At 68.2% G+C, this 111,988-nt stretch carries 105 protein-coding genes, 4 tRNA genes and 1 pseudogene (1 of these 110 only partly in view); 77 read left to right on the top strand and 33 right to left on the bottom strand.

All coding sequences use genetic code 11. The features are described 5' to 3' along the window. Positions 1-151 precede the first annotated feature (151 nt). Complete coding sequence (locus tag Y710_RS10240; RefSeq protein WP_006894361.1) at positions 152-769, bottom strand: class I SAM-dependent methyltransferase; 618 nt, start codon at positions 767-769, stop codon at positions 152-154. Between the two features lie 95 nt (positions 770-864). Here Y710_RS10240 and menD point away from each other — a divergent pair, with 95 nt between their 5' ends. Genes menD through Y710_RS10225 form a run of 3 tightly spaced genes read left to right on the top strand, consistent with a single transcriptional unit; the run spans position 865 to position 3,714 of the window. Next, positions 865-2,550, top strand: a complete 1,686-nt coding sequence (gene menD / locus Y710_RS10235; protein WP_006894362.1) for a 2-succinyl-5-enolpyruvyl-6-hydroxy-3-cyclohexene-1-carboxylic-acid synthase — start codon at positions 865-867, stop codon at positions 2,548-2,550. Continuing rightward, entirely contained in the window at positions 2,547-2,975 is a 429-nt protein-coding gene (locus Y710_RS10230) for a hypothetical protein (RefSeq protein ID WP_006894363.1), read from the top strand. The genes menD and Y710_RS10230 overlap by 4 nt, the downstream gene beginning before the upstream one ends. Positions 2,976-2,985: 10 nt before the next feature. Further along, positions 2,986-3,714, top strand: a complete 729-nt coding sequence (locus Y710_RS10225) for a demethylmenaquinone methyltransferase (protein WP_006894365.1) — start codon at positions 2,986-2,988, stop codon at positions 3,712-3,714. Between the two features lie 12 nt (positions 3,715-3,726). On the opposite strand, the gene Y710_RS10220 is transcribed toward Y710_RS10225, so the two are convergent. Continuing rightward, positions 3,727-4,986 (bottom strand): geranylgeranyl reductase family protein, encoded by a 1,260-nt coding sequence (locus tag Y710_RS10220; protein WP_006894366.1) that lies wholly within the window; start codon positions 4,984-4,986, stop codon positions 3,727-3,729. 98 nt (positions 4,987-5,084) lie between these two features. On the opposite strand from Y710_RS10220, the gene Y710_RS10215 reads away from it, so the two are divergent. Together Y710_RS10215 and htpX are read left to right on the top strand one after the other, a co-directional pair. Next, positions 5,085-6,104 (top strand): polyprenyl synthetase family protein, encoded by a 1,020-nt coding sequence (locus Y710_RS10215; RefSeq protein ID WP_006894368.1) that lies wholly within the window; start codon positions 5,085-5,087, stop codon positions 6,102-6,104. Positions 6,105-6,231: 127 nt separating this feature from the next. After that, complete coding sequence (gene htpX / locus Y710_RS10210; protein ID WP_045538053.1) at positions 6,232-7,101, top strand: zinc metalloprotease HtpX; 870 nt, start codon at positions 6,232-6,234, stop codon at positions 7,099-7,101. Here the strand turns inward: htpX and Y710_RS10205 are convergent. The 3 genes from Y710_RS10205 to Y710_RS10195 all read right to left on the bottom strand — a co-directional run bounded on the left by Y710_RS10205 (position 7,089) and on the right by Y710_RS10195 (position 8,339). Then, entirely contained in the window at positions 7,089-7,559 is a 471-nt protein-coding gene (locus Y710_RS10205) for a hypothetical protein (RefSeq protein ID WP_062367420.1), read from the bottom strand. The genes htpX and Y710_RS10205 overlap by 13 nt on opposite strands. Position 7,560: 1 nt before the next feature. Continuing rightward, positions 7,561-7,770, bottom strand: a complete 210-nt coding sequence (locus Y710_RS10200; RefSeq protein WP_039866583.1) for a helix-turn-helix transcriptional regulator — start codon at positions 7,768-7,770, stop codon at positions 7,561-7,563. A gap of 77 nt (positions 7,771-7,847) precedes the next feature. Next, the gene (locus Y710_RS10195) at positions 7,848-8,339 is read right to left on the bottom strand and encodes a YajQ family cyclic di-GMP-binding protein (RefSeq protein WP_006894373.1); all 492 of its coding nucleotides are present in this window, start codon (positions 8,337-8,339) and stop codon (positions 7,848-7,850) included. Positions 8,340-8,465: 126 nt separating this feature from the next. Here Y710_RS10195 and Y710_RS10190 point away from each other — a divergent pair. The 10 genes from Y710_RS10190 to rplA all read left to right on the top strand — a co-directional run bounded on the left by Y710_RS10190 (position 8,466) and on the right by rplA (position 13,177). Next, positions 8,466-8,546: transfer RNA gene (locus Y710_RS10190), tRNA-Tyr, on the top strand. Between the two features lie 122 nt (positions 8,547-8,668). Continuing rightward, positions 8,669-8,741: transfer RNA gene (locus Y710_RS10185), tRNA-Thr, on the top strand. A 36-nt stretch (positions 8,742-8,777) separates the two neighbouring features. Next, positions 8,778-8,851 (top strand) — tRNA-Met (locus tag Y710_RS10180). A gap of 81 nt (positions 8,852-8,932) precedes the next feature. Then, a complete protein-coding gene (gene rpmG / locus Y710_RS10175) occupies positions 8,933-9,100 on the top strand; it encodes a 50S ribosomal protein L33 (protein ID WP_006894375.1) in 168 nt (55 codons plus the stop codon). A gap of 254 nt (positions 9,101-9,354) precedes the next feature. Then, on the top strand, positions 9,355-10,386 hold the full coding sequence (locus Y710_RS10170; protein ID WP_062367428.1) for a fused (3R)-hydroxyacyl-ACP dehydratase subunits HadA/HadB: 1,032 nt from the start codon (positions 9,355-9,357) through the stop codon (positions 10,384-10,386). Between the two features lie 147 nt (positions 10,387-10,533). Next, positions 10,534-10,606, top strand: a tRNA-Trp gene (locus Y710_RS10165). A gap of 39 nt (positions 10,607-10,645) precedes the next feature. Further along, positions 10,646-11,029 carry a preprotein translocase subunit SecE gene (gene secE / locus Y710_RS10160; protein WP_006894379.1) on the top strand — a complete coding sequence of 128 codons (384 nt, stop codon included), beginning with the start codon at positions 10,646-10,648 and terminating at the stop codon, positions 11,027-11,029. A 55-nt stretch (positions 11,030-11,084) separates the two neighbouring features. Then, positions 11,085-11,834 (top strand): transcription termination/antitermination protein NusG, encoded by a 750-nt coding sequence (nusG, locus tag Y710_RS10155; RefSeq protein WP_006894381.1) that lies wholly within the window; start codon positions 11,085-11,087, stop codon positions 11,832-11,834. A 91-nt stretch (positions 11,835-11,925) separates the two neighbouring features. Continuing rightward, positions 11,926-12,360, top strand: coding sequence for a 50S ribosomal protein L11 (gene rplK, locus Y710_RS10150; protein ID WP_006894383.1), 435 nt, complete (start codon positions 11,926-11,928; stop codon positions 12,358-12,360). 106 nt (positions 12,361-12,466) lie between these two features. Then, on the top strand, positions 12,467-13,177 hold the full coding sequence (gene rplA, locus Y710_RS10145; protein WP_006894385.1) for a 50S ribosomal protein L1: 711 nt from the start codon (positions 12,467-12,469) through the stop codon (positions 13,175-13,177). 58 nt (positions 13,178-13,235) lie between these two features. Here the strand turns inward: rplA and Y710_RS10140 are convergent, their stop codons facing one another. The 3 genes from Y710_RS10140 to Y710_RS10130 are packed head-to-tail and all read right to left on the bottom strand — an operon-like array spanning position 13,236 to position 17,021. After that, entirely contained in the window at positions 13,236-13,904 is a 669-nt protein-coding gene (locus Y710_RS10140; protein WP_039866639.1) for a response regulator, read from the bottom strand. After that, positions 13,897-15,558, bottom strand: coding sequence for a sensor histidine kinase (locus Y710_RS10135; protein ID WP_062367419.1), 1,662 nt, complete (start codon positions 15,556-15,558; stop codon positions 13,897-13,899). The genes Y710_RS10140 and Y710_RS10135 overlap by 8 nt, the downstream gene beginning before the upstream one ends. Before the next feature lie 38 nt (positions 15,559-15,596). Further along, positions 15,597-17,021 carry a CitMHS family transporter gene (locus Y710_RS10130; protein WP_062367418.1) on the bottom strand — a complete coding sequence of 475 codons (1,425 nt, stop codon included), beginning with the start codon at positions 17,019-17,021 and terminating at the stop codon, positions 15,597-15,599. A 208-nt stretch (positions 17,022-17,229) separates the two neighbouring features. Between Y710_RS10130 and Y710_RS10125 the strand changes: the two genes are divergently transcribed. Both Y710_RS10125 and Y710_RS10120 read left to right on the top strand, forming a co-directional pair. Beyond that, on the top strand, positions 17,230-18,063 hold the full coding sequence (locus Y710_RS10125; protein WP_006894391.1) for a DUF2786 domain-containing protein: 834 nt from the start codon (positions 17,230-17,232) through the stop codon (positions 18,061-18,063). Continuing rightward, positions 18,057-18,554, top strand: a complete 498-nt coding sequence (locus Y710_RS10120; protein WP_039866641.1) for a TIGR04338 family metallohydrolase — start codon at positions 18,057-18,059, stop codon at positions 18,552-18,554. Before Y710_RS10125 ends, Y710_RS10120 begins: the two co-directional genes overlap by 7 nt. Here Y710_RS10120 and Y710_RS10115 read toward each other — a convergent pair. Both Y710_RS10115 and Y710_RS10110 read right to left on the bottom strand, forming a co-directional pair. Beyond that, positions 18,551-20,614, bottom strand: coding sequence for a CocE/NonD family hydrolase (locus tag Y710_RS10115; RefSeq protein WP_045536578.1), 2,064 nt, complete (start codon positions 20,612-20,614; stop codon positions 18,551-18,553). The genes Y710_RS10120 and Y710_RS10115 overlap by 4 nt on opposite strands. A 117-nt stretch (positions 20,615-20,731) precedes the next feature. Then, entirely contained in the window at positions 20,732-21,928 is a 1,197-nt protein-coding gene (locus Y710_RS10110; protein WP_062367417.1) for a glycoside hydrolase family 76 protein, read from the bottom strand. Between the two features lie 316 nt (positions 21,929-22,244). On the opposite strand from Y710_RS10110, the gene rplJ reads away from it, so the two are divergent. The 16 genes from rplJ to Y710_RS10030 all read left to right on the top strand — a co-directional run bounded on the left by rplJ (position 22,245) and on the right by Y710_RS10030 (position 44,086). Then, positions 22,245-22,775 (top strand): 50S ribosomal protein L10, encoded by a 531-nt coding sequence (rplJ, locus tag Y710_RS10105; protein ID WP_006894397.1) that lies wholly within the window; start codon positions 22,245-22,247, stop codon positions 22,773-22,775. 100 nt (positions 22,776-22,875) lie between these two features. Then, positions 22,876-23,262 carry a 50S ribosomal protein L7/L12 gene (gene rplL, locus Y710_RS10100; RefSeq protein ID WP_006894398.1) on the top strand — a complete coding sequence of 129 codons (387 nt, stop codon included), beginning with the start codon at positions 22,876-22,878 and terminating at the stop codon, positions 23,260-23,262. Positions 23,263-23,759: 497 nt separating this feature from the next. Next, positions 23,760-24,980 (top strand): ABC transporter ATP-binding protein, encoded by a 1,221-nt coding sequence (locus Y710_RS10095; RefSeq protein WP_045536583.1) that lies wholly within the window; start codon positions 23,760-23,762, stop codon positions 24,978-24,980. Next, positions 24,977-25,783: an MlaE family ABC transporter permease gene (locus Y710_RS10090; protein ID WP_006894400.1), complete on the top strand. Its 807-nt coding sequence runs from the start codon at positions 24,977-24,979 to the stop codon at positions 25,781-25,783. Before Y710_RS10095 ends, Y710_RS10090 begins: the two co-directional genes overlap by 4 nt. A gap of 2 nt (positions 25,784-25,785) precedes the next feature. Continuing rightward, positions 25,786-26,658: an MlaE family ABC transporter permease gene (locus Y710_RS10085; protein ID WP_039866591.1), complete on the top strand. Its 873-nt coding sequence runs from the start codon at positions 25,786-25,788 to the stop codon at positions 26,656-26,658. 5 nt (positions 26,659-26,663) lie between these two features. Continuing rightward, entirely contained in the window at positions 26,664-27,980 is a 1,317-nt protein-coding gene (locus tag Y710_RS10080) for an MCE family protein (protein ID WP_006894402.1), read from the top strand. Continuing rightward, a complete protein-coding gene (locus tag Y710_RS10075; RefSeq protein WP_006894403.1) occupies positions 27,977-29,062 on the top strand; it encodes an MCE family protein in 1,086 nt (361 codons plus the stop codon). Before Y710_RS10080 ends, Y710_RS10075 begins: the two co-directional genes overlap by 4 nt. 2 nt (positions 29,063-29,064) lie before the next feature. Then, a complete protein-coding gene (locus Y710_RS10070; RefSeq protein ID WP_006894404.1) occupies positions 29,065-30,150 on the top strand; it encodes an MlaD family protein in 1,086 nt (361 codons plus the stop codon). Next, complete coding sequence (locus Y710_RS10065; RefSeq protein WP_006894405.1) at positions 30,147-31,394, top strand: MCE family protein; 1,248 nt, start codon at positions 30,147-30,149, stop codon at positions 31,392-31,394. Before Y710_RS10070 ends, Y710_RS10065 begins: the two co-directional genes overlap by 4 nt. After that, a complete protein-coding gene (locus tag Y710_RS10060) occupies positions 31,391-32,746 on the top strand; it encodes an MCE family protein (protein ID WP_062367416.1) in 1,356 nt (451 codons plus the stop codon). The genes Y710_RS10065 and Y710_RS10060 overlap by 4 nt, the downstream gene beginning before the upstream one ends. Further along, positions 32,743-33,984, top strand: a complete 1,242-nt coding sequence (locus Y710_RS10055) for an MCE family protein (protein ID WP_006894407.1) — start codon at positions 32,743-32,745, stop codon at positions 33,982-33,984. The genes Y710_RS10060 and Y710_RS10055 overlap by 4 nt, the downstream gene beginning before the upstream one ends. A gap of 79 nt (positions 33,985-34,063) precedes the next feature. Then, positions 34,064-34,954 carry a hypothetical protein gene (locus Y710_RS10050; RefSeq protein WP_062367415.1) on the top strand — a complete coding sequence of 297 codons (891 nt, stop codon included), beginning with the start codon at positions 34,064-34,066 and terminating at the stop codon, positions 34,952-34,954. Beyond that, positions 34,954-35,718, top strand: a complete 765-nt coding sequence (locus tag Y710_RS10045; RefSeq protein ID WP_062367414.1) for a hypothetical protein — start codon at positions 34,954-34,956, stop codon at positions 35,716-35,718. Before Y710_RS10050 ends, Y710_RS10045 begins: the two co-directional genes overlap by 1 nt. A 319-nt stretch (positions 35,719-36,037) precedes the next feature. Further along, on the top strand, positions 36,038-39,538 hold the full coding sequence (locus tag Y710_RS10040) for a DNA-directed RNA polymerase subunit beta (protein ID WP_006894410.1): 3,501 nt from the start codon (positions 36,038-36,040) through the stop codon (positions 39,536-39,538). Between the two features lie 37 nt (positions 39,539-39,575). Then, positions 39,576-43,532: a DNA-directed RNA polymerase subunit beta' gene (locus Y710_RS10035; protein ID WP_062367413.1), complete on the top strand. Its 3,957-nt coding sequence runs from the start codon at positions 39,576-39,578 to the stop codon at positions 43,530-43,532. Positions 43,533-43,639: 107 nt separating this feature from the next. After that, positions 43,640-44,086, top strand: coding sequence for an SRPBCC domain-containing protein (locus Y710_RS10030; protein ID WP_045536598.1), 447 nt, complete (start codon positions 43,640-43,642; stop codon positions 44,084-44,086). 13 nt (positions 44,087-44,099) lie between these two features. On the opposite strand, the gene Y710_RS10025 is transcribed toward Y710_RS10030, so the two are convergent. Then, positions 44,100-45,062: an alpha/beta hydrolase gene (locus Y710_RS10025; RefSeq protein WP_062367412.1), complete on the bottom strand. Its 963-nt coding sequence runs from the start codon at positions 45,060-45,062 to the stop codon at positions 44,100-44,102. Between the two features lie 278 nt (positions 45,063-45,340). On the opposite strand from Y710_RS10025, the gene Y710_RS10020 reads away from it, so the two are divergent. Then, positions 45,341-47,839 (top strand): hypothetical protein, encoded by a 2,499-nt coding sequence (locus Y710_RS10020; protein ID WP_156479438.1) that lies wholly within the window; start codon positions 45,341-45,343, stop codon positions 47,837-47,839. Positions 47,840-47,871: 32 nt separating this feature from the next. Then, a complete protein-coding gene (locus tag Y710_RS10015) occupies positions 47,872-48,975 on the top strand; it encodes a DNA polymerase IV (RefSeq protein WP_062367410.1) in 1,104 nt (367 codons plus the stop codon). 37 nt (positions 48,976-49,012) lie between these two features. Here Y710_RS10015 and Y710_RS10010 read toward each other — a convergent pair whose 3' ends face one another. Genes Y710_RS10010 through Y710_RS10000 form a run of 3 tightly spaced genes read right to left on the bottom strand, consistent with a single transcriptional unit; the run spans position 49,013 to position 50,299 of the window. Beyond that, complete coding sequence (locus Y710_RS10010; RefSeq protein WP_062367409.1) at positions 49,013-49,516, bottom strand: nucleoside deaminase; 504 nt, start codon at positions 49,514-49,516, stop codon at positions 49,013-49,015. A gap of 31 nt (positions 49,517-49,547) precedes the next feature. Next, complete coding sequence (locus tag Y710_RS10005; RefSeq protein WP_062367408.1) at positions 49,548-50,033, bottom strand: SixA phosphatase family protein; 486 nt, start codon at positions 50,031-50,033, stop codon at positions 49,548-49,550. Next, positions 50,030-50,299 carry a hypothetical protein gene (locus Y710_RS10000; RefSeq protein ID WP_231875722.1) on the bottom strand — a complete coding sequence of 90 codons (270 nt, stop codon included), beginning with the start codon at positions 50,297-50,299 and terminating at the stop codon, positions 50,030-50,032. The genes Y710_RS10005 and Y710_RS10000 overlap by 4 nt, the downstream gene beginning before the upstream one ends. A gap of 127 nt (positions 50,300-50,426) precedes the next feature. On the opposite strand from Y710_RS10000, the gene Y710_RS09995 reads away from it, so the two are divergent. Both Y710_RS09995 and Y710_RS09990 read left to right on the top strand, forming a co-directional pair. Continuing rightward, entirely contained in the window at positions 50,427-50,966 is a 540-nt protein-coding gene (locus Y710_RS09995; protein ID WP_062367406.1) for an OsmC family protein, read from the top strand. 55 nt (positions 50,967-51,021) lie between these two features. Further along, positions 51,022-51,882: a DMT family transporter gene (locus tag Y710_RS09990; RefSeq protein ID WP_039866598.1), complete on the top strand. Its 861-nt coding sequence runs from the start codon at positions 51,022-51,024 to the stop codon at positions 51,880-51,882. Between the two features lie 32 nt (positions 51,883-51,914). Here Y710_RS09990 and Y710_RS09985 read toward each other — a convergent pair whose 3' ends face one another. Next, positions 51,915-52,367 carry a flavodoxin domain-containing protein gene (locus Y710_RS09985; protein WP_045536613.1) on the bottom strand — a complete coding sequence of 151 codons (453 nt, stop codon included), beginning with the start codon at positions 52,365-52,367 and terminating at the stop codon, positions 51,915-51,917. A 270-nt stretch (positions 52,368-52,637) separates the two neighbouring features. On the opposite strand from Y710_RS09985, the gene Y710_RS09980 reads away from it, so the two are divergent. From Y710_RS09980 to Y710_RS09970, 3 genes are all read left to right on the top strand, one after another. After that, positions 52,638-53,027, top strand: a complete 390-nt coding sequence (locus tag Y710_RS09980; RefSeq protein ID WP_006894423.1) for an SHOCT domain-containing protein — start codon at positions 52,638-52,640, stop codon at positions 53,025-53,027. 162 nt (positions 53,028-53,189) lie between these two features. After that, positions 53,190-54,065, top strand: a complete 876-nt coding sequence (locus Y710_RS09975; RefSeq protein WP_006894424.1) for a DUF3558 family protein — start codon at positions 53,190-53,192, stop codon at positions 54,063-54,065. Then, the gene (locus Y710_RS09970) at positions 54,062-54,607 is read left to right on the top strand and encodes a DUF3558 domain-containing protein (RefSeq protein ID WP_006894425.1); all 546 of its coding nucleotides are present in this window, start codon (positions 54,062-54,064) and stop codon (positions 54,605-54,607) included. The genes Y710_RS09975 and Y710_RS09970 overlap by 4 nt, the downstream gene beginning before the upstream one ends. A gap of 12 nt (positions 54,608-54,619) precedes the next feature. Here the strand turns inward: Y710_RS09970 and Y710_RS09965 are convergent, their stop codons facing one another. Beyond that, the gene (locus tag Y710_RS09965) at positions 54,620-55,441 is read right to left on the bottom strand and encodes an acyl-[acyl-carrier-protein] thioesterase (RefSeq protein ID WP_062367405.1); all 822 of its coding nucleotides are present in this window, start codon (positions 55,439-55,441) and stop codon (positions 54,620-54,622) included. Positions 55,442-55,571: 130 nt separating this feature from the next. On the opposite strand from Y710_RS09965, the gene Y710_RS09960 reads away from it, so the two are divergent. Genes Y710_RS09960 through Y710_RS09940 form a run of 5 tightly spaced genes read left to right on the top strand, consistent with a single transcriptional unit; the run spans position 55,572 to position 61,192 of the window. Then, on the top strand, positions 55,572-57,254 hold the full coding sequence (locus tag Y710_RS09960) for an FAD-dependent oxidoreductase (RefSeq protein ID WP_062367427.1): 1,683 nt from the start codon (positions 55,572-55,574) through the stop codon (positions 57,252-57,254). Then, positions 57,254-58,492 (top strand): glycosyltransferase family 4 protein, encoded by a 1,239-nt coding sequence (locus Y710_RS09955; protein ID WP_062367404.1) that lies wholly within the window; start codon positions 57,254-57,256, stop codon positions 58,490-58,492. Before Y710_RS09960 ends, Y710_RS09955 begins: the two co-directional genes overlap by 1 nt. A 3-nt stretch (positions 58,493-58,495) precedes the next feature. Continuing rightward, the gene (locus tag Y710_RS09950) at positions 58,496-59,227 is read left to right on the top strand and encodes a class I SAM-dependent methyltransferase (RefSeq protein ID WP_062367403.1); all 732 of its coding nucleotides are present in this window, start codon (positions 58,496-58,498) and stop codon (positions 59,225-59,227) included. Positions 59,228-59,229: 2 nt separating this feature from the next. Beyond that, complete coding sequence (locus Y710_RS09945) at positions 59,230-60,285, top strand: hypothetical protein (protein ID WP_006894430.1); 1,056 nt, start codon at positions 59,230-59,232, stop codon at positions 60,283-60,285. A 55-nt stretch (positions 60,286-60,340) separates the two neighbouring features. Further along, complete coding sequence (locus Y710_RS09940) at positions 60,341-61,192, top strand: LLM class F420-dependent oxidoreductase (RefSeq protein ID WP_006894431.1); 852 nt, start codon at positions 60,341-60,343, stop codon at positions 61,190-61,192. 2 nt (positions 61,193-61,194) lie between these two features. On the opposite strand, the gene Y710_RS09935 is transcribed toward Y710_RS09940, so the two are convergent. Next, complete coding sequence (locus Y710_RS09935) at positions 61,195-61,854, bottom strand: class I SAM-dependent methyltransferase (protein WP_006894432.1); 660 nt, start codon at positions 61,852-61,854, stop codon at positions 61,195-61,197. A 44-nt stretch (positions 61,855-61,898) separates the two neighbouring features. On the opposite strand from Y710_RS09935, the gene Y710_RS09930 reads away from it, so the two are divergent. Continuing rightward, positions 61,899-62,864 carry an NADPH:quinone oxidoreductase family protein gene (locus tag Y710_RS09930; protein ID WP_197462931.1) on the top strand — a complete coding sequence of 322 codons (966 nt, stop codon included), beginning with the start codon at positions 61,899-61,901 and terminating at the stop codon, positions 62,862-62,864. On the opposite strand, the gene Y710_RS09925 is transcribed toward Y710_RS09930, so the two are convergent. Continuing rightward, positions 62,809-63,843 carry a TIGR03617 family F420-dependent LLM class oxidoreductase gene (locus Y710_RS09925; RefSeq protein ID WP_156479440.1) on the bottom strand — a complete coding sequence of 345 codons (1,035 nt, stop codon included), beginning with the start codon at positions 63,841-63,843 and terminating at the stop codon, positions 62,809-62,811. The genes Y710_RS09930 and Y710_RS09925 overlap by 56 nt on opposite strands. Positions 63,844-63,886: 43 nt before the next feature. After that, the gene (locus tag Y710_RS09920; protein ID WP_062367426.1) at positions 63,887-64,795 is read right to left on the bottom strand and encodes an amidohydrolase family protein; all 909 of its coding nucleotides are present in this window, start codon (positions 64,793-64,795) and stop codon (positions 63,887-63,889) included. Between the two features lie 193 nt (positions 64,796-64,988). Here Y710_RS09920 and Y710_RS09915 point away from each other — a divergent pair, with 193 nt between their 5' ends. Both Y710_RS09915 and Y710_RS09910 read left to right on the top strand, forming a co-directional pair. Continuing rightward, complete coding sequence (locus tag Y710_RS09915) at positions 64,989-66,299, top strand: ion channel protein (RefSeq protein ID WP_062367401.1); 1,311 nt, start codon at positions 64,989-64,991, stop codon at positions 66,297-66,299. A gap of 7 nt (positions 66,300-66,306) precedes the next feature. Continuing rightward, complete coding sequence (locus tag Y710_RS09910) at positions 66,307-68,010, top strand: SulP family inorganic anion transporter (RefSeq protein ID WP_231875721.1); 1,704 nt, start codon at positions 66,307-66,309, stop codon at positions 68,008-68,010. Positions 68,011-68,018: 8 nt separating this feature from the next. Here the strand turns inward: Y710_RS09910 and Y710_RS09905 are convergent, their stop codons facing one another. The 5 genes from Y710_RS09905 to Y710_RS09885 form a co-directional block, all read right to left on the bottom strand. After that, a complete protein-coding gene (locus tag Y710_RS09905; RefSeq protein ID WP_062367400.1) occupies positions 68,019-68,693 on the bottom strand; it encodes a PaaI family thioesterase in 675 nt (224 codons plus the stop codon). 49 nt (positions 68,694-68,742) lie between these two features. Continuing rightward, complete coding sequence (locus Y710_RS09900; protein WP_062367423.1) at positions 68,743-69,105, bottom strand: carboxymuconolactone decarboxylase family protein; 363 nt, start codon at positions 69,103-69,105, stop codon at positions 68,743-68,745. Positions 69,106-69,177: 72 nt separating this feature from the next. After that, positions 69,178-70,050 carry an NAD(P)-dependent oxidoreductase gene (locus Y710_RS09895; protein ID WP_062367399.1) on the bottom strand — a complete coding sequence of 291 codons (873 nt, stop codon included), beginning with the start codon at positions 70,048-70,050 and terminating at the stop codon, positions 69,178-69,180. Further along, positions 70,047-70,778 (bottom strand): SDR family oxidoreductase, encoded by a 732-nt coding sequence (locus Y710_RS09890; RefSeq protein WP_006894441.1) that lies wholly within the window; start codon positions 70,776-70,778, stop codon positions 70,047-70,049. The genes Y710_RS09895 and Y710_RS09890 overlap by 4 nt, the downstream gene beginning before the upstream one ends. Before the next feature lie 154 nt (positions 70,779-70,932). Continuing rightward, the gene (locus Y710_RS09885; protein ID WP_062367398.1) at positions 70,933-72,414 is read right to left on the bottom strand and encodes an aldehyde dehydrogenase; all 1,482 of its coding nucleotides are present in this window, start codon (positions 72,412-72,414) and stop codon (positions 70,933-70,935) included. Between the two features lie 63 nt (positions 72,415-72,477). Here Y710_RS09885 and Y710_RS09880 point away from each other — a divergent pair, with 63 nt between their 5' ends. The 8 genes from Y710_RS09880 (at position 72,478) to Y710_RS09845 (ending at position 79,412) form a co-directional block, all read left to right on the top strand. Continuing rightward, positions 72,478-73,074, top strand: coding sequence for a TetR/AcrR family transcriptional regulator (locus Y710_RS09880; protein ID WP_006894443.1), 597 nt, complete (start codon positions 72,478-72,480; stop codon positions 73,072-73,074). 34 nt (positions 73,075-73,108) lie between these two features. Next, positions 73,109-74,356 carry a cytochrome P450 gene (locus Y710_RS09875; protein ID WP_062367422.1) on the top strand — a complete coding sequence of 416 codons (1,248 nt, stop codon included), beginning with the start codon at positions 73,109-73,111 and terminating at the stop codon, positions 74,354-74,356. Next, on the top strand, positions 74,353-75,186 hold the full coding sequence (locus Y710_RS09870) for an SDR family oxidoreductase (RefSeq protein ID WP_062367397.1): 834 nt from the start codon (positions 74,353-74,355) through the stop codon (positions 75,184-75,186). The genes Y710_RS09875 and Y710_RS09870 overlap by 4 nt, the downstream gene beginning before the upstream one ends. Beyond that, positions 75,183-76,583 carry a cytochrome P450 gene (locus tag Y710_RS09865; protein ID WP_231875720.1) on the top strand — a complete coding sequence of 467 codons (1,401 nt, stop codon included), beginning with the start codon at positions 75,183-75,185 and terminating at the stop codon, positions 76,581-76,583. The genes Y710_RS09870 and Y710_RS09865 overlap by 4 nt, the downstream gene beginning before the upstream one ends. After that, entirely contained in the window at positions 76,583-76,774 is a 192-nt protein-coding gene (locus Y710_RS09860; protein ID WP_045536639.1) for a ferredoxin, read from the top strand. The genes Y710_RS09865 and Y710_RS09860 overlap by 1 nt, the downstream gene beginning before the upstream one ends. A gap of 1 nt (position 76,775) precedes the next feature. Further along, positions 76,776-77,366 (top strand): nuclear transport factor 2 family protein, encoded by a 591-nt coding sequence (locus tag Y710_RS09855; RefSeq protein WP_006894448.1) that lies wholly within the window; start codon positions 76,776-76,778, stop codon positions 77,364-77,366. Beyond that, complete coding sequence (locus Y710_RS09850; protein ID WP_006894449.1) at positions 77,363-78,613, top strand: hypothetical protein; 1,251 nt, start codon at positions 77,363-77,365, stop codon at positions 78,611-78,613. Before Y710_RS09855 ends, Y710_RS09850 begins: the two co-directional genes overlap by 4 nt. 169 nt (positions 78,614-78,782) lie before the next feature. Further along, entirely contained in the window at positions 78,783-79,412 is a 630-nt protein-coding gene (locus Y710_RS09845; protein WP_231875719.1) for a hypothetical protein, read from the top strand. Between the two features lie 378 nt (positions 79,413-79,790). Here the strand turns inward: Y710_RS09845 and Y710_RS09840 are convergent, their stop codons facing one another. Continuing rightward, entirely contained in the window at positions 79,791-80,675 is an 885-nt protein-coding gene (locus Y710_RS09840) for a PaaI family thioesterase (protein ID WP_045536644.1), read from the bottom strand. Positions 80,676-80,812: 137 nt separating this feature from the next. Between Y710_RS09840 and Y710_RS09835 the strand changes: the two genes are divergently transcribed. The 8 genes from Y710_RS09835 (at position 80,813) to Y710_RS09800 (ending at position 90,981) form a co-directional block, all read left to right on the top strand. After that, entirely contained in the window at positions 80,813-81,601 is a 789-nt protein-coding gene (locus Y710_RS09835; protein ID WP_062367396.1) for a TIGR03084 family metal-binding protein, read from the top strand. 47 nt (positions 81,602-81,648) lie between these two features. Next, the gene (locus Y710_RS09830) at positions 81,649-83,370 is read left to right on the top strand and encodes an acyclic terpene utilization AtuA family protein (protein WP_062367421.1); all 1,722 of its coding nucleotides are present in this window, start codon (positions 81,649-81,651) and stop codon (positions 83,368-83,370) included. Between the two features lie 3 nt (positions 83,371-83,373). Further along, complete coding sequence (locus Y710_RS09825; RefSeq protein WP_045536648.1) at positions 83,374-84,534, top strand: acyl-CoA dehydrogenase family protein; 1,161 nt, start codon at positions 83,374-83,376, stop codon at positions 84,532-84,534. Further along, positions 84,531-86,132, top strand: coding sequence for an acyl-CoA carboxylase subunit beta (locus Y710_RS09820; protein ID WP_062367395.1), 1,602 nt, complete (start codon positions 84,531-84,533; stop codon positions 86,130-86,132). The genes Y710_RS09825 and Y710_RS09820 overlap by 4 nt, the downstream gene beginning before the upstream one ends. An 11-nt stretch (positions 86,133-86,143) precedes the next feature. After that, a complete protein-coding gene (locus Y710_RS09815; protein WP_006894456.1) occupies positions 86,144-88,162 on the top strand; it encodes an ATP-binding protein in 2,019 nt (672 codons plus the stop codon). 47 nt (positions 88,163-88,209) lie between these two features. Then, a complete protein-coding gene (locus Y710_RS09810) occupies positions 88,210-89,367 on the top strand; it encodes an acyl-CoA dehydrogenase family protein (protein WP_006894457.1) in 1,158 nt (385 codons plus the stop codon). 223 nt (positions 89,368-89,590) lie between these two features. Beyond that, positions 89,591-90,382, top strand: a complete 792-nt coding sequence (locus Y710_RS09805; RefSeq protein WP_062367394.1) for an enoyl-CoA hydratase family protein — start codon at positions 89,591-89,593, stop codon at positions 90,380-90,382. Continuing rightward, on the top strand, positions 90,382-90,981 hold the full coding sequence (locus Y710_RS09800) for a TetR/AcrR family transcriptional regulator (protein WP_006894459.1): 600 nt from the start codon (positions 90,382-90,384) through the stop codon (positions 90,979-90,981). The genes Y710_RS09805 and Y710_RS09800 overlap by 1 nt, the downstream gene beginning before the upstream one ends. Before the next feature lie 17 nt (positions 90,982-90,998). On the opposite strand, the gene Y710_RS09795 is transcribed toward Y710_RS09800, so the two are convergent. Then, a complete protein-coding gene (locus Y710_RS09795) occupies positions 90,999-91,505 on the bottom strand; it encodes a hypothetical protein (RefSeq protein WP_045539623.1) in 507 nt (168 codons plus the stop codon). 84 nt (positions 91,506-91,589) lie between these two features. Here Y710_RS09795 and Y710_RS09790 point away from each other — a divergent pair, with 84 nt between their 5' ends. Beyond that, positions 91,590-92,090 (top strand): flavin reductase family protein, encoded by a 501-nt coding sequence (locus Y710_RS09790; protein WP_045539621.1) that lies wholly within the window; start codon positions 91,590-91,592, stop codon positions 92,088-92,090. 100 nt (positions 92,091-92,190) lie between these two features. Here the strand turns inward: Y710_RS09790 and Y710_RS09785 are convergent, their stop codons facing one another. The 3 genes from Y710_RS09785 to Y710_RS09775 all read right to left on the bottom strand — a co-directional run bounded on the left by Y710_RS09785 (position 92,191) and on the right by Y710_RS09775 (position 96,570). Next, entirely contained in the window at positions 92,191-93,303 is a 1,113-nt protein-coding gene (locus tag Y710_RS09785) for an NDMA-dependent alcohol dehydrogenase (RefSeq protein WP_006894463.1), read from the bottom strand. A gap of 14 nt (positions 93,304-93,317) precedes the next feature. After that, positions 93,318-94,817, bottom strand: a complete 1,500-nt coding sequence (locus Y710_RS09780; RefSeq protein WP_045539619.1) for an aldehyde dehydrogenase family protein — start codon at positions 94,815-94,817, stop codon at positions 93,318-93,320. 142 nt (positions 94,818-94,959) lie between these two features. Further along, a complete protein-coding gene (locus Y710_RS09775; protein ID WP_045539617.1) occupies positions 94,960-96,570 on the bottom strand; it encodes a helix-turn-helix domain-containing protein in 1,611 nt (536 codons plus the stop codon). 89 nt (positions 96,571-96,659) lie between these two features. Here Y710_RS09775 and Y710_RS09770 point away from each other — a divergent pair, with 89 nt between their 5' ends. The 3 genes from Y710_RS09770 (at position 96,660) to Y710_RS09760 (ending at position 98,875) form a co-directional block, all read left to right on the top strand. Further along, a complete protein-coding gene (locus Y710_RS09770; protein ID WP_045539615.1) occupies positions 96,660-97,544 on the top strand; it encodes an exodeoxyribonuclease III in 885 nt (294 codons plus the stop codon). 169 nt (positions 97,545-97,713) lie between these two features. Beyond that, entirely contained in the window at positions 97,714-98,142 is a 429-nt protein-coding gene (locus tag Y710_RS09765) for a hypothetical protein (protein WP_231875718.1), read from the top strand. Between the two features lie 181 nt (positions 98,143-98,323). Then, positions 98,324-98,875: a lipocalin family protein gene (locus Y710_RS09760; protein WP_009680164.1), complete on the top strand. Its 552-nt coding sequence runs from the start codon at positions 98,324-98,326 to the stop codon at positions 98,873-98,875. 57 nt (positions 98,876-98,932) lie between these two features. Here the strand turns inward: Y710_RS09760 and Y710_RS09755 are convergent, their stop codons facing one another. Then, positions 98,933-100,288, bottom strand: a complete 1,356-nt coding sequence (locus Y710_RS09755) for a TIGR01777 family oxidoreductase (RefSeq protein ID WP_009680163.1) — start codon at positions 100,286-100,288, stop codon at positions 98,933-98,935. A gap of 173 nt (positions 100,289-100,461) precedes the next feature. Here Y710_RS09755 and Y710_RS09750 point away from each other — a divergent pair, with 173 nt between their 5' ends. Both Y710_RS09750 and Y710_RS09745 read left to right on the top strand, forming a co-directional pair. After that, a complete protein-coding gene (locus tag Y710_RS09750) occupies positions 100,462-101,406 on the top strand; it encodes an SDR family NAD(P)-dependent oxidoreductase (protein ID WP_045537610.1) in 945 nt (314 codons plus the stop codon). Between the two features lie 14 nt (positions 101,407-101,420). Continuing rightward, entirely contained in the window at positions 101,421-101,864 is a 444-nt protein-coding gene (locus Y710_RS09745; protein WP_009680161.1) for an SRPBCC family protein, read from the top strand. A 59-nt stretch (positions 101,865-101,923) separates the two neighbouring features. Here Y710_RS09745 and Y710_RS09740 read toward each other — a convergent pair whose 3' ends face one another. After that, entirely contained in the window at positions 101,924-103,714 is a 1,791-nt protein-coding gene (locus Y710_RS09740; protein ID WP_009680160.1) for a cytochrome c biogenesis protein CcdA, read from the bottom strand. 228 nt (positions 103,715-103,942) lie between these two features. Here Y710_RS09740 and Y710_RS09735 point away from each other — a divergent pair, with 228 nt between their 5' ends. Both Y710_RS09735 and Y710_RS19105 read left to right on the top strand, forming a co-directional pair. Further along, positions 103,943-104,569, top strand: coding sequence for a fasciclin domain-containing protein (locus tag Y710_RS09735; protein WP_062395538.1), 627 nt, complete (start codon positions 103,943-103,945; stop codon positions 104,567-104,569). A 143-nt stretch (positions 104,570-104,712) separates the two neighbouring features. After that, a pseudogene (locus Y710_RS19105) lies at positions 104,713-104,838 on the top strand (lipocalin family protein); the annotation flags it as partial. 62 nt (positions 104,839-104,900) lie between these two features. On the opposite strand, the gene Y710_RS09730 reads toward Y710_RS19105, so the two are convergent. Continuing rightward, positions 104,901-106,343: a cryptochrome/photolyase family protein gene (locus tag Y710_RS09730; RefSeq protein WP_045537615.1), complete on the bottom strand. Its 1,443-nt coding sequence runs from the start codon at positions 106,341-106,343 to the stop codon at positions 104,901-104,903. Positions 106,344-106,440: 97 nt separating this feature from the next. On the opposite strand from Y710_RS09730, the gene Y710_RS09725 reads away from it, so the two are divergent. From Y710_RS09725 to Y710_RS09705, 5 genes are all read left to right on the top strand, one after another. Beyond that, the gene (locus tag Y710_RS09725) at positions 106,441-107,730 is read left to right on the top strand and encodes an NAD(P)/FAD-dependent oxidoreductase (protein ID WP_062367393.1); all 1,290 of its coding nucleotides are present in this window, start codon (positions 106,441-106,443) and stop codon (positions 107,728-107,730) included. Then, positions 107,727-108,506: a DUF1365 domain-containing protein gene (locus Y710_RS09720; RefSeq protein ID WP_009680156.1), complete on the top strand. Its 780-nt coding sequence runs from the start codon at positions 107,727-107,729 to the stop codon at positions 108,504-108,506. Before Y710_RS09725 ends, Y710_RS09720 begins: the two co-directional genes overlap by 4 nt. Before the next feature lies 1 nt (position 108,507). Continuing rightward, positions 108,508-109,812, top strand: coding sequence for a class I SAM-dependent methyltransferase (locus Y710_RS09715; protein WP_009680155.1), 1,305 nt, complete (start codon positions 108,508-108,510; stop codon positions 109,810-109,812). A gap of 65 nt (positions 109,813-109,877) precedes the next feature. Further along, positions 109,878-110,432, top strand: a complete 555-nt coding sequence (gene sigK / locus Y710_RS09710) for an ECF RNA polymerase sigma factor SigK (protein WP_045537604.1) — start codon at positions 109,878-109,880, stop codon at positions 110,430-110,432. Then, positions 110,425-111,150: an anti-sigma factor gene (locus tag Y710_RS09705; RefSeq protein WP_045537602.1), complete on the top strand. Its 726-nt coding sequence runs from the start codon at positions 110,425-110,427 to the stop codon at positions 111,148-111,150. Before sigK ends, Y710_RS09705 begins: the two co-directional genes overlap by 8 nt. Here Y710_RS09705 and Y710_RS09700 read toward each other — a convergent pair whose 3' ends face one another. Further along, positions 111,151-111,988, bottom strand: partial view of a CynX/NimT family MFS transporter gene (locus tag Y710_RS09700; RefSeq protein WP_062367392.1) — the 3' portion only. It continues 425 nt past the right edge of the window; only the last 838 of its 1,263 coding nucleotides appear in the window; the start codon falls outside the window, past its right edge; it ends in the stop codon at positions 111,151-111,153. It lies immediately after the preceding gene.

The following is a 111,988-nucleotide window of genomic DNA, read 5'->3' as shown; positions in this document are numbered from 1 at the left end:
TGGCCTGGCGACCAGCCACCACCGAACAACCCTGGCGCCTGAACCCCATCCACCACGCCGGACAAGCGCGGTGCCTGCATCCGTCAGAACGGTACCGACGAGAATCGGGCCCACCACCGGAAAGACCTTCGGAACCCGGCGGACCCGCGAGCTACCGATTCCGGGCCCAGCCGAGCGAGAACGCCGCGAAGGGCTTCGGCGCCGCGTCGGCGTAAAAGGAGTCGAGCGCCACGATCTCCCAGCCCGCCTCGGCCAACATTGCGGGGATGTCGCGGGTCAGGTGGCATCCTCCGCCGAGACGCTTCTGGATCGGCTCCAGCCGGCGCTGCCATCGGCGTACGCCGGGGTCCGGAGCCCTGCCGTGCTCGAGGAAGGCGAGAATCCCGCCGGGTTTGACGACCCGTCGCAGCTCCGCGAGCGCCACGGGGAGTTCCGGAATGGTGCACATGGTGAACGTCGACAACGCCGAGTCGAACGAATCGTCGTCGAAGGGCAGCCGCTGCCCGTCCAGACCACCCCGCTCGATCGGCACGGACGACGCCGCGACCCGCGCGGCCCCGAGCCGCCAACCGGTATCACTCGGCTCCACCGCGGCGACACGCCTCACATCCGCCGGATACCGGCCGACGTTGAAGCCGGACCCGAAACCGATCTCCACCACATCGCGGGACAGCGGCTCGCAGGCCCGGCGCCGCAGATCGTCCATCGCGGGCATCCCGCAGGTCTTGACGATGATCCGCGGCAGCACGTGCTCGGAGTAGAAGCCCATGTGCCGACGATATTTCATGGCCGCTTCCGGAGGGCGCGGAGTCGGAGCCGACCTTCGGATCGGCTGCCTCGTCCCGGCGCATAGGGTCTATATCCATGAACCCGTCCACCCTGCAGGCGCGTGTGATCGTCGACGAACTGATCCGCGGCGGTGTCACCGAGGCCGTGCTGTGCCCGGGATCGCGGAACGCGCCGCTGGCCTTCGCGCTGCATGCGGCTGACACGCAGGGCCGCCTTCGGCTCCATGTCCGCATCGACGAGCGGTCGGCCGGATACCTCGCGCTCGGATTGGCCGTGGCCTCCGGCCGCCCGGTGCCGATTGTGATGACTTCCGGCACCGCCGTCGCGAACACCGGGCCCGCCGTCTTCGAAGCGAACTACGCGCGGGTGCCGTTGGTCGTGATCAGCGCCAACCGGCCGTACGAGCTTCTGGGCTCGGGCGCCAATCAGACCATCGAGCAGTTCGGCATGTTCGGCACCCAGGTGCGCGCAGCCATCAGCCTCGGGCTCGCGGAGGAAGATCTCGACACCAACTCCCAGTGGCGGTCGGCGGTGGGCCGGGTCCTCGCATCTGCGCGCGGCGCGCGCACCGGCAACGCCGGGCCGGTGCAGTTCGACATCCCGCTGCGCGAGCCGCTGGTGCCCGACGCGGGGGACCTTCCGGACACCGACCTCTCGGTCCTGGACGACGGACGTTTCGCCGGGCGCCCCGGCGACGCTCCGTGGACCCACGCGCCGGTCGGCAGGCTCGACATCCCCCTGGAGATCGACCTCTCGCGCGACACCGTCGTGGTGTCCGGGCACGGCGCCGGAGTTCATCCCGAACTGGCAGCGCTGCCGACCGTCGCCGAGCCGACCGCGCCGAGCGCGGCGAACCCCCTGCACCCGCTCGCACTCGGCAAGCTGAGACCGAAACAGGCGATCATCTGCGGGCGCCCGACTCTGCACCGCTCCGTGTCGAGGCTGCTCGCCGATCCGTCGGTGGAGGTGTTCGCGCTGACCACCGGCCCGCGGTGGCCCGACGTGTCCGGCAACGTGGTCGCAACCGGCACCCGGGCGGCGGCCACCGGTGATCCCCGGCAGACATGGCTCGACGAGGCCGCGCGAGTCAACAACCTGGTGGAGCAGGCGGTGACGACCGAGCTCGACGCCTCACACCAGAGCACGGGTCTACACGTGGCACGGGCCGTCGCCGCCGCGATGACCCCCGGCGACACGCTCGTGGTCGGTGCGTCGAACCCGATCCGGGACATCGCGCTCGCGGGCACCGTCGCCGACGGAGTCAAGGTGATGTCCAATCGCGGGGTCGCCGGCATCGACGGAACCAACGCCACCGCGATAGGCGCGGCCCTGGCCCGCGGACGGACCGTCGCGCTGATGGGCGACCTCACGTTCATCCACGACGCCACCGGTCTCGTCATCGGCCCGGATGAGCCGCGCCCCGCCGATCTGCGCATCGTGGTCGCGAACGACGACGGCGGCGGCATCTTCGGCCTCCTGGAACAGGGCGATCCGCGTTTCGCGCGCGACGCCTACCTCGGCGTCTACGACCGGATCTTCGGCACCCCGCACCGCACCGACCTCGCCGCGATGTGCGCGGGATTCAACATCGGCCACCGCCGCGTGCGACTCGACGAGCTGTCCGACGCTCTCACCGGCCCCGCGCCCGAGGGCGGCATCGAAGTTCTCGAGGTGCGCACCAACCGTGACGGTCTGCGCGAACTCCACGCCCGGATCGCCGCCGGGCTCGACGCGGCACCCGACTATCCTGAGCAGTCATGACCCGGACAGTGCAGCGGCGCATTCAGATCGCGCTGGTGGCCGTCGGCGTCGTGGTGAGTCTCATCGGCGCGGTCATCATCGCCGGCGCCTACCGCAACGACTCGAAGATCGACGCCAACAAGGCCACCGCCGTCGCCGAGGTGATCTCCGCCGACCGCCTGCACGCCGCCGTCAACTTCGTGACCCCGGACGGGGTACTGCGCAACCCCAAACTAGGCCTGCTGTACCCCACGCATCTGTCCACCGGGCAGCGCATCCTCGTCGACTACGACACCACCGATCCCGACAACCTCGCCCGGCCGGTCGGCCGCGATGCCCAGTTGTCGATCGTCCCCGCACTGTCGGTGATCGCCGCGGGCTGGGCGGTGGTGATCGTCCTCATGGTCGGGGTGGCCGAGACCGGGCGCCGCACACGCCGCGATTAGGCTGGACTCCATGACAGACAGCACCGACCACGGCGCCGGAACGCGCGCGAGCCTCGAGAAGGAGCCGTCCGAGGTCGCCGAGATGTTCGACGGCGTCGCACGCCGCTACGACCTGACGAACACGGTGCTCTCATTCGGTCAGGACCGGCTCTGGCGGCGCAACACCCGCCGCGCGCTCGACCTGAAGCCGCGCGACGTGGTCCTGGACCTCGCCGCGGGCACCGCCGTGTCCACCGTCGAACTCGCGGCCTCGGGTGCCACGTGCATCGCCGCCGACTTCTCACTCGGCATGCTCCGAGCAGGAGCGAACCGCAAGGTGCCGAAGGTGGCCGCAGACGCGCTGCACCTGCCCTTCGCGGACGCCTCCTTCGACGCCGCGACCATCTCATTCGGTCTCCGTAACGTCAACGACGTGCCCCTGGCCCTGTCAGAACTCAATCGGGTGCTCAAGCCCGGCGGCCGGCTCGTGATCTGCGAGTTCTCCACTCCGACGCTCAAGCCCTTCCGCACGGTCTACATGGAGTACCTGATGAAGGCGCTGCCCGCCGTCGCCACGAAGGTGTCGAGCAATCCCGCCGCGTACGTCTACCTCGCCGAGTCGATTCGCGCGTGGCCGGACCAGGCCGCTCTCGCGTCGATGATCGGCGACGCCGGATTCGGCGAGGTCACCTGGCAGAACCAGACCGGCGGAATCGTAGCGATCCACCGGGGCGTGAAGAGCGCGCAACCCGCCGCGTGAGTCCCGGACCGGTCAGCTGAACGGCGGCCGGTCCTCCAGAGTCGAAGCGATGCGGCCGGCGCCGCGCCAGGCTCGGGCGATGAGATCGGCGTCGTCCGGGGTCAGTAGATTGCCCATCACGCGCACCACCGCCGACATCAGCCGAGCCGAACGGATCCCGGGCCGGCCGAGCAGCGGCACCGTCTGCGGGACGGTCAGCAGACCCGCGGCCCGGCGCGCCGCGGCGAATGCGACACCGTACTCCGACCGCAGCAGCCCCGGCCACGCGACCGAGTAGTCGTGCTCCGACTCCAGCATGTCGACCGCCAGGGCGGCCGTCTCGATCGCGTAGTCGATCCCCTCGCCGTTGAGCGGATTGACGCACGCGGCGGCGTCACCGATCAGCATCCAATTCGCTCCGGCCACTCCGCTCACCGCTCCGCCCATCGGCAGGAGCGCCGAAGCGATCCGTTGCGGCGCCGACGTCAGCTGCCAGTCACCTGCCACCATCCGCGCATAGTGCTCCACCACCGGGCGCAGAGCCATCGACGCCGGCCGGCCCGCCGTGGCCAGAGCCCCGACCCCGACGTTCACCGTTCCGTCGCCGAGCGGAAAGACCCAGCCGTAACCGGGCAGAAGCGCACCGTCCGGATCGCGGAGCTCGAGATGCGAGCCCATCCATGCGTCGCCGGACCTCCCCGAGTCGACGTACGACCGCGCGGCCACGCCATACGCGGTGTCGCGGTGCCACCGGCGCCCGAGCGACTTTCCGAGCGCCGATCGCACACCGTCCGCCACGATCACGTCCCGCACGCGGATCTGACGCCGTTCACCGTCCCGTCCCACGGTCACCGACTCGATCCGGCCGCCGACCAGCTGCGCGCCGACGGCCTTGGCCCCGGACACCATCCGGGCGCCGCGCGAGAGCGCGAAACGGCGGATCGCGTCGTCGAGTTCGGTGCGGGCGATCGCGCTGCCGTACGCGCCGAAACGGTCGGCGGCCGGCCAGTCGACCCGCTGCCGTGCGCCCCAGCCGTTGAGCTCCAGGCCCCGGATGCGGGGACGGCCGTCGAGCAGACCGCTCATGCCGAGTCGGTGCAGGCCGGTCACCGCCCTCGGCGTCAGCCCGTCGCCGCACGTCTTGTCCCTGGGGAAGACCGCCGCGTCGAGCAGCACCACATCCGATCCGCGGGCCGCGGCATGGGCTGCGGCCGCCGCACCGGCGGGTCCGGCGCCCACCACCAGAAGGTCGGCGGAATCGGGAACGGCTTCGCCGGGCGTCGCGCTTGTCACCCGACCAGTATGTCTGTCGCCGTGAGCAGTTACGCTTCTGGTGTCGCCGAACGACGAATCCGCGGCGTTCGGATCACCGATGGGATTGGGCCAAACACGTGAAGTCCACTTTTGCCGGACTGGACCTCGGGACCGGCGAGTTCGCCGGGCAGGTGCAGGAGTCGCTTCAGCGCGTCGAGGATCTGTTGATCAGCGAGCTGTCGTCAGGGGACGACATCCTGGTCGAAGCCGCCACCCATCTGGCCAAAGCCGGTGGCAAGCGGTTCCGTCCGATGTTCGCGATCCTCGCCTCGCACTTCGGTACGACTCCGGGGAGCGACGACGTCATCACCTCGGCCACCGTCATCGAGATGACCCACCTGGCCACCCTGTACCACGATGACGTCATGGACGAGGCCTCCCTGCGCAGGGGAGCGCCGAGCGCCAACGCGCGCTGGTCCAACTCGATCGCGATCCTCGCGGGCGACTTCCTGTTCGCGAGGGCCTCGCACCTGGTGTCGACACTGGGTCCGGAGGCGGTCCGGATCATCGCCGACACCTTCGCCGAACTGGTGACCGGGCAGATGCGTGAGACCGTCGGCGTCAGCGCCGGCGGCGACCCCATCGATCACTATCTCAAGGTGGTGTGGGAGAAGACGGGGTCGCTGATCGCGACCGCCGGGCGCTTCGGCGCGTACACCGCCGGCGCCGACGCGACCACCGTCGACACGCTCGCCCGGCTCGGCGACGTGGTGGGCACCGCATTCCAGGTCTCCGACGACATCATCGACATCGCCTCCGTGAGCGGCGACTCGGGCAAGACGCCCGGCACCGACCTCCGCGAGGGAGTCCACACGCTGCCGGTGCTGCTGGCGCTCGCGGGCGACGGGCCGGGCAGCGAGCGGTTGTCGCAGCTCCTCGTCGACCCGCAGAGCGGAGCGGCACGACCACTCGTCGACGACGGCGAGGTGAACGAGGCCCTGAACCTGCTCGTCGACTCGGCGGGCATGAAGCAGGCCCGCGCTCGCCTGGAGGCGATGGCCGACGAGGCCGACGGGCTCCTCGCCGGTCTGCCCGCGGGACCGGCGAACGACGCTTTCAGCTCACTCGTGCGCTATACGGTCGACCGCGTCGGCTGACCGTCGCGACTCGCGTATTCTTCGCGCGTAGTGACTGCGGTAACGGCTGGAACTATCGGGGTGGTCCTGCACGTTTGCCACTGTGAATGAAGTTCTAAGGACAGTGTTCTTCTGACAGTGAGGTGCCATGCATTTCAACGGCCTCAAGACGGCGGCGTTGATGGGCTTGATGTCCGCGATCATCGTCGGTATCGGTGCGTTGTTCCACAACCCGAACATCCTGGTGTTCTCGGTTCTGCTCGCCGTGGGCACCAACGCCTACGCCTACTTCAACAGCGCGAAGCTGTCGCTGCGGGCGATGCACGCGCAGCCGGTGACCGAGGTGCAGGCGCCTGAGCTCTACCGGATCGTGCGCGACCTCGCCACCCAGGCGCACCAGCCGATGCCCGCGCTCTACATCAGTCCCACCGAGTCGCCGAACGCGTTCGCGACGGGGCGCAATCCCAAGAACGCCGCGGTGTGCTGCACGTCCGGGATCATGCAGTTGCTCGACGAGCGCGAGCTGCGGGCGGTGCTGGGCCACGAGCTCTCCCACGTCTACAACCGCGACATCCTGATCAGTTCCGTCGCCGGCGCGATGGCCGCGGTGATCAGCGGCCTGGCCAACATGGCCATGTGGATGGGAGCGTTCGGCGGCAACCGCGACAACGGGCCCAACCCGCTGGCGATGATCCTGATCGCGATCCTCGGTCCGGTGGCCGCGATGGTGATCCAGATGTCGGTGTCCCGGTCGCGGGAGTACCAGGCCGACGCGTCGGGCGCGGAGCTCACCGGTGATCCGCTGGCGCTCGCATCCGCGCTCTCGAAGATCTCGGGCGGCATCGCCGCCGCACCGCTGCCTCCGACGCCGGATCTGGCGAACCAGTCGCACCTGATGATCGAGAGCCCGTTCCGCCCCGGCGAGAAGCTGTCGCGCCTGTTCTCTACGCACCCGCCGACCGCCGACCGGATCGCGCGGCTCCACGAGATGGCGCGCAACGGCGGTCAGCGGTTCTGATCCTGCTTCCGCTTCGCCCCCCAGCGCCCGACGAGCACCGCGGCGAGGGCCCCGACGACTCCTCCGGCGACGGCCCCGCCGACGCCGTCGCCGGGATCGATTTCGGCGATGACGGCCGTGGCCATCGAGACCGCGCAGCTCCCGAAGTAGCAGCCGATCAGAGCGGTGTGCACCCACGACTCGCCGCCGTAGGCGAGGGCGTGGGCGTCGACGCCGCGAGCCCGGCAGTACCGCTGCCACTCGACCGACGGGATCAGCAGTCCGAGGAAGAAGGCCACGGTGACCCAGGCGGGAACGAACCACGCGGACACCGCGGCTAGCGTCCAGAGCAGGATTGTCGCCAGGATGAACACGTAGGCGTAGGCCTCGAGCATCACGGCCCGTTCGCGCTCGTCGCCCCACGAGTCGTCGGTGTTGCGCAGCAGGAGCGCGGGAAGGGTCTTCGTCTGCGGTGACATGTCAGTGCTCCTCGGGTAGCGGAAAAAGCTCTTCGACCGAACTGTTCAAGGTCCGAGCTATCCGAATCGCCAGATACACCGACGGTGCGTAGTCGCCTCGCTCCAGCGAGACCACGGTCTGCCGGCTGACACCCACCGCCGTGGCGAGATCTGCCTGCCGCAGACCGGCTCGAGTGCGTGCCGCCTTCACCGGTGACGGAGTTTCGGACATGCAAGAAGTCAAGCCGACTTGTCATCAGTGTGTCAAGTCGGCTTGACTCGGGGTCTGTCGCTGACGAGCTGTGAGGGCTAGCGGTAGTTCACGAACTGCAGCGCGATGCCGAAGTCCTCGCCTTTGAGCAATGCGATGACGGCCTGCAGATCGTCGCGCTTCTTCGACGAGACGCGCAGCTCGTCGCCCTGGATCTGAGCCTTGACTCCCTTGGGGCCTTCGTCACGGATCTTCTTCGAGATCTTCTTGGCGTGCTCGGAGTCGATGCCCTGGACCAGCTCTCCGGTGATCTTGAAAGTCTTGCCAGAGGAGACGGGCTCGCCGGCGTCGAACGCCTTGAGGGAGATGTCCCGACGGATCAGTTTCTCCTTGAACACCTCGAGGCCGGCCAGGGCGCGCTCCTCGGCGTCGGAGGTGATCACGATCTTCTCTTCACCGGACCAGTCGATGGTGGTGTTGGTGCCGCGGAAGTCGTAGCGCTGCGAGAGTTCCTTGCCCGCCTGGTTGAGGGCGTTGTCGACCTCCTGGCGGTCGACCTTGCTCACGACGTCAAACGAAGAATCAGCCATGAGAACCAGCCTATCAGCGGTCTGAACAGCAGATTTGCGCGGACATACGGGGTACGTTGTATTCTTCTACCCGTTGCCTTCACCGGCTTCTCCGCGCGAGCGGAGCGGTTTCGTGGACGGCGGCACGGCAGATTGCCCGAGCGGCCAAAGGGAGCGGATTGTAAATCCGTCGCGCAAGCTACATAGGTTCGAATCCTATATCTGCCACTGAGGACTTGCACCGCGCATAATCGGCGTGACCAGCGGTTTTGGTTAAACTGAGAGCGTGTGTGTAACCTCGTTGAGGCTCTTCGGTTACGGACTGTTCGCAGGCTGGACCCGGACGGCACGCCCCCTTAGCTCAGTCGGCAGAGCGTTTCCATGGTAAGGAAAAGGTCGACGGTTCGATTCCGTCAGGGGGCTCGCTTGGTTGTGACCGACTCGGTCGCGGCCGAACAGGGCGGTGTAGCTCAGCTGGTTAGAGCGCACGACTCATAATCGTGAGGTCGGGGGATCGAGTCCCCCCACCGCTACACATACCGCCTGCGCACGGTGGGACCTCGGCCCCCAAGCGTGGGACCGAAGAACTGCAAGACGCGAAAGTAGGCAACAAAGTGGCTTCCTCAACCGATGTGCGGCCGAAGATCACCTTGGCGTGCGAGGTGTGCAAGCACCGCAACTACATCACCAAGAAGAATCGTCGCAACGACCCCGACCGTCTCGAGCTGAAGAAGTTCTGCCCGAACTGCGGTAAGCACGAGACTCACAAGGAGTCGCGCTGAGGCGTCGTCGCTTCCGCGACCCCTCCCGAGCTTTTCAACGAGCCGTCTCACTTGGTGAGACGGCTCGTTTGATTTTGTCCGGAGCCGATCGGAGTGGACAATCTTCGTAACGAATCAGTTGCGAATCGTTTCCCCGGAGGCCTTGTTCCACACCGATCGCCGGGGCCGTGCGGCCTGACCGCGCCGAGTGAGGAGACACCGTGACCGGTCAGCTGGAGGACATTCGGGTCGACAACCCACTGGAGGCTGCGCCGATGGGCGATCCGACCGCGGCGGAGGTCGCTGAACACACCAAGTCGATGGTCGGTTTCAAGTACACCGTCGACGACTACTACGAAGTCGGTCGTCAGGACATCCGCAGGCATGCGCGGGCGGTCCAGGACTCCCATCCGGCGTTCTGGGACGAGGCAGAGGCCGCGAAGCTCGGCCACGACACGCTCTTCGCGCACCCGACCTTCGTCTCGGTGCTCGGACTCATCGCGCAACGCAGGCTGTTCGACGACGTGATCACCGGATACGACATGTGGCAGATCATGCAGACCGATCAGCGGCTGATCATGCACCAGCCGATGCGCTTGGGCGACCGGCTGGTCTGCGACGTCTCGCTCGAGTCGTTCCGGCAGTCGATGGGCGCCGACCTGCTCGTCAGCAAGAACATCATCTGGAATCAGCACGAGGAGCCGGTGATGACGACCTTCACCTCGGTGGCCGCCCGACCCTCGGTGGATGTGGATCCGGGACTCGTCGCGAAGCTCAACGAAGTGATGATGCACGTGGACGTCGATCCCGCGGTCGGGAAGACCGTGCACGGACCGTTCAGCAGGTACGACGAGCCCGACCCGGTGGTGGAGCCCAAGGCCTACGGGGCTATCGACTTCGACACCCTCGAAGTGGGGCAGGAACTCCCGCAGGTCACCAAGACCCTCACGCTCGGAAACCTGGTGAACTACGCGGGCGTCTCGGGCGACCCGAACCCCATCCACTTCTCGCCGGAGGTCGCGGAGGCGGTCGGCCTCGAGAGCGTGGTGGCGCATGGAATGCAGACGATGGGCCTCGGTGCCAGCGTCATCGGCTCGTTCGTCGGAGACCCCGCGGCCATCCACGAGTACAACGTGCGGTTCACCAGTCCGGTCTACGTGCCGGCGGTCGGCGCGGCGCAGGTGGACTTCGGCGGCAAGGTCAAGTCTCTCGACCCGCAGACCCGGCGGGGAGTGATCGCGCTGGTCGCCAAGCAGTCCGGGCGGAAGATCTTCGGCCGCGCGCAGGCGCTGGTGCAGTTCAACTGACGCCGCCCAGTCGGGGCGAGTTGGGGCGAGCGGCAGCTTTGCTCTACACTCATCTGAGTCTGATGCTTCAGAATCACGCGCTGCCTGAGGGTGGCGCGTTGGTTTTGTTAGCCTTGGATCAAAGTGTGGGTCGACGGGCCCGCGCAAAGGGGCGTAGCTCAATTGGCAGAGCAGCGGTCTCCAAAACCGCAGGTTGCAGGTTCAAGTCCTGTCGCCCCTGCCCACCGGGGCACTAGCAGACGAAGGGATCGGTGAGAAGGTGGCCAAGCGAGATCGCAAGGCTTCTTCAGACGTCAACGACGATCTGGTGGTCGACGACGTCGCCCAGTCCGACTCCGCCGAACTGCGTCCCAGCGGCAAGCGCTCCGCGCGCGGCCGTCGGGGTGCCGGCTCTGCGACCGCGGTCGCAGAGCGTACCGCCGAGTCCGCCGCGACCGATACCGGCGTCAGCCGCAATCCGTTCGTCCGCATCTGGACCTTCCTCAAGCAGGTCGTGTCGGAGATGCGGAAGGTGGTGTGGCCGACTCGCAACGAGATGGTCAACTACGTGATCGCCGTCTTCGCGTTCGTCGTGGTGGTCACGGCGTTCATCGCCGGCCTGGACATCGGATTCGCCAAGCTGACCCTGCTGGTGTTCGGCTGACAGGCAACTATTACAGGGCGGCCAGCCCGAGTGACCAACGAAGGAGCGTGGGGCAGTGAGCACCCCGGAGAACGAGATCGAATCGCCGGAGATCGGCGACGAGACCGCCGAGGCCACGCCGGTGGATGTGTCCGCTGACGACGTGGACCAGAACGCCGAGGTCACCGAAGCCGTCGATCCGGTCGCCGAGTTGAAGGCGCAGCTGCGCCGCCTGCCCGGGGAGTGGTACGTCATCCACTCGTACGCGGGCTACGAGAACAAGGTGAAGACCAACCTGGAGACGCGCGTCCAGAACCTGGACGTCGGCGACTACATCTTCCAGGTCGAGGTGCCGACCGAAGAGGTCACCGAGATCAAGAACGGCCAGCCGAAGAAGGTCAACCGCAAGGTGCTTCCCGGCTACATCCTGGTGCGGATGGAACTCAACGACGAATCGTGGAGCGCCGTCCGCAACACCCCGGGAGTGACCGGATTCGTGGGCATGACCTCGCGTCCGTCGCCGCTCTCGATCAAGGAAGTGGTGCAGTTCCTGATGCCGCGCGCCGAGGTCCGCAAGGCGGAGGCCGCCAAGGCCGCCGCGGCTGCGGGCGAGAGCGTCGAGGCCGCTGCCGCCGCCGCGTCGAACCTCGTCGAGGTCGACTTCGAGGTCGGCGAGTCGGTCACCGTCATGGACGGACCGTTCGCGACCCTGCCGGCCTCCATCAGCGAGGTCAACACCGAACAGCGCAAGGTGAAGGTGCTCGTCTCGATCTTCGGTCGTGAGACCCCGGTCGAGCTCGGCTTCAACCAGGTCGAAAAGCTCTGACCTCGCGCCGCAGCCGTCGAGCGCTGTGACCAGAATTGAGACTTCCGCGTATCCAGCGTGCGCGGATCTGTAGGAAAAAGGACAAGAGGACATGCCTCCCAAGAAGAAGAAGATCGCCGGAATCATCAAGCTCCAGATCCAGGCGGGCCAGGCCAACCCGGCGCCGCCCGTGGGTCCGGCGCTTGGTCAGCACGGCGTGAACATCATGGAGTTCTGCAAGGCGTACAACGCCGCGACCGAATCGCAGCGCGGCAACGTGGTGCCGGTCGAGATCTTCGTGTACGAAGACCGCTCGTTCGACTTCAAGCTCAAGACCCCGCCGGCCGCCAAGCTGCTGCTCAAGGCCGCAGGTCTGCAGAAGGGTTCGGGTGAGCCGCACGTCAACAAGGTCGGCAAGGTGACCATGGACCAGGTCCGCGAGATCGCCAAGACCAAGACCGAGGACCTCAACGCCAACGACATCGAGGCGGCCGCCAAGATCATCGCCGGCACCGCGCGTTCGATGGGCATCACGGTCGAGGGCTGAATCCCTCATCCGAGAGACCGATACCTGAAACACCCCGTGGGAGGGCCGCGCTCGGCCCACTAACCACTAACTCCCGCCGATACGGCGGGGAGAAGGAACAGAGCACATGAGCAAGAAGAGCAAGGCCTACCAGGCCGCCGCCGAGAAGATCGACCGCGACAAGCTGTACAGCCCGCTGGAGGCTGTGACGCTTGCGAAGGACACGTCTTCGAAGAACACCGACGCCACCGTCGAGGTCGCCATGCGACTGGGCGTCGACCCCCGCAAGGCCGACCAGATGGTCCGCGGCACCGTCAACCTGCCGAACGGCACCGGTAAGACCGCCCGCGTCATCGTCTTCGCCGCCGGTGACAAGGCCACCGAGGCGGCTGCGGCCGGTGCGGACGAGGTCGGCGCCGAGGACCTGATCGAGAAGATCCAGGGCGGGTGGCTCGACTTCGACGCCGCGATCGCGACGCCGGACCAGATGGCCAAGGTCGGCCGTATCGCGCGAGTCCTCGGACCGCGCGGCCTGATGCCGAACCCGAAGACCGGCACCGTGACCACCGATGTCACCAAGGCCGTCAACGACATCAAGGGCGGCAAGATCAGCTTCCGCGTCGACAAGGCCGCGAACCTGCACTTCGTCATCGGCAAGGCGTCGTTCGACGCCGCCAAGCTGGCCGAGAACTACGGCGCCGCGTACGACGAGATCATGCGCGCCAAGCCGTCGGCCGCCAAGGGCCGCTACCTGAAGAAGGTCACCGTCTCGACCAACACCGGTCCGGGCATCCAGGTCGATCCCGCGGTCTCGCGCAACTTCACCGAAGAGGCCTGATCCTCAGCAGAGCCTGAGAAAAGGGGGCACCGCCGATCGGCGGTGCCCCCTTTTCTCGTCATCGGGCGCGGCGATACTCCTGACGCGGACGGCCGGTTCCGCCGTATTGCAGTGACATCCGGAGCGCGCCGCAGTCGACCAGGGCTGCGAGATGGCGCCGAGCGGTCGCCGCGGAGACTCCCACTCGGGCCGACACGTCGTCGGCGAAGAGCACCGAGTCCGGGCCGAACAGGTCGAGTATGCGCTGCTCGGTCGGTGAGGGGTTGTCGTTGCGCTTGGCGGTGGCAGGCTTCCCGAAGCGCAGCGCTCCGAGCGCTGAGTCGACGGCAGACTGATCGACGTCCGCGGAGTCCAGTACACGGCGGTACTGGATGTATCCGGCGAGGCGGCGCGCGAGGTCGGCGTCGGCGAAGGGCTTGATCAGGTAGCTCAGCGCGCCGGCGCGCATCGCCGACCGGACAGCGGCTGAATCGGTCTCCGCGCCGACGACGAAGCAGTCGCGATCGAGTTCGCCGATCAGGTCGATCCCCGAGCCGTCCGGCAGGTACACGTCGAGCAGCACCAGTTCGATCTCGGGATGGTCGGCCAGTGCCGTACGCGCCGCCGCGATGGAGCCCGCGCGAGCGACCACGCGGAAGCCCTGCACCGCGGCGACGATCGCGGAGTGCAGGGCCGCGACCCGGAAGTCGTCGTCGACCACGAGCACCCCGTAGTCGGTCTCAGTCATCAGATTCATCCTCCGCTGTCTGCTCTGTGGACTGCTCGGTCGCGATCACGCCGGGAAGGCCGGCCACCAGCACCGCGCCGTGACCTGATTCGCGGCCTCCGGGGTCCGCGACGCGCACTTCGCCGCCGATCCGTCGCGCCAACTGTCGCACGATCGACATCCCCATCCCGCGGCCGCCAGGGACCGCGCCTGTCTTGGTGGTGATCCCTTCGGCGAAGATCTGCTCGGGATCGGAGAAGGGGATGCCCGCGCCGGAGTCGGCGACGGTCACCCACAGCACCTCGCCGGGGCCGTCGTACGAGTCGGTGAGTATCTCGACCTCCACCTCGGCGTCGGTTGAGCCCGCGGCCGCCTCGATGGCGTTGTCGAGCAGGTTTCCGACCACGGCGGTGACGGTGACCGGATCGGTGAGGCTTCCGGTGACCCAGGTCTGGTCGCCGAGACGGAGGGAGACGCCGTGTTCGCGGGCGTGCGCCGCCTTCGCCTCGAGGAACGCGTGGAGGTGGGGTTCGGTGACGTTCTCGATGCCGTCGAGTCCGCCGCTCGCGCCGGTTCCGGTCAGTTCGTCGAGATAGTCGAGGGCGTCGTCGACATGCCCGTGCCGCAGGAGTCCGGCGAGCACGTGCATCCGATTCGCGGTCTCGTGTCGCTGGGCGCGGAGAGCAGTGCTCATCACCTGGATGGAGTCGATCTCGCGCGCCAGTGCTTCGAAGTCGGTGCGGTCGATCACCGACACCACCATGCCGAGGTCCTGCCCTTCGGTGATGATGCGGTGCGACGAGACCAGGACGATCCGGTCGCCGACAGTGGCGGCGATGGGATCTGGCGTCGGAGTGGACACGACTCGGCGAACCCGCGGCGTGAGGCCGATGCCGTCGACCGGGCGCCCCACCGGGTGGTGGAGGGACAGGAGTTCGCATGCGGTCTCGTTGGCCACACGCACCACGCCGGTCGCGTCGACGGCCAGCACGCCGTCCGACAAGGAGTGGAGTACGGCACCCTGGTTCCGGACGAGTTCGGCGAGTTGGTCGGGCTGCAATCCGAGGGTGAGGCGCTGCCAGCGCCGAGCGAGAAGGATCGATCCGATTGTGCCGATCGCCATGGCGCCGAGCGCGATCCAGACGGTGGTGAGGATGTCGCGGCGGGACTCGCCGGCGAGTTGACCGGTGGAGACGCCCACGCTCACCAATCCGATCACCTGTCCGCCGGCGCCACGGATGGGCACCTTGCCGCGGACGGATTCGCCGAGCGTGCCGCGGTCGGTCGTCAGGTCGGTCTTGCCGCTCAGAACGCGGTCGGCGTCGGTGGAGACGTGCTTGCCCAGCTCCACAGGGTCAGGATGGGCCAATCGCACGCCGTCGGCGTTCGCGATCACGATGAACAGTGCGGAGGTCGCGCGACGGACCGCTTCTGCCTGGCGCTGGACCGGTCCGTCGACCAAGTCTGTCGCCGGCAGCGACGTGCCCTGGTGGCTGCCGACGCCGGCGACCACGTCGGGGTCGACGGCGACGGTCTCGGCGATCGCGAGCGCCCGCTGCCCGTACTCTTCGCGAACCCGGTCGTCGGCCCCGGAGATCACCGCGCCGAAGCCGACGCCGAGGCTGACCGCGATGACGACCAACTGCAGCAGCAGCACCTGAGTTCGCAACCGCATGGCGACAGCCTAGTGTCGCGATAGCGCGTGCCACCGGGTCACAGCGGGATCGCGCCGATCAATCCGCCGACGACGAGCATCGCGAGCGAGACCAGTGCGGCGCGCCAGAGGACCTGCTTGTGATGGTCGGCGAGGCTCACTCCGGCGAGAGCGACCAGCAGCAGGATCGCCGGGACCAGCGGGCTCTGCATGTGGAAGGGCTGGCCGGTGATCGACGCCCGAGCCATCTCGGTCGGATCGATGCCGTATTCGGCCGCGGTCTTCGACAGAACCGGCAGCACGCCGAAGTAGAACGCATCGTTGCTCATCAGGAAGGTGAGCGGGATCGACAGGACGCCGATCACCACGGCCATATGCGGTCCCATCCAGGAGGGGATGCCGTCCGCGAGCCACCGAGCGATCGCGTCGACCATTCCGGTGCCGCTGAACACGCCGGTGAGCACGGCGGCCGCCAGCACCATGGCGACTACCGAGACGATGCTCGAACTGTGCCGGGTGATCGCCTCCTGCTGATCCTTCAGATGCGGGAAGTTCACTGCGAGGGCGATCGCGGCCGCGATCATGAAGAGAACCGGGATCGCGATGATGTCGGCGCCGAGCACGGCCAGCAGCGCCACCGTCAGCGCCGCGTTGACCCAGAACAGCTTGGGACGAAGAGTGGTCCGGGTGGGATTGAGGACGCAGGTGAGCGCCGAGTCTCCGTCGTTCGCGTCGTCCGAACCCCACGAGGAATCGGCTGCCGGCGTTCCGACAGCTTCGGCGGCGGTGATCGAGGCAGAGCCGCCGGTAGGCATGTCGTCGCGTCCGGCCCCGCGCGATGAGGCGAGCACCGATTCCCGGATCTCGATCCGCCCGATGCGGCGGCGCTCCAGCACACCGAGGTGGAATGCGAACGCGAAGACCACCAGCATGCCCGCCGCCAGCGCCGGAAGCATCGGCAGGAACACCGCGTTCGTATCGATCTTGAGGGCGGTCGCGGCGCGGGCGGTGGGGCCGCCCCAAGGCAGGATGTTCATCGTGCCGTTCGCGAGACCGGCGACCACGGTGAGCACGACCGGGGAGACGCCGAGCTTCAAGTACAGCGGGAGCAGCGCGGCGGTGGTGATGATGAAGGTCGTCGATCCGTCACCGTCGAGGGAGACGACGGCTGCGAGAGCCGCCGTGCCGACCACCAGGCGAGCGGGATCGTTGCGTACCAGTCGGACGATGAAGCGCACGATGGGGTCGAAGAGCCCGACGTCGATCATGAGTCCGAAGAAGATGATCGCGAAGAACAGCATCGCGGCGGTGGGGGCGAGGTCGGCGATGCCGTCCTTGATCATGTCGCTGACCCCGAGTCCGGCACCGGCGAACAGGGCGAACGCGACCGGGACGAGAATGAGCGCGACCACCGGTGTCGCGCGTTTGGTGATGATCAGGAACATGAAGGTGGCGACCATCGCCAACCCGAGCGCTACCAACATTGCGTGCTCCTTCGTGCCGTGAAGTTCCGGAAGGTCGTGTGACCCGCCACTTGAGCACTCTGGTCGTAACGTGAATCACAGTCGAGGTTGTGTGCGTTAGTCGCCTTTCGCGCATTGTGCGCAGGGCCCGTACAGCGCCGGCGTCGAACGCGTGGGCCTGTGGACAGCGGCCTGGGAGACGTCACGGTGCCCCGATAGCCTGTGACTCATGCGCGACGACAAACTGCTCACCCGGATCGGCGGTCTCCTGCGGCAGGCGGAGGGCACGGACAACGAGCACGAGGCGGAGGCGTTCATGGCGGCCGCTCAGCGGCTCGCGACGGCGGCCTCGATCGATCTCGCGATGGCCCGGGCGCACGATCCCGCAGCCAGGAAGGCCGCCGCGCCGATCACCCGGCAGATCGAGATCGGCAAGGCGGGCAAGCGGGGACTGCGGACATACGTGCAGTTGTTCGTGCAGATCGCACAGGCCAATGATGTGACATGCGACGTGGCGTCCAATTCCACCTTCGTGATCGCTTACGGCTTCGAGACCGACATCGACGCCTGCGAGGCGCTGTACACGTCGCTGGTGATTCAGATGGTGGCCGCGAGCGATGCGTACCTGAAGTCGGGGGCGTACAAGGGGGAGACCGCCAGGCAGATGGTCACCAAGACCGCGGGCTACCGCCGTCGACGTGTGGTCGAGGAGAAGGCGCTCTCGCCGATCACCGCCCGGCTCAACTTCCAATCGGCGTTCGCGGCACGGATCGGCACCCGGCTCCGCGCGGCGCGCGACGAACAGCAGCGGGAGACGGTGCGCATCGAGACCGAGAGCGGCCCGGCGCGCTCGGTCTCCTCGGCGGTCGCGCTGCGGGACAAACAATTGGAGATCAAGGACTTCTACCGCTCCGAATCGAAGGCCCGCGGAACGTGGCGTGCGAGCAGTGCCACGGCCGGGTACTCTTCGGCCGCGCGCCAGGCCGGCGACCGTGCCGGCCGGCGCGCGCGCATCGGCGCCGACCGGGAGTTCGGTGCGCCGCGCGGCGCGCTCGAATCGTGAGCCGCGACCAGACGCGCCGACGGCTGTACGACGCCGAGCGCCTGGTGTTGCGGATGTTCGAGCGGGCGGGCGGCGCGCATACGGTGCAGCTCGCCGGCACCGAACTGACGTTGCCCGCGGAGGCGAGGTTCGGCTCGGTGGACGACGTCTCCGCGTACGCCCGGCGCGTTCTGGCCCTGCCGTCGGTTCGGGCGGAGTTCACTCGGGCGATCGTCCCGGTCCGGGTTCGGACGAGACGAGGCGAACGTGCCGCGCACTACGAGCGGGCGACCGCGACCATCGCCGTCCCGGACTCGGCCGGCGGTCGCTGGGCACTGCGGGAACTCGTCGTCCTGCACGAGTTGGCGCATCACTTGGACGAGGTGGGCGCTCCGGCCCATGGTCCGGCGTTCGTCGGAGCTCTGATCGGGCTCGTCGAGCGGGTCCTCGGGCCCGAGGCAGCGTTGGTCTACCGCGTCGTCTTCGGCGACAGCGGACTGTCGGCGCGCTAACCCCGCTGCGCGGTCGCGGCGACGATCGGCACCGGGGCGGCACCGAGCTCGCCGTCGGTCTGGAAGGTCAGGTAGCTGGGCTTCGCCGGGTCCAGGACCAGCTGCTGACGGCGCCCGCGGGCCTTGATCAGGTCGGGGACGATCGTCAGATAGCGCGGCAGGCTCGCCGCGTACACGTCCACCCGCAGACGGTGGCCCGGGGCCAGGACCGCGTCCGTGGGCACGAGGTCGACGTCGATGCGGACCGGCTCGTCCGCGGGAACGGGCAGCCGGCGTGACCGCGTCAGGTAGTGGTACGCGTCGAGCAGCACGCCGTCGTCGGTGTAGGTGGACCGCGACGGGTCGAGCGCGCGGTTGGAGGCTGTGAGTGCGCCGTTGGTCAGCACGGTCGACGTCCCGTCGGGTGCGACGTCGTTGACCGTCACGGCCCAGATCCCCTCGTGCGCCGTCGTGGAGACGTTCAGACGCAGATTCATCTCGCCGGAGACCTGCGTCGGCCGGTCGACCGGCTCGCTGGTGAACGACAGGGCCGCCTCCTCCTGGAAGCGGGCATCGGTCGCGAAGCTGTCGCCGAGCACGATGGCCGCGCCCGCGGTCACCTGCGCGAGATCGCGGGAGACGAATCCGCGCAAGCTCGGCCGGATCCGCAGGGAGCGGCGCCGGGAGGCCGGTGAACTGCGCAGCGTGCCGTCGTGTTGCGCGTGCAGTGCGGTTCCGGTGGGCCCCTCGGTCAGGAACAGGCGCCGCGGTGCCACCTCCTGCCGGGGGAACGACGGTCCGCACGACCACGCGCCGCCCTGCTGTTCCAGGGTCACCGGTCCGTAGGCGTCGACTCCGTTCTCGACGCCCTTGAGCCAGCGGTCGAACCACGCCCGCTGGAGGACGTCGAGGCGGGGCGGTGCGAACGGGCGCTCGTGACCGAACCCCGGGTCGAGGTGGTAGCCGTCGGCGATGAGCGCCTGCTTGCGTCCGGGCTCCATCTGCAGCTTGGAGTAGACGCGCGTGGCACTGCGGCCGAAGAGATCGTGCCAGCCGCCGACCGTGAACGTGGGACACACGATGTTCTCGATCGCGGGATCGCGCTCGGCGAAGTACGGATCGTCGAAGATCCGGTCGTCTCGAGCGGTCAGGAAGCCCCACATCAGCGACGGCATCTCCGTGGCCGGAGACTTCACGCGCGCCGACAGCCACCGGTACGCGTCGCCGCGCAGCACGTCGGCGACGGCGGTGGCCGGGTTCGGCAGCCACTTGAGCCCGTTGACCAGTGCCAGCCACAGCGGGATGAAGGCCGACGGCATACCGCCGGTGATGTAGATGTCGCGGACCACGTCCTCGCTGCCCTCGACGGCGAAGACGGCTTTGAGTTCCTCGGGGCGGTGTCCCGCCGTCTGCAGGGAGTTGATGGCCGAATACGACCATCCGGTCATCCCGACGCCGTCGGCGTACCAGTCCTGAGCGCTGATCCAGTCGATCACCTCGAGGCTGTCCTGCTGTTCGCGGGAGCCGAGGATCTGCCATTTGCCGTGCGAGGTTCCCGTTCCCCGGACGTCCACCAGGACCTGTACGTACCCGGCGCGCACCAGATTCCGGTTGATGCCGAAGACGTCCCACAGCCCCTTGGAGAAGGTGCGCGTGATGCGCGTGGCGCCGGCGAGCGGCCCCTCGTCGGCGACCATCATCGCGCTGGCGGTCTGGACGGTCTTGCCGATCACGGGAGCGTGCAGTGCGTGGTCGAGCCCGTCCAGCACGGCCCGGTTATAGGGATTCATGTTCAGGATCGCCGGCAGGGGAGTGCGGATCGGCTGACCGAACCGATTCGCCGGCCGGACGAGCGTGGCGCGCAGGGTGACCCCGTCGCTCATGGTGAGACGAATGCTGCGGTCGATGTGAACGCGCGGATAGGGCTTCGGCCCGTCGACGGCTCGACGCCATTCGAGGCCGGCGACTCCGCCGGCGGCATCGCGGTAGTCGGGTGCCGGGATCAGAGCCGGACGTTCCTGCGGGACTGCGAATCCGCTCTGCCCCTCGGCCAGGCCGCCCAGGTCGTACTGAAGCGTCATTCTCACGTCCCCCCTTTGCATTCGTCACAGTGCGGGCTGGAGTCGGCCCGAGCGCATCGGTGTGGCGTGAGTCACGCGGGCGTCCTCCCTAATCTAAAACGATGCACAGCCAGATCGTTAATCCGGGGTTGCCGAACCGGTGTGCTCGCTTGACCCGATCGTGACCGAGACAGCCGCCTCGAGCAGGATTCCGGCCGAGATCTGAACGGAGAGATCCCGTTCGGGGACGCTCGACGACTTGACTGCGCCGCCGATCCTCTGCGCCGCGGCGCCGGTCGCGTCCGGCAGACGCGCCGGCCTGTGCCAGTCCGGTCCGAAGACCGGCAGTCCCTGCGGGTCGGTGGCGCGGTTGTCCCACGCGGCCTGTGCCGCGGTGAGGACCAGTCCCGCCGCCGCTGAACGCAGTTCGCCGGCGCCCGCCGCCTCACGGGGAAGGTCTGTCGCGACCAGTGCGAGATAGCGGGCGAGGATGCCGGCGAAGAGGCCGCCGTCCCCGCCGCCGGCGCCGCGAATCACACCGTCGACGGTCATGCGGTCGCCGACTGCTCGCAGGATCCGGTCGATGCAGTCCAGGTGCACGGGTGAACCGGTGAGGCGAAAGGCCTCGGTCTCGGCACCGAGGGCGACGCCCTGGCAGTAGGTGAAGACCGTTGAGTCCAGCTCACGCGTGCCGTCCGGCCGGGACCACACGCCGTCGGCGATCAATCCCGACGGCAGGCGCAGTTCGCGTTCGATCCAATCGGCCATCTCCACGGCACGGTCGGGTCGGCCGGTGCGGGCCAGCAGAATCGCGGCCGGACCGTTGGCGGGGGTGTTGAAGAACGAGTCGGTGGTCCGCCAGGGGATTCCGCCGCCGAGTTCGGGTGACCACGCGTCGTGCATCCGGTCCCGCAGCGTGTGCAGCGCCCGGCGGTGCGATGCGCCCGCGGTGTCGTGCAGATGGCGACCGGCGCGTTCGAGAGCCAGGCCCAGCCACGCCATGTCGTCGTAGTAGGCATTGGTCCAGTGCGCGACGTTCCGCACCCAGATCCCGCGCAGCAGCGCCGCGGCGTCGTCGGCGCAGCGCCGGTCCTCCCGGTGGACGGCGCCGTCGACGAGCAGGTCCACCAGATGGGCCTGCCACCAGTAGTTCCATGACGCTGTCAGGCGCTCGCGCGAGAGCGGTCGTCCGGGCATCGGCCAGGCGACCCGGCCGATGCGGGTGAACGGCAGCCAGCCGCCGACCCGGCGCAGGTGGCGAGCGGCGATCGCGGATTGTGCGGCGGCGGCTCGGTCCTGTGCCTGCACCTCGGCCGATTTGGAATCGGGGCTCATGCCGGTTAGCCTATTAGCCGGTGCAATGAGTCCGACGAGGTCGGACACTTTGCGTCAGTTCAACCAGAGACCGTTGGTTGTCGGAAGTGTTTCCGATCGAAGGCCCGATGCGAGTCGGCGGCCCACGCAGGATGAACGTGGTGAGACCATCTCACGGCCTTCGTGCCGTGCTGTGCGCGCCCCGTGCCTCCTGCCCGGGGCGTTTTTCATTTCTCGCGGACCCCTCGTCGAGCGCCCCGCCTCCCACTGCATTCTCTGGACAGAGGTGCCCCGGTACGCCGGGGCACGACGAATGTGACACGAGAGGAGGCGAAGTATGGCTAAGGCTGACAAGGTCTCTGCAGTTGCAGAGATCACCGAGCAGTTCAACGGTTCCACCGCTGCTGTGATCACGGAGTACCGCGGACTGACGGTGCCGCAGCTCCAGGAGCTGCGTCGCTCGCTCGGCGAAGGCGCTACCTACTCCGTCGCCAAGAACACCCTCGTCAAGCGCGCCGCTGCTGAGGCGGGCCTCGAGGGTCTCGACGACCTGTTCTCCGGTCCGACCGCGATCGCCTTCATCGAAGGTGAGCCGGTTGTGGCCGCCAAGGCGATCAAGACGTTCGCCAAGGACAACAAGAACCTGGTCATCAAGGGCGGCTTCATGGACGGCCGTGCGCTGTCCGTGGCGGAGATCGAGCAGATCGCCGACCTGGAGACCCGTGAGGTCCTGCTGGCAAAGCTGGCGGGCGCCATGAAGGGCAACTTGGCAAAGGCCGCAGGGCTGTTCACCCAGCCCGCATCGCAGGTCGCGCGGCTCGCCGCGGCCCTGCAGGAGAAGCAGGAAGCCGGCGGCGAAGCCGCGTAGCTCACTGCACTCTCCACTTCGGCTCCGGCCGATCACCCATGAACCAGCCTGCGACGCAGGCGCCCCCGTTCCGGCGGGGATCTAACGGAAGGACGCCATCATGGCGAAGCTCACCGCTGACGAGCTCATCGAGCAGTTCAAGGAACTGACCCTGCTGGAGCTCAGCGATTTCGTGAAGAAGTTCGAAGAGGTCTTCGAGGTCACCGCTGCCGCTCCGGTCGCCGTCGCCGCCGCCGGTGCTCCGGCCGCCGCTGCCGAGGCCGCTGCCGAGCAGGACGAGTTCGACGTCGTTCTCGAGTCGGCCGGCGACAAGAAGATCCAGGTCATCAAGGTCGTCCGCGAGGTCGTCTCGGGCCTGGGCCTGAAGGAGGCCAAGGATCTCGTCGAGGGTGCCCCGAAGGCTCTCCTGGAGAAGGTCAGCAAGGAAGACGCCGAGGCTGCCAAGGCCAAGCTCGAAGAGGCCGGCGCTTCGATCTCGCTCAAGTGATCTGATCGACGATCACGAGATCGCCGCATAGGCGATCGCCGAGGCGGGGCTCGCAGGGATACCTGCGAGCCCCGCTTTCGTCGTTCTCTCAGGCGGTTGTCGAGACGGCCGAAGCGACCGCCGGAGCGGCCGCTGAACGACCCCAGGGCGGGTGGTCTTCGCCCGAGGCGGGCCGGGGGCCGGGCCGACATCGCGGGCCACTGAGGGGCCGCTGGGCACACTTTCCGCTGGTGTGACGGGTATCTCGCTTCAGATCGGCGTTCGCTTTGGACCACGCCGCTTCTTTGGGTATTCTCAGGCCACCAAGATGTTACTAGCGGGTACAGCAACTTCGGAGCAGAGTTCGGCTCCCGACTCCGAAGTGTGACTTGAACCTCTGGTGCGTTAGAGTGACCGCAGCCACAGCCGTCCCAGGTCGGTGGCTGCGAAGACTCTGTAGGGGGAGCGAGGCGCCTCGCCTCACCTACGTGGTACCTAGAAAGGTCTGGAGGAACACTGTGGGTGTTGAGGTCAAGGTCGAGGGACTGACGAAGTCGTTCGGCTCACAGAACATCTGGCGAGACGTCTCGCTGACGCTGCCCGCCGGAGAGGTCAACGCCCTGCTCGGTCCGTCCGGTACCGGTAAATCGGTCTTCCTCAAGACGCTGATCGGCCTGCTGCATCCAGAGCAGGGCTCGGTCGTCATCGACGGCACCGACATCACCGAGTGCTCCGCCAAGGAACTCTACGAGATCCGCAAGCTGTTCGGTGTCCTATTCCAGGACGGCGCCCTGTTCGGCTCGATGACGCTCTACGACAACATCGCCTTCCCGCTTCGTGAACACACGAAGAAGAAGGAAGACGAGATCCGCCGCATCGTAATGGAGAAGGTGGAGCTGGTCGGTCTCGCGGGCGCCGAGGGCAAGCTTCCCGGTGAGATCTCGGGCGGTATGCGCAAGCGCGCCGGCCTGGCCCGCGCACTGGTCCTGGACCCGGAGATCATCCTCTGCGACGAGCCGGACTCGGGCCTCGACCCGGTGCGAACCGCATACATCTCGCAGCTGCTGATCGACATCAACGCCGAGATCGACGCCACGATCCTCATCGTCACGCACAACATCAACATCGCCCGCACCATTCCGGACAACATCGGCATGCTGTTCCGCAAGGAACTCGTCATGTTCGGCCCGCGCGAGCAGCTGCTCACCTCGGAGCAGCCGGTGGTCAAGCAGTTCCTCTCCGGCGACCGGTTCGGTCCCATCGGCATGTCCGAGGAGAAGGACGAGGCGGTCGCGGCGGCGGAGGCGGCAATGCAGGCCGCGGGTATCTCCGGCGGCGGCACCAAGGACGACTTCTCCGAGATCATCGCGCAGGTGCAGCCGAACCCCGGCATGCCGGTGCGCAAGGCGGCCATCCGCCACCGCGCGAACGTGCTGGCCATGCTGCCCTCGCTGCCGGAGAACGCTCAGGCCGCGATCCGCGCGTCGATCGCCGAGGAGGACGAGCGCGCCGCGCAGTCCCCCGAGTCCGTTGCGACGCTCGTGGCCCTCGCCAACACCGACTTCAGCGACCCCGCGGCAGTACAGGCCGCGCAGGACCAGGCTGACACCCAGGTGATCGAACGTCCGACCGACGTTCTCGCCACCGCGGCTGACGATGCTCAGACGCAACCGATCGATACCGCTGCGATCGAGACCGCCGTCAACCAGTCTGATGGACAGGGGAGTACCCAGGCATGACGAGTGCCACCTCGCGTGGCGTCGACAAACTGGCGAAGGCAGGTGAGGGCGCGCTTGCCCAAACCGGCAATATCGTCCAGTTGTTCGTCGACGTCGCCCGCCAGCTTTTCGTGCGGCCTTTCCAGTTGCGCGAATTCATTCAGCAGGCCTGGTTCATCGCCAGCGTCACGATTCTGCCGACCGCGCTCATCGCGATTCCGTTCGGCGCCATCGTCTCGCTGCAGACCGGCTCGCTGATCAAGCAGCTCGGCGCCGAGTCGTACACGGGTGCGGCGTCGGTGCTCGTCGTCGTGCAGCAGGGATCGCCGCTGGTGACCTCGCTGCTCGTCGCGGGAGCCGCTGGCTCGGCGGTCGCGGCCGATCTCGGCTCACGGACCATCCGTGAGGAGATCGACGCCATGGAGGTGCTCGGCATCAACCCGGTCCAGCGGCTGGTGGTGCCGCGCGTGCTGGCGATGGTGCTCGTCGCAGTCCTGCTCAACGGCCTCGTCGCCGTGGTCGGCATCGGCGGTGGCTACTTCTTCAACGTGGTCGTGCAGGGCGGTACGCCGGGTGCGTACCTCGCCTCGTTCGGCGCGCTCGCTCAGTTGCCCGACCTCTACATCTCGACGCTGAAGGCAGTGATCTTCGGTGTGATCGCGGGTGTGGTCGCGGCCTACAAGGGCCTCAATCCGAAGGGCGGCCCGAAGGGCGTCGGTGACGCGGTGAACCAGTCCGTCGTCGTGACCTTCCTGCTGCTGTTCTTCGCCAACCTGATCATTACTGCGGTCTTCCTGCAGATCGTTCCGCCGAAGGTAGGTTAGTGATGACTCGTGGTGTGACGATCGCCAAGAGCCGGCCGGAGTACCTGCTCTACGAGACCCGCAAGCAGCTCGGGCGTCCGCTCAAGCTCCTCGACGGCGCCGGCGAACAGATGTCGTTCTATGCGCGCACGCTCGCCTGGATCCCGCGGACCCTGGTGCACTACACCCGAGAGGTGATGCGCCTGCTGGCCGAGGTCGCCTTCGGTTCGGGAGGTCTGGCCGTCATCGGCGGCACGGTCGGCGTGATGGTCCTGATGTCGGGATTCACCGGCGTCGTGGTCGGTATGCAGGGCTACGCGGCCCTCGACCAGATCGGTTCGCAGGCACTGACCGGCTTCTTGTCGGCGTACGTGAACACCCGTGAGGTGGCACCCCTGGTGGCCGGTCTCGCATTGTCGGCGACGGTCGGCTGCGGCTTCACCGCTCAGCTCGGCGCCATGCGGATCTCCGAGGAGATCGACGCGCTCGAGGTGATGGCAGTGCCGTCGATTCCATTCCTCGTCAGCTCCCGGGTCATCGCCGGCTTCATCGCAGTGATCCCGCTGTACGTGCTCGGCCTGATGGCCGCCTACCTCGCCTCGCGCGTGGTGAACACGGTCTTCAACGGTCAGTCGACCGGTTCGTACGACCACTACTTCAATCTGTTCCTGCCACCCGTCGACGTCCTGTGGTCGTTCGGCAAGGTGCTGATATTCGCGTTCGTCATCATCATGATCCACTGCTACTACGGCTACTTCGCCAGCGGCGGGCCCGCCGGCGTGGGTGTGGCCGTCGGTCACGCCGTGCGAACGGCGCTGGTGCTGATCGCGGTGATGGACTTCTTCCTGGGCCTGGCGATCTGGGGTACGACCACGTCGATCCGAGTGGGAGGTTAGGAAACGTGGGGACGCTCAAACGCAGGCTCCTGGGCCTGTTGTTCTTCGTCGTCGTCATCGGTCTGCTGGCGGTCTCGGTGCTCAAGTTCCGGGGGACGTTCGACGACTATTCGACGGTGACGCTGCGTACGGACAACGCGGGCAACTCGCTGGTCAAGAACGCCGACGTGAAGGCCAACGGGGTGGTCGTCGGCTCGGTGCGCAATGTGGACGTGGAGCCCGGCGGCAAGGTCAACGTCGAACTCGGCATCAATCCCGACCAGATGCACAATCTCCCCGACGGCACCACGGCCCGGGTGCTCCCGAAGACACTGTTCGGTGAGCGGTACATCGCTCTGCAAATCCCGGAGAGCTCGGACGGCGGCACGCTGAAGGACGGATCGGTGATCCTGACCGACCCGAAGGGCAACTCGCAGGAGGTCGAGGATCTCTTCGACGCGCTGCTCCCGGTCATCAAGGCGATCCCGCCGGAGGACCTCAACGTGACGCTGAGCGCGATCTCGCAGGCGATCGGCGGCAAGGGCCACCAGATCGGCGAGATCGTCGATCGGCTCAACACGATCTTCACGCGGGTCAACGCGAACATGACCGATCTGCAGGGCACCATCCGCGGACTGGCGTCGTTCTCGCAGACCTACTCCGAAGCGGTGCCGGACATCATCGACGCGCTCGACAACCTGCGCATCACCGGTAACACCGTGGTGGAGCGGCAGGGCGATCTTCGGTCGACCATCCAGACGCTGAGCGTGGCCGCGGTGGACACGACCAAGTTCCTCAAGGCCAACAAGAAGGACATGCTGAACCTGTTCATCGACTCCGAGCCCTTCCTGAAGGCTGCGGCGCGCCAGTCGCCGACCTTCGGCTGCATGTTCCACAACTTCGCCACGATCGTCCCGAAGGTGGGCCCGATCGTCGGCAAGGGCACCGCCAACCCCGGCGTCCACGTGAACCTGCAGTTCGTGAACCCGCGCGGCCGGTACCTGCCCAACCAGGACGAGCCCCGGCTGCTGTGGGTGGATCCGCCCGCCCGCTGCTACGAGCCCGCAACCAACGGCCGCCCGTTCCCGCAGTACCCCGGCGGCGGTGTTCCCGACGGCTCGTACCAGCCGCCGTCGCGTAACCCGGGTCCCAAGACCTGGCCGGATCTGCCTCAGCCGCAGTTCAGCGGCACGCCGAGCGGCACCGTGTCGGAGACCGACTACCAGCGCCAGATGCAGGTGCTCTACGGGGCGTCGTCGGGTGTGAGCCCGGAGCAGGTGCCGCTGTGGGTGACCTCCATCGGTGCCGGATCGCTGCAGGGAGCGCAGGTGACCGTCAAATGAGAGGCGTCGTCGCACCCCTGGTGAAGCTGATCATCTTCGCCCTCATCACGATCTTCGCCACCGCGATGCTCGGTCTGACCATCGCCAACGCCGGCTCCGGCGGCAAGGCGAGCTTCAAAGCCGTGTTCGACGACGCGGCCATGCTGAACCCCGGCGACGATGTCCGCATCGCGGGCGTCCGCGTCGGCCAGGTCGAGAGCGTGGAGATCACCGACCGCAACAAGGCGCTCGTAGGATTCAGCGCCGACCGTGATCGGCTGCCCAAGGGCACCCAGCTGTTCATCCGGTACCGCAACCTGACGGGACTGCGTTACATGGCGCTGGAGAAGGGGCCCGGATCGGCGAACGACACCGTCGGCGCCGGATACACCTTCACCAACTCGCCCACGCATCAGAGCACGCACGACGCGGTGAACCTGACCGAGCTGTTCAACGGTTTCCGTCCGCTGTTCAAGCAGATCACCCCGGAGGACATCAACAAGCTCGCCGAGACCATGATCAAGGTCTTCCAGGGCGACATGGACACCACCATCGGCGACCTGATCAGCGACACCGCCGGACTCACCAACGCCCTGGCCGACAAGGACAAGGTGATCGGAGAGATGATCACCAACCTGACCAAGGTGCTCAACACGGTGAACCGGAACGACGACCAGTTCACCAGCCTCCTGGTGAACACCGAGAAGCTCATCACCGGGCTCGCGGCTCAGCGCGGGTCGGTGGGATCGGCGATCACGTCGGTGTCGAACCTGACCACGGTGACCGGTTCGATCCTGAGCAAGACGCGACCGGCCATCCAGGGCGACATCGCGGGGATCAAGTCGCTGTCGGACCAGCTGAACTCGCGCGACGACGACATCGAGAAGGCGCTGACCAACCTTCCGGTCAAGCTGCAGAAGATCGGCCGGGCCGCGACCTTCGGCTCCTGGTTCCAGTTCTATCTGTGCGGCATCGACGTCGTCGCGGGCAACGGTAAGTCCACCCTGCTGACGCAGCCGGTGGTGCCGCTGCCGAACATCAACCACGTCCTCTACACCAGCGCCGCCACGCGATGCTGGCGCGACATGAAGCCCGGGGGGTGAGCATGACCGACCGACAGAACACACCCGACGGGCAGCCGGAAGTTCCGACGACGCCTAAGAAGAGCCGACGGTTCGCCGGCCGACGGAGTGCGACGAGCATCGGCGCACTCGGTCTGCTGATCCTGATCATGGCCGCGGTGTCGTCCTTCTACCTGAAGGACCTGCCGCTGCTGGGCGCGGGCGCGCGCTACACCGCGCAGTTCTCCGAGGCCGCCGGGCTCAAGGCGGGCAACGAGGTCCGTGTCGCCGGCGTCAAGGTGGGCGAGGTGACCGAGGTCGCGCTCGACAACGACAAGGTCGACGTCACCTTCACCGCGAACAACACCTGGATCGGCAACCAGACGCAGGCGTCTATCCAGATCAAGACGGTGCTCGGCCAGAAGTACCTGGCGCTGAACCCGCGCGGCAGCGAACTGGCCGACCCCCGGGTCAAGCTCACCGACACGGTCGCGCCGTACGACGTCATCGAGGCCTTCGGTGACGCGGCCGATCAGATCGAGAACGTCGACACCGACGAGGTCGCGAAGTCGCTGCGGACGCTGTCGGCCGCCTTCTCCGGCACCAACGCCGACGACATCAACTCGTCGTTGACCGGCATCTCGCGGCTGTCGAACACGATCGCGAGCCGCGACCAGGAGGTGCAGCGGCTGCTGAAGGCGACCAAGGACGCCTCCAAGATCCTCGCGGACCGGAACGAGGAGTTCACCCGGCTGATCGCCGGCGCCGGCGTCCTGCTCAAGGAACTGAACAACCGGCAGAAGAGCATCTCGGCTCTGCTCGCGAGCACCACCACGCTGAGCAAGTCGCTCAGCGGCATCGTGAAAGACAACGAGGCGCAGATCGGTCCCGCACTCGATTCCCTCAAGGGCGTGACCGACATGCTGACCAGGCAGAACAAGAATCTGCGCGACACGATCACGTACATGGCGCCGTTCTACCGCGTCTACGCGAACGTGCTCGGCAACGGTCGCTGGTTCGAGGCGACGGTCACCAACCTGCTGCCGCCCGCACTGCCGCAGCAGAACACGACCAGGCTGCCGAACATGACTAAGAATCTGAACAACGGTGGAACGGGGGCCGGCGGATGACGGAGTCAGGTCAGACCTCCGGTCTGTTCAACAAGCGCAACATCGTCTACGGCGCACTCGGTCTGGTGCTCGTCCTCATCATCGCCGCAGGCGGCTGGTGGGCGTCGACCCTGATCGGCACCACCAAGGTGCACGCCACGTTCACCAGCGCGGTGGGCATCTACAAGGGCAGCGACGTCCGGGTGCTCGGCGTCGACGTCGGCAAGGTCACCGACGTGACCCCGCGCGGCGACGTGGTCGAGGTCGACATGCGGGTGAACCGCGGTGTGAAGCTCCCGGCCGATGTCAAGGCCGTGCAGATCATCCCGTCGATCGTCGCCGACCGCTACGTGCAGCTCACCCCCGCCTACTCCGGCGGGGCGCAGGCGGGAAGCGACGTGACGCTGTCGACCAAGCAGACCAAGGTGCCGGTGGAGATCGACGCGATCTACGCCAACCTTCAGAAGCTGTCGAAGTCGCTCGGACCCGAGGGCGCGAATCAGAACGGTGCCGTCACGGACTTCGTGGACGTCTTCTCGAAGAATCTGGACGGCAACGGCGCGAAGCTGGGCGAGGCGATCACGAACCTGTCCAAGGCCGCGGGAACGCTGTCCGACGGCAGCACCGACCTGATGAGCACGATCCGCAACCTGAACGTCTTCGTGGGTGCGCTGAAGGAGAACGACGCGCAGGTCCGGCAGTTCAACAGCCAGATGGCCTCGTTCAACACCTTCCTGGCCGGCGAGCGCGACCAGCTGGGCAAGGCGCTCGACAGCCTGTCGTACGCGCTGGGCGATGTCGCGACGTTCATCTCCGACAACAACGACAAGATCGGTCAGGCCGTCCGCGACCTGCAGCCGACGGGTCAGGCGCTGCTGGACAACAAGGATCACCTGCTCGAGATCCTCACCGTCCTGCCGGTCACGATCAGTAACCTGATCAACGCCTACGACGCGGAGTCGGGCACCGTCGCGATGCGCGTCAACATCCCGGAGTTGCAGGACCCGCTGGCCGCCGGCTGCCGGTTGCTCGACTTGGGCAAGCTGCTGCCCGGCAATCCGATGGCCGTCGACTTCAGCCGCAAGCTCGCGCCGCTGGTCAACAACTGCAAGAACGTCGCCACGCAGATCACGAAGGGCGTTCTGGAACCGGTGCTGCCGGTGCTGCCCTTCGGAATCATGAGCGGTGACAAGGAGCAGAAGAACCCGGCACCGGGTACCGTCCCGGGCAATCCGGACCCGAGTCTTCCTGGAGGACAGCGATGAAGGTGAAACTGTCGACGCGAGCCCGCGTCGCCGGTATGGGTGCCGCACTCGCGACCGTTCTCGCGGTGACCACCGGTTGCTCCGGTATCCAGTCGGTACCTCTGCCGGGCGGTGTGGACGTGGGGTCGAACCCGCGGACCTACAAGGTGGTGTTCAACAACATCCTGGACCTGGTCCCGCAGTCGGTCGTGAAGATGGACGGCATTCCGGTCGGCCAGGTCACCAAGGTGGAGGTGCCCACCGGTGCCTGGGATGCGCTGGTGACGATCAAGGTCAAGAACAGCGTCGATCTCTCCGACGAGGCCTCGGCCTCGGTTCAGCAGACCAACCTGCTCGGCGAGAAGTTCGTGGCGCTGTCCGAGCCGCAGGGCGTGACAGCGCAGACGCCGCGTCAGCCCGAGTCGGAACCCATCCAATCGGACCGCACCCGCACCGTCACCGATATCGAGCAGTTGCTCGGCGCACTGTCGATGCTGCTCAACGGCGGCGGCATCAACCAGCTCGAGCCGATCATCACCTCACTGAACGAGGCGCTCGGCGACCGGCCGAACACGGTGCGCTCGCTGCTGAAGCAGTCGGAGAAGTTGATCGACAGCCTCAACAAGCAGCGCGACGACATCATCAGCGCGATCGACGGCGTCAGCAAGCTGTCGGCGCGTGCCAATCAGCAGACGGCTCAGATCGAGCGGATCCTGAACCAACTGCCTGCGGGTGTGAAGGTGCTCGAGGAGCAGCGCCCGCAGTTCGTTGACCTGCTCACCAAGCTCGACGATCTGGGCCAGGTCGGCACCGACATCCTCGGCAAGGCGCACGATCAGATCATCACCGACCTGAAGGCGCTGCGCCCGATCCTGTCGGAGCTCGCGAAGTCGGCACAGGACGCGGTCACCGCGTTGCCGCTGATGCTGACCCATCCCTTCCCGGACGATCTGCTGCCCGGTGTGCACGGCGACTCGACCAACCTGTTCGCGACCCTCGACCTCCGGCTGCTGAATCAGCTCGAAGCGCTCGGCGTGGGACAGGGCAAGCCGGTGTACCAGGCGCCGACCGTCAGCCCGCCGAAGATCGACCCGAACAACCCGTACATCAACGGCAACGGACCCCGCTGGGGCTGGCCGACGATCTCGCTGCTTCCGCCGGCGGCCAACTCGCGGAAGGGTCCGAACACTCCTCCGTCGGGTGGCACGTACCCGATGAATCCGTCGTCGGGGACCGCCCAGAGCAAGTCGGGCCAGAAGAACTCGGTGCAGAAGAAGCCGTCGGACAAGAAGGCTCAGTACTCGCCGATGCCGTCGGGAGACGAGAACTTCCTGGACGGGCCGCTGCGGATGCTCGGAGGTGGTGACCAGTGACCAGTCGTCTCGTCAAGATTCAGCTGATCGTCTTCGTGGTGATCGGTGTGCTGGCGATCGTCTACGTCGGTGCCAAGTACGCCCGGCTCGACAAGCTGGTCGGCGTCTCCACCTACAAGGTGACCCTGCACATGCCCGACGCGAGCGGCATCTTCACCAACGCGGAGGTGACCTATCGGGGAGTGCCGGTGGGTCTGGTCGGTGACATGAAGATGGTGCCGAACGGCGTGGACGTGACGCTGGACATGAACTCCGGCGCACCCAAGGTCCCCGCCTCGGCTCAGGCGGTGCTGGCGAACCGATCGGCGATCGGTGAGCAGTTCATCGACCTGCAGCCCAAGACGAGCGCGGGGCCCTACCTGGAGAACGGATCGCGCATCCAGGGCGCCGAGACGCCCCCGAAGCTGCAGGACGTCATCGCCGACACGATCAGCCTCACCAAGACCATTCCGGTCGATCAGCTGAGTAGTGTGATCCGGGAACTCGGCACGGCGTTCAACGGCAAGGGCGAGGACCTCACGCACTTGATCTCGTCACTGGACAAGCTGTCGAAGGACGGCGTCCGGAACATCGAACCGATCACGCAGCTGCTGCAGAACTCCAATGTGGTGCTGTCGACGCAGGCCGACCAGTCCGACGAGATCCTCGCATGGTCGAAGAATCTCGACCGGGTCTCCGCCCAGCTGGTGAGTTCGGATCCGGCGATCCGCCGCATTCTGACGAACGGCCCGCCGGCGGGCACCGCGCTCTCGACCTTCCTGCAGGACAACGGTGCGGATACCACCAAGCTGATCCATCAGCTCGGCGGAACCGTTCACGCGGCGGCGCCGGCGTCGTTCGCCACCGGTGCCACCTTCGCGATGCTGTCGGCATTGTCGGCGGGCAGCCACAGCGCCGCTCCCGGCGACGGCCAGATCCACTTCGGCATCGTTCTGGAGACCGGCAACCCGGTGAGCTGCACCAAGGGCTACGAGAGCACGTGGGCGATGATCGCCGAGATGAAGAAGCGCAACCCGAACTTCGACGTCAATTACGACGATTTCCCGTTCAACACGAAGGCCAACTGCAACGTGCCCGAAGGGAACCCCACGTCGGTCCGCGGTGCCAACCGCGCCGCGCTGGCGAATCCGTACATCGCACAGCCGTGGGACAACACGCCGAAGAAGGATCCGGACAAGTTGAACCTGAATCCGCTCGCGACCCAGCTGGCCGCTCTGATGGGTGTGCATCCGAAGTGACGCCCGGCCGATCCGTCGCCGTCTCCGCGGCGGCGACGGATTGGCACGGCGTGCCTCGCGATGACTACAGTTGCGCTCGATGACACACGAAGACACCAGCCAGCCGCAGGACGAACCGGTGGACGCCGCGACGTCCGCCGAGCCTCCCGTCGCGTCCGAATCCGCTGAGGCGGACACCGTCGAGGTGAAGTCCGCTGAGGCAGAGACCGCTGAGGTGGAGACCGCTGAGGCAGACGTCGACGATGCTGCTGCGGACGACGCTGCCGAGGACGACGCAGCCGCGCCGAAGCGTTCCCTGCGGTTCTGGTCCCGGTGGTCCAGCGGCACCGAGGAGGCCGACACCGACGACGCGTCCGCGCGGTCGCCCATCGCCTCCTTGGCACTGGCTGCCGCCGTCGCGGCACTCATCGCTGCGGTGGTGTGTCTCGGATACTTCGGCTACACGGGGATCCGCGCATACACGGTCGACTCGGAGGCCGATCAGCTCCGCAACGAGTCGGTCGATGCGGCCGAGCAGGCCGTCCTCAACATCACCGCGGTGGACCCCAAGGACACCGCGGGCTGGAAGAAGCGTCTGGAGTCGTCGCTCACCGGAGATGCCCTCAAGCAGGTGAACACCGGCGTCGTGGCCGACGTCGAGCAGCGTGTCGCGGCCTCCGGGGGACAGGTCGGCAAACTCGAGTCGCGTATCACGCGCAGCGCCACCACGGAGCTGAGCACCGACGACGACACCGCCACCGTTCTGGTGTTCGCGAACGTCGCATCGACGATCCCCAATCAGCCCGTCGCGCAGCAACAGATGGGCTTCCTCCTGACGATGGTCGACGTCGACGGTGTGCGTAAGGCGACCAAGGTGGTCGCGCTGAACCCGATCGACTACACCGACACCGGCTCCGGGGTGTCGACCGCGCCCGGCCAGGGCACCGCGGACCAGTCGCAGGACTCGCAGCCGCAGGAGGGTGGAAACTGATGGCCGGCGGACGTCCGAACAAGCCCGGATCCGGAAAGCGGACACCGAAGGTCGCGGGCCGCGCGGCGCCGCGCGTCACGGTATCGAGGCCGGTGCAGGCCGACACAGACGCGCAGATGCAGCACTCGACGGTCCCTACCGAGCCCGTCGACACCGCCGGAACCACCGTGTCCGGCGTGGAGCGCAAGCGCCAGGTGGCCGCGGAGAAGGCGGCCCGGGAAGAGGCCGCCGCCGCTGCCCTGAACCAGGGGCGCCCCCCGCGCGACACCTCGTCGACACTCCGGCTCGCGGCGATCACCGGGGCCGTCGCCGTCGTACTCGGCGTCATCGCCACCGTCCTCGCATTCCACCCCGGTGTCACCGTGAGCGACAACCGTGCGTTCGTCGACCAGCGCGAGACCGACAAGGTGCTCAGCCAGGCGCGGGCCGGCGCGTGCGCGCCCTTCCAGTTCGACTACAAGAAGCTCGACCAGTGGGCCGCGTCCACCCGCGACACCTTCACCGGTGGAGCGCTCGACCAGTTCGAGACCTTCTTGAAGACGAACCGCAGTGTCATCGAACAGTCCAAGACGGCGTCGGAGTGCCAGATCGACGCTCTCGGCCTGTCGGACCTCACCGATGATCGCGCGGTGGTGGTCGGCACACTGATCGTGAGCACCTCGCGGGACGGCGTGATCGCCGACTCCCAGGTGCCGCATGTCCAGTACACCTTGACCAAGGACGATGGCGGGAATTGGAAGATCAGCGAAGTCGGACAGTTCTGATCGAGGGCGCTGAACAGGCTTTTCTGACCGATTCGGCGCGTTTCGCTTGACGTGACAGCCTCGGCACGTCACGCTGTCACAAGTTGATTGTCTCCAGGTAGGCAGCCGTCGACAATCATTCTCCGGCAGGGGTATACCCATTGCCATAGATATCTGATACAGTTGGACGTTGCGCTGGCTGCCTCCTGTCCGCTGATCGATCATCCTTCCAGCCCTCCCTCCGGGGACGGTTCTCGGGTGTGATGTTTGTGCAGGTCGCACGACCACCGCAGGCCACCATGGCCACGCACCGAGAAACTTCGTGTTGGAAGGACGCATCTTGGCACTCGACCGCCAGTCCACCTCAACCACAGCGGGAATCATCCCGGGCGCGCCGCACCGCGCTTCCTTCGCCAAGATCGACGAGCCGCTCGAGGTTCCGGGTCTGCTGGATCTGCAGCTCGACTCGTTCGAATGGCTTGTGGGTACGCCCGAGTGGCGCGCAAAGGCGATTGCACGGGGTGAGGAGAACCCGGTCGGCGGACTCGAGGAAGTCCTCCGCGAACTCTCGCCGATCGAAGACTTCTCGTCCTCGATGTCGCTGTCGTTCTCTGATCCGCACTTCGACGAGGTCAAGGCCTCGATCGATGAGTGCAAGGACAAGGACATGACCTACGCGGCGCCGTTGTTCGTCACCGCGGAGTTCATCAACAACAACACCGGTGAGATCAAGTCGCAGACCGTCTTCATGGGCGACTTCCCGATCATGACCGACAAGGGCAGCTTCATCATCAACGGCACCGAGCGTGTCGTGGTGAGCCAGCTGGTCCGCAGCCCCGGCGTCTACTTCGACTCCACGATCGACAAGACCACCGAGAAGACGCTGCACTCGGTGAAGGTGATCCCGGGCCGCGGCGCCTGGTTGGAGTTCGACGTCGACAAGCGCGACACCGTGGGTGTCCGCATCGACCGCAAGCGTCGTCAGCCGGTCACCATCCTGCTCAAGGCACTCGGCATGACCAACGAGGACATCGCCGAACGCTTCGGCTTCTCCGAGATCATGATGTCGACCCTGGAGAAGGACGCGACCACCAATCAGGACGAGGCCCTGCTCGAGGTCTACCGCAAGCTGCGTCCGGGTGAGCCCCCGACCAAGGAGTCCGCGGAGAGCCTGCTGGAGAACCTGTTCTTCAAGGAGAAGCGCTACGACCTCGCTCGCGTCGGCCGCTACAAGATCAACAAGAAGCTCGGCCTCACGGCGAACCCGATGGTCGGCGAGTCCACGCTGACCACCGAGGACATCATCGCCACGGTCGAGTACCTGGTGCGCCTGCACGAGGCCGACCCCAACATCACCACCATGATGACCGTCCCGGGCGGCGTCGAGGTGCCGGTCGAGGTCGACGACATCGACCACTTCGGCAACCGCCGGCTCCGCACCGTGGGTGAGCTGATCCAGAACCAGATCCGCGTGGGCCTGTCGCGTATGGAGCGGGTGGTGCGTGAGCGCATGACCACCCAGGACGCCGAGGCGATCACCCCGCAGACGCTGATCAACATCCGCCCCGTGGTCGCGGCCATCAAGGAGTTCTTCGGAACCAGCCAGCTGTCGCAGTTCATGGACCAGAACAACCCGCTGTCGGGGCTGACGCACAAGCGTCGTCTCTCGGCGCTGGGTCCGGGCGGTCTGTCGCGTGAGCGCGCCGGCCTCGAGGTCCGCGACGTGCACCCCTCGCACTACGGCCGCATGTGCCCGATCGAGACCCCCGAGGGTCCGAACATCGGTCTGATCGGTTCGCTCTCGGTGTACGCGCGGGTGAATCCGTTCGGCTTCATCGAGACCCCGTACCGCAAGGTGGTCGACGGTGTGCTGACCGACGAGATCGAGTACATGACCGCCGATGAGGAGGATCGCTACCTGATCGGTCAGGCCAACACCAACTACGACGCCGACGGCACCATCACCGACGAGCGCGTCCTGGTCCGCATCAAGGGCGCCGAGGTGGAGTTCGTTCCGGCCAAGTCGGTCGAGTACCTCGACGTGTCGCCGCGCCAGATGGTGTCGGTCGCCACCGCGATGATCCCGTTCCTCGAGCACGACGACGCCAACCGTGCGCTGATGGGCGCCAACATGCAGCGCCAGGCGGTGCCGCTGGTCCGCAGCGAGGCGCCGCTGGTCGGCACCGGCATGGAGCTGCGTGCGGCGGTCGACGCCGGCGACGTGATCGTCACCGGCAAGACCGGTGTCGTGGAGGAGGTCTCCGCCGACTTCATCACGGTGATGGCCGACGACGGAACGCGCGACAGCTACCGTCTGCGCAAGTTCGAGCGCAGCAACCACGGCACGTGCGCCAACCAGGTGCCGATCGTCGACGAGGGTCAGCGGGTGGAGGCCGGTCAGGTCCTGGCCGACGGCCCCTGCACCGACCAGGGCGAGATGGCGCTGGGCAAGAACCTGCTCGTGGCGATCATGCCGTGGGAGGGCCACAACTACGAGGACGCGATCATCCTGTCGCAGCGCCTCGTGGAAGAGGACGTGCTCACCTCGATTCACATCGAGGAGCATGAGATCGACGCCCGCGACACCAAGCTCGGTGCCGAGGAGATCACCCGGGACATCCCGAACGTCTCCGACGAGGTGCTGGCCGATCTCGACGAGCGCGGCATCGTCCGCATCGGTGCCGAGGTCCGCGACGGCGACATCCTGGTCGGCAAGGTCACGCCGAAGGGCGAGACCGAGCTCACCCCGGAGGAGCGCCTGCTGCGCGCGATCTTCGGTGAGAAGGCTCGCGAGGTCCGCGACACCTCGCTGAAGGTGCCGCACGGCGAGACCGGCAAGGTCATCGGTGTCCGCACGTTCAGCCGCGACGAGGACGACGACCTGGCGCCCGGCGTCAACGAGTTGGTCCGCGTCTACGTGGCGCAGAAGCGCAAGATCCAGGACGGCGACAAGCTGGCCGGCCGCCACGGCAACAAGGGCGTCATCGGCAAGATCCTCCCGCAGGAGGACATGCCGTTCCTGCCCGACGGCACCCCGGTCGACATCATCCTGAACACCCACGGTGTTCCGCGTCGTATGAACATCGGCCAGATCCTCGAGACCCACCTCGGCTGGGTGTCGAAGGCCGGCTGGAACATCGACACGGAGAAGCTCGAGGAGGAGTGGGCCAAGCGCCTGCCCGAGGCGATGCACTCGGCTCCGCCGAACACGAACACCGCGACCCCGGTGTTCGACGGTGCGAAGGACGACGAGCTCGCGGGTCTGCTCGGTTCCACCCTGCCGAACCGCGACGGTGAGGTCATGGTGGGTCCGGACGGCAAGGCGACGCTGTTCGACGGTCGTTCCGGCGAGCCCTTCCCGTACCCGGTCTCGGTCGGCTACATGTACATCATCAAGCTGCACCACCTGGTGGACGACAAGATCCACGCGCGTTCCACCGGTCCGTACTCGATGATCACCCAGCAGCCGCTCGGCGGTAAGGCCCAGTTCGGCGGCCAGCGCTTCGGTGAGATGGAGTGCTGGGCGATGCAGGCCTACGGCGCCGCCTACACCCTGCAGGAGCTGCTGACCATCAAGTCGGACGACGTCGTCGGCCGCGTGAAGGTGTACGAGGCCATCGTCAAGGGCGAGAACATCCCCGAGCCGGGCATCCCGGAGTCGTTCAAGGTGCTCCTGAAGGAGCTCCAGTCGCTGTGCCTCAACGTGGAGGTCCTCTCCAGCGAGGGCACCGCCATCGAGATGAGCGACACCGACGACGAGGACCTCGAGCGCGCTGCTGCCAACCTTGGCATCAACCTGTCGCGCAACGAGTCCGCCACGGTCGACGATCTCGCCAACTGATCCTCACCTGACTAGAAGAGACACTGAAAGGCAACTAGTGCTCGACGTCAACTTTTTCGACGAACTGAAGATCGGCCTTGCGACGGCCGACGACATCCACAACTGGTCGTACGGTGAGGTCAAGAAGCCGGAGACCATCAACTACCGCACGCTCAAGCCCGAGAAGGACGGCCTGTTCTGCGAGAAGATCTTCGGACCGACTCGCGACTGGGAGTGCTACTGCGGCAAGTACAAGCGCGTGCGCTTCAAGGGCATCATCTGTGAGCGCTGCGGCGTCGAGGTGACCAAGGCCAAGGTGCGCCGTGAGCGCATGGGCCACATCGAGCTGGCCGCTCCGGTCACGCACATCTGGTACTTCAAGGGTGTGCCGAGCCGGCTGGGCTACCTGCTCGACCTGGCGCCGAAGGATCTCGAGAAGATCATCTACTTCGCCGCCTACGTGATCACCGCCGTCGACGACGAGCTGCGTCACGCCGAGCTCTCGACCCGCGAGGCCGAGATCGGTGTGGAGCGCAAGGCGATCCTCGACGATCTCGAGGCCGCTCTCGCCGAGCGTCAGCAGAAGCTCGAGGCCGATCTGGCCGAGCTCGAGGCCGAGGGCGCCAAGGCCGACGCCAAGCGCAAGGTCCGCGACGCCGCCGAGCGTGAGCTCAAGCGCATGCGTGACCACGCGAACCGCGAGGTCGAGGCTCTCGACGAGATCTGGGACAAGTTCACCAAGCTCACCCCGGGCGATCTGATCGTCGACGAGCGTCTGTACCGCGAGCTCGAGGACCGTTTCGGCGAGTACTTCACCGGCTCGATGGGCGCCGAGGCCATCAAGAAGCTGCTCGAGAACTTCGACATCGAGGCCGAGGCCGAGTCGCTGCGCGAGACGATCCGCAGCGGCAAGGGCCAGAAGAAGCTGCGCGCGCTGAAGCGGCTGAAGGTCGTGGCGGCGTTCCAGCAGTCCGGCAACTCGCCCCAGGCGATGGTGCTCGACGCCGTGCCGGTGATCCCGCCGGAACTGCGCCCGATGGTTCAGCTCGACGGTGGCCGCTTCGCGACCTCCGATCTGAACGATCTGTACCGCCGTGTCATCAACCGCAACAACCGTCTCAAGCGACTGATCGACCTCGGTGCTCCCGAGATCATCGTCAACAACGAGAAGCGGATGCTGCAGGAGTCGGTGGACGCGCTGTTCGACAACGGCCGTCGCGGCCGTCCGGTCACCGGGCCGGGCAACCGCCCGCTGAAGTCCCTGAGCGATCTGCTCAAGGGCAAGCAGGGCCGATTCCGTCAGAACCTGCTCGGCAAGCGCGTCGACTACTCGGGCCGAAGCGTCATCGTCGTCGGCCCGCAGCTCAAGCTGCATCAGTGCGGCCTGCCGAAGCTGATGGCTCTGGAACTGTTCAAGCCCTTCGTGATGAAGCGTCTGGTGGATCTCAACCAGGCCCAGAACATCAAGTCGGCCAAGCGCATGGTGGAGCGTCAGCGCCCCGCCGTCTGGGATGTCCTCGAAGAGGTCATCGCCGAGCACCCGGTTCTGCTGAACCGTGCGCCGACGCTGCACCGACTCGGCATCCAGGCCTTCGAGCCGCAGCTGGTGGAGGGCAAGGCCATCCAGCTGCACCCGCTGGTCTGTGAGGCGTTCAACGCCGACTTCGACGGTGACCAGATGGCCGTGCACCTGCCGCTGTCCGCGGAGGCGCAGGCCGAGGCCCGCATCCTGATGCTGTCCTCGAACAACATCCTGTCGCCGGCATCGGGCCGCCCGCTGGCCATGCCGCGTCTGGACATGGTGACCGGCCTGTACTACCTGACCACCCAGAAGGACGGTCTGACCGGCGAGTACACCGGTGCCACGGACGGCGACGTGGAGCGCGGCGTCTACTCGAGCCCGGCCGAGGCCATCATGGCCGTCGACCGCGGTGCGCTGACCATCCAGTCGCGCATCAAGGTGCGGCTGACCGACCAGCGTCCGCCCGCCGACGTGGAGGCGGAGCTGTTCCCGGAGGGCTGGACCCGTGGTCAGCCGTGGGAGACCGTCACCACCCTGGGACGTGTGCTGTTCAACGAGCTGCTGCCGCGCGACTACCCGTTCATCGACGAGCAGATGCCGAAGAAGCGTCAGGCCGTGATCATCAACGATCTCGCCGAGCGCTACCCGATGATCGTCGTCGCGCAGACCGTCGACAAGCTGAAGGACGTGGGCTTCTACTGGGCCACCCGCTCGGGCGTCACCGTCTCGATGTCGGACGTTCTGGTGCCGCCGGCCAAGGCAGAGATCCTGGAGCGCTACGAGGAGCGGGCCGACGGTCTGGAGCGCAAGTTCCAGCGCGGTGGTCTTACCCCCGACGAGCGTCGCGACGCCCTGGTCGAGATCTGGAAGCAGGCCACCGAAGAGGTCGGTAAGGCGCTCGAGGACTACTACCCCGACGACAACCCGATCACGATGATCCCGAAGTCGGGTGCCACGGGCAACATGACCCAGGTCCGCAACCTGTCGGGTATGAAGGGCCTGGTGACGAACCCGAAGGGTGAGTTCATCCCGCGCCCGATCAAGTCCTCGTTCCGCGAGGGCCTGACCGTTGCCGAGTACTTCATCAACACGCACGGCGCTCGTAAGGGTCTGGCGGACACGGCACTGCGTACGGCCGACTCGGGCTACCTGACCCGTCGTCTGGTGGACGTGTCGCAGGACGTCATCGTCCGCGAGACCGACTGCGGCACCGAGCGCGGCATCGTTGTGCCGCTCGGCGAGAAGCAGCCGGACAGCAGCATCATCCGCGACGCCCACGTCGAGACCTCGGCGTACGCCCGTACGCTCGCGGCCGATGCGGTCGACGCGGACGGAAACGTCGTGGTGGAGCGCGGGCACGACCTGGGCGATCCGGCCATCGAGGCTCTCCTCGCGGCAGGCATCTCCGAGGTCAAGGTCCGTTCGGTCCTGACCTGTGCCACCGGCACCGGCGTGTGCGCGCACTGCTACGGCCGTTCGATGGCCACCGGCAAGCTCGTCGACATCGGCGAGGCCGTCGGCATCATCGCGGCGCAGTCGATCGGTGAGCCCGGCACGCAGCTGACGATGCGTACCTTCCACCAGGGTGGCGTCGGTGACGACATCACCGGTGGTCTGCCGCGAGTCACCGAGCTGTTCGAAGCCCGTGTCCCCAAGGGCAAGGCCCCGATCGCCGAGGTCTCGGGCCGGGTCCGCATGGAGGACGACGACCGGTTCTACAAGATCACGATCATCCCGGACGACGGGAGCGACGAGGTCGTGTACGACAAGCTGTCGAAGCGTCAGCGTCTGCGCGTGTTCCGCCACGAGGACGGCAGCGAGCGTCTGCTGGCCGACGGCGATCACGTCGAGGTCGGTCAGCAGCTCCTCGAGGGCGCTGCCGATCCGCACGAGGTGCTCCGCGTGATGGGCCCGCGTCAGGTGCAGATCCACCTGGTCAACGAGGTCCAGGAGGTGTACCGGAGCCAGGGTGTGTCGATCCACGACAAGCACGTGGAGACGATCGTCCGCCAGATGCTGCGCCGTGTGACGATCATCGACTCCGGCGCCACCGAGTTCCTGCCCGGTTCGCTCACCGAGCGCGCCGAGTTCGAGGCGGCCAACCGGGCCGTCGTCGCCGAGGGCGGGGAGCCGGCTGCCGGCCGACCGGTCCTCATGGGCATCACGAAGGCCTCGCTGGCCACCGATTCGTGGCTGTCGGCGGCGTCGTTCCAGGAGACCACCCGCGTGCTGACCGATGCGGCGATCAACAACCGCAGCGACAAGCTCGTCGGCCTCAAGGAGAACGTGATCATCGGTAAGCTGATCCCGGCCGGTACCGGTATCAACCGCTACCGCAACATCGAGGTCCAGCCGACCGAGGAGGCCCGCGCAGCGGCGTACGCCCTGCCGACCTACGACGACACCTACTACAGCCCGGACGGCACCTTCGGTGCCCCGAGCGGTGCCGCCGTTCCGCTGGACGACTACGGCTTCGGCAGCGACTTCCGCTGATCCGACCGAACGCAGGGTCCCGTCTCCATCCGGAGGCGGGACCCTCGTCGTATCGTGCCTCGACCCGGCGAACGCCGCCGATTTAGAACGTGTTCTACGATGGCCGCATGGCTCTGATCACCGACAGTTCGATCGACATCGACGCTCCCGCCGCCGTGGTGTGGCAGGTGCTGACCGACTTCGATGCGTACGGCGAATGGAATCCCTTCCAGGTGGAGTGCCGATCCACCCTGCGGCCGGGCGATCCGATCGACATGCGCTTCCGGCTCGGTCCGGGCGGGCTGAAGCGGACGCGTGAGTACATCGACGCCGTCGACGAGGGCCGGTCGTTCTCCTATCGGATGAAGCCCGCGCCGTTCGGCGCGGTGCGCAGCCTGCGCAGGCACACCGTGGTGGACCTCGGCGACGGACGCAGCCGGTACGAGTCGCACTTCGAGATCACCGGCCCGGCGTCGGGCATCGTCAAGCTGCTGTTCGGCAAGGAGCTCGTCGCGAAGTTCGCTTCCGTGACGCGGGCTCTGGCGCCACGTGCGGAGGAACTCGCCCGGGAATGAGCGCGGCGTGCGCTCAGGCGCCGATCGCGCGCGCGATCATCGGCCATGAATTGCGAAGGTCGGCGTAGAACAGGCCCCAGGTGTGGACGCCGTCGGGCCGGTGCACGAAGGTGTGCGGGATACCCAGGGCGCTCAGCCGGTCGGCCATATTCGTGGTGCACCGCAGCGCGATGGCCTCCATGATGTTGCCGCCGACGAGCCCGCCGCCGGTGCGCAGCGGATCACCGTCGACGGGACCGGGCAGGCCCGAACCCGCCGACAGGTAGACGGCGGTGCCGCGCAGCTTGGCGGCATTGAGCACTGGATCGTGGGCACGCCAGGCCGGGCCGCCGGGAGGTCCCCACATATTGAGCACGTTGCCGCCGCCGCGGGCGACGATCGCCGTGGCCGCGATGGTGCCGAGCGGATCGGCGGCGCCGGGACAGCCGCTGTACGCGGCCACGGCGCGGTACTTTCCGGGCGCCTGCGTCGCGAGGTCGAGTGCCGGACCGGCGGACATGGAGACACCCGAGAGTGCGCTGACTCCGTTGGTGCGGAAGGCTCGGTTCACCGCTGCGGGGAGCTCCCGGTTGACGAAGGTCTGCCACTTGTTGCGGCCGAGGATCGGGTCGTCGGAGATCCAGTCGGTCATCATCGAGAACCGTCCGCCGATCGGCAGGACCACATTGGTGCGCTTATCGGCGAAGAACCGGCGAACCGGTGTGTTGTTGTACCAGGAGATCCCGTCCTCGGCACCGCCGGCGCCCGGCAGCATGTAGAAAGTCGGAAGTCCGCTCGGCCGTCCGGCGGGATGCAACACGTGCGCGCGGATCGTGCGATGCATCGACGGCGAGTACACCGAGATCAGGCTGACGGTGGCACTGATCCGTTGTTCCGCGGTCACGCGGGGCGCCGCATCGGCCGGAGCGGCGGGCAGCACCAGGAGCGCCATCGTGCCGGCGAGGGCGATGATCGCGAGGCGTGCGATCCAGGGCATGCGTCGAGTAGTGCGAGTTCCTGCCATACAGGGCACCGTACGAGACGGGTGTGACGGATGGGAAACCGGCAAAGCCGGTCGTTTCTGAATCGATAGAGTCGCGAGACTCGGCCCCCGTCGCCGGCGTGCGTTCGCGAGGAATGGATTTGTGCCACCTCGACCTGGGCGAAGTCAGATTCGTGCCACGTCGTCCGTTCAGCCGAAACGAACCCGGAATCTGGCACGAATTATGATTCGACCGATTTGCGAAGAGATCCGCCCCCTTCTGGAGAAGAACTGTGACTGAGCCCATGAACCGTGCGCAGCGCCGCGCACTCGATCGCGCCGAAGGCGCGCGCCGACGCCGGCTGAAGAAGGGGATCGCTGCGGTGGGAGCCGTCGCGGCTCTGGGTGCAGGTGCGGCCATGGCTCCCGCGGGTCACGCCTTCGCGGAGACCTCGACCACCGCGATCGCCGGGCTGGGCGATCTGGACCCGAACGCGATCCTCGGCATGCTCGACGATCCGATGGTCTCCCAATTCGTCGAGATGTGCCGGACGGGTGCGCTCGCGACCGGTCCGGACTCGTCGAAGAGCACGGAGTTCGATCCGGCGGCCCCGCCGCAGGCGATCGCGGACTGCAAGGGCTCCAACGGAACGGGCGTCGCGTTGGTGCTGCCCGAGACTCTCGAGGTCGGCCAGGCGGCCGAGAACATGGTGCTCGACCTCGGTGACGACATCAACCTGCTCGTCGTCAAGTACCGGATGGGGGAGCGGAACCTGCTCGAGATCCTCGGCGGCGTCACCCTCGGCAGGGACTTCGTGAAGGGCGCTGCCTCCGCGCTGGGCATGCCGAGGGTCGATCCGGGCGCGTTCGACAAGTACAAGACCTACGCCGAGATCCAGCGCGACGCGGCCCTGCCGGTGAACAGGGCGGCGAAGGACGGATGCCTCCAGAACGACGGATCGATCAAGAACACGGTGCTGGGCGGCTGCCTCTTCGTCGGCGGTACGAAGGTCACCAAGGGCGAGGATCTCAATCTCGAGAAGCGCACCGAGGCGCTCAAGCTCGCCGAATACCTGACCAACCACAAGTACGACTACACCCAGCCGCAGGATCTGCCTGCTCCGGTGAAGCCGATCGGCAGTTCCACCATCGTCGGCGACGGCATCAACGTCGCGCTGTCGATGCGCGGGGGAACTGCGCTCGCGCAGACCGCCAACGCGCTGGCGGTAGCGCTCGCCGGCGCCGATCACGGGCGGACGTCGACCGCGCAGTCGCAGCTGGGTCTCGCGTCCGCGGTGAACATGGACACCAGCGACATCAAGTTCACCTGGTTCGGACAGGAACTCGACTTCACCCAGCTGCGCAATGCGGGTCTGCTCGACTCCAGCCTCGCGGGTGAGGCCGGGGCCGACGCCGCCGGAATGCTCGATCTGGTCGACGGCATCAACGGCAACCTGCCGGGTCTGAAGGAGGTGGCCTGCTTCGGCTTCCAGACGCGGGCGACGGCGGAGGGCCTCGGTTCGTGTACCAACGCCCTCGGCACGTTCGACTACTACAAGGATCTGCGTCCGGTCACCGACGGCGGTCACCGCCAGGAGCAGTGGGGACTGACCGACGTCACGTCGTTGCTCTTCGGCAACGATGCGCTGCTGAAGCAGATGGCACCGCTGCTGTCGGGCGACGGCGACCTCGGCTCGATGATGGACACTCCGTTCGTGGCCGACATGCTCAAGGCGTTGATGTCCGGCGAGGACCGGATCAAGTTCGCCAAGGACTTCGTGCGGTTCACCAAGGACGTGCAGACGGTGTACGCCAAGGAACCGGTGTTCGAGGCCGACGGGGTGACCCCGAAGCTCGATGCCGACGGCAAGCAGGTGATGCGGGTCAAGACCGCGCCGCGGATGGTCGGCGTGTACGAGTGGGTCAATGAGGAGTACCAGGCGCCGGTCGTCGACGAGACCGGCGCTCCCGTCATCGACGAGGAGACCGGCGAGCAGAAGACCGAGACCAAGACCAGGTCGGTGAAGAAGCCCAAGCTCGGTCCCGACGGCAAGCAGCTGATGGAGCAGGCCACCGATGAGTCCGGTGCGCCGATCCTCGATCCGGTGGTGGAGCGGACCGTCACCGCGCACTGGCTGACCAGTGATTACGGACTGCGCAACCCGATCACCGTGGAATGGCTCGGACACCAGATCGTGTTCTTCCCGCCGGTGGAGGTGAACGGCAGCACTCGCCCGAACCTGATCGGACTGCCGCAGATCACGAGGATCACTCAGGGTGCGCACGCCGGCCTACTGCCGAAGATCAGCCTGGTGCAGGTGGACAATCCGTTCGGACTCGGCACCCTGAGCCTCGACAACCCCTTCGATCCCATCGGGACACTGCGCAACTACCTGAACACTGTCACGATCGGCGACGACGTGAAGTTCGCCAAGAACCTGATCGACGGGCTCACTGCGAAGCAGACAGGGCCGACAGGGCCGGGGAGTCCTGCCGAGCCGACGCAGGATGACGACACGGCGACCCTCGCCGCGGTCACCACCTCCGCTCCCGAGCGTGCGCTCGACGACGCGGTCGTCGGCGAACCGTCGACGAATCTGCCTCCGATGATCGTCAACCCGGCTCCGGAGCCGGCCCCGATCGAGATCGTCGCGCCCGCGCCGTCCCAGGAAACGCCGACCCAGGATTCGCCGTCTGAGGAGCCCGCCGCCGAGACGCCTGCGAGCGAGACCCCTGCGAGCGACCAGCCCGCGCCGGAGACTTCCGCCACCGAGCCCGCCCTCGCGGGCTGATCCGCCCGCCGGTGTTCCCATACAGTTGACGCATGGGTGTCCCGACCCGCTACCGATGGCTGCTCCACGTCGACCTCGACCAGTTCCAGGTCTCCGTGGAGCGGCAGCGGCGACCGGAGTTGGTCGGACAGGCGGTGATCGTCGGCGGGGACGGCGATCCGACGCGTGCCCGGCAGGTGGTGACCTGCGCCTCGTACGAGGCGCGCGCGGACGGAGTACGGGCAGGTATGCCGATGCGCGCCGCGAGCAAGAAGGCGCCCGACGCGGTATTCCTCCCGCTCGACATGGGGGAGTACGAAGCCGCATCCGAGCGCGTGATGGACGTCCTCCGGGGATTCGGCGATGCACTCGAGGTGTGGGGCTGGGATGAGGCCTATCTGGGAATCGAAGACCGCGCGGGCCCGCGTCTGCTGAGTGCCGCCGACGTCATCGAGACGGCGCGGAGCATCAGACGAGCGGTGGTGGCGGCGACCGGGTTGGACTGCTGCGTGGGCGTCTCCGACAACAAACAGCGTGCCAAGGCGGCGACCGGATTCGCGAAGCAGGCCGTCCGGAGTCCGGAGGCCGGCGAGGAACAGCGGGTCTTCGTGCTCGACGACGGCAACTGGGCCTCGCTGATGAACCACCGTCCCTGCCGCGAACTGTGGAGTGTGGGATCGCGGACCGCGGCCAAGCTGTCGGCCGCGGGAATCGACACTGTGGCGCAGCTCGCCGCCGCCGATCGAGACGACTTGACGGCGATGTTCGGCCCGCACCAGGGCGACTGGCTGTACGTGCTGTGCCGGGGCGGAGGCGATGACGCGATCTCCGACGAGCCGCGGATCGCCAAGTCGCATTCGAAGGCGCGGACCTACGACACCGACCTCACCGATCCCGGCCGACTGCACGAGGCGGTGCGGGCCCTCACCGAGGAGGTGCTCGAACAGGTGGTCGCGGAGGGGCGCACCCCGTTCCGTGTCGGCCTCACCGTACGGACGGCCACATTCTTCACCAGAACCAAGATGCGTAAGCTGCCGGCTCCGACGACGTCTCTCGATGCGATCGCGGCTGTCGCGGACGATCTGCTCGACGCCTTCGAGATCGACCGGCCGATCAGACTGCTCGCGGTGCGGCTGGAACTGCTCGACCCGGAGTGAATCCGGCGGCAGTGCGGCCGCCGGATTCCGGCGCGGGTCAGGTGAGGTTCACTCCGGCCGAACGAGCGTGCAACTCGCGGATCTCGTCGGCCAGTTCGGGGGCCGGACCGGAGACGGGGACGTCCGGTGCGACCTCGTTGATCGGCAGGGCCGCGACCGGGCCCTCGGGCAGACCCCACTCGGTGCGCCAGGCGCTGAGCCGGCGGGCGCCGACCGCGTAGACGATCCGCCCCAGCCCGACCCACGCGTGCGCCGCCGAACACATCGGACAGTGTTCGCCGGAGGTATAGACGGTGGCCGCGGCTCGTTGTTCCTCGGTCAGATTCTTCGCCGCCCACCGGGCGATCGCGAACTCCGGGTGCCGCGTGCGGTCGCCGGCACCGACCCGGTTGCGGTCGGCGAACCGGACCATGCCCTCGGCATCGACGATCAGCGAGCCGAACGGTTCGTCGCCCGAGTCGAGCGCTTCGCGGGCGAGAGTGATGCATCGACGCAGGTGCACCAGGTCCACGTCGGTCGGTGCGGTGATCGTGTGGGTCATGCGGCCGACGTTACCGTGGAGAACCCCGCGGTCAGCGGGGTACCCGGAACGCGAGGAGCCGGGCGTCGGCGTCCACGTCGAGCCCGAGGCGATCCCAGGGCACACCGATGCGCAGCACCGCGTAGGCGGAGGTCGGAAACCGGTCGATCTCGCCGGCCGGATCGAGGCTCAGGGCGGTCTCCGGCATGCCGGGGAAGTGCCCCACCACCAGCACGGTGGACGCTGCGGGCGGGGTGTGGATCCGAACCGCCTCGAACACCTCCGACGGCGTCCCGCCGTACAGATCATCGATGAACTCCACCGGCGCGGCGACGCCGGTCTGTTCGAGGGTCATCCTCGTCCTGAGCGAGGTGGAACAGAGCACCTGATCGACGGCGAGGCGGTCCTCGGTCATCCATCGTCCGGCGAGCTGCGCCTGCCGCATCCCGCGCTCATTCAGCGGGCGATCGTGATCGTAGACACCGTCCGGATAGGCGGACTTGCCGTGCCGCATCAGAATGAGGGTGCGGTCGGTCATGCGGCACCGGTACTGCGCACGGTGCGGTCGGCCGCCATGCGCCGAAGCAGTTGAGCGGTCTCTCGCCACGCCGAGACCTCCTGCACGTAGAGGACGTGCTCCTCGATGCGTTCCTCGGTGAGCGCCTCGTCGGCGAGCTCGGTCAGTTCCAGCAGTTCGTCGACGCAGTGGTTGATCAACGCCGGGATGCGCGAGCCCCCGCAGGCATCGTCGATGTCCTGCGACGACAGTGTCGTCATCCGCTCGAGTTCTCTGCGATAGCTCATGCCCACACGGTAGATCCAGGGGGTGACAGAACCGGGCAGGCGCGGCCGCGGCGGGGCCGGACGAGGCTTAAACCCGCTGTGGCCGCAACCCTGTGCGGCGCCTCGGGATCTTCGTACGGTTCCATCCATGACGACAACACAGCTCATCGACATCCCGGATTCGCGGACCCCGCTCAACTCCATCGCCGCCGCCACGGCCGATGCCGTCGCCGCCAGGGCGAGCAATGCCCAGGTGGTCTTCGGCGCATCCGCGGTGGCGACGGCCGGAGTGTCGAGCGAGGTCTCCCTGCGCTCGTTCAGCGTCCGGGTCGACGAGCCGCCGACCCTCGGCGGAACCGACAGCGCGCCCAACCCGGTCGAGTACTACCTGGCCGCACTGCTGTCGTGCCAGGTGGTGACCTACCGCTTCTGGGCCGAACGGCTCGGGGTGGAGTTCGACGATCTCACTCTGTCGGCCGAAGGTGATCTGGACGTCCGCGGGTTCTTCGGACTCGACGCCGACGTGCGACCGGGATTCACCGCGGTGCGCGTGATCGCCGACATCTCCGGACCTGCGTCGGACGGGGACTACCAGCGGCTCCAGGAGATCGTCGAACGCCACTGCCCGGTGCAGGACCTGACGGTGAACGCCACGCCGGTCACCACCGAACTCCGCATCGCACGCTGAGTCCCACCGGCCGGTAGCCGACTCGGGCGGTGTCGCGGGCACTAATCTGTCAGTGATGCATACCTGGGCACCGATACTGCTCGCGATCACCGCAGCAGTGCTGATCGCCGGCGGAACCGTGCTTCGGCAGCGGGCGTCGGCCGCCAGTGGCGCCATCACCGCCGGCTGGTGGCTCGGAGCCGTGATCGCACTGGCCGGCTTCGGTCTCCAGGCCGCCGCGCTCGGCCTCGGATCGATACTCGTGGTCCAGCCACTGGTGGTGCTGGCGGTCCTGTTCGCGCTGCCCATGGAGGCCTGGATAGACAGACGCCGGTTCGAGCGCGCCGAATGGCTGTGGGGTCTGACGCTCGTGGTGTGCGTGGTCCTGTTCCTGGTGCTCGCGCGCCCGGTATCGACCGATCGGCGACCGAACGTGGTGGTCATGGGCATCACGGTCGGGGCATTGGTGCTGGGGATCATCGGAATCGTGGTCAATGCCGAACGGTGCCGGAGCGCGCATTTCCGAGCGCTGAGCTACGGTCTGGCGTCCGGAGCGTTGTTCGGCGTGTCCGCACTGCTCATCAAGGCTGTCGCCCTGCGCATCGTGGACGACCCGCTGTCCGTGCTCCCGCATGCCGAGCTGTACCTGCTCATCGCGGTCATCGTGCTGGCGATCGTCGCGCAGCAGCGGGGTTTCGGTGCCGGCGATCTGCAGACCTCGTTCCCCGCGATGAACGTGATGGAACCGACCGTCGCCATGATCCTCGGCGTCGCACTGCTCGGCGAGAACATCTACGTCAGCGCGCCGACGGCCGTGTTCCTCTGCGTCGTGGCGCTGGTCGCGGCGACGGCGGTGGTCAAGCTCGCCCAGGACGCGGCGGTCCGAGGCGGACAGCGGAGTGAGACGCGTGAAGAGCGGGTGAACGTCGGACCGTGACGTCCACGCACTGAGTCGGGGTGTGTGCCGGCTCAGTCCTGCTCGATGAGCGCCGGGAGCGACTGCGCCCATTCCTCGGCGGCCTTGGCCGGCTTCACCGCCGAGGACGCGTCGTGGCGGAAATGCTCGCCGACCTGGACCGCGCCCAGCTCGGTGAGCTTGGCAGCCATGATCTCGCCGCCCTTGTTGTAGGTGTCGCCGTAGACGGTGTCGCCCATGCCGAACACCGCGAAACGCAGCCCGGCGAGGTCCGGCTTCTCCTCGTCCAGTTCGTCCGCGAACGGGAGCGCGCTGGAGGGCAGTTCGCCCTCGCCGTAGGTGGAACAGACGACCACCAGGAAGTCGTTCGCGTCGAGATCCTCGACCGCGAACTCCGCCATGTCGTACACCGACGGATCGTGGTCTGCTGCCAATACGTCTGCGATGGCGTCGGCCACGAGCTCGCCGGTGCCGGTCTCGGTGCCGTAGAGGATGACAGCTGACATAGTTGCTTACTCCTGGGTATTGCGGTCTGCGACGACGATTACGGTAGCGTAACCTAATCGCTCAGTCGAATCCCCTACCAGGGACTTTGTTCCCTCATGAGGCCGGGGCGGACCCGTTGCCCCACTGTCGTGACGACCGAGGGGCCCGTGATCGACGCTGCGATGAGGCTCGAGTGGCTGCCGGGACCATAGTCCTTTACGGGTGATGCTGTTGCCCATGAGGTGCCGAGCGTGGATACGATTGACGCCCGTCTAAGAAAGTAGGTCCCCATGGACTGGAGTTCGTTCTGGAACGTGATCTGGTACACGGTGCTGGTCTTCGCCTTCATCGCATACCTGATGGTGCTCTTCATGGTCCTGACCGACCTGTTCCGCGACCACAAGCTGGCCGCCGGATGGAAGGTCGTCTGGATCATCTTCCTCATCGTTCTTCCGTATCTCACAGCGTTCGTCTACCTGATCGCGCGCGGGCGCGGCATGACCGAACGCAGTCAGGCAGCGGCGCTGGCCGCGGAGAAGGCGAACCAGGAGTACATCCGGCACGCGGCGGGCAAGAGCTCGCCGGCCGCCGACATCGCGACCGCGAAGTCGCTGCTCGATGCGGGCACCATCACCGAGGCCGAGTACGAGGCCCTCAAGGCCAAGGCCCTCGCGTCCTGAGCTGATCGCATTCGACCCGATGCCCGGGACCTGCTCGTCAGGTTCCGGGCATCTGCGTCTCTCGGGGCACTGCCCGCGTCTCTCGGGCACTGCGTCTTCCGGGCGGAGTCCGCGGGGCCGATTACTGTGGGGGACGATCGGACTGCCACGGGAAGGGGCGTGATGGCGACGCGCATCGACAGCTGGATCTGGGCGATCCGGCTCACCAAGACGCGGTCGGCCGCGGGTGCCGCGTGCCGCGCCGGACACGTCCAGCTCAACGGTGCGACCGCCAAACCCGCGGCGCCGGTGTCGATCGGCGACCGGGTCACCGTGCGGCTGAACGGTCGCGAGCGGATCGTCGAGGTGACGCGGCTGATCAGCAAACGGGTCTCCGCACCGGCCGCGGCCGAGTGCTACATCGACCACAGTCCGCCTCCGCCGCCGCGGGAGGTTCTTGCCAGCCTCCCGCGGCGCGATCGGGGTTCGGGACGGCCGACGAAGCGCGAACGCAGGCAACTCGACCGTTTCCGCTCGGAGATCATGCTGGTGACGCTCGCCGCGCTCGCGGCGCTGCTGCTCGCCGGGTGCTCGGGCGGCGGTTCCGACTCGGCGGATGTCTCCGAGACGCCGAAGGCGGGAACGGGTCCGCAGTTCGCGCGATGCGGTGGGCTGACGACCGACGACGTGGTCCGGATGTCGGGCATGGCGGGTCTGCGGCTGGCGATCGACAATCCCTCGACGTGTGAATGGCGCGCCGACGCGCAGCGCAACGGTTCGGTCTCGTTCAACTGGTACCGCGGCTCGCCGATCGGACGCGAGCGAGGGACCGAACAGCTCAGCCGCGACACGACGCAGGACTACGAGATCGACGGCAATCCCGGCTTCCTCGCCCATACCGCGGGAATCTGCGAGATCGGCGTCGCGTGGGACGCCGATTTCATCGAGATCTCGCTGGCGTCGCCGATCAGTCCGGGCGCCGGTCCCACCATCGCCGAGGACCAGCTGTGCGGCGCCGCGAAGAGCATCACCGAGAAGGTCGTGAAGGGGGCGGCATGACGTCGATCCGGAGGCGGGCGACCGCGGCGGTGCTGGGCCTGGCAGCGGTCGCGGCGTCGGCGGCGTGCACGGTGGACGGACAGCCCGTCCGCGAGGGAGGAGCGGTCGGTTCCGACACCGGCCACGTCGACACCAGCCGTTTCGACAAACTGCTCGCCGAGTGCGAGGTACTGCCCGCGGCGACGATCGCGAAGGCGGTGGGCGGAACCACCGCCGAATCGAACTTCTTCGGAGCGAACTGCCGTTGGTCGGTGCTGCCGCAGCAGATCGACGTGACCTTCAACTGGTTCGAGTGGGGCGATTACAACCTGGAGAAGGAGACCGCGCAGCATCTCGGCTTCACCACCGAGAACATCTCGGTGCAGAGTCAAGCGGCCTTCACCCAGCGCGACCCCGCGAGGCCGGCTGTCTGCGGAGTGACCGCGAAGTCGCCCGCGGGCGGGATCTTCACGTGGTGGGTGGAACCGGAGGGGCAGCAGGCCGGTGACGCCTGTGCCGCGCCGGTCAAACTGATGGAGTTGATCCTGACCGGCGCCAACTAGTCCGCGCGGGATTCACGGCGCGGGAATCGACGCCACCGAGACCGACGCCGCCACCTGCGGTTCGCCGGCGTCGTCCGGGATGACGAACCAGATCAGCAGGGTGCCGTCGAGCCGCTGCCTGCGGATGGTGACGCGCGTGCCGGGGGTGATCGGACGCAGGTACTCGATGATCGCCCGGTGCGGTCCGTCGATCAGGTCGGCGTGATGGACCAGCTCGTCCTCGACCGCTTCGAAATAGGCGGCGTTGTTGAGGTGCTTGAACGGGTCGAAGTCGGTGATCCGCAGGACGTGTTCCCGGTCGGGCAGTTCCAGTGCTTCGGCCGCCGGCGGGGTGGCGGGATTCATCGCCCTCCAGCGCAACCGGTGCTCGTCCGTCATCGCGGTGAGCGTCTCCATCGCGAGATCGCTGATGCGTGCGGGCGTTCCCGACGCGGTCATGTTGATCCAGAAGGCCTCGGTCTCCACGAGGCCGTTGGGCCGAGGCTCGGGATTGAACCGGTTGGTGCCGCCGTCGGCGGTGATCCGGACGCGCATGTTGGTCCACCGCGTCGACAGTGCGCCGCACCACCGTTCCATCCTCAGCTCCGACGGCCAGGTGATCGGTTCGAGGACGTCGATCACGGTCCGGCGGATGATCCAGAAGGGGTCGGTGTCGGCGAACGGAAGGACGGCGATGTTGTCGTTCGCGACGTCCTGCAGATATCGAGCGATCCCGTCGAGCCGAACTCTCATGTCCTGGTCGATGTCGCCGGTCCGGACGCGGTATCCGGCCGAGTAGAAGTCGGCTCCCGGCTTGCGGTCCTCCAGGGGCCGGTAGGCCTGCGGTGCGGTCATTCGGGTGGGGACTCCTCTGCTTCGTCCGGAGACGGGGATACGCTTCGGGCATGGCGGGGTGTGACCTCGAATACGGTACTCTCGGAGAAACTAGAACACGTTCACCCTTGAGCTCGAAGGGATGTCCCAGATGACGCACGTAATCACGCGATCCTGCTGTAACGACGGATCTTGCGTTGCCGTCTGCCCGGTCAATTGCATTCATCCGACACCGGACGAACCGGACTTCCTCACCGCCGAGATGCTCTACATCGACCCGGAGACGTGCATCGACTGCGGCGCCTGCATCGACGAGTGTCCGGTGAGCGCGATCTATCCGGACGATCAGCTCCCCGAGAGGGAAGAGCCCTTCCTCCAGATCAACGCCGACTACTACAAGGACCACGACGTCGAAGGCGGACTCGTGCGGCATCCCAAGCCGCCGCAGCTGCCCGACACCGAACTCCGTGTCGCCATCGTCGGAGCCGGGCCCGCCGCCTTCTACGCCGCCCAGGAGTTGGTCAAGAAGGCCCAGGTGCGCGTCGACATGTTCGACCGTCTGCCCACCCCGTACGGGCTGGTCCGGGCCGGAGTCGCCCCCGACCACGCGCAGACGAAGGGGGTCGAGGAGACCTTCGCCGCGGTGGAGCGGAAGCGGAACTTCACCTACCACCTGGGCGTGGAGGTGGGCGAGCACATCACCCACGACGAACTGCGCGAACGCTACGGTGCCGTCCTCTACGCCGTCGGCGCCGCACACGACCGCCGCCTCGACATCCCCGGTGAGGATCTGGCGGGCTCGATCGCCGCGACCGACTTCGTGGCCTGGTACAACGGCCACCCCGACCACGCACAGCGGGAGTTCGACCTCAGTGCCGAGCGCGCGGTGGTGATCGGCAACGGAAACGTGGCGCTCGACGTGGCGCGCATCCTGGTCACCGATCCCGACGAGCTCGCACGGACGGACATCGCCGACCACGCACTCGACGTCCTCCGCGCGTCCAAGGTGCGCGAAGTGGTGGTCGTGGGACGGCGCGGTATCGAGCACGGCGCCTTCACCAACGGGGAGTTCGTGTCGCTGGCCGACCTCGAAGGCGTCGACGTGGTGATCGACGAATCGGAGTTGACGCTGTCCGAAGAGACGGCGGCCGCGCTGGCCGACGACTCGCTGGACTCGGTGATCGCGACCAAGATCCGCCTGGCCCGGGAGTTCGCCGCGATGCCGCGGACCGAGGGGAATCGACGGATCGTATTCCGCTTCCTGACCTCTCCGGTGGAGATCACCGGTGACGGTGCGGCCGCCTCGGTGAAGCTGGTGCGCAACCGCTACATCGGCGACGGCGGGATCGAGCGCACCGACGAGATCTCCGAGCTCGACGCCGGGCTGATCGTCCGGTCGATCGGATACCGGAGCCGGCCGATCAAGGGCCTGCCCTTCGACGAGGGCCGGTCGGTGGTCCCGAACGCCGGCAGCCGCGTCCTCGACGGGTCGGCCGGGGATCCGATTCCGGGCGTCTTCGTCGCCGGCTGGGTCAAGCGCGGACCCACCGGGGGCATCGGCCGGAACCGGCTGTGCGGCGAGGAGGCCGCGGCGGCGATCCTGGCCGACTTCGCCGCCGGCGCGCTGACGGATCCCGCGGTCGACAACTCCGACGTCGCCGACCTGGTGGCCTCTCGCGGCGCACATCGCGTGGATCTGGCGGGCTGGAAACGCATCGACGCGGCCGAACGCGAGGCCGGGTCGGAGTCCGGCCGCCGACGGGTCAAGTTCGTCTCCGTGGAGGAGATGACCGGCGTGGCCGGTCAGGCCGATCCCGTCGGACAGGCCTTCTAGTGCGGATCGCGCTGCTGTCGTACCGCAGCAAACCGCACTGCGGGGGCCAAGGCGTGTACGTCCGCCATCTCTCGCGGGAACTGGTCGCACTCGGCCACGACGTGGAGGTCTTCTCCGGTCAGCCGTATCCCGAGCTCGACGCCGGCGTCCGGCTCACCAAGGTGCCGAGCCTGGACCTGTACGGCGAACCCGAACCGTTCCGGACTCCGCGGCTCGGCGAGTATCGCGACTGGATCGACGTGCTCGAGGTGGCGGCCATGTGGACCGCGGCGTTCGGTGAACCGCTGACGTTCAGTCTGCGGATGGCGCGGCTGCTGCGCGGCCGGCGAGCCGACTTCGACGTGGTGCACGACAACCAATGCCTGGGCTACGGGCTGCTCGATATCAAGCGTCAGGGTTTCCCGCTGGTGGCGACGATCCATCACCCGATCACCCGCGACCGTTCGCTGGCGGTGAAGGCCGCCGTGGGACTGAAGAAGATCAGCGCGTGGCGGTGGCATTCGTTCCTGGCGATGCAGGGCCGCGTGGCGCGGCGGATTCCGTCGCTGCTGACCGTCTCGAACAGCAGCGAACAGGACATCCGCGATGCGTTTCACGTGGAGCCGGGCGCACTGGCGACCATCCCGCTGGGCGTCGACGTCGATCTGTACGCGCCCCGCGGCGAGCGGGTCCCCGGGCGGATCGTGTGCGTCGCGAGCGCCGACGCACCGCTCAAGGGGGTCTCGTACCTGCTGGAGGCGGTCGCCAAGGTGGCCGTCGAACGGGACGTGCACCTCACGCTGGTGTCGAAGCTGGATCCGGATGGCCCCTCGGCGCGGCTGATCGACGAACTGTCCATCGGCGAGCGGGTGTCGGTGGTCTCCGGACTCGACGACGCCGAGCTGGCCGACCTGTTGGCGAGCGCGGAGATCGCCTGTGTGCCCTCGCTGTACGAGGGCTTCTCGTTGCCCGCGGTGGAGGCCATGAGTTGTGGCACACCGCTGGTGGCGACTCGTGCGGGCGCGATCCCGGAGGTGGTCGGCGAGGACGAGTCGGCCGCCCTCCTGGTTCCTCCCGGCGATGCCGGCGCTCTCGCGCAGGCGCTGCTCCGGCTGCTCGAGGATCCGGAACTGGCGGCGCGCACGGGCGCGGGCGGTCGCGCCCGTGCCACCTCGAGGTACAGCTGGTCGGCAGTCGCCAAAGCGACAGCGGATCGATATCGGGCGGCCGTCGACGCCGCCGCGGGCGAAGGGAACTGACACGTGCTCACTGTGGATTTCGACCGTCTCGCCGTCGGACCGGGAGTCAAGGCCATCGACATCGGCGCCGGTCAGGGCCGTCACTCGTATGAGATGCTGCGCCGCGGTGCGGAGGTCATCGCCTTCGACCGGAACGAGAAGGACATGGCCGACGTCGCGGAGATGTTCGGCGCGCTGGCCGCGGCGGGGGAGGTTCCCGAATCGGGTGTCGCGCGCACCGAGGTCGGCGACGCGCTCGCGCTGCCCTACGACGACGAGTCCTTCGACGTCGTGCTGATGTCGGAGATCCTGGAGCACATCCCCGACGACGAGGCGGCCATCGCCGAAATGGTCCGCATCCTCAAACCCGGCGGGTCGGCCGCGGTCACCGTTCCCCGCTACTGGCCGGAGAAGGTGTGCTGGGCGCTCTCGGACGAGTACCACGAGGTGGAGGGCGGCCACGTCCGTATCTACCGCGAGTCGGAGCTCGCCGACAAGCTCGCTGCGGCGGGCCTGGAGATCACCGGCTCGGGACACGCGCATGCCCTGCACGCGCCGTATTGGTGGCTCAAGTGCGCGGTCGGCGTCGACAACGACCGCAACCCGCTGGTCCGCGGCTATCACAAGATGCTGGTGTGGGACATGATGAGTAAGCCGTGGGTCACCCGTGCGGGCGAGCAACTCTTGAATCCGCTCGTCGGGAAGTCGGTGGCGATCTACTTGCGCAAGCCGGCCGGACTAGCCGAATCCGCGTAACGATGGCCGTCCCCTCCGTGTCCGGCGTCCTGACGCCCGCGCAAGTGCGCGCGACCGGAGCCGCGATCGTCGGAATGCAGGAGCCCGACGGTGCGCTTCCGTGGTTCCCGGGCGGCAAGACCGACCCGTGGGATCACGTCGAGTCGGCGATGGCCTTGTCGGCGAGCGGCTACCTCGACGCTGCTCGTGCGGCGTACGAATGGTCGGCGCACACCCAGCGCGACGACGGTTCCTGGCCGATGGAGCTGCGGGCCGGGCGGGTCGTCGACCCCGGCGTCGACAGCAACTTCTGCGCCTACATCGCGGTCGGAGTGTGGCATCACTATCTGATCACCGGTGACGAGGCCTTCCTGTGGAGCATGTGGCCCACGGTGCGTGCCGCTCTGGACCGGGTGTTGATGTTCCAGCGCGGCGACGGGGCGTTCCGATGGGCGGCCGACTACCGGACCGGAGCCATGTTCGACGACGCCCTCCGGACCGGTAATTCGAGCATCTACTCGGCGCTGTGCTGCGGTATCCGCATCGCGGGCGAGGTGGGAGCCGACGCCGGCACGTGGGAGCGTGCGCGCGGTGACCTCGCGGTGGCGTTCACCCGGCCCGACGAGGTCTTCGTCCCGGCCGGCGAGCATTCGATGGACTGGTATTACCCGGTTCTCGGCGGGCCCCTGCGCGGCGATGCCGGCCGCGCGCAGATCGATGCGGAGTGGGAGAGGTTCGTGGTTCCCGGACTGGGAGCGCGGTGCGTGGACCATCGCCCGTGGGTCACCGGCGCCGAGACCAGCGAGCTCGCGCTGGCGCTGGAGGCGCTCGGCGACGTGGATCGCGCGGCGGCGATGGTGGAGTCGATTCAGCACCTGCGTGATCCCGACGGTTCGTACTGGACCGGGCTGGTCTTCGCGGACGGTAAGCGCTGGCCGGTGGAGCGCAGTTGCTGGACGTCGGCCGCGGTGATCCTCGCGGCGGACGCGATCAGCCGTGCGACACCCGCCGGCGGCATCTTCGCCGAACTCGACGACGACCGTCTCGCAGCCGATGAACCGGTAGCGCAAGGGCGATGATTGGACTAGTGTCCAGTCTAGCGTCCAGTGAGGGCGTCTGAGTTCGGAGGGCCAAGTGGATTACGGAATCGTGCAGTTCACCAGCGACCGCGGTCTGCGACCGCACGAGTTGGCGCCGCTGATCGAGCAGGCGGGCTTCGCCGCGTACTACGTGCCCGAGCACAGTCACATCCCGACCAGGCGCGAGGCGGCCCACCCGCGGACCGGCGACGCGAGTCTCCCCGACGAGAGGTACACCCGGACGCTGGACCCATGGACGTCGTTGGCGGCCGCGGCGGCGGTCACCTCGCGCATCGAACTGTCGACGGCGGTGGCGCTGCCCGTGCAGTCGGACCCGCTGACCCTCGCGAAGACGATCGCGACCCTCGATCACCTGTCGGGCGGACGCGTGCGCCTCGGCGTGGGCTTCGGCTGGAACCTGGACGAGTTGTCGGACCACCACGTCCCGGCGGGCCGCCGGCGCACGATGCTGCGCGAATACCTCGAGGCGATGCGCGCCCTGTGGACGCAGGACGAGGCCGAGTACCACGGCGAGTTCGTCGATTTCGGTCCCAGTTGGGCGTGGCCGAAACCGTCCCGGACCATCGGCGTGTCGGTGGGCGCGGCGGGCACCGAGAAGAACTTCACGTGGATCGCGCGCAATGCGGACGGTTGGATCACGACACCGGGCGAGACCGACATCGACGAGTCGGTGGCCCTGCTCAAGACGATCTGGGCCGACGCGGGACGCGACGGCGCACCGCAGATCGTCGCGCTCGACATGCGGCCGGACGCCGAGCGTCTGGCGCGGTGGGACCGGATCGGAGTCACCCGCGTCCTCTACGGGCTGCCGGACGAGAACGCCGACACCGCGCGCTCGTATCTGGAGAAGCTGGCGGGCAAGCTCGGACTCGGAGTCGCCGCGTAGGCTCAGCGGATCCGCCGCAGGACGCGCAGTGAACCGTGCGCGGACTGCTCGGTGAACCGGCCGGAGTCGAGGGCCTGACGGTAGATCTCGTACGGCGGCCGCCCGCCGTCGTTCGGGTCGGGGAAGACGTCGTGGATGAGGAGTGCGCCGCCGGCGCGGACCCACCCGGACCACCCGTCGTAGTCGTTCTGCGCGGCTTCCATCGAATGGCCGCCGTCGATGAACACGAAATCCACCTCGCGTCCCCAGACCCGCGCGGCGGCGGTCGAGGGCGCGAGCAACCCGAGCACAGTCGATTCCAGCCCGGCGTCGTACATCGTCCGCCGGAAGCGGGCGGCCGTGTCGAGCAGTCCGCTGTGACTGTCGACGAGTTCGGTGTCGTGGTACTCCCAGCCCGGCTGATGCTCCTCCGAACCGCGGTGGTGGTCGACGGTGACCACCAGGGCGCCGTGTGCTTCGGCGGCGGCGCCGAGGAACACCGTCGATTTTCCGCAGTAGGTGCCGATCTCGACGCCGATGCCGACCGAGTCGGGCTGCGAGAGATACGACGTCGCCGCCTCGTGCAGTGCGAGGGCCTCATCGAGCGGCATGAAGCCGGGCGCTTCGTCGGCTACGCGCAGACGCTCGTCGGACAGTCCGTTGGTGGGGGAGGTCAATGCCATCGTTCAATCGTATAGACAGGTGTCCGACGGTTACCGTGGAAGTCATGAAAGCACAGGTGATCGTCAATGAAGTGGGCCCGGAAGGCCTGGAACTGCAAGAGATTCCGGCTCCCGAGCCGCAAGCGGGTCAGTACCTGGTGGATGTGCGGTCGTGCGGAGTGTGCTTCCCCGACCTGCTGATGAGCCGCGGCGAGTATCAGCTGCGGCCGCCGCTGCCCTTCGTTCCAGGCACCGAGGTTGCCGGCGTCGTCGCCGCGGCTCCGGAGGGCGGTCGGTTCGCGGTCGGCGACCGCGTGGTCGTCGCATCGATGCTCGGCGGATTCGGTGAGCAGATCGCCGTGGCCGAACAGCAGTTGTTCCCCCTGCCCGACGAACTGAGCTTCGACGAGGGCGCCGCGCTCGGCATCAACTTCCAGACCGCGCTGTTCGCCTTGAAGATGCGGGCGAATCTGCGGACCGGCGAGACCGTCGGGGTGCTCGGTTCCGCGGGCGGCATCGGTGTGGCCTCGATCATCGTCGCCAAGGCACTCGGCGCCCGGGTCGTCGCGGTGGTGCACCGGACCGGCAACGAGGAGATGCTCCGGGCGCTGGGCGCCGACGAGGTCATCGCACTGACCGAGGGGTGGAAGGACCGGGTCCTCGAGCGCACCGGGGGAGGCGTGGACGTGCTGATCGATCCCGTCGGCGGTGAGGTCTTCGACGAGGCGCTCCGCACCGTCGCGCCCGACGGCCGTTTCGTGGTGATCGGCTTCGCCGCCGGCGGCATCCCGACGGTGAAGCTCAACCGCGTGCTCTTCCGGAACATCTCCGTCGTCGGCGCGGCCTGGGGCGAATACATCCGGACGCACCCCGAGGTGCCCGGGCTGCTGCACGAGGACATCGTCCGGTTGGTCGGGGAGGGGATGCGACCGCCGGTGAACCACGTCTACGAACTCGCCGAACTGCCGCGGGCGCTCACCGATCTGGCCGAGGGTCGCGTGCGGGGCAAGGCGGTGGTGCGGATCTCGTGACCGCGGCCTCCCGGACCGCGGCGGCGAGGTCCGCGAGCAGTGCCGGATCGGCGCGGTAGGGCGTGTTGAAGCCCAGCCGGTCCACCCACGGTCCGTACCGATCCACCAACTCGGCAGCGCCCGAGCCGATGTCGTCGACGGTGACCGCGACGGCGTCGACCAGCGCGTCGTCGACCATCTGAGCCATCGCCGTCCAGTCGCCTGCGCGTGAGAGCTCGTGCAGCCTGGGGCCGAGCTCGGCGCGGCCGACGGCTTCGAGCACCGGATGGTAGGCGGGCGTGGAGCCGTAGAACGCGACCTGCGTCCGCACGGCTTCGCGCGCCGCCGCGCGGTCGGCTGCGTCGCGCCCGGTGATCACCATCGCCGAGTGGTGGACCTCCGGGACCCGGCGCCGCGCCGACGCCGCGCCTGCGGCCAACGCGGGCAGGGTGGTCTCACGCAGGAACGCGGGCGGGCACAGCGGATGCGAGAGGAATCCGTCGGCCGTCTCGCCCGCGACCGCCGTCATCCTCGGCCCCACGCCCGCAAGCCAGATCGGCGGCGGACCGAAGCCCTCCACCTCTCGCGCGTCGGGCCGGAACAGCGGCGGCATCAGCGTGTGCTGGTAGAACTCGCCGCGGTGGTCGAGGCGGCCGCCCGTCTCCCAGCTGTCCCAGATCGCGCGGATCGCAGTGACCATGTCGCGGATCCGGTCGGCGGGGCGGCTCCACGGCATCCCGTATCGCCGGGTGATGTGCGGCTTGATCTGAGTGCCGAGGCCGAGCACGAACCGCCCGCGTGAATAGGCCTGCAGGTCCCATGCGGTGGTCGCCAGCAGCATCGGGTTTCGGGCGAACGCGATCGCCACCGAGGTCCCGAGCCGTACCCGCTCGGTGCGTTCCGCGGCGAGCAGCAGCGGCAGGAACGGATCGTGGGCGCCTTCGAAGGTCCACACTCCGTTGTATCCGGCCGATTCGGCGGCGGCCGATGCCGCGCCCATCTGCTCCAATCGACAGACGATCGTCGTGTCGACATACACGGTGTCAGCCGATTCCGAAGAGCGCGGCGGCGTTGTCGTGGAACACGCCGCGCAGCCAGCGGTCGCCGAGGTCGAGCCGGGCGCAGGCGGCGAGCGCCTCGGTGTAGCTGTACGGAATGTTGGGGAAATCGCTGCCGAAGAGGATCTTCTCGCCGACGTCCCGGAGCCGGCCGAAGAGCTCGCGGGGGTACGGCGCCGACTCCTCCGAGAACGCGGTGAACGACATCGTCGTGTCGAGCCGGACGTTCTCGTACCGTTCGGCGAGTGCGAGGAAGGGCTCGTACTCGGGGGTGCCCATGTGCGCGACGATGAGCGGCAGGCTCGGGAACCGCCGCAGCAGTTCGTCGATCGGTTCCGGGCCGGTGAACTCGCCCGGTGCCGGACCCGAACCGCAGTGGATCACCACGGGGATCTGCGCGTCGTCGATCCGTTCCCACACGCCGTCGAGCAGCGGATCGATCGGCGAGTACGCGCCGACCTGGATGTGCGACTTGAAGATCCTCGCTCCGGCGTCGATCGCCTCGGAGACGTACGCCGCGGCCCCCTCCTCCGGGTAGAAGGTCGCCGTCTGCAGGCAGTCCGGGTGCGCCGACGCGAACTCCGCCGCCCAACTGTTGAGCCATCGGGCCATATCGGGTTTGTGGGGATAGATCATCGACGAGTACGCGCGCACACCGAACGCGCGCAGCGTCTCGACGCGGCGGTCCTCGTCGGCCCGGTAGGCGATCGGCCACTGCCTGCCGAGCATCGGGCCGGCGGAGTCGAAGTACGCCCAGACCTTGTCCATCACCCGGCGCGGCATGAAATGGGTGTGCACGTCGATGAGACCCGGAATGCCCAGCTCTCGCCAGATGCGCTGAACGGCTTCGGACTCCTCGGCGGAGAAGGGCTCCATGCGATGATCGTCACACATGGCCTCGACGCTACCGAACGGCCGATCGGTGGCCGGCGGACCGGTGGGAACGATCGAGCCGGGTGGGTCATTCGCCGCGGGTGACGCCTCCGGATCCGCCGGCCCACAGTGACCGACCATTGCAGTGACCGACCATTGGGTTACCGACCATGCCGGACGCGTGGGTCGCGCGACGGGCGACGAAAGGACTGCGATGGACGAAACCGGGTCCTGCGCCGCTGCAACGCCGACGGTCCGGCCGCCGGTCGCGCAGATGATCGCGCTGACCCCTGTCGGGATCGCGGTCGGCGCGTTGTGCGCGCTCGGGCTGTGGGGCGTCTCGGCGCTCGCGGAACTGGTTCAGAAACTGGTCTGGGACGATCTCAGTGCCGCGCTCGGCGTGTCCGGCGACAACGGCTGGTTCATCTTCGGGACGCTCACCGCTGTCGGTCTGCTCGCCGGACTCGTGATCCGGTACCTGCCGGGCCATGCCGGCCCCGATCCGGCGACGGAGGGACTCGTCTCCACTCCTCTCGAAATACGCGTGCTCCCCGGCCTCGTGCTCGCCACCGTTCTGACCCTGTCCGGCGGGGTGAGCCTGGGGCCGGAGAACCCGATCATGGCGATCAACGCCGCGATCATCGTCGGGCTGGGTGTCCGGCTCGTGCCGAAGCTGGGGCAGAAGGAGTGGATGGGGCTGTCGACCTCGGCCACGATCGGCGCGATGTTCGGGACACCGGTCGCCGCGGCGCTGATGCTGTCCGAACTCAACAGCGGCGATCCCCGCGTCCCGCTGTGGCACCGGCTGTACGTGCCGCTCGTCGCCGCGGCGACCGGTTCGTTCGTGATGCTGCACTTCACCGATCTCGGGCTGTCGATGGGTCTGCCGGACGAGACGATCGGCGGTGTGGTCCACGTGCTCCTCGCCATCGGTGTCGCGGCGGCCGCGGCAACCGTCGGCGTGGTCGGTGCCGCGCTCTTCGACCCCCTGCACCGACTGCTGAACACCCGGTTGCCCGGTCCCGTGGTGCAGCTGACCGTGGCCGGGGCGGTCCTCGGCGGCCTCGGTGCGCTCGGCGGCACCATCACCCTGTTCAAAGGCCTCGAGCAGATGAACGAGCTGCCGGGCGAGGTGGCGACCACCACCGCCATGGGATTCTTCGTGTTCGCGGCGGTGAAGCTGTGCGCGCTGCTGGTCGCCGGGGCGTCAGGTTTCCGGGGCGGCCGGATCTTCCCCGCGGTGTTCATCGGAGCGGCCTTCGGATTCGGCGTTCACACACTCTGGACCTCGATACCGCTGACCCTGTGCGTGAGCGCGTCGGTGGTCGGGATCTCGGTGGCCGCTGCGCGCAACGGCTGGCTGAGTCTGTTCCTCGGGTTGGCGATCGTGCCGCAGATGGATCTCATGGTTCCACTGCTCTTCTCCACGCTCGCGGCGTGGCTGGTGGTGGCTAACGCACCGGAATTGAGTGCTCGGCCGGTCGAGATCCGACGAGGTTCGCAGAATGCGGAGAGGAACGTCTGAGGTGGCCGTGTCAGCGATCATGCGCCGGATCCGAAAGATCTCGCGGCCGAGACCAGCGGATGCCGTATCCGGTCTGGTGACCGCGTTGTTCTCCATCCCGGAGGGGATGGCGTACGCGTCGATCGGTGGATTCAATCCGGTCAGCGGTCTGTATTCGGGGATGCTCTCGACACTCGTGGGGTCGATGTTCGCCCGGACCGCGTTGATGGTCACCACGCTGACCAGTGCTATCGCACTGTCGTCGCAGAGCGTGCTGTCCTCGGCCGGCCTCGACCCGCACGACGTCGGGAACATCGCGATGCTGACGGTGGCGGTCGGTGCCGTGATGCTGGTGATGGGTCTGCTGCGCGTCGGCGCGATCATGGACTTCGTCTCGAGCGCCGTGATGACCGGATTCACGGTCGGCATCGCCGTACAGATCGTGGCGGGGGTGCTCGGCGACGTCACCGGCTACGACCCGGAACGGCACAACACCGTCGTGAAGTTCGTCGAGGTGCTCGGACACGTGCCCCAATGGTCGGGGGCGTCGGTGGCGGTGGCGCTCGGCACCGTCGCGGTGTGGGGAGTTCTGCAGTTCGTCAGACCGGTCAAGTCGTACGCCACGCTGATCGCACTCGTCGCGGTCACCGCGGTGGCCGCGGTGACCGGCGCCGACACGGAGACCGTCGGTGATATCGCGAAGGTGCCGAACAGTCTGCCGCCGTTCACGTTTCCGGATCTGAGTGCATTCCCGAACCTCGTTCTCGGAGCGTTCGCCATCGCCCTCGTCGGTCTCGCTCAGGCAGCGGGCATCTCGGCGGCGGTGCCGAACCCGGACGGATCGAAGGCGAGTGCGTCCGGGGACTTCTCGGCGCAGGGTGCGGCCAACATCGTCGGCGGCTTCTTCGGATCGCTGCCGACCGGCGGCTCCCTGTCCCGCACAGGTGTCGCGGTCTCCGCGGGCGCGACGAGCCGCTGGGCGGGCGTCTTCGCCGGTGCGTGGCTGGTGGTTCTCGTGCTGATCGCCGGCGCCGCCGCGCAGATCATCCCGATGCCTGTCATCGGGGGACTGCTGTTCGTCATCGGGTTCGAGTTGATTCAGGGTCGATGGGCCGACGTCACTCTGGTTCTGCGCACGGCGCCGCTGAGCGCCGTCGCGATGGTGGCGACCTTCCTCGCGACGACCCAGATCCCCCTGCAGTACGCGATCCTCGTCGGTGCCGGAATCTCGCTGGTGCTCTACTGCGTCCAGGCGGCACGCAGCGCCCGGCTGCTGGCGCTGGTCCGAGACGACGAGGGCTGGTGTCTGGAAGAACCGCCGAAGACGCTGCCCGCCAACGGAATCACCGTGCTGTACTACGCCGGCGTCGCGCTGTTCGCAGAAGTGCCCCGCATCTCAGAGACGTGGCCGGCGCCGCCCTCCGCACCGGGCCGGTTCGTGGTGATTCTGAACGTACGCGTCCTGCCCGACGTGCCGTCGGCGACACTGCAGAAGCTGCTGCGCGCGAAGGCCGAGGCATTGCGGAAGTCGGGCGGGCGTCTCATGCTCGCAGGCGTCAGTTCCGCGATGATCGACGCGGTGACGCGAGCGGGCCTGGTCCGAGCGCTGGGCGAGGAGAATGTCGTGCCCGCGTCCCGGCATGTCTTCGGTGGTCTCGACACCGCCTACGCCGATGCCCAGCGCTGGCTCGTGGAGACCGACGGGAACGGTCCGGACGCAGGTACGTCCTGACCTCGTCGTCAGGCGTCGTGATCTGCGGCGGTCGCTGCACGCAACTTCGCGATCTGATCCCGGGACGGGAGATTCCTCGGTGAGACCATGATTCCCTCCGCCGTCACCGTCGGACCGTCCGCGTCGCAGAGTTCGGCCCGCACGAAGACCTTCCGTCCCTCCGATCCGGTGGTGCGGGCGCGCAGATCGACGTCGCCGAGAGGTGTCGGGCGCAGGTACTTCACGGTGAGCGTGCCGGTGAAGCAGGGGGTTCCGTTGCCGACGCTGGCCGCTTCGCCGAGCATCTGATCGAGCAGCATGGCCGAGATCCCGCCGTGGACCAGGCCGGCCGGGCCCTCGTACGCGGCGCCGAGCCGTACCCGAGCGGTGGCCGTCCCGTCGTCGTGGTGGTCGACCCGCAGCGGGGGAGCGATGGCGTTGCGCACACCCACGGCCGCGTTGCCCCACGGCATGCCGGTGAAGTCGCGGGTGAACGGCACTCCGTAGCTGCCCGGCCTCTGCGCTGCGCGCAGTGAGGCGGTGACCGCGTCGATCCGCCGGCGCGCGTCGTCCAGATCGTCGTCGGGCACCTCGGTGCGGATCACCGCGTCGATCAGCGCGCGGACCGACTCGGTCAGCGGTTCCACCACGGCGAGCTGCGCAGCGATCTCGTCGGCGCTGAGGTCTACCAATCGAAAGTCCATGCCGGTCAGCCTATGGTCGTGCGCGGTCTCGACGGGCGCGGGTTCGGGCTCAGTGCTCGGACTTCCGGTGCTTGCCGGCGACCTCGCCGAACATCATCGTCATCTTGGTGCCCAGCGGCCAGCCGACGTAGTAGCAGAGGAACAGTCCGATCTCGTTCAGCTCCTCCGGCGTGAGTTCGCCGTTGCCGAGCGCCGCCGCCGCCTGGATCTCGGCGACGTCCACCTGACCGTTGGCGGCCAGCGCGCCGAGGAGGACCAGCCTGCGGTCGCGGTGGGTGAGGCCCTCGCGGCTCCACACCTCGCCGAAGACCTGATCGGCGGTGTGCGCGAAGAAGTCGCCCGGACCGTCGGACATCTCCCAGCCGTACACCTCCGACATCGTCGCCAGGCCCTTGCGGCGTCGCTCGGTCATCGGGGGCAGATCGTCTTGCGGGGTCGGGTTCACAATGCTCCTTCGGTTCGGTTCATTTCGCTGCGCGCCGGATCAGCCGTCGCGGCGTGCGTCGTGGGCGGAATGGGGCACACCGAGTCCGGCGGCCAGATCGGTGAGGGCGCGGCGGCCCAGCGGGAGGTCGACGCCGAGCCGGTCGGCCAGGGTCAGTGCCAGGGTCAGGTCCTTCTCGCCGAGATCGCGGACGTGCGTGAAGACACCGAACCAGAAGTCGTCGGGAGCGATCGGCCCGGTGGTGTCACGAAGCATGATCGCGCCCGCACCGCCGGTGATCGCATCGGTGTGCCGGACCACTCGCCCGAGTTGTGCGATGTCGATTCCGGCGGCCTCGGCGAGTCGGGACGCCTCGGCCGTGGCGGCGAAGGAGACGAAGTGCAGCAGGTTGCGGGCCAGCTTCATCCGCGTTCCGTCGCCGGCCGCCGGGCCGGCATGGACGATGAGATCGCCCGCCGGCGCGAGTGCGGCTCTGGCCCGCTCGTAGCCGGCGCGATCGCCGCCGATCATGATCGCCAGCCGGCCCTCCGCAGCCCCGGGGGCGCCGCCGGAGATCGGAGCGTCGAGCACGACGATCCCGTCCGCCGCGCACGCGGCGGCCTGCTCGGCCGCCGTCTCGGGGGCGATGGTGGAGTGGATCGCGATGAGCGAGCCCGGCGCCAGGTGCGGCCGCAGTTGCCCGATCACCTCGCGGACCTGGGCGTCGTCGCGAACGCAGATGCTGACCAGATCGCTGGCGGACGCGAGTTCGGGCAGACCGTCCGCGGTGACCGCGCCCGCATCGACCAGGGTGGCGACGGCATCCGGAGAGAGGTCGAAGACGGTGGTCGGAGCGGATCCGGCCAGGCGCGCAGCCATCGGACCGCCGATGTTGCCGAGCCCGACACAGCCCAGCCGCAGTGCCTCGCTCATGAGCGGATGACCTGTCCGCCGTCGACGTTGAAGATCTGTCCGGTGATCCAGGACGCCTCGTCGGACAGCAGGAACAGACACATGCCGACCAGATCCTGCGGCGTGCCCATCCGCCCCAGCGGGAGCTTGGCGACCATGTCGTCGACCATCGCGGCGGGAGTGGTGGAGCGGGTGGCCTCGGTGTCGATGGGGCCGGGGGCGATCGCGTTGATGCGGATGCGCTGACCGCCGAGTTCGACGGCGAGCTGCTGGGTGAGGCCGTTGACGCCCACCTTGGCCAGACCGTAGAAGCCGCTGTACAGCCAGGCCGCCGTCGACGACTGGTTCACGATCGCCCCGCCGTGCCGCATATGCGGGTAGCAGGCGCGGGTCACGTTGAGCGCACCGTCGAGGTTCACGCTCATGAACTTCTTGTAGTAGTCCCACGGCACGGTGGTCAGGAAGTCGAGCTTCATGCCGCCGTAGATCGCGGCGTTGTTGACGAGCGCGTCGATCTTCCCGCGTTCGTCAACGACGGCCGTCGCGAGCGATGCCGCGGAGTCGGGGTCGGAGACGTCGGTGTGCACGTACATGCCTCCGATCGCGTCGGCCACCGACCGTCCGGCGTCGTCGTTGACATCGGCGATCACCACGTACGCGCCCTCGTCGGCGAGTGCCCGGGCGTAGGCCTCTCCGATGCCTCCGGCGGCGCCGGTGACGATGGCGGTTTTGTCGGCGAATCTGGTCATGTTGTTCCTTCGGGGTGTTGTGGGGTGTGGGCGGGGGTGGAGGTTTCGACTCGCTTCGCTCGCTCAACCAGCGGGCGGGGCCGGCCAGCGGGAGAGGTGGGCAGCGGGCGGGGCAGGCCGGCGGGAGAAGTGGGAGCGGGAGGGGACGGTCTCCTTATACGGGTGTGGCGACCGCCTTGATCTCGAGGTACTCCTCGAAACCGGCGCGGCCCATCTCTCGCCCGATTCCGCTCTGCTTGTAGCCGCCGAACGGGACGTCGGCGGAGTACCAGATGCCGCCGTTGACGCCCATCGTCCCGGTGCGGACGCCGTCGACCACAGCGTTCACCCGTTCCGGCGATGTGCCCCACACGGCGCCCGACAGTCCGTAGGGGGAGTCGTTGGCGAGATCGATCGCGTCGTCGTCGCCATCGTGCGGGATGATCACCAGCACCGGGCCGAAGATCTCCTCCTGTGCGACGCGAGCGGAGTTGCCGACGCCGGAGATGAGCGTCGGTTCGACGAAGAAACCGCGGTCCAGTCCGGCGGGCCGGCCACCGCCGATCTCGATCACGCCGCCCTCCTCGCGTGCCAGACGCAGGTAGTTCTCGACGCGCTCCCGCTGCCGGGCGGAGATGAGCGGTCCGCAGACTGTTCCCGGGTCCGTCGGGTCCGCCGCGGACAGGCCCGCCATCGCGTTCTTGGTGAGTTCGACGGCGGCCGCGAGCTTCTCGCGCGGCACCAGCAGACGGGTGGTGATGGCGCAGCCCTGCCCGGCGTGAGTCACGACGGAGAACGCCGCCATCGAACAGGCGGCTGCAAGGTCGGCGTCGTCGAGCACGATGAAGGCCGACTTGCCGCCGAGTTCCAGAAAGACCTTCTTGAGCGTGGGCGCGGCGGCGGCCATCACCCTGCGGCCGGTGTCGGTGGAACCGGTGAACGAGACGAGATCGACGCGGGGGTCGGTGCACAGTTGCTCACCGAGTGCGTGGTCGGTGGAGGTGACGATGTTGACCACGCCCGGAGGGAAGTCGGTCTCCTCGGCGATGACCTTCCCGACCAGCGCGGCGCACCACGGGGTGTCCGGGGCCGGCTTCAGGACCACGGTGCAGCCGGCGGCGAGCGCCGGACCGATCTTGGCGAAGTTGATCTGGTGCGGAAAGTTCCACGGTGTGATCGCGCCGACCACACCGATCGCCTCGGCGCGCAGCTCTCGCCGGTTCTTGATGCCCATCGGGCTCGCCTCGCCGAGATCGGTGATCCACGAATAGCTCTCGGCGAGGTCGGCGAAGTACCCGAGATCGGTGATCGGCCCCACCAGCTGCGGGCCGTGCGTCAGGAACGTGGGACAGCCCACTTCGGCGACCGTCAGCTCCCGCAGTTCGTCCGCGTGCGCGAGCAGTGCGTCGCGCAGTTGCCGCAGGCAGTGGGCGCGGAAGGCGTGGTCGCGCGACCAGTCGGTCCGATCGAAGGCTCGGCGGGCGGCCTCGATCGCCCGATCCATGTCGGACGCGGTGGCTTCGGCCGCCTGGCCGATCACCTCCTCCGTAGCGGGGTTGACGACGTCGAAGACGCCGCCGGAACCGGGGATCAGGGCGCCGTCGACGAGCAGGTCGGTGGCGGTGTCGGGCCTGAGTGGGAGGCTCGCTCGGGTCATTGTCAGAACTCCATCTGGACAGGTGTCTGGACTTCGGTTCAACCGTAGAGTAGCGTGCGTCACATGTCCACCCCAGTCGAGTCCGCCGGTGTCGCGGCCGAGTCCACCCGGCGGCGCCTGAGTCCGCAGCAGGCCGAGAAGATCACCAAGATGACCGAGGCGGCCGTCGAGATCCTCGCCGCGGACGGCTTCGATGCGCTCTCGGTGCGTGACGTCGCGAAGCGCGCGGGGGTGGCGCCGGCCACCGCCTACACGTATTTCAGCTCGAAGAGTCACCTGGTGGCGGAGGTGTTCTGGCGGCGTCTGGCCGCCGGAGTGCCCGAGGTGGACGCCTCCCTGCCCCGGGCCGAGCGCGTGGCGCAGGTGCTGCGCGGAGTCTCGACCGTGGTCGCCGGAGAGGGACAGCTCGGCGGAGCCGTCACCGTCGCGCTGCTGGGCAGCGACCCGGACTCCGAGCACCTGCGGTGGCGGATCGGCGGGTTCATTCACGACCGCCTCGCCGCCGCGGTCGGTGACGACCACCCCGATGCCCCTCGGGTGGTGGACGCCCTGCAGATGCTCTACGCAGGCGGACTCGTCACCGCCGGCATGGGACACCTGACCTACGAAGCGACATCCGAGCGGCTGGTCGCGGCCGCCGCACTGCTCTTCAACGATTGATGGGAATGAGACGTTGACCGTCACCGACACCGGAATGCAGGAGTCGATTCCGTTCGACCCGTACGACTACGACTTTCACGAGGACCCGTATCCGACCTACGCGCGGCTGCGCCGCGACGCGCCGGTGTACCGCAACACCGACGGCGACTTCTGGGCGCTGGCCCGGCACGACGACGTCTCCGAGGCCTTCCGCGACAACGTGCGGCTGTCGAACAGCTGGGGCGTCTCGATGGATCCGACGTCGTACAACGAGAACGCCGAGTACGCGATGAGCTTCCTGGCGATGGACGACCCGCGCCACCTGCGCCTGCGCAAGCTCGTATCGAAGGGATTCACGCCGCGCCGGGTCAGCGAGCTTGCACCTCGGATCCACGAGCTGACGAGTCGGCACTGGGCGCGCTGCGTGGAGATGGGGGAGTTCGACTTCGTCCACGACTTCGCCGGACTGTTGCCGATGGACGTGGTCTCGGAGCTGCTCGGGGTCGGGCCGTCCGACCGCGCATACCTGCGACGGCAGTCGGATCTGCTGATCCACCGGGAGGAGGGCGTCACCGATGTCCCCGAAGCCGCTGTGCGCGCTTACCTGGAGTTGCACGGCTATTACGCGGAGCTGCTCGCCGACCGCCGCAGACGCCCGGGCGACGACCTCGTCTCCGCGCTGATCGGCGCCGAACTCGTCGGAGACGGGGTGGCCGCGGCGAAGGGCGAGCGCACCACGATGACCGACCAGGAGATCATCGGCTTCATGATGCTCATGGTGGTCGCGGGCAACGAGACCACCACCAAGCTGCTGGCGAATTCCGTCTACTGGGGTCATCGCAGCGGGGGGCAGGTGGCGGGGATCCTCGATGAGGTCGGCGCGGGCGCCGATCCGGCGGCCGTCGTCGGGGACTGGGTCCAGGAGACGCTCCGGTTCGACACCTCCACGCAGATGCTGCTGCGGCGCGTGGTCGACGACGTCGAATACGGCGGCTACACCATTCCCGCGGGCGATCGGGTGCTGCTGCTGATCGGTTCGGCGAATCGAGACGAAGAGGTCTTCGGGCCGGACGCGGACCAGTACCGCATCGGCCGTGACAGCAGCCGCACCATCCTCTCGTTCGGACTCGGCACGCACTTCTGCCTGGGAGCGCACCTGGCCCGACTCGAGGCCGACCTCGGCCTCGCCGAGATCGCCCGAACCGTCAAGAGTTTCGACGTCGACCTCGACGCCGCCGAACGCGTGCACTCGGTGAACGTCCGCGGTTTCGCGTCCCTCCCGATGAAAGTGGTCCCCCGATGAGATTTCAGCCCCATCCCGAACGTCGGCCCGTGCTGGTCGCCGGTGCCTCGTCCGGCATCGGCGAGGCCACCGCCCTGGCCCTCGCCACGGCCGGCCATCCGGTCGCCCTCGGCGCACGCCGTGTGGAGAAGTGCGCCGCGACTGCCGCACGGATCGTCGCCGACGGAGGTGAAGCGGCCGCCGTCGCGCTCGACGTGACCGACGACGACTCCGTCCGGAACGCGGTCGACGCGGCGCAGGAGGCGCTGGGTCCCCTCGAAGTGGTGGTCGCCGGTGCCGGCGATCTCCAGATCGGCCGAGCCCACGAGATGCCGGTGGACGAGTGGGCGGCGCAGATCGATGTGCACCTGGTCGGCGCGTACCGGCTCTACCGCGCGGTGGCGCCCGCGATGATCGCGCGCCGCCGTGGCGACATCGTGTTCATCAGTTCCGACGTCGTCGCCCACCCGCGTCCGTGGTCGTCGGCGTACGTCGCCGCCAAATGCGGTGTCGAGGGCATGGTCGCCACCATCGACATGGAGTTGGAGGGCACCGGGGTGCGCGCCGGTCTGGTGCGGCCCGGCCAGACGATCACGGGCATGGGCATGAATCTCGATCAGAAGCAGACCGAGGCGATGCTCAACGACTGGATCGCGTTCGGCCTGGCCCGGCACGGCAACTTCCTCACACCCGAGAATCTGGCTTCGGCTGTCATGGCGATGATCTCGATGCCGCCCGGCGCGCACATGCGATCGGTCGACGTCGAAGCCGAGGGCGAGCTCGTACCGCCGGAATCGTCCACCCCCGCCCAGCCCGAACCGGTCGCGCATTCGGAAGGAGCACCGGCATGACCACGAGCGCATCTCACACTGAACCCTCTGACCGCGCAGCATCCTCCGACCCTGCAGCATCGATCCGCGTATCCGGCGGAGAGGGCGAGCACGGACACCTCGACGAGCTCGCCACCGATCCGATCGGCCTGTTCCGGCGTGTCCGGGCCGAGCACGGCGACGTCGGGATGTTCCAGCTCGCCGACCGGGAGGTGGTCCTGGTGAGCGGTGCGGCCGCGAACGAAGAGTTCTTCCGCGCGCCCGACGAGGTGCTCGATCAGGGCGCCGCGTACCCCTTCATGACTCCGATCTTCGGTGAGGGCGTCGTCTTCGACACCAGTCCCGAGCGGCGCAGCGAGATGCTGCACAATCAGGCGCTCAAGGGGGCGCACATGAAGCAGCACGCGGTCACCATCCCCGACGAGGTGGAACGGATGATCGCCGGCTGGGGCGACGCCGGCGAAATCGATCTGCTCGACTTCTTCGCCGAACTGACGCTGTACACCTCGTCGTCGTGCCTGATCGGACGCAAGTTCCGCGAAGAGCTGTCGGGCCACATCGCGCACCTCTATCACGAGCTGGAGAAGGGCACCGACCCGATCGCCTACGTCGACATGCACGCCGACATCGAGAGTTTCCGCCGACGCGACGCCGCGCGCGCCGAGTTGGTAGAGTTCATCGGCGGCGTGATGGACCGCCGTATCGCGAACCCGCCGGCCGACTCCGCCGACCGGGATCTGCTCGACGTGCTGGTGTCGCTGAAGAACGACGACGGTTCGCAGATGTTCAGTCCGGACACCGTGACCGGCATCTTCATCTCGATGATGTTCGCGGGCCACCACACCACTTCGGGGACGGCGGCGTGGACGCTGATCGAACTGCTCAAACATCCGGACCATCTCGCCGAGGTCGTCGGCGAACTCGACGGGATCTACTCGGACGGCGTCGAGTACAGCTTCGCTGCGATGCGTCAGATCCCGAAGCTGGAAGGCGCGATCAAGGAGGCGCTGCGACTGCATCCGCCGCTGATCATCCTGATGCGCCTGGTTCAGGAGGACTTCGAGGTCGGCGGGGTCACGGTTCGCGCCGGACAGTCGATCGCGGTCTCGCCTGCGGTCTCGAACCGGCTGCCGGAGGACTTTCCGGACCCGGACTCCTTCGATCCCGCTCGGTACGAGCAGCCGCGGCAGGAGGATCTGGTCAATCGCTGGACGTGGATCCCGTTCGGTGCCGGACGGCATCGCTGCGTCGGCGCGCAGTTCGCGATGATGCAGTTGAAGGCGATCTTCTCGGTGCTGCTGCGCAACTATGAGTTCTCCCTGGTTCAGGAGCCGGACAGCTACCGCAACGACCATTCCAAGATGGTCGTGCAGTTGCAGCAGCCGTGCCGCGTCGCCTATCGGCGGCGGGAGCGGTGATGCGCGTCGTCGTCGATCTGGATCTGTGTCAGGGACACGGGATGTGCGAGTTGGAAGCCCCCGACGTCTTCGAGGCGGGCCGTGACGCGGTGACGATCCTGAACGAGAACCCTGACGAATCGCAGCGCGCCGAAGTGGAGGCCGCTGTTCGGTTCTGCCCGACCCAAGCACTGAAGATCGTGGAGGAATGACATGGCTTTTCCCCGTGCCGAACTGGACGAGATGAAGCAGCGTTGGCTGGATGCCAACGTCGAAGCCGAGAAGGCGGGCGACTGGCGCCCGCTCGCGGATTTCTACACCGAGGACGCCACCTACGGCTGGAACTACGGTCCGGAGAAGGACTTCATGGCCGTGGGCCGCGACGAGATCCGAGAGATCGCGCTCGGCCAGGAGATGGAGGGCCTGGAGGGCTGGGAGTATCCGTACCAGGCGTGGGTGATCGACGAGCGGACCGGCGACATGATCGGGCTGTGGCGCCAGGTGTACTCCGGCGCCGGGAACCCAGTGAGCGGGCCGATTGACGTCAGCACTCGAGCCGACGGTTCCCACTACGCGGTGCACGGCATCGGCGGGAGCTGGTTCCGTTACGCGGGGAACTTCCAGTTCGGCTGGCAGCGCGACTTCTTCGACTTCGGGAACGTCTCGGCACTGTTCCTGGAGATGCTGACCGATCAAGCCTGCAGTGACGGCATGCTCAAGCGCATCGAGAAGTCCGCGCCGGGGAACCTGCCCGGTTGGTATCCGCTCGGGCAGTCGCCCGTCGGCCTGTGGGACCTGCCGTGAGCCTGGCCGGACTGACCCGCGCGCAGTTGGTGGCTCTGGTCCCGGAGTCGCTGCTGTCGGGCCAGCTGATCGATCGGTCCGGGATGGCACACCTGATCGCGGCGTTCGGCCGCGAGGGCATGACCCAGGTCGCCATCGAGGAGTGGATGGCGGCCAGCCCGGTGTACACGGGGCGGATGCGGACCGCGCTCGGGATCGAGGGCGACGGGGTCGAGGACATGTTCAAATGCCTGCAGCTCGATATCGGTGCGCCGCCGCAGTTCATGGACTTCCGCTACCGGATCGTCGATCGGTACCACGGCTCGTTCGTGCTCGATCACTGCGGCGCGCTTCTCGACGTGGAGCCGATGGGCGACGAGTACGTGACGGCCATGTGCCACGACATCGAGGATCCGACATTCGATGCGACCGCCATAGCGACCAATCGGCGCGCGCGGATCCGTCCGGTGCACCGACCGCCCCGCGTACCCGCGGGCCGGACGCCGCACTGCGAGTGGACGGTGACGATCGAGCCCGACCGCGAGGAGCTTCCGTTGCCGGAGGTTACCGAGCCGACTCTGCGAACCCGGGCGGCGTCGATCGCCCTCAGCCCGATCGACGGGTCCGCCGGCGACGGTCTCGCCGATTACCGCGGTCCGCTCGTCGAGGACCTGGCCTTCGACGAGTTCTCCACCTCCGCACTGGTGCGGATCGCGGAGGAGACGGCCTTGCAGCACCAATTGCTCGCGATCGGATTCCTGGCATCCGTGCGACGCCGGACCGATGCTGCGCGCGCGGACGAGATCCTCGAGAAGCAGCTCATCGGCATCGCGGGGATCACCGCCGAACGATTGTCGGCCGCGCTGTTCGACGGTCGGTCCGACGCGACGGCGCTCGCCGGCGTTTTGAACGCGCACCCGGTGTTCGGCCCCGAGCAGTACACGGGGGTGGTCGCGCAGGTGCGCGAAGACGGTGACGGCGTTCGCGTGCGCATTCGAGTGGATTCGCCTGCGGTGGAGGACGGCGCGTGGATGCGGCTGTTGGCCGCGGGCCGGCTCGGTGCGATCGCGTCGGCGGTGCGGGCGGTCGAGCCGACGTGGGTCGTCGAAGAGAGTGCCGTGAACGGCGACGAACTCGTGGTGACCGTCGGCCGCGGCGATCCGCAGCCCGAGTGCGACGAGGTCGCCATCGTGCGCTTCTCGGCCGGGTCGTCGTTCACCTTCGCCGACCGCGGTCCGTCGAAGCCCCTGCCGCTCTCGGTGGTGTGAGGAGAGGGGCGCGCCTGTGGACGTGTGCCTCGGGTAGACGCGAGGCTCGGCGACAGATCCTCCGTCCCGGACGGGGGATCTGTCGCTGAGTGGCGCTGCTGCGGATGGCGGATCGTGGGCTGTGGACGGCGGATGGAACCGTCTTGGGCCCGGTCGCGTCTAAAGAGATATGTGGCCTGCAGATCGATACGGACTCATCTGGCGCGGCGTCGCCCTGGATTCCGGAGTCACCGAACGCGAGATCCGGGAGGCCGTTCGCAGACACACGCTGATACCGGTGGGACGGGGCGTGTACGTGACGCGTGAGTCGCTCGGTCCGGACCCGGGGCAGGCGCTGCGGGACCGCTATCGGCTCCGGTGCGTGGCGGCCGCTGTCGGAACCGCCCGCGACTGCGGCAACGTGCTCAGTCACGAGTCTGCGGCCGCAGTCCTCGGGCTCGGGACTCTGCGTCCCGATCTCACGAGCATTCACCTCACCAACGGTCGCAGCAACGGCGGTCACCGTCGACCCCACCGCGTGATACACAGCGGGGGACTGCGCGACGACGAGGTCGTCGAGGTCAATGGGCTCGCGGTGACGTCGATCTCGCGGACCGCGGTCGACGTGGCGCTCTCGGTGCCGGACTTTCCGCGGGCCCTGTCGGTCATGGACAGCGCACTGCGGCTCGGTGCGGATCGCGGCGTACTGCTCGCGGAGCTCGCACGGCCGCGGCGCGGAGTCGCCCGGGCGCGTCGGGCGCTGCGTCATGCGGACGGGCGGTCGGACAACCCCGGCGAGTCGTGGGGCGGGCACAGATGATCGAGGCCGGACTGCCAGTTCCCGAGCTTCAGACCCGCTACCGTCTGCCGAGCGGCCGGACGGCGATCTGCGACTACGACTGGGATGGGTCCGTGGTGGCGGAGTTCGACGGTTTCGGGAAGTACCGGCGGGAGATGCGGAAGCCGGATCAGCCGGCTGACGACGTGGTGATCGCCGAGAAGCTGCGCGAGGACGAACTGCGCGCCCGATCTGCACGTGGTGCGGTGGACGACCGAACACTTGGCGTTCGGGCAGATGGTGCCGCTGCTGCGACGGCAGCTGTCGCGGTTCGGGATCCTCCCCGCGGCATCGCGGACGCGAGGCTCGGTGACGAAACCCCCGTCCCGGACGGGGGATCTGTCGCCGGCAGGCGCGACGTCAGACGTCGAAGCGCGCGTCGGCCGTCGCCCGTCCGAGGAGTCGGTCGCCGTCGTACATGCGGGCGTCGAAGAGGCAGAGACGGCGCCCGAGCTTGACCGGCACGACGTCGATGCGCACGCGGCGGCCGTCGACGACGGGCGACCGGTGGAATTCGCAGGTGAAGTCGATCAGCTGGTAGCCGCCGCCGGCGCGGACATTGCGCTGGGCTCCGAACGAGCACGCCTGGGCGAGCATCGCGGCGATCACTCCGCCGTGCATGGTGCCCATGAGGTTGCGCATCCACGGTGCGGTGGTGAACTGCACGTCGACGGAGCCGTCGTCGCCGGTTCCCGTGACGCCGCCGTCGAGGATCTCTGAGATCGGGCCCATCGGGAGCGAACCGTCGATCAGCTTCGCGACCACCTCGGCACCGGAGAGGGACGGGTCGATCCGCTCGACCGCGGGTACGCCGTCGGGTGCGGGCTGTTCCGGATGCCACTGAAGGTCGCCGCTGGTGGGACGACCGACCCGGACGTTGCGAGCGGTGCCGAAGCACACCGTCTCACCCGCGGACCCGGCGATGGTGACCGACGTGGTGCCGAACGCGTCGTCGTGCATGCGGAGGTCGGCGCTCGCGCGGAGCACGTCGTGGGGCGCGGGACGCCGCACCATCGACATCGTGAGCCGTGCCTGCATCGACGACGACGCGGCGTCGAGCCGGTAGAAGGGAACGCCACCGACGTCGTCGAAGAGCACCGTGAGAGCCGGCAGTTCGATGAGGCCGCGGTGATCGGTGACGCCGCTGCCGAGCTTCTGGACCAACACCGGTGCGTCGACGTCGGTGTCCCGGCCGATGGCGAACGTGGTGAACGGGTCGGCGATCGGCGGGGCGTGACTCGTCATGGGTCCGTCCTATCAGGGGACAGCGCGCGGGGCGAAACTCGCGGACTCGGATGAGACCGGTGCCACTCGCGCGGGGTCCGGAAGAGAAACAATCATTCACGCTTGATTTGTTTGCCGATCCGTGTGACGCTGGGCGCATGGCGATCGTCGATGAACTCGTTCAGGCATTGCAGGCGGAATCGGAATCCCTCGACGGCCTCGTCGCGGAGCTCTCCGACGAACAGTGGGCCACCCCGACGCCGGCCCAGGGGTGGACGGTGGCGCACCAGATCGGTCACCTGCACTGGACCGACCGCGTGTCCCTGCTGTCGATCACCGATCCCGCGGGGTTCGGCGACCTCGTCGAGCAGGCGATGGGCGACCCGTCGGGCTTCGTGGACGCGGCAGCGGAGACCGAGGCGGCCAGGCCGCCCGCCGAACTCCTGGCTGACTGGCGCAAGACGCGCGACCGGCTCGGCGGTGCGTTGGTCGCGGTCCCGGAGGGCACCAAGCTCACGTGGTTCGGTCCGCCGATGTCCGCGGCGTCGATGGCGACCGCGCGGATGATGGAGACCTGGGCACACGGTCTCGACGTCGCCGACGCGCTCGGTGTGAAGCGTCCCGAGGGCGACCGCATCAAGAACGTGGTGCACCTCGGGGTCCGAACCCGCGATTTCGCCTACCTGGTCAACGGGCTCGACGCCCCGGCCGAACCGTTCCGCTACGAGATCACCGCGCCGTCGGGCCGGCTGTGGACGTGGGGACCGGAAGACGCGACCGACATCGTCCGCGGCCCGGCGGTGGACTTCTGCGAACTCGTGACTCAGCGACGGCACCTCGACGATCTGAACCTCGAGTTCATCGGCGACGAGGCCGCCGCGTGGTCGCGGATAGCCCAGGCCTTCGCCGGACCTCCCGGCGCCGGCCGAGCGCCCCAGAGGTCCTGAGCGCCGGCCGCACCCGCACCCACACGCGTGAAACACCAGGAGGAATGATGTCCGACGCATCGCGTCCGGTCCGGATCGGCAACGTCTCCGGCTTCTACGGCGACCGCTTCAGCGCGGTCCGCGAGATGCTCGAAGGCGGCGATCTCGACTTCATCACCGGCGACTACCTCGCCGAACTCACCATGCTGATCCTCGGCCGTGACCGCATGAAGAACCCCGACCTCGGTTACGCGAAGACCTTCCTGCGGCAGATGGAGGAGAACCTGCACCTCGTCGCCGAGAAGGACGTCAAGGTGGTCGTCAACGCCGGCGGACTCAACCCGCACGGCCTCGCGGTGGCGCTCAGGGAACTGGTCGACCGCCTCGACGTGGATCGCCGGGTCGCCTTCGTCAACGGTGACGACATCGTCGGGCGGGCGGGTGAACTCGGGCTGGGATCACCGATCACGGCCAACGCCTACCTCGGCGGATTCGGTATCAAGACAGCGCTCGACGCGGGCGCCGACATCGTCGTCACCGGCCGTGTCACCGACGCCTCGCTGGTGGTCGGGTCGGCGGCGTCGGTCTTCGGCTGGGGCTACGAAGACCTCGATCAGCTCGCGGGTGCGGTGGTGGCCGGGCACATCATCGAGTGCAGCGCCCAGGCCACCGGCGGCAACTATTCGTTCTTCACCGAGATCCCGGACATGACGCGGCTCGGCTTCCCCATCGCCGAGGTGCACGCCGACGGCAGTTCGGTCATCACCAAACACGAGGGCACGGGCGGCGCGGTGCAGGTCGGAACGGTCACGGCGCAACTGCTCTACGAGATCGGCGGGCCGCGGTACTACAACCCCGACGCGACCGCGCGGATCGACACCGTCGAACTCGCGCAGGAGAGCACCGACCGCGTGCGGGTGAGCGGGGTGCGGGGAGAGGCGCCGCCGAAGGACCTTAAGGTCTCGCTCAATCACCTGGGCGGCATCCGCAACGAGTTCGAGGTGGTGCTCACCGGCCTCGACATCGAGGCCAAGGCCGAGCTGTTCCAGAAGCAGTTCGAGGCCGCGCTCGGGCAGCGTCCCGCCGAACTCACCTGGGAGCTGGTCCGCCTCGACCGTCCCGACGCCGACACCGAGGAGCAGGCCAGCGCGATGCTGCGCTGCGTGGCCCGCGACACCGACCCCAAGAAGGCCGGACGGCAGTTCACCGGTGCGGCAGTCGAACTCGCGCTCGCGAGCTACCCGGGTTTCACTCTCACCGCACCTCCCGGCAACGGTTCGCCCTACGGCGTCTTCGAGCCCGGCTACGTCGACGCCGCGCTGGTTCCCCACCAGGTGAACCAGCCCGACGGGGTCACCGTGCGAATCGATCCGTCGCCCCTTCGCGCGGAACCGATCGTCGACGAGAGCGTCCCGGCGGCGGCGTCGTCGACCGACTGGGGCGAGACCGTCGACCTTCCGCTCGGCACCGTGGCCGGTGCCCGATCGGGGGACAAGGGCGGCAGCGCCAACATCGGGCTCTGGGCCCGGACCGACGACGAGTACGCATGGCTCGACGAGACGCTCAGCGTCGCCAAGCTCAAGGAACTGCTGCCGGAGGTCGCGGACCTGACCGTGCATCGGTACCCGCTTCCGAATCTGCGGGCCGTCAACTTCGTGATCGAGCAGGTGCTCGGGCGCGGCGTCGCCGAGAACGTCCGCTTCGATCCGCAGGCCAAGGGGCTGGGAGAGTGGCTGCGCTCGCGCGTGGTACCGATCCCGACCCGTTTCAGCAAGACAGAAGGGAACTGATCCGTGCCCATCGCCAGTGACATCTGGGATTCACCGGAACGGCGTGAACTCCGCGCGAGTATCGCCGGTTTCGCCAAGCGGCACATTCTGCCGTATCAGGACGAGTGGGAGCGCGAGGGACTGATTCCGCGCGAGACCCACCTGGCCGCGGCCGAACTGGGACTGTTCGGTCTCGGCGTGCCGGAGGAGATCGGCGGCAGCGGCGGCGACCTGATCGACTCGATGATCCTGGTGGAGGAACTGCACTGTCAGGGCGTCGCGGGCGGCGTCTTCGCCTCGCTGTTCACCCACGGCATCGCTCTGCCGCATCTGATCGCCGCGAACGACCCGGCCCAGATCGACAAGTGGGTCCGGCCGACCCTGGCGGGCGAGAAGATCGGCAGCCTCGCGATCACCGAACCCGGTGGCGGCAGCGACGTCGGCCACCTGCGCACCAGCGCCGTGCGCGACGGGGACCACTACGTGGTGAACGGCTCCAAGACATTCATCACCTCGGCGGTGCGTGCCGACTTCGTCGTCGCGGCGGTCCGGACCGGAGGGCCCGGCGCCGCGGGAGTCTCGCTGCTGGTGATCGAGAAGGGCACGCCGGGATTCGAGGTGGCGCGCAAGCTCGACAAGATGGGCTGGCTCAGTTCCGACACCGCGGAACTGTCGTTCACCGACGTCCGCGTGCCGGCCGCGAACCTCGTCGGTGCCGAGAACTCCGGCTTCGCGCAGATCGCGCAGGCCTTCGTCACCGAGCGCGCCTCGCTGGCGGCCCAGGCGTACGCGAGCGCGCAGCGGTGCCTGGACCTGACCCTCGACTGGGTGCGGAACCGGGAGACCTTCGGCAAGCCGCTCATCTCCCGGCAGTCCGTGCAGGACACGGTCACGGAGATGGCACGCCGGATCGACGTGGCGCGGACCTACACCCGGGCGGTCGTCGAACGGAAGGTGTCGTCGGGCGACGACCTCATCGCCGAGATCTGCTTCGCGAAGAACACCGCTGTCGAGGCGGGCGAGTGGGTGGCGAACAAGGCGGTCCAACTGCACGGCGGAATGGGTTACATGCGGGAGTCGGAGGTGGAACGCCAGTACCGCGACATGCGCATCATCGGCATCGGCGGCGGCACCAACGAGATCCTGACCGGACTGGCGGCGAAGCGATTGGGGTACCAGGCATGACGGTTCTGAGGAGCAAGATCGACACCTCGTCGGCGGAGTTCGCGGCCAACGTCGAGGCGATGAACGCCAAACTGGCCGAACTCGAATTGGAGTTCCGCAAAGTCCGCGCCGGCGGCGGCGAGAAGTACGTCGAGCGGCACCGCAAACGCGGGAAGATGACCGCGCGCGAGCGAATCGAGCTGCTGGTCGACGAGGATTCGCCTTTCCTGGAACTCTGCCCGCTCGCGGCGTACGGCTCGCAGTTCACTGTGGGCGCCTCGGTGGTGGTCGGCATCGGCGTCGTCGAAGGCACCGAATGCCTGATCGTCGCCAACGATCCGACGGTCAAGGGCGGCACCTCTAACCCGTGGACGCTGCGGAAGATCCTCCGGTGCAACGACATCGCCCGGCAGAACCGGCTCCCGGTCATCTCGCTCGTGGAGTCCGGCGGTGCCGACCTCCCGACGCAGAAAGAGGTCTTCGTCCCCGGCGGACGGATGTTCCGCGATCTGACGCAACTGTCGGCGGCGGGCATCCCGACCATCGCACTGGTCTTCGGCAACTCCACGGCGGGCGGTGCCTACGTCCCCGGAATGAGCGATCACGTCGTGATGATCGAGGACCGTTCCAAGGTCTTCCTCGGCGGCCCGCCCCTGGTCAAGATGGCCACGGGTGAGGAGAGCGACGACGAGGAACTGGGCGGCGCCAAGATGCACGCCCGCGTCTCCGGACTCGGCGACTACCTCGCGGCCGACGAGCAGGACGCGGTGCGGATCGGCAGGCGGATCGTCGCCCGCCTCAACTGGCGCAAGCAGGGACCGGAGCCGATCGCCGAGCCGGTCCGCGAACCCCGGTACAGCCCGGAGGAGCTGCTCGGCATCGTTCCTCCCGATCTGAAGATCCCCTTCGACCCGCGCGAGGTGATCGCGCGCGTCGTCGACGACTCCGACTTCGACGAGTTCAAACCCGAGTACGGCACCTCGCTGTGCACCGGCTGGGCCCGGATCCACGGCTACCCGGTCGGTATCCTCGCGAACGCGCAGGGCGTGCTGTTCTCGGCCGAATCGCAGAAGGCCACTCAGTTCATCCAACTGGCCAACCGCAGCAACACGCCGCTGCTGTTCCTGCACAACACCACCGGCTACATGGTCGGCAAGGAATACGAGCAGGGCGGCATCATCAAGCACGGCTCGATGATGATCAACGCGGTGTCGAACTCGACGGTGCCGCACATCTCGATCCTGATGGGCGCGAGTTACGGAGCGGGCCACTATGGCATGTGCGGCCGGGCGTACGACCCCCGCTTCCTGTTCGCGTGGCCCAGCGCCAAGAGTGCGGTGATGGGCGCCGCGCAGCTCGCGGGCGTCATCTCGATCGTCTCCCGTGCGGCCACCGAGGCACGCGGCGGCACCGTGGACGAGGAGGCCGACGCCGGAATGCGCGCCATGATCGAGGCGCAGATCGAGGCCGAGTCGGTGCCGATGTTCCTGTCCGGGATGCTCTACGACGACGGCGTCATCGACCCGCGCGACACCCGGACGGTGCTCGGCCAGGCGCTCTCGGCCATCGCGTCCGCCCCGGTCGAGGGCACCAGCAACTTCGGCGTCTTCCGGATGTGAGGAATCTGCACATGACTACAGCCATCTCTCAGAAGCCGATCACCAGCGTGCTCGTCGCCAACCGCGGCGAGATCGCGTGCCGGGTCTTCACCACCTGCGTCACGATGGGCCTGCGCACCGTCGCGGTGTACTCCGATCCAGACGCCGACGCCCCGCATGTGCGGGCCGCCGACGCCGCGGTCCGACTGCCGGGTTCCACCTCGGCCGAGACGTACCTGCGCGGTGAGAAGATCATCGCCGCCGCACAGGCGGCGGGCGCGGACGCGATCCATCCCGGGTACGGATTCCTCTCGGAGAACGCCGAGTTCGCGCAAGCCGTGATCGACGCCGGACTGACGTGGATCGGTCCGCCGCCCGCCGCGATCACCGCGATGGGCTCCAAGGTGAACGCGAAGGCGCTGATGGAGGGCGCCGGTGTGCCGGTGCTCAAGGACATCGATCCCGAATCGGTCACCGCCGATGATCTTCCGCTGCTGATCAAAGCCTCCGCGGGCGGCGGCGGACGCGGCATGCGGATCGTCCGCGAACTGGGCGAGTTGAGCGACGCCGTCGCCGCGGCCCGGCGCGAAGCGGAGTCGGCGTTCGGCGATCCGACCGTGTTCTGCGAGCCGTACATCGAGCGCGGCCACCACATCGAGGTCCAGGTGATGGCCGACGACCACGGCCAGATCTGGGCGGTCGGCGAGCGGGAATGCTCGATCCAGCGCCGGCATCAGAAGGTGGTCGAAGAGGCTCCGGCACCGCTCGTGGAGCGGATCGGTGCCGACATGCGCGACAAGCTCTTCGCGGCCGCGCGCAAGGCGGTCGAGTCGATCGGCTACCGAGGCGCGGGCACCGTCGAGTTCCTCGCCGACGAGACCGGCAAGTTCTTCTTCCTGGAGACCAACACGCGACTGCAGGTGGAGCATCCGGTCACCGAGCTGACCACCGGCGTCGACCTCGTGGAGTGGCAGCTGCGCGTGGCCCGGGGCGAGCCGCTGGGACAGATTCCGGCGACCGCTCCGGCGGGCGGCGTCGGCCACGCGATCGAGGTGCGGCTCTACGCCGAGGATCCCGCGCACGACTGGCAGCCGCAGTCGGGCACCGTCGCGCGCATCGACCTCCCCGCCGCCACCCGGTTCGGGCTGCTGGAGCGGCCCGGGGTCCGCGTGGACTCGGGAATCACCGACGGCAGCGAGATCTCGACCTTCTACGATCCGATGCTCGCCAAGGTGATCTCCTGGGCTCCCGACCGCGACCAGGCGGCGGCCGTGCTGGCCCGTGCCCTCTCGGACGCGCGCATCCACGGTGTCGTCACCAACCGCGACATGCTCGTGAACACCTTGCGCGAGGCCGACTTCCTCGCCGGCGCGACCGACACCGGCTACCTCAGCGACGAGCGGATCGCCGAGTTGTCGCGGCCGCTCGCCGGCGACGGCGCGGACGTGGTGGCGGCGACCGTCGCGGCGCTGGCGCAGTCGGCGCGCAACCGCGCCGACGCCCGTGCGGTCCCGGCGGCGCCGTCGGGCTGGCGCAACATCGCCTCCGACTACCAGCGCAAGACCTACCTCGCCGCCGATGGGACCGAGATCGTGGCGCGGTATCGCTTCGGGCGCGACGGGCGAGCCGAACTGCCCGATCTGGACGATGCGACCGTGGAGTCCGTCGAGCCCACCGAGGTGGTGCTCTCGCGCGGCGGCGTGGTGCGCCGCTACGAGGTGAGCGCGGTCGGCGACCGGGTGTTCGTCGACTGGCCGGGCGCATCGGTGACACTGACCCGCGCACCGCGGTTCGTCGACCCGGCGTCCGTGGAACGGCCCGGTTCGCTGCTGGCGCCGATGCCCGGTTCGGTGATCCGGGTGGCGGTGGCCGAAGGCGATCGCGTGACGGCCGGACAGCCGCTGCTGTGGCTCGAAGCGATGAAGATGGAGCACACCATCAAAGCACCCGCCGACGGCGTGGTGTCCGTCCTCGCGGTGGAGCCGGGACGGCAGCTCTCGGTGGGCGATGTGCTCGCCGTGATCACCGAAGAGGAACCATCCGCGGAGTGAGCCCTCGCGGGACCAGACCTATCTCCAACCGAACTCCAGGAGCCCCAATGAGTTTCATCGAGACCGAAGAGCAGACAGCGCTGCGCGAGGCCGTGGCCGCGCTGGTGAAGAAGTACGGCCAGCAGTACTTCAGCGACTGCGCCCGACAGGGACGCAAGACCGACGAACTGTGGCAGGAGGCCGGCGAACTCGGCTTCATCGGCGTCAACCTGCCGGAGCAGTACGGCGGCGGTGGCGCCGGAATGTACGAGCTCGCGATCGTGATGGAGGAACTCGCCGCCGGCGGCAGCGGGCTGCTCATGATGGTCGTCTCGCCGGCCATCTGCGGCAACATCATCGCCCGCTTCGGAACCGACGACCAGAAGCAGCGGTGGATCCCGGGCCTCGCCGACGGCTCGATCACCATGGCCTTCGGCATCACCGAACCCGACGCCGGATCGAACTCGCATCAGATCACGACCACCGCTCGCCGTGACGGCGACGACTGGATCCTCAACGGCCGCAAGGTCTTCATCTCCGGCGTCGACCAAGCGCAGGCGGTGCTCATCGTGGCGCGGACCGAGGATGCCAAGACCGGCAGGCTCAAGCCCGCGCTGTTCATCGTGCCCACCGACACACCGGGCTTCGAGCATCAGATCATCGACATGGAGATGCTGAACCCGGAGAAGCAGTTCACCCTCTTCCTCGACGACGTCCGGCTCCCGTCCGACGCGCTGGTGGGATCCGAGGACGCCGCGCTGAGTCAGCTCTTCGCCGGTCTCAATCCGGAGCGGATCATGGCCTCCGCGTCGGCGATCGGCATGGGCCGCTACGCGCTCGACCGCGCCGTCGAGTACGCGAACGATCGGACCGTCTGGAAGACGCCGATCGGGGCGCACCAGGCGATCGCTCATCCTCTCGCGCAGGGCAAGATCGAGCTCGAGATGGCCAAGCTGATGATGCAGAAGGCCGCCACCCTGTACGACGCGGGCGACGACTGGGGCGCCGCGGTCCCCGCCAACATGGCGAAGTACGCGGCGGGCGAGGCCACCGCCAAGATCGTCGACCAGGCCATCCAGACCCTGGGCGGCAACGGTCTCACCGTCGAATACGGTCTGGCCGCGCTGCTCCCGCTGTCGCGCCTGACGCGCATCGCTCCGGTGAGCCGCGAGATGATCCTGAACTTCGTCGCGCAGACGAGCCTGGGACTGCCGAAGTCGTACTGATCCCGTTTCGCCGCCCTTTCCAGCGGACGTCGCGGGGTTTCGACTGCGGCTCTCGCCCTTTCAGGTTCGTCGAGTAGCGAGGAACAGAGTGAGGAGCGTATCGAGGCCGTTGACCTGCGCGGTCTCGATACGCCCGACTCGCTTCGTTCGCGGAGAATCGACAATCCGGTAGTTGCGACCAGCCGAGTACGGGCCTTCCTCATCGACCTTCAGAAGGAGAACCATGACCGACGACATCCTCGTCCACACCGCCGTAGACGCGTCCGTCCTCACCGTCACGCTCGACTCACCCGCCAACCGCAATGCGCTCAGCTCGGCGCTCGTCGCGCAGCTGCAGACGGCGTTCGATGCCGCGACCGACGAGGAGATTCGGGCGGTCGTGCTGACGCACACCGGCGGGACGTTCTGTGCGGGCGCGGATCTGGGGGAGGCGCTCAAGCGCGGTCTGAGCCCCGAGGAGGCGACCGCCGAGGGCGGTCGTGCGATGGTCGGACTGATCCGCACCGTCCTCGAACTCGACAAGCCGGTGATCGTCGTCGCCGACGGACACGTCCGTGCCGGTGGACTGGGGTTGGTCGGCGCGGCCGACATCGCGCTCGCCGGACCGGCCGCCACCTTCGCTCTCACCGAGTCCAGGCTCGGCCTTGCGGCCTCGATCATCTCGATCCCGTTGCTGGCCAAGATGTCCGCCCGGGCAGCCGGCCGATACTTCCTGACCGGAGAGAAGTTCGGCGCCGACACCGCGGCCGGGATCGGCTTGGTGACCGCCGCCTGCGCCACGGACGACGACCTCGCCGCTGAACTCGACAGTGTGCTGGAAGGCATCCGCAAGGCGTCCCCGCAAGGACTGTCGGTGAGCAAGAAGCTGACCACCGCGGCGCTGCTCGACGGCTTCGACGTGCAGGCGCAGGCGCGCGCCGAGGAGTCGATGCGACTGTTCGCGTCCGACGAGGCGCGGGAGGGAATGACGGCCTTCCTCAGCAAGCGTCGACCGGAGTGGGACACTAGCCGCTGATGAACGCGCCACTCCGTGAACCGCAGCAGGACCGGTCCCGAGCCACTCGGGAGCGGCTGCTGGCGTCGACTGTCGACTTGCTCGCGACCCGTGGCTGGGCCGCGACGACGGTCGCGAAGGTCGCGGAGGAGGCCGGTGTCTCACGAGGCGCGGCGCAACATCACTTTCCGACGAGGGAGGCGTTGTTCACCGCGGTCATCGAGCAGATGTACGACGACATGACCGAGGACGTCGGACACTCACTGGAGAGCATCCCGTCGGGCCCGGGCCGGATCGCCGCGGTGGTGGAGCAGGCCGTCTCGATCTATACGGGAACGTCGTTCAAGGCCGCGCTTCAGGTGTGGGCCGCCGCGGCGTCCGATCCCGCCCTCGCCGACGTGATCCGTCCGCTGGAGGCCAAGATGGGCCGAGCGGCACACGCCTTCGTCGTCTCCGGACTCGACCCCGACGGGACCCGCCCGCAGGCCTACCGGCTGGCGCAGATCACCCTCGACCTCGCCCGCGGCTTCGGCCTGGCCGACACGCTGACCGACGATTCGCGCAGACGCGCCGGGGTCCAGGCGGCGTGGGTGGAGCAGCTGACCGCGGCCTTGGACTGATCGCGCCGGGGCTCGGGTCAGGAGTGCGCCATCACCTGCAGGGCGATCACTGCCAGCGCCAGCGCGGCTTCGATCGTCAGCATCACCACCTGCTGCTTCCAGCTGAGGCCCACCCGATGTACGGCTCTCGCGCAGATCAGGACCAGGGCGACGGTGAGGGCGATCGTCGACGCGAGCAGCGCCGCGTTCACGTCCCAGCCGGTGATCAGGCTGACACAGAGGAACACGAAGGGCAGCGTCACCGACGACAGCGCGCCGAAACTCGTCCGCACGGCGTGCGCGAACTCGTGACGGCTCATCATCACGCCGTGGACCACCGTGTGAGCGAGGACGTCTGCGGTGAAGACGGCGAGCACCGTGCCTCCGAGCGTCACGGCGAGGGTGGCCAGCGCGGCGGGGGCGCTCACGTCCCCGTGCGCTCGGATCGCCAGCGTCACCGAGAGCGTCGCGAAGACGAGATAGATGGACTCCTTCAGAACCGCAGCCTGTTCCTCTCGGGTCGGCTGCGCGCGGGTGCCGGACATGCACAGAGCGTAGTCGGGCCCGCCGCGGCGTAGGGTCGGTCGTGGTGGCCGGGTAACGGCCACGCGCGAGCAGAAGGGGCGGGCATGGACGACGGTCCGGTGCGCGGTTTCGAAGCGATGATGGCCTCGATCGACTCATCCGTCTACCTGGTGACGGCAGCCGCCGACGGTCGCCGAGCGGGTTGCCTGGTGGGTTTCGCCGCGCAGATGAGCATTGAACCGGAGCGGTTCGTGGCCGGGATCTCACGACAGAACCACACCTATCCCATCGCCGCGGCGACCGGTCACCTCGGTGTGCACGTGGTCTCCCGCGAGCACCTGGATCTGGTGCGACTGTTCGGCGGAGAGACCGGGGACGAGGTCGACAAGTTCGAGCGCTGTCGATGGGTTCCGGGACCGCACGGCGTGCCGATCCTGTCCGACGCCGAGGCCTGGTTCGTCGGCCGAGTGCTGGCTCGGCACGACGTCGGCGACCACACGTGCCACGTCCTCGCTCCGGTCGCCGGCGGCGGGTCGGCCGGCGGGCGCGGAGGCTTGGCGGGACTGGCCGACGTCGACGACCTCGAACCGGGGCACCCGGCCTGACGCACGGCGGGAGGACATCCTCCTGGCGACCGGCGAATGGAAACCGCGGGCCCACCGGTGTCGATCACCGATGAGCCCGCGGAGTTCGGGGGGACGAGGCCTACGACTCGTGCATGATCACGCCGCGGATGTTCTTCCCGTCGCGCAGATCCTGGTAGCCCTGATTGACGTCCTCCAGTGAGTAACGCTGGGTCACCAGCTCGTCGAGCTTCAGCTGACCGGCGTCGTACAGGCGCAGCAGCTTCACGATGTCGTACTGCGGATTCATCGAACCGAAGAGCGTGCCCATGATCGTCTTCTGGTTCAGCGTCAGATCCGCACCCGAGACCTGGACGGTGAGCTTGGCGGGGTCGGCCAGACCGGTGATGACCACCTTGCCGCCCTTGCCGATGACAGCGGTGGCCGCCTGGACCACCGGGACGTCGACGGTACCGACCAGGATGAGGGCGGCGTCGGCGCCCTTGCCCCAGGTCAGCTCGGTCACCTTCTCCTGCGCCTCCTCGGCGGTCGCGAAGGCGTGCGTGGCGCCGAACTTCAGCGCCTCGGTGCGCTTCATCTCCACCGGGTCGACGACGACCACGTACTTGCAGCCCGCGCTGACCGCGCCCTGAACCGCATTGATGCCGAGGCCGCCGATGCCGTAGATGACGGCGGTGTCGCCCGCGCGCAGATTGCCCGCGTTGACCGCTGTGCCCCAACCGGAGGGGACGCCGCAGCCGACGAGGACAGCGGTCTCCAGCGGCAGCCAGTCGTCGACCTTGACGACCGAGTGCTGCGAGATGGTGGCACGCTCGGAGAACGTGCCGAGCATGCACATGGCGCCGAAGTCCTGGCCGTTCCCGTGAAAGCGGAAGGTGCCGTCGGGCATGGAGCCCTCGAGGATGGTGGCGCCCATGTCGCACAGGTTCTGCCGGCCCGTGGAGCAGTAGCGACAGGTGCCGCAGTTCGGGATGAAGCTGCACACCACGTGGTCGCCGGGCTTCACCTTGGTGACGCCGGGGCCCACCTCCTCGATGATTCCGGAGCCCTCGTGACCACCGACGATGGGGTAGCGGGGCGGGAGGTCGCCGTCGGTGAGGTGGAGGTCGGAGTGGCAGAGGCCTGCGGCGGTGTACTTGATGAGGACCTCGCCCGGGCCGGGGCCGTCGAGGTCGAGTTCCATGATCTCGAAGGGCTTGCCGGGCTCGAGGAGGACTGCTGCTTTGGTCTTCATGAGGGGTCCTTTGATCAGAGAGCGATGTTGACGGACTTGGTCTGGGTGTAGAGGTCGAGGGCGGAGTCGCCGAGCTCGCGGCCCCACCCCGACTGCTTGAAGCCGCCGAAGGGGAGGGCGGTGTCGAAGCCGTTGTACTGGTTCACCCACACCGAGCCGGCCTTCACCTTCGCGGCGGTCCGGTGTGCCTTCGAGATGTCCTTGGTCCAGATGCCCGCGGCGAGACCGTAGACGGAGTTGTTGGCGGCGCGGGCGACGTCGTCCTCGTCGTCGAACGGAAGGGCGGCGACGACCGGACCGAAGATCTCCTCCTCGACGATCGAGTACTCCGGCTTCACGTCGACGAAGACGGTCGGCTCGATGAAGTAGCCCTGATCGCCCCAGCGCTTGCCGCCGGTGAGGGCGCGGGCGCCGTCGGCCAGACCCTCGTTGATGTAGCGGGAGACGCGGTCGAACTGTTCCTGCGAGACCAGCGGTCCGAGCTCGGTGGTCGGGTCGAGTCCCGGTCCGATCTTGGCCTGCGACGCGGCGTCGGCGACAGCCTGCGTGAACTCGTCGAAGATGCTGCGCTGCACGAACAGCCGGGTGCCCGCGACGCAGCACTGGCCGTGGTTGAACATCCACGCGGCCACCGATCCGGCGACCGCGGCCTCGATGTCGGCGTCGGCGTACACGATGTTCGGGCTCTTGCCGCCGAGCTCGAGGGAGACCTTCTTCAAGTTGCCGGTGGCGGCCTGCACGATCTTCTTGCCGACCTCGGTGGAGCCGGTGAACGCCACCTTGTCGACGTCCATGTGCGCCGACAGTGCGGCACCCGCCTCGCCGAAACCGGTGACGACGTTGACCACGCCGGGCGGGAAGCCTGCCTCCTCGAAGACCTGGGCCAGCATCAGTGCGCTGAGCGGCGTCTGCTCGGCAGGCTTCAACACGACGGTGTTGCCCGCGGCGAGCGCCGGGGCGAGCTTCCACGTGGCCATCAGGATCGGGAAGTTCCACGGGATGATCTGCCCGCACACGCCGAGGGACTCTCGGCGGGTGTAGGCGTGGAACTCGGCGTCCGGTCCGGCGAACGGCATCGACGGGGTGATCGACGCGCCCTTGATCTTGGTTGCCAGGCCGGCGTTGTACCGCCACACGTCGGCGGACCAGCCGACGTCGACGGCGGTGGCGATGGCGACGGACTTGCCGTTGTCGAGGGCCTCGAGCTGACCGAAGATCTGGGCGCGCTCGGACAGGATGTCGCCGACGCGCCAGATCAGACGCTCGCGCTCGTTCGGCTTCATTCGACCCCACGGGCCCTCGTAGGCGGCGCGGGCGGCGGCGACCGCCCGGTCGATGTCGGTGGCGTCGCCGTGCGGGACATTGGTGATGGTCTGGCCGGTCGCGGGATCGACGGTGGCGAACGTGCGGCCGGACGCGGCGTCGACCCACTGTCCGCCGATGAGCATCTGGCGGTCGCGGGAGACGAAGTCGGCGACCTCGGGAAGCAGGGCGGAGTCGAGCGTTGCGGTCATGGGACCCTCCTGGTGCGCGTGTGATGGTTCTGCCGCCTGTGATGTGGACCACTGCGCGGCGTGCATCATTTATCGCCCGTTTCCAGGGGGTGTGCGTGTGCAGAAACTGAACAGCGCGGGTGGACGGTGCTGGACGGTCGGGTCAGCGGCCGATGCCCAGCGCCCGGATGCGGGCGTACAGCGTGGTCCGGGAGACGCCCAGGGCCTTCGCGGCGTGGGACTTGTTGCCGGCCGACGCGTCGAGCGCGTCGATGATCGCCTGCCGCTCCGCCTGCTCCATGCCCATCAGTCGAGAGGCGCGGGTGGATCCGCGGTACTCGGCGGGCAGGTCGGCGGCGGTCACCAGGCGGGAGCCGCGCGCCAGGACCGCCGCGGCGGCCTCGTCGAGCACGATCGACAGCTCGGTCAGATTGCCCGGCCACTCCTGGCAGACCAGGGCGTCGGCGGCGTCGGATCCGAGCTCCAGCTGGGAATCGATCCGCTCGACGAGTTGCTGTCCGATGGCGGCGATCTCACTGGTCCGCTGGCGCAGCGGCGGCAGCGTGATCCGGCTGCGGCAGCGGCCGAGCACCGCGGCGAGGGAGGACGAACCACCCGTTGCCGGCTCCGAGATGACGACGATCGGCGGCCTGCCCGGCTCGTACGTCGCGATCGCCGTCTGGAGGAGGCGGAGCGAGCGGTCGTCGAGGAGGTCGGCGCCGTCGATCACCAGTCCGGTCTCCCGCGACCGCGCTTCTCGGATCGCGCCGGCGAGGTCCGGGACGGTGCCGTCGAGCAGGCGGGCGGCGACGTCGAGCAGCACTCGATCGGCGGGGACCAGGGCCTCGGCGCGAGAACTGCGACCGGTTCCCGGCTCGCCGCAGATCGCGATCGACGCCACGTCGGTGGTCGTGGGGGCCGCCAGGACGGAAGCCTGGTCGTGATCCAAGCGCGGGCGCAGACGGAAGACGGCCGCGTGCCGGACACCCGGGAGACGGTCGACGGCGACGTCGGCGACGATCCCCGACACCAGCGTCATGGTGCGGTCGCGAGAGGAACCCTCGTGGACCATCATGCGCAGGGTGCCGAAGTCGCCCGGGCCCAGCAGACCGGCCGCGAGAGTGTTGGTGAGCTGCAGGTCGTCGCCCACCGCGGCGACCGCGACGTCGCGCCGCCGGGATGCCTTCTCGAACGCCGCGACGACGGCCCGGTGCTCGGCGTGGGAGCGGTTCAGCAGTCGCTCGGCGATGTCGTCGACGAGCCCGCGGACCAGCGGCACCGACAGCGGGTTGATGCGGGGCGCGATCTCCGTCATGCAGATCACGCCCGCCACGCGGCGGGTGGCGGGGTGGATGATCGGGCGGCCGAAGCAGCTCAGCCTCCGGAACTGCTCCAGGTAGTGCTCGCCGCCGTTGATGACGAGGTCGCCGCGGACCTCCGCGGTGGTGCCGAGGGCGGTCGTGCCCATCGCCTCCTCGTCGAAGGCGGCGCCATCGACGGCACCGGAGTCGGCGAGATGCCGCTCCAGGGTGGTGTCCGCGGACACCCGGGCCACCATCCGACTCTGGTCGTCGACCAGCAGTAGCGCCGTCTTGGTTCCGCCGAGGACCTCGGCCGCGCGCGCGAGCACGGGCCGCGCGGCGTCGAGGAGCGGGTCGGCGGCGGCGATGTCGGAGAGCGTCGGGACGGGACGATCGTCGGGCTCCAGGCCCGACGACTGCACGCGTCGCCACGATGCTGCGATCACGTCGCGCTGAGGGAGCTGGGTTGTCACGGGTCTACTGTGACACGGATTACAGGTGTCGGGCTAGAAGGGCGGTGCGGGTTCCGAGTCCGCTCGCGGCCCCGACTACGGTGACCGGTATGCGCCTGGCGACCTGGAACGTGAACTCTGTCAAGCAGCGGGTACCGCGACTTCTGCCCTGGTTGGACGACCGTCAGCCCGACGTCGTGTGCCTGCAGGAGACCAAGGTGTCCGACGAGGCGTTCGCCGCCGAGCTCGGTGACGAGCTCGCGGCGCGCGGCTACGAGTTCGCGCACGCCGGGCAGGGGCAGTGGAACGGCGTCGCCCTGCTGAGCAGGGTGGGGCTCGACGACGTCCGCGTCGCGTTCCCCGACGCGCCGGGCTTCCCGGACGCCGACGGTGCGCCGGAGGGGCGAGCCGTGTCCGCAGTCTGCGGCGGTGTGCGCGTCTACTCGGTGTACGTGCCGAACGGCCGCGAAGTGGACTCCGACCACTACAACTACAAGTTGAACTGGCTGGAGAAGCTGCGGCTGGCCGTCGAGCCCGACGCCGATACGACCGTCATCTGCGGCGACTACAACATCATCCCGACCGACGCCGACTGCTTCGACCCGGAGTCCTTCGTCGGACACACCCACGTGACGCCTGCGGAACGCGAGGCCTTCGCGGCGCTCAAGGCCCTCGGTCTGCACGACGTGATGCGCGAGCACTGGCCCGACAAGCAGATCTACACGTACTGGGACTACCGCGCGGGGATGTTCCACAAGGACCTCGGCATGCGGATCGACTTCCTCCTCGCCGGCGGTTCGGTGGCCGAGCGCGCGAAGGCGTCGTGGGTGGACCGGCAGGCGCGCAAGGGCACCAAGCCCAGCGACCATGCGCCGGTCTTACTCGACCTGGACGTCGCACCCGACGGCGACGTGGGTCCGGTGGTTCCGCCGCCGTCGCGGCCCTCGAAGCCTGCCGCAGGTTCGGTGAAGCTGCCGCACACGATCGGCGACTGAGAAGCCGGGACCCGGCACCACCTCCGTCGGTCGGACGCACGACACCCCTCCACACCGCCGTCACCAGCGGATACGGTCGAGCACATGGGACTCTTCGACAAGCTGACCGGCACCAAGAAACCTGCCGCCGGAACCCCCGCGCAGCCCGCAGGAGGTCGCGAACGCCATCATGGCGGTGAATCGTCCGACGGCGCCCTTCCAGATCCGACCGGCCCGGTCCGACGAGGGCTGCGACTTCGTCGCCGAATGGCGGATGGTCGACGCCCGCTGGTACGAAGTCTTCGCGAAGGCGTCGCTGACCTCGGTCTTCCAGATCCTCCTGAAGCTGGATCCCGCGCAGCACGAGGTCCGTGCCGTCGACCGTGAGTGGACCGTCGAATGGCGCGCGGGGGTGCCGTCGCTGTCGATGAAGGCCGAGGCCTTCCGCGGGCAGAAGGTGGAGGCGTCGTTCGGGACCGCGTACGCGTTCACCGAGCAGGGCCAGTACGGCCAGGTGTACAACTATCGGTTCCGCACCGGGGAGATCAAAGAGCCGATCCAGGACGCCGTGACCGGCGCCGGGTGGACGTACAAGGGCGTGTCGTTCGGGAAGCTCTGACGGCGCAGTCGTCACCCATCCGAATCAGATCCGTCTCCGAATCCTTGATGGCGTCCGTCTTCGTCGACGCCGCCGCGGAAATGTCGCACCACAGGATCAGGAGACCGCCATGTCAGCCCCGACCGCACCAGTCACTATTCGTCGAGCCCGAGGCGGCCTGAGACGACGCGCCCTCGCGATCATGCTTACTGCCGTCGCGTGTACCGCCGCAGTCCCCGCGGCAGCCGATGCGGCGTCACCCGCGCCGTTCGCCGGGTTCGACCTGTCGGAGTACCTGGGCACCTGGCATCAGCTGGCGGCCGTTCCGCAGGCGTTCAACCTGGTCTGCGCACGTGACACCCAGGCGCGGTACTCGCTCAGCCCGCGTGGCGCTGTCACGGTTCGCAATTCGTGCACCACGTGGACCGGGCAGAAGAACCGGATCAAGGGCACCGCCACCGTGCTGGACACGAAGACCGACGCACGGCTGCATGTGAGCTTCCCGGGCATCCCGAATCCGGATCGCGGGCGCGCCAACTACATCGTGACCGCAGTGGGACCGGACTACTCGTGGGCGCACGTCACCGATTCGCGCCGGGGCTCAGGGTTCGTCCTCTCCCGTACGCCGTCGCTGTCCTCGAAGCAATGGTCCGCCGTCCGACGCGCCATCGCGCGAGCAGGCAACGACGACTGCCTGTATCTGACGTCGCCGACGACCGGTGGCTTCGAGCAGATCCGCCGACTCTGCGACTGATCTCTCCGACCGTCGCACGCCGAGGTCGTCGTGAAGGCGACCTCGGCGTGCAGCGGCTCAGTGCATGCGACCCAACTGGTGCCGGAGGCAGGCCTCGAGCGATCCCCTGCGGAACCGATGTCCCCGGTCGGCGAGCGCTGCGGGCACCGCGCGCTGGTCGGCCAGCGCCAGCTCGCGGGCGCCCTGGTCACCGAGAATCAGCCGTGGGCCGAGCGCGGGCGTCGGCAGCAGCGCAGGCCGCCGCAACACCGATGCGAGAGTCTTCGCGTACTCGGTCCCGGTGACGGGTTCCGGAGCCGTCGCGTTCACCGGGCCGGACAGGTCGGCGTCGTACAGTGCGCGGTGATAGACGTCGACGAGGTCGTCCAGGTCGATCCACGACAGCACCTGCTTCCCGCTGCCCAGACGACCGCCGAGACCCGCCGTGAACAGCGGACGCTGGATCTGCAGGGTGCCCCCGCGCGGGCTCTGGACGATGCCGGTCCGCACCTGCACGGTCCGGAGACCGCCCTGCGCTGCGGGCGCAGTCGCCTCCTCCCACGACCGCACGACGTCTGCGAGGAAGTCGTCGCCGGAGGCGGCGCTCTCGTCGAGCGTCTCGTCAGGCCGTTCGTGCCCGTAGAAGCCGATCGCCGAGGCGCTGATGAACACCGTCGGTCCGTCCGTGGCGCCGACGGCCGCGTCCGCGAGGCGGCGCGTCGGTCCGACGCGGCTGTCGCGCACCGCGGCACGGTGCCGGTCCGTGAATCGGCCGGCGATCGGGGCTCCCGCGAGATGGATCACCGCGTCGACCCCGTCGAGCAGGTCGGCGGCCGGGGCGTCGGGGTCCCACCGACGTTCGTCACGGCTCCGCGGGTCGTGGCGAACGAGGCGGATCACCCGATGGCCGCCGGTGGTGAGGAACGCGCAGAGTTGGGAGCCGACCATTCCGGAGGCGCCGCTGACCGCCACCACCGACGGTGCCAGACCGGCAGCGCGGGCCGATGTGTGGGAGGCGAGGTCGTCGGCCAGCTGCCGGTGCCGATAGCGGAAGGTGGACCGCAGCAGCGTACCGGGTACGGCGGTGTGGACCCGATCGGTGAGGCGGGTGGTGGTCGCGCTCTCTTCGGTGAACACGTGCTCATGCCTCCACGGACCGGACAGCAGGGCGGGAAGGGTCGCGATCCCGTCGGAGATCCGCTCGTCGACGAACCGATGCGGCGGGTCGTACTCATCGACGAGATGCTGCGCGCGCCATCGCAATCCGCCGGGCAGACCGAGGATCGCGTGCCCGTCGGCGATCGACGACGCCTCGCGGACCGCCCGCATCGGCTGCCACGGCGGGAGCAGCCGCAGCAATGCTCCACGGCGTTCGTGCCATGCGAAGACCTCGTCGATCGGGGCATCGAGAAGGACGGTGTGCTCAAAGCTCATCTGGGTTCCTTACCAGTGGTGGTTCGACGCTGATTCATGACGCTGAGTGATTCGGAGCCGATGCTCACCCGGATCGCCTGACGTCATCCACCTGAGACACCGAGGACCGATCCGAAGCGGCGACCGCTCCGAATGACTGCAGTGTCCGGACAACGGAAAGGCATGGAACACCGATGAAACTGCTCGACACAGCACTCGACCGAGCGGTGGTCGCCGGTTACTCGCGGGTGGGGTACCGGGTGCGCGCGGCGTCGTGGCCCGACGAAGATCCTCAACCGGAAGTGCTGACCGGGAGGACCGTGGTGGTGACGGGCGCGACCTCCGGCATCGGCGCGGCCATCGCCGCCGGCGCACTGGCGCTGGGCGGTCGAGTGATCCTGGTGGGACGGGATCGCGAACGCGCCGACCGTGTCCGCGCCGACCTCGAGGCACGACGACCCCACGCCCGGGTCAGTATCGAACTCGGCGACATGTCGGACCCCCACGACGTCGACGATCTGGCTGCCCGGCTCGCCGAAGACTCCGTCGACGTCGTAGTGCACAACGCGGGCGTGATGCCCCCTACGCGCACCGAGTCTCCGGACGGGCACGAACTGTCGCTGGCGACCCACGTCCTCGGCCCGATCCGACTCACCGAACGACTGCTCCCGCAGCTCGCGGCGAGCTCGGACGCGCGGGTGATCTTCATGTCGTCCGGCGGCATGTACACCGCGGCGCTGCCGGTCGGTGACATCGACTACCGGTCCGGCGAATACCGCGGTGCGCGGGCCTACGCGCGGAGCAAACGGATCCAGACCGAGATGGTGCCGATCCTCGCCGAGCGGTGGGCGGACGCGAGCGTCATGACGGCGGGCATGCATCCTGGCTGGGTCGACACCCCCGGGGTCGCCGAGTCGCTGCCACGCTTCGGACGCGCGATGGGTCCGCTGCTGCGCACCGTAGAGCAGGGCGCTGACACCGCGGTCTGGCTGGCGGCGACCGCCCCGAGACCTCCGACCGGCCGCTTCTGGCACGACCGCCGCCCGCGCCCGATGAACTACCGGCTGCTGTCGGGAGAAACGAACGAGGCCGACCGTCGCGCCGTCTGGAACGACGTCCTCGCGGCCGCCGGACTCTGAGGAGGAACACAGCCATGATCAGCATGCAGCGCACCGTCACGACGACGGCCCCGGCCGTCGCCGTCTTCGATTACCTGGCGGACTTCACCAACGCCGAACAGTGGGACCCGAACGCAGTGAAGGTGATTCGGCTGTCCGACGACGCCGGCACGCCGAGCGGCGATGTCGTCTACCGCGTCACCAGTCGGTTCGCCGGTCGCGAGACCGACCTCGACTACCGGCTCGTCGACCTGCAGCCGCACACGTTGATCCGCTTGCGCGGGGAGAAGCCCGCGGTGACCGCGGTCGACACCATTCGGATCGAGCCGCGACCGGACGGCACCGCCGTCACCTATGCGGTGGAGTTCGACTTCCACGGGGTGTTCGGCCTGCTTGCGCCGCTGCTGCGCCCCGCGGTCCGCAGGCTGCTGGAACAGGGTGCCGTCGGTCTGTCGGAGGAACTTGCCCGCCTGGGATGATCGGCGTCGGTCGAGCGGGGAAGGGGAGCGGCGCGGCGAGCACCGCGGACCGGCCGACGTCACCCGTACGTGAACGAGAAGACCGTCATGCCCTCAGGGATCGACACCTCGACGCGACCGCGCTCGGCGGCCGAGCTGTGCACGATCCGGTGCAGAGTCGGCGGTCCGCTGATCGGAAGCGAGGCGACCGGCCCGCTGCCGACAGTCCCGCCGTCGCCAGTCCCGCCGCTGCCGGTGACGCTGATCGTTCCGGTGCCGCCCGCGACGATGTAGACGTCCTTCGCGCGGTAGTCGAGGGTGATGGTCGCGTCGTGGTCGGCGCGCGCTCCCTGATAGTCCAGCGTCCAGCGACCGCCGAGAGCGAAGGTGTCGGAGCGAAGTTCGCGGGGCGACTCGAAGTCGGCGGTGCCTGCACGGTAGGGCGTGGAACCGCCGTAGTTGACGACCTTGCCGACTCCCAGATATGTCTCGGGAGTGGTCGCCTCGGTGGGCGTGGTGTCTGTCTGTTCGGTGGGCCGCGGCAGATCGATCCCCGGATGCGCGTCGGTCAGCAGCTCTCGGATCAGCCGCTCGGACTGTTCGTATCCGCCCTCGCCGAAGTCGATGTGCCGGACGGTCCCGGACGCGTCGATCAGGTACTGCGCCGGCCAGTAGCTGTTCCGATAATTCGTCCACGTCGAGAACGCCGGATCGAGCGCGATCGGGTACTCGATGCCCAGGCGCCGCGCGGCAGTGACGACATTGGCCGGCACCTTCTCGAATGCGTACTCCGGGGTGTGCACGCCGATCACCTCCAGACCGCTGTCGCGATACGCGCGGTACCAGTCCACGACGTGCGGGATCGCTCGCTGGCAGTTGATGCACGAGTACGCCCAGAAGTCGATCAAGACCACCTTCCCCCGAAGGTGCGACAGGGGCAGCGCCTGGCCGTCGGGAGTGTTGAACCAGTCGGTGATGCCCGTCAACCGGGGTGCGGCGCCGCAGCTCTGCAACTCCTCGGCGCCGTCGGTGCAGTTGCTGAGCTGTCGGTTCTCGTCGGTCACGATTCCGCCGAGATCGAGCCGGCGGTTCAGATCATCGCCGCCGCCGACGGAGTTCTGCAAGGCTCCGGTGTAGTCGGGGATCGTGCGTTGCAGTGCGCCGGGAACGTCGAAGACCAGTCCGACGGCCAACGCGATCATCACCACGCCGCCTGCGACGCGGATCAGGCGCTGCCTGCGGCGAAACGCTCCGACGCGCTCGGCGACTCGTCGCCCGGCGAGAGCGAAGAACAGCAGGGGCAGTGTCGCGCCGATCGCGAACGACAAGGTCAGGACCACGGTGCGGGCCCCGATCTCACCGGTCGCGCCCGCGACCACGATCGCGGCGAGCACCGGGCCCGCGCACGGCACGTACAGCACGCCCAGCGCCAGTCCCAGGCCGAAGCCGGAACGACCTCGACCGACCGAACGCTGGGGCAGTCGTGCGAAGGGCTTCTCCAGGAGCTGCTCGATCCGCGGGAAGATCAGTCCCAACCCGATCGCGGTCAGCACCACCAGACCGGCCCACCGGATGCTGTCCTGGGGCAGGCGCACCAGCGACAGCAGACTCGACCCCACCAGGGTGACGAGCGAGAAACTCGTCACGAGGCCGGCGATGACCCGGTAGGGGCGGGAGCTCTCGGCGAGGCGGTCCCGTCGCGTCGACGCGTCCCCTGCGTCCTCGGCGACACCCTCGGCGTTCCCGTCTGCGTCGTCGGTGCGCGCGTTCTGGGCGCCCGAGAAGAACAGGACCGGCAGCACCGGCAGGATGCACGGTGAGATCCCGGTGATGAGTCCGCCGACGAAGCCGATCGCTATCAGTGAGGTCATGCAGGTCATTCGGCGCGGTACCGGTCCCGGATGGGTCGCGCGGTCGGGTCTAGCAGGCTCGACCGAGAACGCGTCGACATCGGACCCATCCGTTTTCGCGACCGCCCCGAATGACTGACGGCACTGCTGATGACCCAGGCAACCGCCGCGGTCCACGACAAGGGAGAGCAGCCGATGAGAACACGAACGATGCGCGCAGGAAGAAAGACGGCCGTCAAGGTGACTGCGATGGGATTCGCCCTCGCTGTCGCGGCGTCGATGACCGCCTGCTCGAGTGACGACATGGACAGTGCGGCGTCGAGCTCGCCGATGGCGACCACGGCCATGAACTCGTCGCCGATGAGCGCCGACCCCGCCGCGGATCTGGTGGGACCGGGCTGCGCCGACTACGCCAAGAAGGTGCCGACCGGACCGGGCTCGGTGACCGGCATGGCGACGTCACCGGTCGCCGTGGCCGCGTCGAACAACCCGATGCTGACCACGCTCACCGATGCGTTGTCGGGCAAGCTCAACCCCCAGGTGAACCTCGTCGACACGCTCAACGGCGGCGAGTTCACGGTGTTCGCGCCGGTCGACGACGCCTTCGCCAAGGTCGATCCGGGCACTCTCGACATGCTCAAGACCGACGCGCCCGCGCTCAAGTCCCTGCTGACCTATCACGTCGTCTCCGGTCAGCTCGGTCCCGATCAGGTCGTCGGCAAGCACAAGACCGTCGAGGGCGCGACCGTCGAGGTCACCGGCAGCGGCGATGATCTGTCGGTCGACGGAGCGCGGGTGATCTGCGGTGGCGTGCACACCGCCAACGCGACCGTCTACCTGATCGACAAGGTCCTCACTCCGCCCGCCGACAAGTGATGAGCGCATCGGCGGCGGGGTAGCGGGCGTGCGCTCCGCGCGCCGATGCTGTCCGTACCAGGAACGTTGTGGAGACCAGGAGAATAGACGATGTCGGAGCAGCGTGGAGTGACCGTCCGCAGCGCGGTCGCCACCACCCGCCGAACTGTGTGATCGTGGCGCTCGGCAGGGACTACTCGTGGGCGCTGGTGACCGACCCCGCCCGGACGTCCGGCTTCGTGCTCTCCAGAACACCGGTCCTGTCGTCGACGCAGTGGAAGTCGGTCCGCGGTGCGGGGTGCCGTCGGTCTGCCGGAGGAACTCGCCCGCCTGGGATGACGGGCGTCGCGCGTCACAGATCGCGGTAGCGAGCCAGGGCCACCACGCGTTCCTCAGCGTGGTCGACGATCGGCGGCGGGTAGCCTCGGTCGCCGTCGGCAGCGTCGAACAGGGCGGGCTCGGCCGTGCGTCCGCCCGCCTGCTTCCACGGCCGATGGACGGCCTTGCCTGCGATGCTGCGAAGCTCGGGCACCCAGCGGCGCACGTAGTCGCCCGAAGGGTCGAAGCGTTCGCCCTGGGACACCGGATTGAACACCCGGAAGTACGGGGCGGCATCGGTGCCGCAGCCTGCCGTCCACTGCCAGCCGTGCTGGTTGGACGCGAGGTCGCCGTCGACCAGGTGCGTCATGAAGTACCGCGCGCCGCGCCACCACGGCAGGTGCAGATCCTTCGTGAGGAACGACGCCACGATCATCCTCACCCGGTTGTGCATCCAGCCCTCCGCCAGCAGTTGGCGCATCCCGGCGTCGACGATCGGATACCCGGTCCTGCCGCGGCACCAGGCGTCGAACGCCGCATCCGCGTCCGGGCCGCTGTCGTACTCCATCCGATCGAACTTCGCGTCGACGCCGGTGCGAGCAGTCTCGGGGCGATGGAAGAGGACATCCGCGTAGAAGTCGCGCCAGGCCAGCTCACTGCGCAGGGTGGTTGCGCCGTCGTCGGTCCGCGCCCGCAGATCGTGCAGGATCGTTCGCGGATGGAGGCAGCCGAACTTCAGGTACGGCGACAGGCGTGACGTCGCGTCGAGATCGGGCCGGTTGCGGTCGTCGGCGTAACGATCCAGCTCGCTGGTCCCGCCGTCCCGGAACGCGCGCCATCGCTCGAGCGCGGCCTTCTCCCCGGCGACGGGCAACGCCGCGGCGTCGCTCGCCTCCTCGGTCAGCAGCTCGGCGACGGCGGCACGTCCCACACGTTCGATGCGGCCGCGCGGAAGAATCGAATCCGGGTCGAGCCAGTCGACGGTGTCCGGTCCCGTCAGCGCGGGCGAATGCCAGCCGTGGTCGAGCCACGCCCGCTTGAACGGAGTGAAGACACGGTAGGGCCCGCCGGCCTTGGTGCGGACGCGCCCGGGCGACACCGCGTACGGGGAGCCGGTCCGAATCAGCGGCACCGAGGCCGGCAGGGCCGCCTCCACCGCCTCGTCCCGGGCACGCCCGTACGGGCCGAAATCCTCACTCACATGCACCGAGTCGACGGACAGAACGTCGACGAGCTCGGGGATCACCTGAACCGGATCGCCCGACACCACCAGGAGCCGCCCGCCGAGATCGGCGTCGAGAGCCTCCAGGCATCCGGCGAGGAAGGTGGTCCGCGGTGCACCCGACGGACGCACCAGGGCGTCGTCGAGCACGAAGACGGCGAGCGCCGACTCCGCGCGGTCAGCCGCGGCCGACAGCGACGGCAGATCGGAGAGGCGGAGATCGCGGCGAAACCAGACGATGGACGGTGAGTTCATGGTTTCCAGTGTGCCCACCCATCCGCTCGCGCGGTGGCTCCGAATGGCTTCCGTGACTGCAACCAATGACCTTCAGCCCACGGCACGACGAGTCGCGGTGATCGGCGGCGGCGTGGCCGGATTGACGGCCGCCTACCTCCTGGCACCGAGCGCTCAGGTGACGATCTTCGAGGCCGATGACCGCCTCGGCGGGCACGCCCACACGCACCAGGTGACCGCCGCCGACGGCTCGCCGATGCCGGTCGACTCCGGCTTCATCGTCCACAACGACCGCACCTATCCCACCCTGTGCCGACTCTTCGACGACCTCGGCGTCGCGACCCAGGCCACCGACATGTCGATGTCGGTCCGTTCGGAACTGACCGGTCTCGAGTACGCGGGCGCGCGCGGCCTGTCGGGTCTGTTCCCTGTCCCACGAAATCTGGTGCGCGGCCGCTACCTGCTGATGCTGGCGGAGGTCAGTCGGTTCCATCGGCTGGCGCGCCGCGTGCTCGACGATCCCGGCGACGACCAGTCCCTCGACGACTTCGTGCGCCGCAGCCGCCTGTCGGGCTACTTCCGCGAGAACTTCCTGTTGCCGCTGGTGGCCGCCGTGTGGTCGTGCGATGAGCAGACGGCCGCCCGCTATCCGGCCCGGTATCTCTTCACCTTCCTCGACCATCACGGGATGCTGTCGGTCCACGGCTCACCCGAGTGGCGCACAGTGGTCGGCGGTTCGGCGACCTATGTTCGCGCGGTCGCCGACCACGTGCGTGCGCACGGCGGCGAGATCCGACTGTCCGCCCCCGTCGACGACCTCGCCGAGATCGGCTCCGGTGTCGCGGTGACCGCCGGCGGAACCACCTCTCTGTTCGACGCCGCCGTGGTCGCGACGCACCCGCACCAGGCGCTGTCGATGCTCCGGGCGCCGACGACGCTGCAGGCCGACGTGCTGGGCGCCATCGGCTACGTCGGGAAGCCTGCGGTCCTGCACACCGACGAGAGCCTGCTCCCCGTCGCGATGAACGCGCGGGCGTCCTGGAACTACCAGATCCGCGACGACAGCGTGCCCGACGGCAGCGGGATCGCCGTCACCTACGACATGACCCGCCTGATGCGACTGCCGGGCGACGGTCCACGCCACCTCGTGACGATGGGACGTACCGACCTGGTCGACCCGACGACGGTCGTCGCGGAGATGCGCTACGAGCATCCGATCTACGACCTCGGCTCGGTGGCGGCGCAGCAGCGACTGCCGCAGATCGACACCCGGGCCGTCGTCTTCGCCGGCGCCTACCACGGGTGGGGCTTCCACGAGGACGGCGCGGCCTCGGGGGCGCGCGCTGCGCAGCTCCTCGGCGGCACCTGGCCCACGTCGACGCAGACCCAGGCGGTGGCGGCGCGATGACCGCGCCTTCGACCCCGTCACTCGTCGCGACGCGGATCAACCATGTACGGCGCGAGCCCGTCGACCACCGGTTCGCGCACCGCAGTCTGAGTTGGTTCGTCGACATCGACGAGCTCCCGGAACTCCCGCGAGCCCTGCGCTGGGCGGCGCGCTTCCGGGCGGCCGACCACTTCCCTCAGCCCGCGCAATCGGGCGACACCCTGCGCAGTCGTCTCGACTCCCACCTCGATGATGTCGGCGTCGCCCGCCCGACCGGAGCGGTGACCGCGCTGCTCTCACCGCGGGTGGCCGGCTATGTCTTCAATCCGCTGACCGTGTTCTGGTGCCACGACGCGGCGGGCGCCCTGCAGTACGTCGTCGCTGAAGTGCACAACACGTACGGCGGTCGGCACTGCTACCTGGTGCGCACCGACGCGGCCGGTCGTGCCGAGGTGGAGAAGGAGTTCTACGTCTCGCCGTTCAACGACGTCTCCGGCCGCTACCGTCTGGCGCTGCCCGAACCGGATCCCGCGGGCCGCGTCCGGCTCTCGGTGATTCTGGACCGGCCCGGTCAGGCGCCGTTCACCGCGACGCTCGTCGGCCGAACGCGAGCGGCCACCGTCGGTGCGGTGATCACCGCGCAACTCACCGCCCCGCTCGCCCCGTGGCTCGTTGCCGCTCGCATCCGCATCCACGGTGTGTGGCTGTGGGCGCGAGGCCTGCGCATCGTCGATCGACCCGCTGACCCGATTCCCGCCGACCCCCCGCATGCACTTCGCCGACCGAAGGACTCGTGACATGACCACCGATCACCGCCTCCCGTACTCGCCCGCCGACATCCACGTGGACCCTCGGGCGTGGCCCGATGTGGCACACCGACCGACGTCCCGCCTCCGCGCCCTCGCCGCCGGTCGACTCTTCGCCGCCGCCACTCGACGTCTCCCGATCTCGGTCGAATACCCCGACGGACGGCTGGGAGGTGCCGCGTCCGACGCGGTGCTTCCGCGGATGATCGTGCGCGACCCCGAGTCGTTGTTCCACCGGCTCGGCACGTCCGGGCTCATCGGATTCGGTGAGGCGTACATGGCGGGGGACTGGACCACCGACGACCTCGTCGGCGTGCTCACCCCGTTCGCCGAACGCGTCGCGGAACTGGTGCCCGCGCCGCTCCAGCGACTCCGTTCGCTGGTGCTGCCTGGCCACCCCGATGACGAGCAGAACACCGTCGCGAACACGCGGTCCAACATCGCCCGGCACTACGACCTGTCCAACGAGCTCTTCGGAGCCTTCCTCGACGAGACGCTGAGCTATTCGAGTGCCTACTTCGGCTCGGATTCGGCTGCGGAGACGGCGGACTGGTCGATGCTCGCCGACGCGCAACGCGCGAAGATCGACCGCCTGTTGGACCAGGCGGGCGTCGGCGAGGGAACCCGGCTGTTGGAGATCGGCACCGGATGGGGCGAACTCTGCCTCCGCGCTGCCGCGCGCGGTGCGCACGTCCGATCGCTGACCCTGTCCAGCGAACAACGCGAGCTGGCGCTCGAGCGCGTCGCCGCGGCCGGCTTCGCCGATCGGGTCAGCGTCGACCTGCTGGACTACCGGCTCGTCGACGGCGAGTACGACGCGATCGTCTCGGTGGAGATGCTCGAAGCGGTCGGTCGCGAATTCTGGCCGGCGTACTTCCGCACGCTCGATCGGGTGCTGGTGCCCGGTGGTCGCGCCGCCGTCCAGGTGATCACCATGCCGCACGCGCGGATGCTGGCGTCCGAGGGCACGTACACCTGGGTGCACAAGTACATCTTCCCCGGCGGCCAGCTCCCCTCGATCGAAGCGCTGCGCGAGGTCACGACCGCCCACACCGGACTCGACCTGGTCGATGAGAAGGCGATGGGATGCCACTACGCGCGGACGCTGCGGTTGTGGCGCGAGCGGTTCGTTCGTAGCGACGCCGTCATCGCCGACCTCGGGTTCGACTCCGTGTTCCGTCGGATGTGGACGTTCTACCTGGCCTACTCCGAGGCCGGCTTCCGGTCCGGCTACCTGGACGTGTACCAGCTCGGCTTCGCGAAGCCCGCGGTGTCACAGACGCCCCGTCTGTCATGACTGTCGCGTTCGCTCCGGCTAGGCTGTCACTTGATGACATCCTCCGATCCGCGAGCGAGCGGCCGATGACTGTCGATGCGGATCAGCTGGAACATCTGCTCGCACTCGTGGCAGCCGGTGACCGCGCAGCTTTCGCAGACCTGTACGACCGCACCGGGTCGCGCGTGTACGGCATGGTTCTGCGCGTTCTGCGCGACCCGGGGTACAGCGAGGACGTGACCCAGGACGTCTACCTCCAGATCTGGCGAGACGCCGGTCGGTTCGACGCCGCGCAGGGCAGTGCCATGTCGTGGCTGCTGACCATCGCGCATCGTCGCGCCGTCGACCGGGTCCGTTCCGAGAGTTCGGCCAGTGCCCGGGAGAACCGATACGGCCTGAGGAGCCTCGCCGAGGTGGTCGCGGGCGTCGACGACGAGGTCCTGACGCGAGACGCGGGACGCCGGGTGCGCGACTGCCTCGCCACTTTGACCGAGCTGCAGGCGCAGGCAGTGAGCCTGGCCTACTACGACGGCTTCACCTACCGTGAGGTCGCCGATCGGCTGACGGTGGCGCTGCCGACCGTGAAGAGCCGGATCCGTGACGGCCTGAAGCGATTGAGGGGGTGCCTGGGACGTGAGTGACGACGACCTGCGCGACCTGGCGTCGCTCATCGCCCTGGACGCCGTCGACGACGTGGAGCGCGCACGCATCCTGAAAGCGGTGGCTCAGGCAGATGAGGCCGACCGCCGAGTGTTCGAGAACGAGCTGGCGGCCGTGCGCGCGACGCTCGTGAGCATGAGCGAGGCGACCGCCGTCGAACCGCCGAATCAGCTCCGGGACAGGATCTTCTCAGGACTCGATGAACACCCGTCGGCACGGGGCGATGCGCTCGGATCCCCCGCGCGCGATCGTCGCCGACTGCGCCTCGCGGTCGCCGCGGCCGCTGCGGCCGTGGTGCTCGGCGTCGGCGGCGTCATCGGCTACACAGTCGCCGACCGGAACGAGCAGAGTCCGCCGTCGCAGGCCGAACAGATCTTCGCCGCGCCGGATGTCCGCACGACCACCGGAACGGTCGCGGGCGGCCAGGCGACCGTCACCTACTCCCCGTCAGCGGGCGAGGGCGTCCTGGTGATGAACGACGTCCCGCGACCGGCGCCCGGAACCATCTACCAGATGTGGCTGATCGGTCCGAGCGGGCCGAAGCTCGCGGGAACCATGTCGGACGCCGACGTCTCGCCGTCGACCACCGCGATCATCAGTGACATGAGGGGTGTGACGGCCGTGGCGTTCACCGTCGGCGACTCGGCCACCCCGGACAAGATGATCTCCGCCCCGGTGGCAGAGCTCCCGCTGTCGTGATCAGCTCAGCTGATCCTCCAGATACCGCGGACGGCAGATGGCCCACGCGCCGACCAGCATGATGCCGACGGTCACCGTGAGGAATGCGAACGGCAGCGCCCACGAGTCGGTCGCGTCGTGCAGGATGCCGAACAGCGTCGGACCCGAGCACGCGAACAGGTAGCCGACGCCCTGGCCGAAGCCCGACAGCGACGACGAGCCCGCACTGGTCCGGGTGCGCAGGTTGATCAGCGTCAGCGCCATCGGGAACGTGGTGGGGCCGATGCCGACGAGGACCACCCACAGCCAGGTGAGCGTCAGCGGAGCCCACAGCAGACCCGCGAAGCCGATCAGCCACGACGCCGCGAACAGCACGGCGAACCCGAACGGGTTGGTAAAGCGGGTGCACAGCACCGGCGCGATGAGCGTCCCGGCGAAACCGATGCCCGAGAACAACGCGACCATCGCGCCGCCGAGCGCCTCGGAGCCGCCCGCGTCGTGCAGGACCGACGGCAGCCAGGTGAACAGCGAGTAGGTCATCAGCGAGGTCATGCCGAACATCAGTGTGAGGCCCCACGCCATCGGGGTGCGCCAGACCGGCAGCCGTGCGGCGACCTCGCTCGCGGGGCGCGCCTTCTTGGGCAGGTCTGCCTCGGCGCGCACGGTGCGACGGCGCTCGCGGACCACCCAGACCCAGGGGAGCAGGGCGACCAGCGGGACCAGCGCCCACATCGCCAGCGACATCCGCCAGCCGGCCGCGTCGGCGACCGGGACCGCGATCGCGGCGGGGATGGCCGTGCCCAGCTGGACGAAAGTGATGTACGCGGTGCTGATGACGGCGATCTGATCGCTGAAGTAT

Origin of the sequence: Gordonia sp. QH-12 (assembly GCF_001578675.1) — a bacterium.
In the GTDB taxonomy this organism is placed as follows: domain Bacteria; phylum Actinomycetota; class Actinomycetes; order Mycobacteriales; family Mycobacteriaceae; genus Gordonia; species Gordonia sihwensis.
This window is presented reverse-complemented; position numbering and strand designations above follow the sequence as displayed.

Bases quoted from the DNA above. Each gene is read 5' to 3' on its own strand.
- Y710_RS09805 (WP_062367394.1), top strand. From the start codon at position 89,591: ATGACCGACGACATCCTCGTCCACACCGCCGTAGACGCGTCCGTCCTC.
- Y710_RS09815 (WP_006894456.1), top strand. From the start codon at position 86,144: ATGACTACAGCCATCTCTCAGAAGCCGATCACCAGCGTGCTCGTCGCC.
- rplL (WP_006894398.1), top strand. From the start codon at position 22,876: ATGGCGAAGCTCACCGCTGACGAGCTCATCGAGCAGTTCAAGGAACTG.
- Y710_RS09935 (WP_006894432.1), bottom strand. From the start codon at position 61,854: ATGGCATTGACCTCCCCCACCAACGGACTGTCCGACGAGCGTCTGCGC.
- Y710_RS10075 (WP_006894403.1), top strand. From the start codon at position 27,977: ATGAGAGGCGTCGTCGCACCCCTGGTGAAGCTGATCATCTTCGCCCTC.
- Y710_RS09885 (WP_062367398.1), bottom strand. From the start codon at position 72,414: ATGACCCGAGCGAGCCTCCCACTCAGGCCCGACACCGCCACCGACCTG.
- Y710_RS10240 (WP_006894361.1), bottom strand. From the start codon at position 769: ATGGGCTTCTACTCCGAGCACGTGCTGCCGCGGATCATCGTCAAGACC.
- Y710_RS09845 (WP_231875719.1), top strand. From the start codon at position 78,783: ATGTGGCCTGCAGATCGATACGGACTCATCTGGCGCGGCGTCGCCCTG.
- Y710_RS10135 (WP_062367419.1), bottom strand. From the start codon at position 15,558: ATGCGGTTGCGAACTCAGGTGCTGCTGCTGCAGTTGGTCGTCATCGCG.
- htpX (WP_045538053.1), top strand. From the start codon at position 6,232: ATGCATTTCAACGGCCTCAAGACGGCGGCGTTGATGGGCTTGATGTCC.
- Y710_RS09730 (WP_045537615.1), bottom strand. From the start codon at position 106,343: ATGAACTCACCGTCCATCGTCTGGTTTCGCCGCGATCTCCGCCTCTCC.
- Y710_RS10200 (WP_039866583.1), bottom strand. From the start codon at position 7,770: ATGTCCGAAACTCCGTCACCGGTGAAGGCGGCACGCACTCGAGCCGGT.
- Y710_RS10045 (WP_062367414.1), top strand. From the start codon at position 34,954: ATGGCCGGCGGACGTCCGAACAAGCCCGGATCCGGAAAGCGGACACCG.
- Y710_RS09970 (WP_006894425.1), top strand. From the start codon at position 54,062: ATGACGTCGATCCGGAGGCGGGCGACCGCGGCGGTGCTGGGCCTGGCA.
- Y710_RS10110 (WP_062367417.1), bottom strand. From the start codon at position 21,928: ATGAGCCCCGATTCCAAATCGGCCGAGGTGCAGGCACAGGACCGAGCC.
- Y710_RS09765 (WP_231875718.1), top strand. From the start codon at position 97,714: ATGGCGGTGAATCGTCCGACGGCGCCCTTCCAGATCCGACCGGCCCGG.
- Y710_RS09915 (WP_062367401.1), top strand. From the start codon at position 64,989: ATGGACGAAACCGGGTCCTGCGCCGCTGCAACGCCGACGGTCCGGCCG.
- Y710_RS10225 (WP_006894365.1), top strand. From the start codon at position 2,986: ATGACAGACAGCACCGACCACGGCGCCGGAACGCGCGCGAGCCTCGAG.
- Y710_RS09715 (WP_009680155.1), top strand. From the start codon at position 108,508: ATGACCACCGATCACCGCCTCCCGTACTCGCCCGCCGACATCCACGTG.
- Y710_RS10085 (WP_039866591.1), top strand. From the start codon at position 25,786: ATGACTCGTGGTGTGACGATCGCCAAGAGCCGGCCGGAGTACCTGCTC.
- Y710_RS10230 (WP_006894363.1), top strand. From the start codon at position 2,547: ATGACCCGGACAGTGCAGCGGCGCATTCAGATCGCGCTGGTGGCCGTC.
- Y710_RS09840 (WP_045536644.1), bottom strand. From the start codon at position 80,675: ATGACGAGTCACGCCCCGCCGATCGCCGACCCGTTCACCACGTTCGCC.
- Y710_RS10140 (WP_039866639.1), bottom strand. From the start codon at position 13,904: ATGACTGAGACCGACTACGGGGTGCTCGTGGTCGACGACGACTTCCGG.
- Y710_RS09835 (WP_062367396.1), top strand. From the start codon at position 80,813: ATGGCGATCGTCGATGAACTCGTTCAGGCATTGCAGGCGGAATCGGAA.
- menD (WP_006894362.1), top strand. From the start codon at position 865: ATGAACCCGTCCACCCTGCAGGCGCGTGTGATCGTCGACGAACTGATC.
- Y710_RS09810 (WP_006894457.1), top strand. From the start codon at position 88,210: ATGAGTTTCATCGAGACCGAAGAGCAGACAGCGCTGCGCGAGGCCGTG.
- Y710_RS10025 (WP_062367412.1), bottom strand. From the start codon at position 45,062: ATGCCCTGGATCGCACGCCTCGCGATCATCGCCCTCGCCGGCACGATG.
- Y710_RS09745 (WP_009680161.1), top strand. From the start codon at position 101,421: ATGATCAGCATGCAGCGCACCGTCACGACGACGGCCCCGGCCGTCGCC.
- Y710_RS09755 (WP_009680163.1), bottom strand. From the start codon at position 100,288: ATGAGCTTTGAGCACACCGTCCTTCTCGATGCCCCGATCGACGAGGTC.
- Y710_RS10000 (WP_231875722.1), bottom strand. From the start codon at position 50,299: ATGAGCTATCGCAGAGAACTCGAGCGGATGACGACACTGTCGTCGCAG.
- Y710_RS09790 (WP_045539621.1), top strand. From the start codon at position 91,590: ATGGACGACGGTCCGGTGCGCGGTTTCGAAGCGATGATGGCCTCGATC.
- Y710_RS09795 (WP_045539623.1), bottom strand. From the start codon at position 91,505: ATGTCCGGCACCCGCGCGCAGCCGACCCGAGAGGAACAGGCTGCGGTT.
- Y710_RS09890 (WP_006894441.1), bottom strand. From the start codon at position 70,778: ATGACCAGATTCGCCGACAAAACCGCCATCGTCACCGGCGCCGCCGGA.
- Y710_RS10090 (WP_006894400.1), top strand. From the start codon at position 24,977: ATGACGAGTGCCACCTCGCGTGGCGTCGACAAACTGGCGAAGGCAGGT.
- Y710_RS09780 (WP_045539619.1), bottom strand. From the start codon at position 94,817: ATGACCGCAACGCTCGACTCCGCCCTGCTTCCCGAGGTCGCCGACTTC.
- Y710_RS09820 (WP_062367395.1), top strand. From the start codon at position 84,531: ATGACGGTTCTGAGGAGCAAGATCGACACCTCGTCGGCGGAGTTCGCG.
- rplK (WP_006894383.1), top strand. From the start codon at position 11,926: ATGCCTCCCAAGAAGAAGAAGATCGCCGGAATCATCAAGCTCCAGATC.
- Y710_RS09980 (WP_006894423.1), top strand. From the start codon at position 52,638: ATGGACTGGAGTTCGTTCTGGAACGTGATCTGGTACACGGTGCTGGTC.
- Y710_RS09740 (WP_009680160.1), bottom strand. From the start codon at position 103,714: ATGACCTCACTGATAGCGATCGGCTTCGTCGGCGGACTCATCACCGGG.
- Y710_RS09860 (WP_045536639.1), top strand. From the start codon at position 76,583: ATGCGCGTCGTCGTCGATCTGGATCTGTGTCAGGGACACGGGATGTGC.
- Y710_RS09995 (WP_062367406.1), top strand. From the start codon at position 50,427: ATGACGACAACACAGCTCATCGACATCCCGGATTCGCGGACCCCGCTC.
- Y710_RS09900 (WP_062367423.1), bottom strand. From the start codon at position 69,105: ATGACCGAGCGACGCCGCAAGGGCCTGGCGACGATGTCGGAGGTGTAC.
- Y710_RS10050 (WP_062367415.1), top strand. From the start codon at position 34,064: ATGACACACGAAGACACCAGCCAGCCGCAGGACGAACCGGTGGACGCC.
- Y710_RS09960 (WP_062367427.1), top strand. From the start codon at position 55,572: ATGACGCACGTAATCACGCGATCCTGCTGTAACGACGGATCTTGCGTT.
- Y710_RS09985 (WP_045536613.1), bottom strand. From the start codon at position 52,367: ATGTCAGCTGTCATCCTCTACGGCACCGAGACCGGCACCGGCGAGCTC.
- Y710_RS10030 (WP_045536598.1), top strand. From the start codon at position 43,640: ATGGCTCTGATCACCGACAGTTCGATCGACATCGACGCTCCCGCCGCC.
- Y710_RS09770 (WP_045539615.1), top strand. From the start codon at position 96,660: ATGCGCCTGGCGACCTGGAACGTGAACTCTGTCAAGCAGCGGGTACCG.
- Y710_RS09720 (WP_009680156.1), top strand. From the start codon at position 107,727: ATGACCGCGCCTTCGACCCCGTCACTCGTCGCGACGCGGATCAACCAT.
- Y710_RS09865 (WP_231875720.1), top strand. From the start codon at position 75,183: ATGACCACGAGCGCATCTCACACTGAACCCTCTGACCGCGCAGCATCC.
- Y710_RS10005 (WP_062367408.1), bottom strand. From the start codon at position 50,033: ATGACCGACCGCACCCTCATTCTGATGCGGCACGGCAAGTCCGCCTAT.
- rplA (WP_006894385.1), top strand. From the start codon at position 12,467: ATGAGCAAGAAGAGCAAGGCCTACCAGGCCGCCGCCGAGAAGATCGAC.
- Y710_RS09800 (WP_006894459.1), top strand. From the start codon at position 90,382: ATGAACGCGCCACTCCGTGAACCGCAGCAGGACCGGTCCCGAGCCACT.
- Y710_RS10205 (WP_062367420.1), bottom strand. From the start codon at position 7,559: ATGTCACCGCAGACGAAGACCCTTCCCGCGCTCCTGCTGCGCAACACC.
- Y710_RS09830 (WP_062367421.1), top strand. From the start codon at position 81,649: ATGTCCGACGCATCGCGTCCGGTCCGGATCGGCAACGTCTCCGGCTTC.
- Y710_RS09895 (WP_062367399.1), bottom strand. From the start codon at position 70,050: ATGAGCGAGGCACTGCGGCTGGGCTGTGTCGGGCTCGGCAACATCGGC.
- Y710_RS09930 (WP_197462931.1), top strand. From the start codon at position 61,899: ATGAAAGCACAGGTGATCGTCAATGAAGTGGGCCCGGAAGGCCTGGAA.
- sigK (WP_045537604.1), top strand. From the start codon at position 109,878: ATGACTGTCGATGCGGATCAGCTGGAACATCTGCTCGCACTCGTGGCA.
- Y710_RS09785 (WP_006894463.1), bottom strand. From the start codon at position 93,303: ATGAAGACCAAAGCAGCAGTCCTCCTCGAGCCCGGCAAGCCCTTCGAG.
- Y710_RS09750 (WP_045537610.1), top strand. From the start codon at position 100,462: ATGAAACTGCTCGACACAGCACTCGACCGAGCGGTGGTCGCCGGTTAC.
- Y710_RS10115 (WP_045536578.1), bottom strand. From the start codon at position 20,614: ATGACGCTTCAGTACGACCTGGGCGGCCTGGCCGAGGGGCAGAGCGGA.
- Y710_RS10065 (WP_006894405.1), top strand. From the start codon at position 30,147: ATGACGGAGTCAGGTCAGACCTCCGGTCTGTTCAACAAGCGCAACATC.
- Y710_RS09875 (WP_062367422.1), top strand. From the start codon at position 73,109: ATGCAGGAGTCGATTCCGTTCGACCCGTACGACTACGACTTTCACGAG.
- Y710_RS09905 (WP_062367400.1), bottom strand. From the start codon at position 68,693: ATGGACTTTCGATTGGTAGACCTCAGCGCCGACGAGATCGCTGCGCAG.
- Y710_RS09760 (WP_009680164.1), top strand. From the start codon at position 98,324: ATGCTTACTGCCGTCGCGTGTACCGCCGCAGTCCCCGCGGCAGCCGAT.
- Y710_RS09735 (WP_062395538.1), top strand. From the start codon at position 103,943: ATGGGATTCGCCCTCGCTGTCGCGGCGTCGATGACCGCCTGCTCGAGT.
- Y710_RS10125 (WP_006894391.1), top strand. From the start codon at position 17,230: ATGCGCGACGACAAACTGCTCACCCGGATCGGCGGTCTCCTGCGGCAG.
- Y710_RS10070 (WP_006894404.1), top strand. From the start codon at position 29,065: ATGACCGACCGACAGAACACACCCGACGGGCAGCCGGAAGTTCCGACG.
- Y710_RS09880 (WP_006894443.1), top strand. From the start codon at position 72,478: ATGTCCACCCCAGTCGAGTCCGCCGGTGTCGCGGCCGAGTCCACCCGG.
- Y710_RS10130 (WP_062367418.1), bottom strand. From the start codon at position 17,021: ATGTTGGTAGCGCTCGGGTTGGCGATGGTCGCCACCTTCATGTTCCTG.
- Y710_RS09975 (WP_006894424.1), top strand. From the start codon at position 53,190: ATGGCGACGCGCATCGACAGCTGGATCTGGGCGATCCGGCTCACCAAG.
- Y710_RS10060 (WP_062367416.1), top strand. From the start codon at position 31,391: ATGAAGGTGAAACTGTCGACGCGAGCCCGCGTCGCCGGTATGGGTGCC.
- Y710_RS10015 (WP_062367410.1), top strand. From the start codon at position 47,872: ATGGGTGTCCCGACCCGCTACCGATGGCTGCTCCACGTCGACCTCGAC.
- Y710_RS09855 (WP_006894448.1), top strand. From the start codon at position 76,776: ATGGCTTTTCCCCGTGCCGAACTGGACGAGATGAAGCAGCGTTGGCTG.
- Y710_RS09920 (WP_062367426.1), bottom strand. From the start codon at position 64,795: ATGTGTGACGATCATCGCATGGAGCCCTTCTCCGCCGAGGAGTCCGAA.
- Y710_RS09965 (WP_062367405.1), bottom strand. From the start codon at position 55,441: ATGACCGCACCGCAGGCCTACCGGCCCCTGGAGGACCGCAAGCCGGGA.
- Y710_RS09925 (WP_156479440.1), bottom strand. From the start codon at position 63,843: ATGGGCGCGGCATCGGCCGCCGCCGAATCGGCCGGATACAACGGAGTG.
- rplJ (WP_006894397.1), top strand. From the start codon at position 22,245: ATGGCTAAGGCTGACAAGGTCTCTGCAGTTGCAGAGATCACCGAGCAG.
- Y710_RS10195 (WP_006894373.1), bottom strand. From the start codon at position 8,339: ATGGCTGATTCTTCGTTTGACGTCGTGAGCAAGGTCGACCGCCAGGAG.
- Y710_RS10010 (WP_062367409.1), bottom strand. From the start codon at position 49,516: ATGACCCACACGATCACCGCACCGACCGACGTGGACCTGGTGCACCTG.
- Y710_RS10170 (WP_062367428.1), top strand. From the start codon at position 9,355: ATGGGCGATCCGACCGCGGCGGAGGTCGCTGAACACACCAAGTCGATG.
- Y710_RS09945 (WP_006894430.1), top strand. From the start codon at position 59,230: ATGGCCGTCCCCTCCGTGTCCGGCGTCCTGACGCCCGCGCAAGTGCGC.
- Y710_RS09870 (WP_062367397.1), top strand. From the start codon at position 74,353: ATGAGATTTCAGCCCCATCCCGAACGTCGGCCCGTGCTGGTCGCCGGT.
- Y710_RS09990 (WP_039866598.1), top strand. From the start codon at position 51,022: ATGCATACCTGGGCACCGATACTGCTCGCGATCACCGCAGCAGTGCTG.